This is a genomic window from Cohnella sp. CFH 77786, from assembly GCF_019400745.1.
GTDB lineage: Bacteria > Bacillota > Bacilli > Paenibacillales > Paenibacillaceae > Cohnella.
In genome coordinates this window covers 113,742-227,708 of the sequence record NZ_WJIB01000006.1, presented here as the reverse complement: position 1 = coordinate 227,708, position 113,967 = coordinate 113,742, and the positions used below count along the sequence as shown (strand labels likewise).

Here is a 113,967-nt window from a genome sequence, read left to right as displayed (position 1 = left end):
CGCTGAACGACCGTTCGCGGGAGGTCGCGCTGCTGGCGGTCCAAGGGCCGCACGCCGAGCGGATCTTGGCGAGGGTGACGCCGGAACCGGAGCTGCTTTCCGGACTTCAGCCCTTCCGTTTTCTGGAGGGGGCGGACATTTGCGGCCGCAAGGCGATCGTCTCCCGGACGGGATATACGGGGGAGGACGGGTTCGAGCTCTATGTGGACGCTTCGGACGCGGCGACGGTATGGCGGGAGCTGCTCGGCGCAGGCGAAGCGGACGGTCTTGTGCCCGTCGGCCTCGGCGCACGGGACACCCTGCGTTTCGAAGCCCGTTTGCCGTTATACGGTCAGGAGTTGTCGGATACGATCTCTCCTCTGGAGGCGGGATTGGGCGCATTCGTCAAGCTGGACAAAGGCGATTTCGTCGGCCGGGAAGCGCTGATCCGCCAGAAGGCGGAGGGGCTGAAGCGGAAACTCGTCGGCATCGAAATGGCGGACCGGGGCATTCCCCGCGCGTTATATCCGGTCTATGGAGCGGATGGACGGATCGGGGAGGTGACGACCGGCACGCAATCGCCGACGTTGAAGCGCAATTTGGGGCTCGCTTTGATCGATGCCCGCTATGCCGGGTTGGATACCGAGATCGAGGTCGACATTCGGGGGAAACGGCTCAAAGCCCGCGTCGTGCCTACGCCGTTCTACCGCAGAACGAAGCAAGACGAAGGAGGGGGGAAAGTCCGATGAAACACCGATATTTGCCGCTTACGAAGCAGGATGAAGCCGCAATGCTGAACGCCGTCGGGGCGGACTCGATTGAACGGCTGTTTGCCGACATTCCGGCTTCGGTCCGCTTCCAGGGCGTGCTGCCGATGTCTTCGGCGCATGATGAGCCTTCCTTGCTGAAGCACATGCGCGACTTGTCCGGCCGCAACGCGGACGCGGACCGGTTCGCCAGCTTTCTCGGCGCCGGCATCTATGACCACCATATCCCCGTCGTCATCCAGCACGTCATTTCCCGATCGGAATTTTACACGGCCTATACGCCCTACCAACCGGAGATCAGCCAAGGAGAGCTGCAAGCCATATTCGAGTTTCAATCGTATATCTGCGAATTGACGGGTTTGCCGGTGGCCAACGCCAGCATGTACGACGGCGCGACGGCGCTCGCCGAAGCCGCTGCGCTTGCAAGCGGGGCATCAAGGCGCAAACGCATCGTCGTCAGCCGGACCGTCCATCCCGAAGCGAGGGAAATCCTGCGGACGTCGGCCCGCGGTCTCGGCCTGGAAGTGACCGAAGTCGGCTTTCTTGACGGGGTGACCGACTTGGAGGCGTTGGAGGCGGCCATAGACGAGAGTACCGCCGCGGTGCTCGTCCAGACGCCGAATTTCTTCGGCTGCCTGGAAAACGTGAGGGCCATCGAACCGCTGATTCATTCGCGAGGGGGGCTGTTGGTCGTCAGCGTCAACCCGCTGTCGCTCGGGCTGCTGGAGGCGCCGGGCAAGCTCGGTGCCGACGTCGTGGTCGGAGATGCCCAGCCGCTCGGCATTCCGATGTCGCTGGGCGGTCCTACATGCGGGTTCTTCGCCGTGACGGAGGCGCTGATGAGGAAAATCCCCGGACGGATCGTCGGGCAGACGGCGGACAGGGACGGCAAACGCGGGTTCGTGCTGACGCTGCAAGCCCGGGAGCAGCACATTCGCCGGGAGAAGGCAACGTCGAACATTTGCTCGAATCAGGCGCTGCTCGCATTGTGCGCTTCCGTGTATATGTCCGTGATGGGCAAGCAGGGCATGCAAGAGGTTGCCCGGCTGAATCTGAACAAGGCGCATTATGCGGCTGGTCGTTTTCCCGCGGGGACGAAGGTTTTCGGCGCGCCGTTCTTCAACGAATTCGTCTTGAAGCTGCCTGAAGGCGCGACCGTGAAGGAACTGAACGCCAGATTGCTTGGGGCGGGGTACATCGGCGGGTATGACTTGGGCGCCGCTTATCCCGAACTGGCGGGTCATGTGCTGGTGGCCGTAACCGAGCGGCGGACGAAGGAAGAAATCGACGGCTTCGTGCGCGAATGGGAGGCATGGCTATGAAACCGGAGAAAGCGCTGATTTTCGAGCTGAGCCGTCCGGGCCGCATTGCCTATTCCTTGCCGGAATGCGACGTGCCCGAGGTCGATCCTTCCGCCGTGATCCCCGTTGGCCATTTGAGAAGCGAACCGGCCGCGTTGCCGGAGGTGTACGAGGTCGACGTCATCCGGCATTACACGGAGCTGTCGCGAAGGAACTTCGGCGTCGACAACGGCTTCTATCCGCTCGGCTCCTGCACGATGAAATACAATCCGAAAATCAACGAAGACGTCGCGAAATTCCCGGGTTTCGCGAAAATCCATCCGTACCAGCCGGAAGAAAGCATCCAGGGCGCGCTCGAAATGTTATATACGCTTCAGAACGATTTGGCTGCTCTGACCGGCATGGACCAGGTCACCTTGCAGCCTGCCGCGGGCGCGCACGGGGAATGGACCGGGCTCATGCTGATCCGCGCCTACCACGAGAGCCGGGGAGAAGGGCGGACGAAGGTCATCGTGCCCGATTCTTCGCACGGAACCAATCCGGCCAGCGCGACGGTCGCGGGCTTCGAAACCGTAACCCTTCCGTCCGATGCGCGCGGAATGGTCGATTTGGAGGCTTTGAGGCAGGCTGTCGGTCCCGACACGGCGGCGCTTATGCTGACGAATCCGAATACGCTCGGCCTGTTCGAAGAGCGGATCGAAGACATCGCGCGGATCGTGCATGACGCAGGAGGGCTGCTTTATTACGACGGTGCCAACTCGAACGCGATCATGGGCATCGCGCGGCCCGGCGACATGGGGTTCGACGTCGTTCACCTGAATCTTCACAAGACGATGAGCACCCCGCACGGCGGCGGCGGCCCCGGTGCCGGACCCGTCGGCGTCAAAAGCAAGCTCGCGCCGTTCCTGCCCAAGCCGGTCGTCGGGTTACATCCCGACGGCACGTTCTATTGGGACGAAGATCGTCCGCAATCGATCGGCCGGGTGAAATCGTTTTACGGCAATTTCGGAATCCTGGTCCGCGCGTACGCGTATATTCGAACCTACGGGCCTGAGGGGCTTCGCCGGGTTTCGGAAATCGCCGTGCTGAACGCCAACTATATGATGCATCGCCTGGCTCCCTATTTTGACGTGCCGTATCCCGGGGTTTGCAAACACGAGTTCGTGCTGTCGGGCAAAAACCTCAAATCGGCGTACGGCGTCCGGACGCTCGATGTGGCGAAACGGCTGCTGGACTTCGGCTATCATCCGCCTACCGTCTATTTTCCGCTGAACGTGGAAGAGTGCATCATGATCGAGCCGACGGAAACGGAAAGCAAAGAGACGCTGGACGCTTTCATCGACGCGATGATTCAGATTGCGGGCGAAGCGGCGTCCGATCCGCAGCTCGTGCTGAACGCTCCTTACACGACGGCGGTGAAGAGGCTGGACGAAGCGACGGCGGCGCGCAAGCCGGTGCTGAACTGTTCCTGTTAAGGGTGTTGAACGGAGCGGAATCATGATTTTAGAATCCGGAGGGGTTGCGAATGAGCGAGGTTAGGGACGGTCTGTTTTACAGCGAGGAACATGAATGGGCCTCGGCCGCAGGCGGCCAAGTCGTGCGTATCGGCATCACGGATCATGCGCAGTGCCAGCTCGGGGACATCGTGTTCGTGGAATTGCCGCAGCCCGGCTCGAGCGTAAACGCGGGCGAAAGCGTCGGTTCGATCGAATCGGTCAAAACGGTGTCCGAGATGTACGCCCCCGTTTCCGGCAAAGTCGTTCGAGTGAACGAGTCTCTGCTGGATCAGCCGGAAATCGTAAACGGTGACCCGTACGGGGCGGGCTGGATCATGGAGGTGGAGGTCGAAGGTGATGTCGATACCGCGCTCGGCAAGCTGTTGACGGCGGATCGTTACCGCGAGCTGATCGAATAGGGATGGGAAGGCATCGCCTGGCGGGGCTGTTCTTCGGGTCATCTAGGACCTGCGGGAACCGCCCCGTTTCGTTTCGGTCGTTGAAAAGTACAAGCAATCTCTACTCCTTCAACATAATCCAATATTAGAAACAAGGAGGTGAAAAATCGTGCAAGTACAATTCCTGGATCAGCGAGCTTCGGTCATTTCTCAAGGTGCAGCCATTCCGATTCCGGACACGCCCATTCTCATAGGAGATATCGGACTGCTCACTGCCGGCGCCGTTTCCGTAAATCCCGGCAATGCTCGGGTAGAACTTAATGCGATGATCATCCTTGCAGATTTAGCTGAAGGAACCTACAGAATTCAAATATTGAGAGAGGGTACTCCGCTTTATACCGCCGATTCTGCCGGAACTTCCTTGCTGAATGTCAACCCGCCTTCCTATACGGTTACGGATTTTCCGCCGTATGGGCTGGTTGTGACGGGACAAATTCGTTATACGCTCACGATTCAACGCATCGGAGGAACCGGCGGAACGGTTCAAGGCGCTTTCTTCGGCGGATCGGCGAATACCGATTACTTCACGTAGCCGATCGCTTGTCGACAATCGTCGAGACAGACGGACAAAGAGGTTCCTGTTTCTCCCAACGCTGCCTTTCCCCTTACGGCCGTAAGGGGAATTTTTTATGGTTTGCGATAACCCCGCAGTTCGAAGTTGGACAGGGGGATCGGAAAAATCTACGGAAAGGAGATAAGAAGTGCGGATTGGAAAATCGGATCTTCCGCCTGCCGTCTATTTTAAGAGTGTCTCATGTCACTAAATCTTAAGTAAACCTGAAGATTTGCCCAAACTCCTTGTAAGCGCGTTCCAATCGGGTATATTGATAGAGGATGATAACCGGCAAGGAGAGCGTACGTTTGAACCATCGCATACTGGTCGTCGACGACGACAAGGAAATCGCCAACCTGATCTCGATCTATTTGAAGAACGAAGGCTATGAAACGGAGCTTGCCCACGACGGGACAGAAGCGCTGTCGAAGCTGCAGGGAGGAAGCTTGCACCTGGCCGTGCTGGACGTGATGATGCCCCGCATGGACGGCTTGGAGGTATGCCGGAGGATTCGGGAAACGGCCGAACTGCCGATCCTCATGCTGAGCGCCAAAGCCGAGGACATGGACAAAGTCATGGGCCTCATGACGGGGGCCGACGATTACCTGGTCAAGCCTTTTCATCCGCTGGAGCTGACGGCACGCGTCAAATCGCTCCTCCGCCGGGCTTACCGGTTCGGGCAGGCGCCGGCTCAGGAGGAAGTCCCGGGATTGCTGCGGATGAACGGTCTGACGATCAACCGAACGACCCATACGGTCGAAGCGGAGGGGCGTCCGATTCGGTTGACGTCCACGGAATTCGGAATTCTATATCTGCTTGCGAGCCAGCCCGGCCGGGTGTTCAGCGCGGAGGATATCTTCCGTCAAGTCTGGAAAGAGAAATATTTCGATTCGAACAACACGGTCATGGTCCATATCAGCAAGCTGCGGGATAAGCTCGAGCAGGAGACCGGCAGCAAGCTCATCACGACGGTATGGGGGGTCGGCTACAAAATTGACTTCTAATATCGTCTGGAAATTGGCCAGAAGGCTGATCGGCCAAATCTTCCTCAGCATCGCGCTCGGCATCGCGACCACGGTTTTGCTGATGGTCGTCCTGGAACGGCTTACGCGAACGTCGGGCGGTGCCTTGCGCGATTTCGCCCGGGTTGTCGGAAATACTTTCGGCTTTATGAACGTTACGCAAGCCGGCAGTTTCCTCTTTTTCCTCATCTACATGATTTTGCTGAATTGGCGCCGGTTCCGGTACGAGCAGCGGTTGATCGAATCCTTGGCGCATATCGCGCAAGGGAACTTCGATCATGCCGTTCCCGTCGCCCAGAACAACGAAGTTACTTTGCTGGCGCAGAACGTAAACCTGCTGGTGGAGCGGCTCCAAAGGTCGCTTGACGAAGAGCGGAGGACCGAAAGATCCAAGAACGAGCTCGTAACCAACGTTTCCCACGACCTGCGAACGCCATTAACCTCCATTCTGGGTTATTTGGGCCTGATCGATCAAGACCGGTACCGTGATGAGGTCGAGCTTCGGCAATACGTGCAGATTGCGTATGCCAAAGCGCAGAGGCTCAACGTACTCATTAACGATCTCTTCGAGTACACGAGAATGAACAGCGCGTCTGCACCCTTGCGGGCAACGAGCGTGAACGTGTCCGAATTGGTCGAGCAGCTGCTGGACCATTACCGGTTGCCTCTTCGGGAAGCCGGCATGGAAGGCAGGCTGAATGCGGGACCGGGATTCCGGAACCTCCGGGTATGGGCCGATCCCGTCAAGCTCGTTCGCGTGTTCGAGAATCTGCTCGCCAATGCCATGACGTACGGGAAGGACGGCCGCATCGTCGATTTTATCGTGAGCAGCGAGAATGGGACGGTGCTGGTGGAGGTCGTGAATTACGGGGAGCCGATTCCGGAGTCCGATTTGCCCCGCCTCTTCGAACGCTTCTACCGCGTAGACAAAGCCCGGACGAGCGACAATGGCGGTGCCGGCTTAGGTTTGGCCATCGCCAAGGGTCTGGTGGAGAAACACGGGGGAACGATCCGGGCCCTCAGCGACGAAAACAGCACGTCCTTTCAGGTAAGGCTTCCGCTTTATGCGGAAACCGTTACCGTCTGACTTTCCGTTCCAGAAACTCGATCCGGTTGCCGAAAGGATCGCGCACGAAAACCCGGGTTGCTCCTTCAAGCGCTTCATCCTCCTGCAACGCAACTCCGTCTTCGGCCAACTTCTCCTTCAAGCCGGCGATGTTGTCCACCTCGAAAGCGGGGTGGGCTTTTTTCGCTGGCGAGAAATCCGGCTGAACCCCGATATGAAGCTGATGGCTTCCGCATTGAAACCAAACGCCTCCGCGAGAGATCAGCGACTCCGGTTTGGGTATCTCCGGCATTCCGAGCGCATAGCCGTAAAAAGCTCTCGCTTTCTCCTCGCAGCCTTCCGGCGCCGCCAGTTGCACGTGATCGATCCCGACGAATCGATAAGACATCCCGTTTCCCTCCAAGAAATATTGGTTTCGCACAATAAAACAGAGTTTCATTAATTACACATTTATTATAGCACACTTACGCCTCATTTTAAGAAAAAATTATGGTTTGCTTACAAAAGGATTAAACGTTCCCCTGTACAATCACAACTGCCAAGAAGGGCAGGAAGGGGAAACCGGGTGTTGAAACGATGGTTTGCGATCATACCGCTAGCTTTGTGGCTCGGATGGACGGCGGTGCATGCGGAGCGGGCGGATCTCGGGGCGGAACCGAATCCGCTCGGATTGGAGGTGCGATCCGCCGTTATGCTGGATATGGAAACGGGGAAGTGGCTGTATTCGTATCGCGGCGACGCAGCGTTGCCTCCCGCGAGCATGTCGAAGATGATGACCGAACTGCTGGTGTTGGAGGGGATTTCGTCCGGGGAGCTGAGGTGGAACGACCGCGTCCGGGTCAGCGATTACGCGGCGGGAGTGACGGGAGCGGGAATGGGGCTTCAGCCCCGGCAGACCTTGACGGTCAGGGAACTGTTCGAGGCCATGGCGATTCATTCGGCGAATGACGCCACGGTTGCTCTCGCGGAGAAGATGGCGGGAACGGAAGCCGAATTCGTAAAGCGAATGAACCGGAAAGCGGCGGATATCGGCCTATCCGGCGGCACCCATTTCGCCAATGCCACGGGACTGTCCAGCGAAGACCTAAGCGAATTCGACACGGCAGCGGCTGACGGAGAGACGCGAATGACCGCCAAAGACGCGGCTCTCCTCGCCGTTCGTTTAATCAAGGAGCATCCCGAAATTCTGGACACGACCCGTCAAGCCGCTACGGTTCGGACAAGCTCCCGCGAAGCCCTGCAGACGACCAACGAGATGCTTCCGGGACAGCGCTTCGGAACGGCGGGCAACGACGGGTTGAAGACGGGTTATACCGGGCGCGCGGGATATTGCTTCACCGGCACAACCGTGAGGAACGGCAGGCGATTGATCACGGTCGTAATGGGGGCGGAAACTCCGGAGTCGAGGTTCGAAGAAACGCGCAAGCTTCTGGAATACGGTTGGAGGACCGCGACATGACAGACGATAAAATCGCCGTCCTTCGCGACATAGAAGGGTTCTGTTACAGCGTTTGCCGCTATTTGCTTAACGACGAAAAAAGCGCCGCCATGGCGGCGCAGGCGGCGCTTGGGGTTTTGTACCGGGACGAACGTTTCTGGAGGCTCAAGGATATGGAGCGCGAAAGCATCGCGTGCCGGACGGCGGCCGTCAAGGCTCTCGAATGGAGCCGGCTTGGCGAACTCCGGAAGTAAGCGGTTGCGGATTTACTCCGGTCTGTTGCCTCCTCCGGCTTCTTCCCGGCGCGGAGGCCGCGGGCGTTTGGGCATGAAGCGGGGAGCCAGGTAGTTGTGCTTGCGGTCGCGGAAGAAGATCCAGCCTCCGATGAAGCACACGCCGATCAAAAAAAGGAAGAAGCCCAGTAGAAAGGAACCCCAGTCGAAGCTGGGCGTTTGCAAGTCCACGTTGCCCATTTCCGCGAAATAATTGAACAAGGCGTCTTTCATCAGCAGAAAGCCGTAGGCGGCGCCGATGCCGGGAAGGACGAGCAGCAGAATGGCGATGAGGCGCGAAACGATCAGTTTCATTTCACGGTCCTCCTTTCATCCTTTTATTCTACCTTTTTCCCGACGGTCTGTCCACGGTGTCGCATCCTGTCGAACGTCGCGTCGCCTTTGTTCCCCGGGGAAAAAACAGGTACAATAGGAAAGGGAAATGGCCTGTCATGGGAAACAGAGGAATATCGAGCGCGGAGGGACCACTATGCCAATCGAAACCGACGTCGCCGTCTTAGGCGGCGGACCGGGAGGATATACGGCGGCGGTGCGCGCGGCGCAAGCCGGGCGGAGCGTCGTCATCATCGAACGGGACAAGCTGGGAGGCACTTGCCTGCATCGGGGCTGCATCCCAAGCAAATCGCTGCTGAGAAGCGCCGAAGTGTACGCCACGTTGAGAAAAGCTTCCTCCTACGGGATCACGGTTCCGCCTGTCGGAATCGCCGTCGATTGGACGGCCGTCCGGACCCGCATGGCCGGGATCGTCGAGCAGCTGCACCGGGGCGTCCAGGCATTGATGAAACAGAATAAAATCCAAGTGATTCAAGGAAACGGGAGAATCATCGGCCCGTCCATATTCTCGCCCAAGAGCGGGGCCGTCGCGGTGGAATTGCCGGACGGGGAATCGGAGACAATCGTCCCGAAGAACGTGATCATCGCGACGGGATCCCGCCCGCGGAGGTTGGCCGGCCTTCCCTATGACGGGAAGACCGTCGTCACCAGCGACGAAGCGTTGGAATGGACGGAGCGGCCGGCGTCCGTCCTGATCGTCGGAGGAGGGGTCATCGGGGTCGAGTGGGCTTCGATGCTGGCCGACTTCGGCACCGAAGTGACGCTGGTCGAAACGGCGGACCGGCTGCTTCCGGCCGAGGACAAGGACGTCTCGGCCGAAATCGCCAAGGCGCTCTCGAAACGCGGAGTGCGCATGCTTACGGGCGCGAAGCTGGACGCGGCGTCCTGCCGCGTGACGGAGCAAGGGGTTGCGTGCGAGGCGGAAGTCAAAGGAGAGAGGACCGTCTTTGCGGCGGAGCGGATGATGGTATCCGTCGGCCGGCAAGGCAACGTGGAAGGGATCGGACTGGAAAACACCGACGTGAAATCGGCGAACGGCTTCATTGCCGTGAACCCGTCGACGCTGCAGACAGGCGAGCCCCACATCTACGCGATCGGGGACGTCATCGGAGGCGTCCAGCTCGCCCACGCGGCCATGCACGAGGCGGCTGTGGCGGTAGAGCATCTGACCGGCGGCAAGCCGGAGCGCTGCCCGGACCGGGACATTCCGCGCTGCATCTATTCCCGTCCGGAGGCCGCTTCGATCGGCTGGACCGAAGAGGCGGCGAAAGCCGGCGGCTTCCAGGTGAAGACGGCGAAAATTCCGCTCCGCATTCTGGGCAAAGCCTTGGTCTACGGAGAAGCCGAAGGATTCGCCAAAGCGGTGGCGGACGCGCGGTCGGGCGACTTGCTCGGCGTCCACTTGGTGGGAGCGCATGCGACGGAGCTGATTGCCGAAGCTTCGCTGGCCAAGCTGCTGGACGCCATTCCGTGGGAAATCGGCCGGACGATTCACCCTCACCCGACCTTATCCGAAATCATGCAGGAGACGATGCTCGGCCTCTCCGGAGGCGGCGGACACGCTTGACCAAGCAAAACGGCAACGCCGTCCTTTACGGACGGATTGACGATTTATCGGAAGTGATTCAGAAAAGTTTGGCGAATACCATACTTTCCGAATCACGATCATCCATACGGCCAATCGGTGACCGCGCCATGCGCGTTTCCGGTTGGACGTTTCTTTTTGCTCGGCGGGAGAGTATAATAAGACTTAAGCTCAAGTATTAAGACCAGGTTTTAAAACTAAACGATGAATCAGGGAGGACGCGCCATGACCCAGTCGGGCACCGTACGTCACGAAAGCCGACATGCCGCGCTCGGTCTTACGGACGAGCAGGCCGTTGCCATGTACGAAACGATGATGCTCGCCAGACGTTACGATGAGCGTGGACAACTGTTGCAAAGAGCCGGCAAGATCAATTTCCATATCTCGGGAATTACGCAGGAGCCGTCGCAGGTCGCCATGGGGTTCGCCATGGACCGCGAGCGGGATTGGTTTCTTCCGTATTACCGCGACTATGGCTTCGTCCTGTCGGTCGGGATGACCGTCAAGGAATTAATGCTGTCGATCTTCGCCAAGGCGGAAGACCCGAACAGCGCGGGAAGGCAGATGCCGGGGCATTTCGGCTGCCGCAGGCTGCGCATCGTCACGGGATCGAGCCCGGTGACGACTCAGGTTCCCCATGCCGTGGGCTTCGCGCTCGCGGCCAAAATGCGCGGGGAACCGCAGGTTGCCATCGTTTCTTTCGGCGAAGGCTCGAGCAATCAAGGCGACTTCCACGAAGGCTGCAATTTCGCCGGCGTCCAGAAGCTGCCGGTCATATTCGTTTGCCAGAACAACCAATACGCGATTTCCGTGCCGTTCTCGAAGCAATCGGCCGGCCGGATCGCCGACCGCGCGATCGGATACGGCTTCCCGGGGTTCCGGGTGGACGGGAACGATCCGCTCGAGGTGTACCGGGTCGTCAAGGAAGCGCGGGAGCGGGCTCTGGCCGGAGAAGGCCCGACGCTGATCGAAATCATGACGTACCGCGTGACGGCGCACTCCACTTCCGACAACGACCTGGCCTACCGAACGAAGGAAGAAGTCGAGTTTCACAAGGCCAAGGACGCCATTCCGGCATTCCGGCAATACTTGATCGAACACGGCTTATGGTCGGATGAAAAGGAGGAGGAGCTGGCCAAGCGCCATCGGGCCGTCATCGACGAAGCGACGGAATACGCGGAGAAAGCGCCGTTCCAGTCGCCGGAAGACTCGGTACGGTACGTGTACGCGGAAGACGAAGGGGAGGCGCGCTGACCATGCCGGTGATCGAATATATCGAGGCCATTCGGACGGCCATGAAAGAGGAAATGGAGCGGGACCCCGAAGTATTCGTACTTGGGGAGGACGTAGGGCTGAAGGGCGGCGTCTTCGGCACGACCAAAGGATTGCAGCAGCAGTTCGGCGAAGCGCGCGCGCTCGACACGCCCTTGTCGGAGTCGGCCATCGCCGGCGTCGCCATCGGGGCGGCCATGGCGGGCATGAAGCCGATCGCGGAGATGCAGTATTCCGATTTCATGTTCCCCGCGACGAACCAAATCATCAGCGAAGCGGCCAAAATCCGCTACCGGTCGAACAACGATTGGAGCTGCCCCGTCGTCATCCGCGCGCCGATCGGAGGGGGCGTATTCGGGGGCCTGTACCATTCCCAATGCCCGGAATCGGTGTTTTTCGGCACGCCCGGCCTGAAGATCGTCGCGCCTTCGACGGCTTACGACGCAAAGGGGCTGTTGAAGGCGGCCATCCGCGATCCGGACCCCGTCCTCTTTTTCGAGAACAAGAAATGCTACCGCCTGATCTCGGACGAGGTGCCGGAAGAGGATTATGTCGTGCCGATCGGCAAATCGAAGGTGATGCGCGAGGGAAGCGACATCACGGTGATCGGGTACAGCATGCCGCTCCATTTCGCGATGCAGGCGGCGGAAGAGCTGTCGCGCGAAGAAGGCGTCGAGGCGCATATCCTGGACCTGAGGTCGCTGCAGCCGCTCGACCGGTCAGGCATTCTCGAAGCCGCTTCCAAAACCGGCAAAATCCTCATCATCCATGAGGACAACAAAACCGGGGGGATCGGCGCGGAAGTCGCCGCGATCATCGCGGAGGAGCTCCTCTACGACCTGGACGCCCCGATTCGCCGCGTCTGCGGGCCCGACGTCCCGGCGATGCCGATCAACCCTCCGGGCGAGAAGCACTTCCTGCTGAACAAGGACAAATTGAAAGCGGAGATGCTGGAGCTGGCGCGATATTAAGCGACGGTTCCGACCGGAAGGAGAAGGAACGCCATGGCGAAACAAATCGTGGAAATCGTAATGCCGCAGCTGGCGGAATCGCTCGTGAACGCGACGATCGACCGGTGGCTCAAGGAACCGGGCGACATGCTGGACATGTATGAGCCCATATGCGAGCTCATCACGGATAAGGTAAACGCGGAGCTGCCCTCGACGGTACGGGGAAAACTGGTTAAAATCCTGGCCAACGCGGGAGAAGTCGTAGACGTCGGCACCCCGATCTGTCTCGTGGAGACGGAGCAGGAATCGGCCGCGTCGTTGCCCCAAGCCACGGGAATGGCGGATGAGGCTGTATCCCTGCCGGCTGCGGCCAGCCGTCCGGCAGCCGCAGCGCCGGTTGCTGCCGCTCCTGCCGCTCTCGATCCCGGGGCGCCGATGCGCTCCCGCTACTCGCCCGCGGTCCAGCGGCTGGCTGCCGAGAATGGAGTGGACCTGTCGCGGGTGGCGGGCACCGGGCTTGGAGGGCGAATTACCCGCAAAGACGTGCTGGACGCGATCGAGTCCGGCTCCGCCTTGCCTCCGGCGCCCGCAGCACAGGCACAGTCGCCGGCAGCTGCCGCCGTGCCTCCCGCGCCAGCGAGAGCCCCGGAGCCGCCGCGCATTCCCGTCGTCGAAGTCGACGAAGGGCATGCCGCGCCGGGTCGCGAATACGCGATCGACGTGACGCCGATCCGCAATACGATCGCCAAAAACATGCGGCAGTCCGTGACCGAAATTCCGCACGCCTGGACGATGGTCGAAGTCGATCTCACCAACCTGGTCCAGCTGCGCAGCAAGCTGAAGGACGACTTCAAGAAGAACGAGGGCATCAACCTGACGTTCATGCCTTTCCTGCTTAAGGCCGTCGTCGGCGCGATCAAGGAGTATCCGCTGATGAACTCCGTCTGGGCCGTCGACAAAATCATCGTGAAACGCGATATTAATTTGTCGCTGGCGGTCGGCACCGAGGACTCCGTCCTGACGCCGGTCATCCGCAACGCGGATCAGAAGACGATAACCGGTCTTGCCCACGAGATCCACGAGCTGGCCCGCAAAACCCGGGAAGGCAAGCTGAAGCTCTCGGACATGCAAGGCGGCACGTTCACGGTCAACAACACGGGTACGTTCGGCTCGGTGCTGTCTTATCCCATCATCAATTACCCGCAAGCCGCGATCATGACCCTGGAAGCGATCGTCAAGCGGCCGGTTGTCATCGGAGACATGATCGGGATCCGCTCGATGGTCAACCTCTGCCTTTCCTTCGACCACCGGATTCTGGACGGCATCATTTGCGGCCGCTTCCACCAGAAGGTCAAAGAAATTCTGGAAGGCTTCGGGCCGGATACGAAGCTGTACTAACCGACCGCGGGAGGTTTCGGAATGTCCGTACACGCGGCGCTGTTGCGCGGAATCAACGTCGGCGGCAACAAGAAAGTCAGCATGCCGGCGCTCAAGCAAATGTTCGAAAAGATGGGCTTCGAGCGGGTGCAAACCTACATCAATAGCGGCAATGTCCTGTTCGTGCCCGCTTCCGCCGCGGATCCCGGAGAGATGGCCGGACGGATCGAGAAGGAAATCGAGCGGGAATTCGGCTTCCCGGCAGCGGTCATTCTGCGGACGGGCGATGATCTGGGGCGGATTATCCGGTCCAACCCGTTCGCCGGCGAAGGCACCCCGGAGGAATTGAATCTCCATGTCGGTTTCCTGTCGCAGCTTCCGTCCGAGAGCCAGCTTGACCGGATCCGGCCTTATGTCACGGAGGACGACCGGTTCCGCCTCGTGGACCATGAGTTGTACGTCATGTTCCGCGCGGGCGTCCGCGATTCGAAGCTCGGGAACAGCTTGAACAAGCTGGGCGTGCCCGTTACGCTGCGCAACTGGAACACCACGAACAAGCTGTTCGCGCTCGCGGAAGCGATGAAGGCATGACGAAACCATTCGAAAGCGCCGTTTGCGGACGGCGCTTTCGTTGCGCTACAATGATGGGAGAAGCTGGGTCCGGGAGGGGCGGAATGAAACCATTAGATACCGAATGGCTGTCGCGGATCGGCTATCAAGAGGCGTGGGATCTGCAAAAGCGCCTCGTCCGCGAAATCGACCGCGGGGAGCGGAGCGACACGCTGCTTCTGCTGGAGCACCCGCCGACGTACACGATCGGATCCGACCGCCATCCGGAGCACCTGCTGCTCGGGCCGGAAGAGCTGGAGCGGAGAGGCATTTCCGTGTTCCAAATCGACCGGGGCGGCGACATCACGTATCACGGTCCAGGCCAGCTGGTCGGTTATCCGCTCCTGTATTTGGACGCGATCGGACTTGATTTGCATCAATATTTAAGGAATTTGGAAGAGGCCATCATCGGCCTGCTCGGCGAATTCGGATTGTCCGGCGGGCGCAAATCCGCCTATACCGGCGTATGGGTCGGGGACGAGAAGGTCGCCGCGATCGGCGTCAAATTCAACAAAGCCCGCACGCGGCGGGGCTTCGTCACCAGCCACGGCTTCGCGCTGAACGTGAAGAGGGGCGTGGAACGGGAAGGCTTCGGCGGCATCATCCCCTGCGGGATCGCGGAGTACGGCGTCACCTCGCTCGAGTCGCTGAGCGGACGGGAGCTGGACGTGGAAGAGATCGCGCGCCGAATCGTGCCGCATTTCCGGAAGGTTTTCGGGCATGCCCCGGCGGAAGCAGACGCGGTCAGGAGAGAAACGCGCTTACGCTCATGAGAACGGTCGTGAATAGCATGGCGGCCAGCGTGACCCAGACGACGATTTTAAACACGCGGTTGTGCATTGTAGTTTCACCCTTTCATATTTATTACCGGGGGCTCCCCCTCACTCTTTCCCCAAAAAGTGAAGTGAAGGCTTTGATGCGTATGCCGAGTACTTTTTGGGGACCCCTGCAAGGAAGCCGCGTCACTTTTGGGGGATTCCAAAAGCTTGTGTACCCCTATTGTAGCGAAAGCAAAGTCGGGAGGAAAGATCATGGTAAATCGGGACCGGTTGCTTCAGGAATTCATGGAATTGGTGCAGATCGACAGCGAAACGAAACACGAGCAGCAAATCAGCAAGGTGCTGAAAGAGAAGTTCGGGGCTCTCGGTTTGGAAGTAACGGAAGACGAGACGGCGGCTGCAACGGGCCACGGATCGGGCAACCTGTTCGCCTGGTTTCCGGCCACGTCCGGCGCGGAGAACGTGCCGGGACTGCTGTTCACCTCCCACATGGATACCGTAAGCCCGGGCAAGGGCATCAAGCCGCGCCTGGATGAGGACGGCTATATCCGTTCCGACGGCACGACGATTCTCGGAAGCGACGACAAAGCCGGGCTCGCCGCGATTCTCGAAGCGGTTAAAGTGCTGAAGGAGAACAATCTGCCGCACGGTTCGATCCAGCTCGTCATCACCGCGGGAGAGGAATCCGGCCTGATCGGCTCCAGGGCGATGGACGGGTCGCTCCTGCGCGCGGATTACGGCTATGCGCTCGATTCCAACGGGGCGGTCGGCGGCATCGCGGTCGCGGCTCCGACCAATTCCCGGCAGTTCATCACGATCAAGGGCAAAGCGGCGCACGCCGGCGTCAATCCGGAAGACGGCATCAGCGCGATCCAGGTGGCGTCCAAGGCCGTCTCTCGCATGAAGCTCGGGCGCATCGACCACGAGACGACCGCGAATATCGGCCGTTTCGAAGGCGGCGGCGAAGTGAACATCGTCGTGGACCGAGTGAAAATATACGCGGAAGCCCGAAGCCGTGACCATTCCAAAATGGAGCGCGTCGTCGAGTCGATGCGGGAAGCGGTGGACAGCGCGGCCAAAGAGCACGGGGCGGAAGCGGAATTCGAGAGTATCGTGATCTATCCGGCTTATCGGTTCGGCGACGGCGACGAGGTCGTCGAGATCGCCAAGGCGGCGATCCGGGCGATCGGTCGCGAGCCGTTCCAGTTCGAGTCCGGCGGCGGCAGCGACGCCAACATGTTCAACGGTAACGGAGTGCCGACCGTGAATCTGGCCGTCGGCTACGAAGAAATCCATACGACCAACGAACGGATCAAAGCCGACGACATCGTCGCGGTCGCCGAGCTGGTGCTCGCCATCGTGGCGGAAACGGCGAAACGGACGGGATCCATAGCGGAATGACAACCCACCCGAGTACGAAACAGCCCGGACCGCAAGACGGTTCGGGTTTTATACGATTTATCGAAAGGGGAGATCGTCTGAACTTGCGGCAATGGCAGCATCGGTGGCTTGCAGCGGCGAGAAACGAAAACGTTCAGGCACTCCTGGTCGCGTTGGCGACAGCCGTAGGTGCCGAGTTCAAGATCAACCCCTTCTACGGCGATTATTTCCGAATCGGTCTAGGCGTCAGCACGTTTCTCTGTTTCCTGTTGTTCATGCGCGGCCTGCCCCCCGTCAAAACCGGAATCTTGACCGGCATCGTTAACGCGGTCTTTCAGCACAGCGCGGCGGCCGGCATGTTCTATGTCGTCTTTGCCATCGGCTTCAGCTTCATTGGGCGGAGCAAACGCGATATCCCGCCTCTCCTGCTCGGAGGATGGGTTTCGGCGGTCGATTTGGTTTCCAACCTGACAGAACTCTCCATTCGGGGGGCGTACCTCGGGGCGGCTGCGTATCATCTCAACGATTGGCTTCTCCTTGCGGCCGTTGCGGTTGTGCGGAGTTACTTCGTGATCGGCATCTACAGCAGCATCAAGATCAGCCAGATGCGCGTAGTTCACGCCGAGCAGGAAAAAAGGATGGAACAGATGCTGAGCGTCGGTTCGGGGTTATACGGCGAAACCTTCTATTTGCGGAAATCCATCGATGAGATCGAAGGCATAGCGGCGAGCAGCTTCGAGCTCTATCGGCAGTTGAAGGAAGCGAATTTGAGCGGCTGCAGCGGACAAGCATTGAGAATCGCCCAGCAAATCCACGAAGTCAAAAAAGATTCCCAGCGGATATTGGCAGGATTGTCGAAATTGTACGCGAGCGAACTCGGCGTTCAGATGAATGTGACCGAAATTCTCCAATCCGTTGTCAAGGGGAATCAGAAATACGGCGAAATGTTAGGCAAACGGATCGGGATATCGGTCTTGGAGGAAGTTTCTTTCACGACCCCGCACTATATTCCTCTGCTGACCGTGCTGAACAATCTGGTCGCGAATGCGATGGAGGCGATAGAGGGAGAAGGCACCGTTCTCGTCCATGCGTACGTCAACGGGCGGGATGTCCTCTTCGCGGTATCGGATACCGGACCGGGCATTGCGGAGCCGGATCTCGGATTTATTTTCGAACCCGGCTTTACGACCAAATTCAGCGCGGAAGGAGTGGCATCGACGGGAATCGGTCTGTCCCACGTTCGCGATATCGTCCATTCCTTCGGCGGAGGGGTCGAAGCGACGAGCAGCGAAACCGGCGGAGCGCGGTTTGTCGTCCGGATCCCGATGTCCGCACTCGCATAAGGAGGGAAGTCGATGTCGCTTTCATTCGTGATCGTGGATGACGATGCGGTCTGCAGGAGGATGCTTCAAACGATTATCGAGAACGGCGGATTGGGCGAAGTAACGGGTACGGCGTCAGGCGGTACGGAGGGGATGCGGGCGATTCTCGAAGCGAATCCCGACATCGTGCTGATCGATTTGTTGATGCCCGACCAGGATGGGATCGAAACGATCCAGAAATTGAAGGACGGCGGCTTCGCCGGGAAGTTCGTCATGATTTCGCAGATCGAGAACAAGGATATGGTCGGACAAGCCTACCGTGCGGGAATCGAGTTTTTCATCCACAAGCCGATTAACCGCGTGGAAGTGGAAGCCGTGTTATCCAAGGTCGGCGAGCAATGGAAATACGAAAGCCACATTCGGGAGATCAGGCGAACGCTGGCCAAGCTCGACGTCGATCCGTCCGTTTCTCCGGTACGCAAGGAGAGGTCCGTCCGAGAAGTCGTAAAGCCGATTTTGATGGATTTGGGAATCGTCGGAGAAACGGGAAGCAAGGATATCGCGGCCATCATAGAGCATTTGGCCGACAGCGGGGAGAATGCGGATTTTCCGCCGCTCAAGGAATTGTATGAGGCCGTCGCTTTAACCTACAAGCAAGGCAGACAGGAGATCGAGAAAGAAATCAAGGCGATCGAGCAGCGGATCCGCCGGGCCGTGATGGCCGCGCTGACGAACCTGGCCTCGATCGGGTTGACGGATTACGGCAATCCCAAATTCGAGCATTATGCACCGCTATACTTCGACTTTCAGGATATCCGGTTGAAAATGAAAGCCATGGACGAAGAAGATTTGACCTCCGACAAGGGGAAAGTGAACATCAAGAAGTTTCTGCAGGTCTTCCACATGGACGTTCAGGAAAAAATGAAAAACGTTTGAGAGAGGCCGTTCTCCAAACCGGTGTTGGCCGGATTGGCGGGCGGCTTCTTTGTTTTGTCTTCATGGAAGAATATCTCACATTTATTTTCTATTGATGATATGGGCTGTGTAGGAATCTGTAGGTTTGCGTAGGAGGCGAGTTATGATCCAAACAAGGAGTAAGCAAATCTAACAATTTTCAGAAACGGGGTAGACGTATGAAGAAAGCAGGTTTAGCGGCAATCGTGTTGGTGATGGCTCTGATTCTTGGCGCATGCGGAAAACAGGCAGGGTCCTCTTCCGCGGCCAACGAATCGTCTCAGGGGAGCCCATCCGCGGGAACGGTCAAGAAATACACGTTCGGAACGGACGCGACGTATCCTCCGTTCGAGTTCGAGAAAGACGGCAAATACGTCGGGATCGATATCGATCTGATTCACGCGATTGCCGAAATCGAGGGCTTCGAGGTCGAGATCAAGCCGATGGATTTCAAGGCGATTATCCCGGCGATTACGGCGGGCCAGCTGGACGGCGCGATCGCGGGCATCAGCATCACGGATGAGCGCAAAAAAGTCGTCGGGTTTTCGGACCCGTATTACGAAGCGGGACTCTCCCTGATCGTCCGTGACGACAATGACGCCATCAAAGGGCCGGAAGATCTGAAGGGGAAAGTCATCGCCACGAAAAAAGGAACGGCCAGCGCGAAGAAGTCCGAAGAGCTGGCGAAACAATACGGCGCGAAAATCACTTATTTCGACGACAGCCCTGCGATGTACCAGGAAGTCGTCAATAAGAACGCCGACGTTACGATCGAAGATTACCCGGTGATTTCGTACAAAATCGCAGTCGATCCGAATTCGCATCTGAAAATCGTCGGAGACCGGTTGACCGGAGATTCCTATGGCATCGCGGTGGGCAAAAAGGATGAGGAGTTGCTGCAAAAAATCAACGACGGCCTCAAAAAGCTGAAAGAGAACGGGAAGTACGACGAAATCGTCAAAACCTACACGGGAGGCTGATCCCGGTGGACTTCTCGATTCAAGCGATCGCGGATGCGTTGCCATTGCTCTGGCAAGGCGTTCTGATTACGCTTAAGATCGCCGTCGTCTCGCTGCTCATCGCATTCGTCATCGGGTTGATCGCGGGCTTGATGAGTACGTCCCGCAGCCGCATCCTCCGCGGCGCGGCAACGGTATACGTCGACATCATCCGGGGAACGCCGCTTCTGGTCCAAATCTTCTTCATCTATTTCGGTCTTCCCGTCTTTCTGGACATCCGGATATCGGCGGAGATCGCCGGAATCGCGGCCGTCAGCCTGAACGCGGGGGCTTATATTGCGGAAGTGTTCCGCGCCGGCATCGTATCCATCGACAAGGGTCAGGTCGAAGCCGCCCGGTCATTGGGACTCAGCGGATGGAAAACGATGAGGCTGGTCGTCCTGCCGCAAGCGATCCGCCGCATGATTCCGGCATTCGTCAACCAATTCATCGTCAGTATCAAGGACACGTCCCTGCTGTCCGTCATCGGGATTCAGGAGCTTACGCAGAGCGGAGAAATCATCATTTCCACGAATTTCCGTTCGTTTGAAATCTGGGGCACGGTCGGTATTTTCTACTTCGTCATCATCTACTTGCTGACCCGCTTATCCCGTTTGATCGAAAGGAGGTTCGTCGTCCGATGATCACCGTTCAAAATTTGAAGAAAAGCTTCGGACCGGTGGAGGTGCTGCGGGATATTTCGACGACCGTCCGGGAAAAAGAAGTGGTGTGCGTGATCGGCCCCTCGGGGTCGGGAAAAAGCACGTTTCTGCGCTGCCTCAATCTGCTGGAAGAGGTGACTTCCGGCACGATCGTCATCGGCGATACGGAAGTGACTTCCCCGAGGACGAACATCGACCGGCTGCGGGAGCATGTCGGCATGGTGTTCCAGCACTTTCATTTATTCCCCCATTTGACCGTATTGGAGAATATCATGCTGGCCCCCAAGCATGTGAAAAAGATGGACAAGCGGCACAATGAAGAGAGAGCGGTGGAGCTGCTCGGCAAAGTCGGGCTTGCGGGGAAAAGGGACGAATATCCGGACCGTTTATCCGGTGGGCAAAAACAGCGCGTGGCCATCGCCAGGGCGCTGGCCATGAACCCCGGCGTCATGCTGTTCGATGAACCGACCTCCGCCCTCGATCCCGAAATGGTGGGCGAAGTGCTTCTGGTGATGAAGGAATTGGCCCGCGACGGGATGACCATGATCGTCGTCACGCACGAAATGGGCTTCGCCCGCGAAGTCGCCGATCGGGTCATCTTCATGGACGGAGGTTACATCGTCGAGGAAGGGACGCCTTCCGAGCTGTTCGATTCTCCGAAGCACGAACGAACCCAAGCATTTCTCAATCGGGTCCTCAAAAACGGTTCATGAAAAAAGCGCAGTCTGCGAACGTGCAGGCTGCGCTTTTTGTGCGTTATATATGCTGGGCTCCCGCTTCCGGACTTTTCCGTTTCATCTGCATCCGGGCCGGTCCCACGAACAGGGAGGCGATCAATCCCGCGCCCATGAAGCAGAGAGAGACGACGAACCCATGGTTGATGGCATGGGACAGCTCATGGCTGTAGAACGTGACCAAATCGGCTTGTTTCGGCAGGAATTGGCTCACGAACCGGAAGACGTAGCCCGGGTTTCCCGCGGTCGCGATTTGATCGGCCGGAATCTGGAACTGCGAAATCGCCTGCTTAGCCGAGGAAGCCATGTCGCGATTGACGATAACGGCCGTGACGGACGCGCCCATGACCCCGCCGATGCTTCTCCAGAATCCGACGATGGAGGAGGAGACGCCGATATACTTTTTGTCCACGCTTGCGGCGATGGAGTTCTGCGCCACGCTCATGAGCGGTCCGACGACGCCGAGGCCCAGCAGTACGACGATTCCGATCGCCTGCCAGTAGGGAGCCTCATAAGACAGGTTCATCAGCAGCAAGGATACCACGATGCCCAGCGCCATGTTGAAAAACATGATCGTCCGGAACTTGAAGAACGCCTGCAGGAACCCGAGCAGGATCGCGCCGCCGATGACGGACGCCATCATGGGGGTAAGAAGGGCGTTCGAGCTGCTCTTGCCCAGGACATAGGTGGCGAAGTAAGGCATATAGGTGATCGCGGAGAACATGATCGCCCCTTGGCAGAACACGATCAAGCTGGTGCCGGAAACCATCCTGCTTTTGAAGATGTTCAGCGGCAGCATCGGCTCGTGCGCCCGTTTCTCGACGAAATAGAAGATGGTACCTCCTATGACCGACAGGACGAACAATCCGATGATCTGCCAAGAGTCCCAAGCGTAATCTTTGCCGCCCAGTTCAAGCGCCAGCATGACCGCCACCGTGGAAACGATGATGAGGAAGGCGCCAAGGAAGTCGATTTTCGGTTTGTCGTCCGCCTTGGATTCTTTCAAAGCGAACAGCAGCACGAGGAAAGAAGCGATCCCGATCGGCAAGTTGACGAAGAAGCACCACTGCCACCCTAAGTGATCGGAGATCCAAGTGCCCAGCTGCGGTCCCGCGACCGAAGAGAGACCGAATACGGCACCGAACACCCCGGACATTTTGGCGGCGTCTTTGGGATCGTTGAACAGGGTATAGATGATCGAGAACGAGATCGGAAAAATCGAACCGGACCCGATTCCTTGAATGACCCGGTAGAAAATGAGCTGGTAGATGTCCGTGGCCGTACCGCACAGAGCGGAGCCGGTCAGAAACAGCCCGATTCCGATCAAATAAAATTTTTTGCGCCCGAACATGTCGGATAATTTGCCGAAAATGAGCATGGTGCTTGTCGCCGCCAGCATGTAGGCGGTGAAAATCCACGCGTTTTTGTCGAAGCCTCCGATATCGTCGACCACTTTGTTGATGCTGGCCGACACGATCGTGTTGTCCAGCGAGGACATCAGCAGGCCCAGCATCATGGACAGAATGATCAAGCCTTTGCTGCTCTCTTTTGCCATTCGTTTCTCTCCTCCTGTAATAGGGAGTTTGACGTGTAATAGGGAGTGTGACAGGGTCAAACTCTCCTCGCTCAAACTCTCTCCGATCCGCTTCTCCTATCTCCGGCGACGTTCGCCTTGAGCATGGACAGTCCTTCCTCCAGGACGCGAAGCCGGGCTTTGGACGTTTCGATTCCCATGTTGAGTACGATTTGCCGGGTCTGGCTCATCCCGTCGCAGAAAAGTCTCTTTTTCTCTTCCAGATCGGACAATTTGGCCCTAACGGCTTGGATATTGTCCTCGATCATGCGGATGACGATGTCAGGCTTCTGGTGTTCCCCGAAAACGAGCCTCACGAGAAAATCCGAGCGGAACGCTTCGGCCTCAAGCGGAGAATCCAGGTAATTCTTGAATTGTTCGCGCCCTTTGTCCGTCAGCGAGTAGACGTGTTTCACGGGCCGGTTGTCTTGCGGGATCGATTCCTTGGTGATGTAGCCCAGCTGCTCCATCTTGCCGAGCGTCGGATAGATCGTCCCGAAGCTCGCGTCGAAGAAGTAGGAAAATTGGGCTTGAAAGGCGTGCTTGATCTCGTAACCCGTAAACGGCCGCGCGTGCAGCAGCCCCAGGATGACGTCCATCGCCGTCATCGTTATCACATCCTTAAGTGCCGGATTGGAAATCATTTCTTGCTGACGTTGTTGATTATATTGGATCGATATATATCGAGTCAATATAGAGAGGGGTAAAACAATAAAAAAACCTTCTCCGGGAGGGAGAAGGTCGAAGGAACGCTGGACGCGTGAGTCTATCCGGGTTCAGGACCGGGAACGGACTTCCTGCCGCATGAACATGACGTAGGAAGCCGCGAAGCAGACGGCGGTTTCCGCGATGAGCGCCACGATATGCGGCCAGACGAGCAGCAGGCTCTGTCCGAGGGACAGCGGAGCCGAGATCGCCAGGTAGGCCTGTTCCTGCGTCACGAACGGATTCAGCGTCCGCACGTCCGGAAGGAGCAGCGTGGAGGCCGCCTCCTGGAACAGCTGCGCGGGCGACAGACGGGACAGCAGCTGCATCGCGTTCGAGTGCTGGATGACGGATGCCGCGTCGCTCGCGTCTGACGGCGAGGTGGCGTTCCCGATCAGGTTCACGATCATGCCGAAGAACACGAGGAAGAAAATCCACAGCGCGATGCCGGCCAGCGCCGACGTGGCGGCTTGCTTGAACCGGACGGAAAATAGGAGAGAAAGGTTCAACCACAGCCCCACATAGACGGTCGTGATGATCAACGTCAGCATGACCCGTCCGAATTCCTCCGGCGTCGGCGGATACCCGATCGTATACAGCCCCATGCCCATGACGAGCAGGCCGAGGGAGAAGATGACGACGGCGATCAGGAGCAGCCCCGCGACGAATTTGGCGTTCAGGAAGTCGTCGCGGTGGACCGGCTGGGACAGTACGCGGCTCAAGGTTCCCTTGTTCCGCTCCGAGTTGACCGAATCGAAACCGAGCGCGATGCCGATCAGCGGAGCCAGGAACGACAGGAACGTGAGGAAGTTGGGCAGGTTGCCGTCCGATACCGTGAACATGTTGAGGAAGAGGAACCTCGTATCCGTCGGATTGTCGGTTTGCGATACGCCCGCCTTCAGCGCCGTAACCGCCGTATAGATCGAACCGATGCAGGCCAGGGTCACGATGGCGAGCAGGATCACGAACCGCCAGCTGCGGATATGGTCGCCGAACTCTTTGTGCACCATCACCCAGAAAGGCGGGGTAGGACGGACGGTCTCCGCGGCCTCGGACTCCGTCCGTCGGAATTTTCCGATCGAGGAGCGCAGTTTGTCAGCCCAAGCGTTCACGGGTTTCGCCTCCTTCGAAGTATCGGTGGTAAATGTCGTCGAGTCCGTACCGGTGCGGGCGCAGACCGTATAGACGGAAGCCCCTGCGAATGATGAAGTCCGCCAAATCCGCGCTGAGGTCGGTGTCCGACGAGACGACCAGCGTGACGGGAGCATCGTTCGAGGCGGAAGCCGACGCCAGTTGATCCTGCTCCTTCCTCGCCACGGATGACACGCCCTCGATTCCGAGCAAAGATTCTTCGAGCTCGCCGGTGGACGCGGAGACGTCCAGCTCGATCCGATGGGCGGGAGCGCCGTCCAGTTGGCGCGACAGGGTGTCGATATCGCCTGAAGCGATCAGCTTGCCCCGCACGAACAGTCCCACCCGGTCGCAGATTTGCTGGACCTGATGCAGGTGGTGGGATGACAGGAGCACCGTGAGCCCATCCTTGCGGCTGAGCTCGCGGATCAGACCCAGCAGCTCCCGGACCCCTTCCGGGTCGATGCCTAGCGTCGGTTCGTCCAGGATGATGACTTCCGGCTGTTTGATCAGCACGTCCGCGAGCCCCAGCCTCTGCCGCATCCCGCGGGAGAACGTGCCGACGCGTTTGCGCGCGGCTTCGGCAAGGCCCACTCTCTCGAGGAGCCGAAGCGCCCGCTCCCGGGCTTCGTCCGCCGGTACCCGGTTCAAGCCGGCCGTGTAAACCAGGTTGTCGAGCGCCGTCCGGTCCTCGTAGAAGCCGACGTCGTCGGGCATATAGCCGACTTTGCGTTTGACTTGGATCGGGTTCCTCGTCGAGTCGATGCCGCAAACCTTCACGGATCCGGAAGTCGGCTCCGTCAGGCCGAGCATCATGAGAATCGTGGTTGTTTTGCCGGCGCCGTTCGGTCCGAGAAGGCCGAAGATCTCGCCGGGGTAGACGTTAAGGGACAGAAAATCGACGGCGGTGAAGTCCCCGTATTTCTTCACCAGGCTTTTCAGTTCGATTACCGGCTCATCGGCTTGAATGGCCACCATTACCGCCTCCCGTATTTCCGGAACAGGCCGTATACGCCGGCTGCGACGGCGATCACGATCAGAACGCCGATCCAGCCCCAGAGCACCGAGGTTTTCACGGTCATGCGGATGCTGGCGTCCGCGGATTTCTCGGCGGCTTGCGCGGTCAATCCGACGACGTAGTCCCCGGCGAGCGCTTTGCTGGACGATTTGATCGTCGCGGTCACCGGTTTGGAGTCTCCGGCTTTCAGGGAAGAGATCGTTTTCGGTTCGAAGCTGACTTCCCATTCGGCCGGCGTCGTGCCCGTCAGGTTGATGTCGGTCAGTTCGGCGGATCCGGTATTTTTGACGACGAGTTCAAGCTTCCGTTCCCCGCCGGCAGTCACGTTCGCGCTGAGCCGTTCGTCGGACGTCGTCAGGCTGATTCCGTACGTACCGGTGATGACGGCTTCCACTTCCGTATCCGCGGTCGAGCTTCCGCTGGCTGCGTGGACGGCGACTTTATACGTATTGGCGGTCGCGTTCTCGGCCGGCGTCAAGTTCAGCGTCACGGATTTCGAAGCGTTCGGATCGATGTCGACGCTGGTTACGCCGCTGCCGTCAACCGTGAATTTGGCGTCCCAACCGGCCGGCGCTTCCGCCGTCAGCGCGTAAGTCTGCTTCGAAGCGGTGCGGTTGTTCAGCGTCAGGCTGTAAGTGAAGGTGGAGTCGGAATGTCCTTGCATGTTCGGACGGTCCGCCGTCAGCTCGGATTTGTACGAGCCTTTTTCCGAAACGTTGACCTTCAGGGGCAGCGTGCCGAACGATCCGGCGTTCAGCTGAAAGGAATACTCTCCTTTTTCCACTTCGAGCGGAACGGTGAGCGCCAGGTTGACGGATTGGGATTCCTTCGGCTTCACCGCGATCTGGCGGATGGCATGGCCGCCTGCCGTCAGCTCGTAGGTCCATCCGGTGGAGCCTGTGCTGAAGCTCAGGTCGGCCGTCTGGATTTCGTCCGAATCGTTGATCAGGTCAACCTCGTAATTGAGCGTTTCGCCGGGCGGCGCCGACAGGTTGGTGTAAGGCGTATAGACTTTGACTCCTCCCGCTGCGAAAACGGGCACGGCATACAGCAGCATGGCGATCGTCAGCAAGGCGGCCGCAGCGATGCGGCGAGAATGGGAATTGCGTTTCATGACGACAGACCCCTCCCGGGATGATTTGTGGTTTCATCTCCTCTACGTGCGAGAAGCCTTCGCGGATTTATGCCGAAAAATAAAAGTTAGCTTAACGGAAGCTTAAAGGAAGATAAAAAAAACGGGAGCATATTCACGGGATGAACGATTTTTGGTATGTATGTATCGAACAGAATGATCGTATCGGAGGTGTCAGGTCCCATGGATACGGCTTTTCGTCGATCCGCGAGTGAGGACATGGCCGGTCTGCTTCAGCAAATCCGGGAGGGGTCGCTGGAGGCGTTCGACCGGTTTTACGAGGCGGCGGCTCCCTTCGTCATGGGGTTGTCCTGCAAGCTGCTGGGAGACCGGATGGAAGCCGAGGACGTGTGCCACGACGTGCTCATGCTCGTGATCGCGCAGCCCGAACGCTACGATCCGGCAAGAGGTACGGTGGAAGCCTGGCTCGCGGTGCTGACGAAAAGCCGCTGCATGGACCGGTTGCGCAAACGGAGACGCGTCGTGCTGGAATCCGAATCCCCGGGCATGCCGGAACGGATATTCGGCGCTTCCGAGGAGATCGAAGGCCGCGTGCTGACGAAGCTCGAGAAGGAAGCGCTCCGGCGGGCGATGGGCGAGCTTCCGGGCACCCAGCGGCAGACGCTGGCGGCCGCTTTCTTCGATTCCCGCAGTCGGCGCGAGTTGGCGGAAACCTGGCAGGTTCCGATCGGAACGGTGAAATCGAGGGTGAGATACGGTCTATCCCATTTGCGCAAAGCGATGGCGAAGCTGGGTTGGGCGGAAGCGGAAGGGGGCGGAAGCCTTGATTGAGCGGAACTGCGGAGTGCCGGAGGAACGTTGGATCGATTGGCATATGAAACGGCTTCCTCCGGAAACGGCGCGGGCGATGGAGCGGCACTCGGAGGGCTGCGCCGATTGCCGGCGGGTGCGGAAGCAATGGGGCGAGTGGCTTGGGATGGCGCCGGAGTCGGGATCGGAAGCGATCGGCGTAATCCCGATGCCGTCCGAACGCGTACGCAAATCGTTGCGCGCCGCGGCATGGAGACGCAGCTGGCGGAAGAAGCTGTTCGCCCGGCCGGTATGGGCCGTCTCCGGAGCGGTTGCGGCGCTGTTGCTGGTGGCTGGCGTGATTTGGCAAGGTTCGCCCACAGGAACGAACGGTGAAACGGGAACAGCCGCGCTTCCGCCGATAGAATATGCACGGCTGCATGAGCCGGATGGAGCGGAACTGATGGCCCTTCCGGATACGAAGGTGTACTCGATCGTGCCGGCATACGCGCCGGGATTGCCGGAGGCGGGAGGCAGGAAGTCGGTCACGGTCTGGGTGAACGGCCGGACGGACGAAATGTTCGTCCTGATCGAAGGGCTGCTTCCCGAAGGCAGCCGTGATGTTCAAGCGTGGGGCGAGGTCCGGCAGGATATGACGAACCTGGGTTTGTTCGAGTTCCATCAGGCGCAGGGACATCTGTACTCCCATTTCCTCGGCTTGCCGGACGTGAAGGAAGTGGCGTTCACGATCGAGCCCAAAGGCGGCAGCGCGCATCCGACGTCCCCGGAGACCGCCCGAATCAAGTTGGCGCGGGTGGACGAGGAGGAGTAACGGAACCTGGTTGCGTGAAGCGCGGGAAGTCTGCGGATTGGGGCGAAATTGCGCAATTCGGTTCCGCTATGCTTGAAAAAACTCAACCAAGTCTGCACACGGAGCAAAACCCGGTTTTAAAGCAGAGTGGTTGCCCGATTCCTGTACGAAGGCCCAGCCCGCCTGAAGCCCGATTAGCCAGGATATCCTGGATAGCCTGGATAGCCGGGAGACATTTTTTCAGCGAAATGCCTGACAACGAACGCAGGTAGTGACTTCCGGAGACTTTCTGTGAAATCCCCGACTACGAAGGCTGTAGTGACTTCCGGAATCGTTAATTTTGCGATATCCCCGATTACGAACGCCGTAGTGACTTCCGGAGACGTTATTTCTGCGAAATCCCCGACTACGAACGTTGTAGTGACTTCCGTGGACGTTATTTCTGTGAAATCCCCGACTACGAAGGCTGTAGTGACTTCCGGAATCGTTAATTTTGCGATATCCCCGATTACGAACGCCGTAGTGACTTCCGGAGACGTTAATTCTGCGAAATCCCCGACTACGAACGTTGTAGTGACTTCCGTGGACGTTATTTCTGCGAAATCCCCGACTACGAAGGCTGTAGTGACTTCCGGAGACGTTATTTCTGCGAAATCCCCGACTACGAAGGCTATAGTGACTTCCGGAGACGTTATTTCTGCGAAATCCCCGACTACGAACGCTGTAGTGACTTCCGGAGACGTTATTTCTGCGAACCCCCCGACAACGAACGCTGTAGTGACGTCCGGAGACGTTACTTCTGCGAAATCCCCGACTACGAACGTTGTAGTGACTTCCGTGGACGTTATTTTGCGAATTCCTCAGGTGCGCTGTAAGTACGTCTGGAAAGCAGGAGAGCGAAACGAGGTAATTTTAGCTCGAAATGGCATTAATAGACACGAAAAACGTTTTCGGTTATGCTTTGCTTAGGGTTTCCCCAGGAGGGGTTTTTACAGCGCGATGAAAGCGCAACCAAATTGGAGAGGGGGAACATGACAACTTTCCGTTTCATCCAGGGATAACCAGTTTTTTTGACATCACCTTGTACAAGGCAGCGGATAAGCGGACATAGATAGAACGGATGACAACCGAGGAGCCGCTGGTGATTGGCCGATGCTTCAGGAATATTTCGCATCGTAATGCGATACCGGGAGGAATGATTATGGTTAACAGCCGGATCTTATCGGTCGCCGAACCGGATCTCGTCTCTTACCCGCATCTTGCCTATCCTTTGGCCGTGCTGCAAGCGGAACCCGATTCGCTGCGTTGGATTTACAGCAATTTCGTCCAATTGTACCTGAGCGATCGGGGAGACGAAATGATGGCGGACTTCTACTCGCCGAACCCGTTCGACCAGTTTGTCCCCATTTTGTTCGGCTCTCCTCGTCTAACCCGGAACCTGGTGCGGAGATGCTTTCCAAGCTTTGCCGATTTCGTTCGCGATAGCATCGACAATGATTGTTCCGTGTGGACGTTCGTGGACGAATATTACATCCCCGGATCGGTCGCCTACCAGAATCGATTCAACCCTCACGGCATCATGATCCATGGGTACGACGACGGAAACCGGCTGTTCCATGTCGCAGGCTTCTTGACCCATCAACGATTCGGTACCACCTTCATCCATTATGACGACATGGAGATGGCGTTCAATGACTTCGAACCGCCGGAATCGAAGCCGTACACCGAATATACTCTCTTGCTGAAGCCATACCGGAATTTCATGAAAGCCTGCGAATTTAACTTGCAGTGGGTGATGGATCAACTGGAGGATTACGGGCTCGCCAAGCCCTCGGATCGAAGAATGCCTGCGTACGAATTGCGGCAATCCAGTCCGCACGTATGGGGGATGGACATCTATGACGAACTTCGGCGCAGAGCCGAGCAGGTAATCGAGAACAAGTTCATTCTCGACCACCGACCTTTTCACGTGCTGTGGGAGCATAAGAAAATAATGAACAAGCGAATCGCCTATATGGAACTTCAGGGTTATTACAGCTGCTCTCGGGAGACGGCGGAAGGCTGGCGCGATCTCGAGAGGTATGCCGTGGTGAACATCAATCTGATCTTGAAATACTGGATGACTCTGGACAAAAAGCATCTGGAGCAGTTGATCGACCGTCTGGGTAAGATGAAAGCGGACGAAGCCCGCATCATTGAGGAGATGTTGCACGATTACAATCTTCGCTGCGGATAGGGGGCGACGTTGTTGAGCGCATGTGCCGAAAATTGCGATTGCCGGCAATCTGCGCCGCGTCTTCGCTGTCAAATCCGGCTGCGCCCGGACTGCGGCCTCGGCAGCAGCTCCGCCAGCTTGGCGTTCCGGCCGAGCCGGCGGAGCTCCTGGCGCAGCGCGCGGCGGATTTCCCAGGCTGGGCCGACCCAGCGGATCCGTTCGGGAGCGGCGTATCGTTTGAGCATAAGGCGTCTCCTCCTCCATGCGGGCTTGCAATCGAGCGGACAAGCCGTTAATTTGAACCTATGAGCATTGCGGCTGAATCATGACTGGAGGAACCCGAATTGACGGAAAACCGTAAAGAACCGCATCCTTTTTACGAAGAAACGCTGGAGACGAAGCCGATATTCCAAGGCCGGATGATTTCCCTGCAAGTCGATACGGTACGGCTGCCCGACGGGGGGACGGCGACGCGCGAAATCGTCAGGCATCCCGGCGCGGTCGCCGTGCTGGCGCTGGTGGAAGGCAAGAGCAAGATGCTCGTGGTGGAGCAATATCGCAAGCCGCTCGAGCGAGTGCAGGTGGAAATACCGGCGGGGAAGCTGGAGCCGGGGGAAGATCCGCTCGAAGCGGCGGCGCGCGAGCTGGAGGAAGAGACGGGATACCGGGCGGAAGGGCTGACGCATTTGCAGTCTTTCTCCACTTCGCCGGGGTTCGCGGAAGAAATCGTGCATCTGTACTATGCGGATGAACTGGTTCAGGGAGAGATCCATCTCGACGAGGAGGAATTCCTCACCTGCGAAGCGATCACGCTGGAACAGGCTTGGCAGTACGTCCGCGAAGGCCGAATTTGCGACGCCAAAACGCTGCTCGCCGTGTACGCCTGGCAGCTCCAAGCGGCGACCGGATCGCTCCCGCTGCGCGGATGACGGAGCTTCGCCGTATTTTCGCAGACTTGCACGTGCATATCGGCCGCGCCGACAACGGCCAGCCCGTCAAAATCAGCGCCAGCCGCGATTTGACGTTCCGCTCGATCGCGCAAGAAGCGTCGGAGCGCAAAGGCGTGCACTTGATCGGCGTCATCGATTGCCATTCGCCCGCCGTGCAAGCCGACATCGAACGGTGCCTGGAAACGGGCGAAATGGAGGAAGCCGCGGGCGGGGGGATCCGCTACCGCGACACCGTCATTCTGCTCGGCGCCGAGATGGAAGTCCGCGAGGAAGGAGGCGGGCCGTTCCATCTGCTCGGCTATTTGCCGGATTTGCGTTCCATGAAGCAATGGACGGCTTGGATGGAACCGCGCATGAAGAATGTAATGCTCAGCTCCCAGCGTCTTCGGACTTCCGCCCGCGAGCTGCAAGCGGAGTTGCTCGCCCTGGGAGGACTGCTGGTTCCCGCCCACGTGTTCACGCCGCACCGCGGCTTGCTCGGCTGTTCGGCCGACCGGCTGGCGGACCGGCTCGGCCCGGACGGCATCGCGGCCGTCGAGCTCGGTCTGAGCGCGGATGCCGACATGGCCGACCGGATTTCCGAGCTGGGAAGGTATCCGTTCCTCACGAATTCGGATGCCCACTCGACCGGCATGATCGGCCGGGAATGCAACGAGCTGCTGCTTGCCGAGCCTTCGTTCGCCGAATGGGCGAAGGCGCTTCGCGGACAGGACGGACGCGGGATCGCCGCCAATTACGGTCTGCACCCGGAGCTGGGCAAGTATCATACCACTTACTGCACCGCTTGCCGCAAAGCGGTCTCCGCAACCGCGACGGGCGAGGCGGCCGCGGAGGAAGCTTGTCCTTCCTGCGGCAGCCGTAAACTCGTCCGCGGCGTCGCAGGGCGAATCGATCAATTGGCCGACCGGGAGCGTCCCGTTCATCCTGCGAACCGGGCGCCGTATCGGCCGCAGGTGCCGTTGTCCTTCTTCCCGGGCGTGGGCCCCGCCCTGCGCGATCGGCTGATCGCGGCTGCCGGCTCGGAAATGGATGTGCTGCACCGGGCGCCGGAAGAACGGCTCGCAACGGCCGCGGGCGCGAAAATCGCGTCCGCCATCCTCGCCGCACGGGAAGGGAGGCTCGCCTTCACGCCCGGAAGCGGCGGCGGCTACGGGAAAATCGCTTCCCCCTTCTAAAATCCCCTTGTCCGGCATACGTTGAAGTGCGGGGCGAACCGCATTGCAATCGGGGAAGGGTGGGAATCGCAGTGCGGCTATGGAATCTGTCGGCGCGGGAAAACGTGAACCTGTATCTGTTCGTGGGCGTCCTGCTTGTCGTGGGGGCCGTGTTCGGGGCGCTGCTCGTACACGCCCTGACGTTCGAGCAGCAGCAGGAGTTGGCCGAGCACCTGGGTCACTATATGAACACGCTGGAGGATCCTGGCTCTTCGAATCCGGCCGACGCGTTCGGAAGCAGCTTTCTCTTCTATGCCAAATGGCTGCTGCTCATCTGGCTGCTCGGCATCTCGGTCATCGGACTTCCGCTCGTGCTCGTCCTGGACTTTTTGAAAGGAGTTCTGATCGGTTTTGCCGTCGGACTGCTTGTCCATCAATACGCTTGGCAGGGCGTGCTGGTCTCCCTTGCCGCGGTGGCGCCGCAGAACGCCCTCGTCGTACCGGCCCTGATGATCGCCAGCGTTTCCGCCGCCCGCTTCGCCTACTTCGTCGTGCGGGAGAGGCTGTTCCGGCGCAAAGGCAGGCTGCTGCCCCCGTTCCTCGCGCATACGGCCGCGGCGGCCCTCATGCTGGTCATGCTGGGTCTCGCTTCTCTCTACGAAGCCTACGTTTCGCCGCTGCTGCTGGAGCGGGTGGCGCCGCAAGCGTCCGTATCCGGCGTTTCTATCGACGACTTGCGACTCTAGCAGATCAGGTTTGACTTCCGGAATGGCATCCCCCTATAATGGAACCATGCGAATACGGACCGGAGGGGATGAAAGCTTTGGAAGCCCGAATCGAAAAAGTGAAACAACAGCTTCAATCCCAGGGCTACAAGCTGACACCCCAACGGGAAGCGACGGTGCGCGTGCTGCTGGAGAACGAAGAAGACCATCTGAGCGCCGAAGACGTATTCATGTTGGTCAAGGAGAAGGCGCCCGAAATCGGTTTGGCCACCGTGTACCGTACGCTTGAGCTGCTCAGCGAGATGCATGTGGTCGAGAAGCTGAATTTCGGGGACGGGGTCGCCCGTTACGACCTTCGGACGGAAAGCAACAAGCACCATCATCACCACCTGATTTGCGTGCAATGCGGCTCGATGTCGGAGATTCTGGAAGATTGGCTGCTGCCGCTCGAGGAACGGCTGGAGAAGGAATACGGATTCACCGTGCTCGACCACCGACTCGATTTTCAAGGCATTTGCGCCAAATGCAACAGCGAGAACAAAGCCCGCGAATCACAAGACGAACCAGGTCAATGAAACAAGCGCACGACCCCCGCGGTCATGCGCTTTTCTTATTTCAGATTCCGCTTTTACAACAGCTTCTCGAGGTAAGGTTCGATCCGGTCCGGCGTCACGTTCGGAGCGAACCGTTTGACCACGCGTCCTTCCCGGTCGACGAGAAACTTCGTGAAGTTCCATTTAATCGTTTTCGTCCCCAGAAACCCTCGGGCTTCGCGGGTAAGATGGCGAAAGAGCGGATGGGCGTCGGGACCTCGGACGTCGATCTTGGCATGAAGCGGGAAGGTTACCCCGTGATTCAGCTGGCAATGCTGTTCAATGGCGGCTTCGCCGGCCGGCTCCTGGCGGGCGAATTGATTGCTCGGGAAGCCGAGCACCCGCAGGCCGCGGGGACCGTACGTTTCATGCAGGCGCTGAAGACCTTTGTACTGGGGCGCGAATCCGCATTTACTGGCCGTGTTGACGATCAGCATCACTTCTCCGCGGTAGTCGGACAGCTTCTTCGGTTCTCCGCGGATGGTGCGGACTTCAATGTCATAGAGGGACATAGGGGTTTCCTCCCAGGAATGAATCGTTTATAATTAAATTGTATACAATGCAAATGGGAGGCGTCAAGCGTTATGCGCATTCTATGGACCGGAAGGAGAGGAGCGGACGGTGGAGTCCGGTGAAGAGGGGCTAAAACTGGAAAACCAGGTCTGTTTTGCGTTATATTCATTGGCGAAGGAAGTTACGAAATTGTACCATCCCCATCTGAAGAAGCTCGGCCTGACCTACACCCAGTATATCGCTTTGATCGCGCTGTGGGAGAAGGACCGGATCAGCGTCAAGGAACTGGGGGCCCGGCTGTTTCTGGACTCGGGCACGCTGACCCCCTTGCTGAAAAAGCTCGAGAAGATGGGGCTCTTGAAGCGCGAGCGGGACAAGCGGGACGAGCGAAGCTTGGTCATCGCGCTGACTCCGGAAGGCACGGCGCTTCGGGAGAAGGCGAAGGACATTCCGGAACGGCTGTTCTGCGATACCGGCGTAACGGCTTCGGAAGCGGAACTGTTGCGGCGGGTTGTGCAGGACTCGATGAGCAAGATGCGAGGATCGGTGCAGGTCCCGGACAACAAATGATCGAAGGACGGAAACGAGGAGGAGATCACGATGTCCATTTACGATTTCAAAACCCGCAGGCTGAACGGTCAGGAGACCGATTTGTCGCCCTACCGGGGCAAAGTGCTGCTGATCGTGAACACGGCCAGCCAGTGCGGTCTTACCCCGCAGTACGAAGGGCTTCAGAAGCTGTATGACGAGTACCGCGAGCAAGGCTTGGAAATCCTAGGTTTCCCGTGCAATCAGTTCGGTGCGCAAGAGCCGGGAACCCACGAGGAAATCGGGGAATTCTGCAAAATCAATTACGGCGTTACGTTCCCCCTGTTCGAGAAAACGGTCGTGAACGGGCCGGACGCCCATCCGCTGTACAAGTACTTGAAAGAGCAAGCCCCGTTCCAGGGGGAGCCGGCCGGATCGGACGACGAAATCAAATGGAACTTCACGAAATTCCTGATCGGCCGCGACGGCAGCGTCGTCCGCCGATTCGAGCCGTCCGCCGCGCCTGCCGAGCTGGAACCGGCGATTCGGGAGCTGCTGTAGGGCAGCTATAAACGCCCGCTGCGGAGGGGGCGTTCGTGCGGCGGTGATCGCCGCTTCAGGCTTTCTTGGGGGAGTATTTAAGACTCGCGAGTCCGGACGCCGAATCCGACGTTTGCAGCAGACCGGAGCCAACCGCCGTCACGCCCCCCGGGATGCGGAGCGCGGCAGATTTGATCCGGCTCGCGAAGGCGGAGGCGGTCAGCTTGGGCGCGAGGGAACGCAGCAAGGCCGCGCTTCCCGCAACGTGAGGCGCCGACATCGAAGTGCCGGACAACCTTCGGTAGGTCCCTCCCGGCCAAGTGGACAGAATATGGACGCCGGGAGCTCCGACCGCGATGCCCGGTCCTCGGCTGGAGAAAGATGCCGCCCGGTTGTTCTTCGCGAGAGCCGTTACCGCGATCGTCTCCGGATAGCGGGCGGGTGCGTCAAGGACGCCGCTCTTGGCGCCTCCGTTGCCAGCGGATGCCACGATGATGGCGCCTCTGCGCCTGGCGCGGCGGATCGCCTCCCGAAGTGCCAGGCTGTCGCCCGGCAAGCCGAAGCTCATGTTCAGGATCCGGATGCCGTTCGCCAAGCACCAGTCGATTCCCTCGACGATGTCGGACACGAATCCGCTGCCGGATTCGTTCAGCACTTTGACCGCATACAGCAGCACGCCCGGCGCATTGCCGGACAATCCACGGCGTCCCGTCGCGGCGATGATTCCCGCAACGTGGGTCCCATGGCCGTTATCGTCGTGGAATGACGTTCCGCCGAGCGTGTTGACGCCGCCGGCGATCGTCAAATCCGGATGCCTGGCGATTCCCGTGTCCAGCACCCCGACGCGGACCCCCGTCCCGCGGGTAAGCGGCCAAAGCGGCGGCGACTTCACGCGGCATACGTTCCATGGCGCGGTGGGCGGGCAATCGGCCGCCGACCGTACTTTGCCCGCGGCTGGGGCCGCATGGGCTTTTACGCGAATATCGCGCTCCACGTATGCCACGTCCGGGTGGGACTTAAGCAGCGCGTGCTGTCCTTTCTTCGCGGCATGATAGCAAATCATTCTCCGGGCGGCTGACATTCTGACCGGCTTCACTCCGGCGGCCAGCAGGTGCTTAACGCTTCTCCGGTACGCGCCGCCCCGCTTGAACACCACGATCAATCTTTCGGTCCGCGCCGCGGTCGTGCGTTTCGCCGTTAAGGCCAGCAATTCTTCTATCTTGATCATTCGGCTTTCATCTCCCGTAGCAGAATATGTCGGACGCCGCGGGTTGTGCAACGCGATGGATACTGAACCATATGGAGGTATGCGCCATGATCGTCGGAGTGCCGAAAGAAGTGAAGAAGCAGGAGTACCGGGTCGCCTTGACGCCTGCGGGCGCGGGCATGCTCAGGCAGCAAGGGCACGAGGTGGTCGTGCAGGCGGGCGCGGGAGCCGGCAGCGGGTTCCCGGACGAGGAATATGCCGCGGCGGGGGCGGCCGTGGTCGGTACGGCGGAAGCCGTCTGGGAACGCGCGGGCATGATCGTGAAGGTGAAGGAGCCGGTGGCGGAGGAATTCAAGCTGTTCCGGCCCGGGCAAATCGTGTTCACTTACCTGCACCTGGCGGCTGCGCCGGAGCTGGCCAAGGCGCTTATGGACGCGAACGTGACGGCGATTGCGTACGAGACGATCCAGCTGCCGAACCGCAGCCTTCCGCTGCTCATTCCGATGAGCGAAGTGGCGGGAAGAATGTCCGTTCAGGAAGGAGCCAAGTACCTGGAGGCGTTCCAAGGAGGCCGCGGCGTGCTGCTTGGCGGCGTGCCCGGGGTTCCCCCGGCGGAGGTCATCATCATCGGCGGAGGCATCGTGGGCACGAACGCGGCCAAAATGGCGCTCGGGCTCGGGGCCGACGTCGTCGTGCTGGAGAAGAGCGGCGAGCGGATGCGGTATCTCGACGACGTGTTCCAGGGCCGGCTGCGGACGCTGACGAGCAACCCGCACAACATCGCCAGCGCCGTCCGGAAGGCGGATTTGCTGATCGGAGCCGTGCTCGTGCCCGGCGCGCGGGCGCCGCGGCTCGTGACGGAGGACATGGTGAAGACGATGAAGAAAGGCGCCGTCATCGTGGACGTCGCGGTCGACCAAGGCGGTTCGATCGAGACGATCGACCGCGCCACGACCCACGAGAACCCCGTATACGAGAAGCACGGCGTCATCCATTACGCCGTCGCCAACATGCCGGGAGCGGTCCCGAGGACTTCGACGCTCGCGCTGACCAACGTCACGATCGACTACGTGATGCGGCTGGCGGCCCACGGCTTCGCGGCGGCCGTCGCGGCGGATCCGGCCCTGGCGCTCGGCGTCAATGTCCATCAAGGGGCCATCACCCATCCGCAAGTCGCGGAAGCGGTCGGATCCCCTTACGTGCCGCTATCCTTGCCACGTTAATCGTCATGAATCGCGTCCCGTCCACATACCGTAAAACGAGAATACGGACAAGGACGGGAATCGGACATGGGGGAATTGAACGACAAATGGTGGGAACGGCTGAAGTTTACGTTGTTTTTCCTGGTGCTGACCGTGATCGTACACAGTCTGTTCGGCTGGTTCCACGGGTGGCTCAAGCCGCAGGATCCCTACAAAGAGCCGGAAGGCCGGGCGACCAAAGTATTTCGTTCCGGTTCGGGAGACGATCCGGACGTGTCGCCCGGAGACCGGCTGCGGCTATTTTATTGGTACGGGGAATAGGAGGCGAGCCGATCGCCGATGAGAACTTGGATTCAGGCTTACTTGAACAGACTGGAGGAAGACCGCGCCGTATCGGTTAGCACCCGTCTGAGTTACGGACGGGATTTGCGGGATTTCGCGGAAGCGATGGAGCGGATGGATGTGCATGTGCCGCGTGCGCTGCTTTCTTCGCATGTGCAAGCCTATTTGCATCGGCTCCGCCAGGAGGGGAAGTCCGCGGCTACGATCGCCCGGCGCCTGGTGTCCGTGCGCGCTTTGTGCCGGTTCGGAGTCATCGAACGGATACTCGAACGGGATCCCACGCTGCAGCTTGATGCTCCGAAGCCGGAGCGAAAGGCTCCGCGCACCCTCTCCGCCGAGGAAGTCGGGAGGCTGCTCGAAGCGCCGGACGAGGATACCGTGCAGGGTCTGCGTGACCGGGCGATGCTGGAATTGTTGTATGCCTCCGGTATGCGGGTGTCCGAATTGATGGCGCTTGACGTGGGCCATGTCCGCCCCGATATGGGCTTCCTGCATTGCTCGGGCCCCGGCAGCCGGGAACGGATCGTTCCGATCGGGGGCGCCGCTGTCCGCTTGCTGAAGCGTTACCTGGAGGAAGGCCGAGGCAGGCTGCTTCGGCCGGACAAGCCGACGGATGCCTTGTTCCCGAATCATCTCGGCACCCGCATGACGCGCCAGGGCTTCTGGAAAGTCATCAAGAAATACGCCGGTACGGCGGGCATTGCCGCGGAATTGACGCCGCATGCGCTGCGGCAATCGTTTGCCGTCCATTTGCTGGGCAATGGGGCGGACATCCGGGCGGTGCAGGAAATGTTAGGCCATGCCAGTCCCCAAACGACGCAGAGATACCAGACGTCCCCTAAAGCCAGAGTCAAAGAGGAATATGACCGCGCGCACCCGCGGGCGCGATAGGGCGATTGCGTCGCTTTTGGGGGATAAAATTTGAGGAGGATCAGTATGACATTCGAACGGATCGCCGTGATCGTGCTGGACAGCGTCGGGATCGGAGAACTTCCGGACGCAAGCCAATACGGCGACGCAGGCGCCCACACGCTGGGCCACATCGCGCAAGCCGTTCCCGGCGTTTCGCTGCCGCATATGAGAAAGCTCGGGCTTGCGAACATCGCTCCCATCGCCGATTGGAAGGCGGATCCTGCGCCTACCGGCCATTACGGGAAAATGGCGGAGGTATCGGCGGGCAAAGACACGATGACGGGGCATTGGGAGCTCATGGGGCTGCGCATCGAGACTCCATTCCGCACGTTTCCGGACGGGTTCCCCCCGGCGCTGATCGAGGCCTTCGAGCAGGAAACGGGACGCCGCGTCATCGGCAACAAGGCCGCTTCCGGCACCGAAATCTTGGACGAACTCGGAGAAGAGCAAATGAAGACCGGCGCTTGGATCGTCTACACGTCGGCCGACAGCGTGTTCCAGTTGGCCGCGCACGAAGAGATCATCCCGCTGGAGGAATTGTACGATGCTTGCCGGATCGCCCGCAGGCTGACGATGAAGGAAGAGTTCTCGGTGGGCCGGGTGATCGCCAGGCCTTATGTCGGCCAGCCCGGCGCCTTCAAACGGACGGCCAATCGCCACGATTACGCCGTGAAACCGCCGAAGCCGACCGTGTTGAACGCCCTTAAGGAAGCAGGACGGGACGTGATCGCGGTGGGGAAAATCAACGATATTTTCGACGGGGAAGGCATCACGCGAGCGATTCCGACGAAGAGCAACGCGCACGGAATCGAAACGACGCTGCAGGAACTGAAGCGTCCGTTCCATGGCCTGCTGTTCACGAACCTGGTCGATTTCGACTCCTTATACGGCCATCGCCGCGACCCGGAAGGCTATGCACGCGCCTTGGAGGAATTCGACCGGGCCGTGCCGGAATTGCTGGCCGCCCTGAGCGAACGGGATTTGCTCGTCATAACGGCTGATCACGGGAACGATCCGACGCATGCCGGCACCGACCATACTCGCGAGTATGTGCCACTGCTGGCCTGTAGTCCAGCGTTCAGCCGGCCGGGAGATCTCGGTACGCTGGCAACGTATGCGGATTTGGCCGCCACGATCGCCGACAATTTCGGACTTCGGTCGTTCGCGACCCACGGACGCAGCTTTCTGGAACGATTGGTTTAAGAATTAAGGTTGAAGTTGAAGCCAAAACAAGGAGAGGGAGATTCCATGACACACATTACCCAAGCCATCATTAACGAGGCGGCGCAATATATCGCCGCGCGCATTCAGGATAAACCGGAAATCGGCCTCATTCTCGGTTCGGGACTCGGCGTGCTCGGCGACGATCTCGATCAATCGGTTACGATCCCGTATCGCGACATTCCGCATTTTCCGGTATCCACCGTGGAAGGGCATGCGGGGGAACTGGTCATCGGCCGGATGCAGGATCGCAGTGTCGTGCTCATGCGAGGACGGTTTCATCTCTATGAAGGCTATGCGGCCGAGCAGACGACGCTCCCGGTCCGGGTCATGAAAGCCCTCGGCGTGAAGACGCTGCTCGTCACGAACGCCGCCGGAGGCGTCAATCTCGGCTTCGAGGCGGGCGACTTGATGGTCATCTCCGACCATCTGAACCTGACGGGGCGCAATCCGCTCATCGGACCGAACGATAACGAGCTCGGCGCGCGTTTCCCCGATATGTCGGAAGCTTACAGCCGCAGGCTGCGCGAGGTGGCGAAGCAGTCCGCCGCCGGGCTGGGCTTCGAACTGAAGGAAGGCGTATACGCCGGGCTGCTGGGACCGAATTACGAGACGCCCGCCGAAATCCGCATGCTGCGGACGCTCGGCGCCGACGCGGTCGGCATGTCCACGGTCGCGGAAGTCATCGTGGCGCGCCACTCGGGCATCGAGGTGCTGGGCATTTCCTGCATCAGCAACATGGCCGCCGGCATTCTGGACCAACCGCTGTCGCACGAGGAAGTCATGGAAACGTCCGAGAAAGTGAAGGACCGGTTCATCTCGCTGGTCATGTCCGTTTTGGCGAAAATGTAAAGGTTCTATGCTTGGAGACGGGAGTACGCTGATCCTAAGTCGGCGGAAACCGTCTCTTTGCCATATCGTACCGGCCCGGTCAAACCGACTGTCCGCTCCATGTGGTATAATGGAAGGATATCGTTCGATCATTCCGACCGACGCAAGAAGGGGCGAATCATGACGCAACCCGTATCGTTAGCCGATATCCGCGCTTGGTGCGGCGAAGACATTTACCGGAAAGGCCAGACGTATTTCAAGCAGAAAAGGGTTCTGCGCCTGGAACGCGACCCGGACGGACGCCTGTTCGACGCCGTCGTGACGGGTACGAAGCGTTACAACGTGCATCTGGAGCTGTACGACGAAGGCGAACCGTCCGCGGCATGCGAGTGCCCGTATTACGAATCGACGCGGACGCCCTGCAAGCATATCGCGGCCGTCCTTCTGCGCATCCACGAGCTTCAGGGCGGAGCGGCCCAACCGGACGAAGCGCCCGTGATCACGAACGAGCACGTGTTTCTGGCGCGGAACATGATTTCGATTTTCGACAGGGCGCCGGCCGCGGACGCCGCGGAAGGCGATTACTTGCTCGGGGAGCAGGAAACGGTAAACTTCGAATACACGTGCACGGCCTCGGCGTCGCAGCGAAAGCCTACGTTGACGATCGAGATCAAGCTTGGCACGAAACGGTTGTATACGATCCAGAGAATCAAGCAGCTGCTGGGGCATATCGAAAACGGGACGCCTTACGAAATCGCCAAGCTGTTTACGCTGGATCCGACCGTCCATTCGTTTACCGAAACCGACCGGGCGATTCTCGATCATCTCGTGGATATTTCGCGCAACGAGACGGCTTACCGGGAATCGCACCTCATGTACGCCTTCTCCGGATTAACGGGGAACGACCGGATGCTGTTTATTCCGCCCTATGCCTGGGAAAGGCTGCTCCCGTTGCTGCTGAAGGCGAACGTTCGGTTCGTGCACGGGGGGCAAACCTACTCCGACCTGAGAGAGGAGCACGGCAGCGTACCGCTCACGTTCCGGTTCAGCCAGCCTTCCCAGGAGGTGTACCGCGTCGCGGTGGAAGGCCTGCAGCACGTCACGGTACTGGAGCCTTACGACGCGTGTTTGGAGGGCAACCGAATCTATCGGATGGATTCGGCGACGTGCAAGCAAATCGCGGAACTGAAGAACATGTTCTCACGCACGTCGGGCCACCAGGTGCTTATCTCTCCCGCCCATCTTGAGCTGTTCCTTGCGCGAGTCGTTCCCGGTTTGAAGCGGATCGGGCCGGTCATCTTCGAAGAGAACGTGCAGAACCGGATCGTGACGGCGCCATTGGCAGCCAAGCTTTACTTGGACCGAGACGATGACCGGCTGCTCGCCCGCCTGGAATTCGTTTACGGAGATGTCTCTCTGGATCCGCTGCTTTCCAGAACCGGGCGGGCCGAGCGGACTGACAAAATCTTGCTGCGGGACGGCGAGAAGGAAAGCCGCGTCATGTCGTTGATCGAGCAAATCCCGTTCCGGTACGACGGCAAATCGCTCCACCTGGACGAAGAAGACGACATTTACCATTTTCTGTTCCGTACGCTGCCTCAACTGAACAAGTGGACGGAAGTATACGCCACGGCGGCCGTCGAAAGCATGCTCGCGGCTCCGCCGCGTCCGCCCAAGGTGATGATCGATCTTGATCCCGGCACAGATTGGCTCGAGGTCCGGTTCGACATGGACGGCATTGACGATGAGGAAATCCGGGACCTGCTCCGTCATTTGGTGGAGAAGAAAAAGTACTACCGGATGCCGAACGGGGCCTACGTGTCGCTAGAAGACGAGGGTTACGCGTCGATCGGACGCATGCTCGAGGAAATGGAGTTCAAGAGGTACGAGCTTCAAGACACGCGGCTTCAGCTGTCCGTCTCCCGCGGGCTGCGGTTTCTCGACCCGGAGGACAAAGTGCAGGGCGTCAAGCTGGGCCAGCGGTTCCGCGAGATGCTGGAAAACATGCGCCACCCGGACAGTCTGGACTTCCACGTTCCGGAAACGCTGCACCCGATCCTGCGGGATTATCAGAAATACGGATTCCAGTGGATGAAGACGTTGGCGCATTACCGTTTCGGCGGCATTCTTGCCGATGACATGGGGCTCGGTAAAACGCTGCAAAGCATCGCCTTCCTGTTGTCGGAGCTGCCTCGGATCCGGGAAGACGGCTTGCCCGCGCTGATCGTGTGCCCGGCATCGCTGACATACAACTGGTGGAACGAGCTTCGGAAGTTCGCTCCGGACATTCGCGCGGTCGTCGTGGAAGGGGATAAATCGGCTCGGGGGGATATCCTGGGCGATTTGTCGGGCGTGGACGTCCTGATCACGTCGTACCCGCTGCTCAGAAGAGATGCCGAGGAATTCTCGGAATTGCGGTTTTCCGTGCTGATCCTCGACGAGGCGCAGGCGATCAAAAACCATGCGACCCAGACGGCCCAAACGGTCAAGGATCTCCGGGCCATGCACAGGTTCGCGCTCACCGGAACCCCGATCGAGAACCGGCTGGAGGAGCTGTGGTCCATCTTCGACGCGGTGTTCCCGGAGCTGTTCTGGAACCGCAAACGGTTCTCCGAGCTGTCGCCGGAGCAGGTGGCGAAGAAAATCCGTCCGTTCTTGCTCCGGAGGCTCAAATCCGACGTGCTGAAGGAGCTGCCCGATAAAATCGAGACGGTTCAGGCTTCCGAACTGCTGCCGGACCAGAAGAAGCTGTATCTCGCCTACCTGGCGCGTTTGCAGGAGGACGCCATCCGGCGCATTCGCGAAGACGGCTTCCAGAAAAGCCGGATGCACATTCTGGCCGGCATGACGCGGCTGCGCCAATTGTGCTGCCACCCGGCAATGTTCGTGGAAGGATACTCGGGCGAATCGGGCAAGCTGGAGCAGCTGCTCGAGATCGTGGAGGAGTGCCGCGGAGCGGGAAAACGGATGCTCATATTCTCCCAGTTCACCGAGATGCTCGGCATTATCCGCGGGGAATTGGGGAAACTCGGCGTCTCGTTCTTCTACCTGGACGGCCAGACGCCGGGCCGCGACAGGGTGGAGATGTGCCGCAAGTTTAACGAGGGAGAGGGGGAGCTGTTCCTCATCTCGCTGAAAGCCGGGGGAACCGGCCTTAACCTCGTCGGGGCGGACACGGTGCTGTTGTTCGACCTCTGGTGGAACCCGGCCGTCGAGCAGCAGGCCGCGGACAGGGCCCATCGCATCGGGCAGAAGAACGTCGTGCAGGTGATCCGGCTCGTCACGCAAGGGACGATCGAGGAGAAGATGTACGCTTTGCAGCAGCGGAAGCGGGATTTGATCGACGCCGTGGTGCAGCCGGGCGAGGAAGCGCTGGCGTCGCTGGGAGAAGAGGATATTCGCGAGCTGCTGATGATTTGAAAATGAGTCAATTCCGACGTATAGGCTTATATAAGGTCGATAACAGAAAGGCCGAAAGCAGAAGAAACACCCGAAACCCGGGTGTTTTTTGTTTGCGGCGCCCGTCCGAGCGTGACATGTTGAGTTTTTCTTCGATAATCCATGTGATTACCAATTTGTTTAGATTTTGTTGATTTTGATGGTGTATCCTGAAATACAATGGCTGCCCACATAAGTTGCATAAATTGCCAGGTAATTATGAATGCGGGAGGACGGGGGTTAACGATGAAGCGTATAAACAACTGACTTCATCGCACGGTGGAAGTGCGACATTTTTATGGAAGTAGACAAAACGTGAGGTGAAGTTTTCGCATATGTCGAAATTGAAAAACCCAATGAACTTGTTTTTAACGCTGCTCTTAACGCTAAGCATTGTTTTGCCTTCTACGCTCATACGCGTCGATGCCGCAACCGCAATGTCAGGCTTGATTACGAGCGTAGCCGTTTACAATCAGAAACCGGTTTTTGATGAAAACGGAACCCTAACCCCACAAGGGGATAAGATCCAGGACGTCAGGCCAGACGTCAACAAAGAAGTGGCCGTTATCTACAGTTGGGATTTAGCGGACAACCATGGCTACCAAGGTGGTGACACTTATACCTTCAGCCTGCCTTCGGAGCTGCAGGTTCCATCTCGGTTGACAGGATCATTAACGGGCGGCGTCGGCGATTTTGTCGTCGAGACGGATGGAACGGTTACGTTTACGTTTAATGATAGCATCAATGGCGGGGTAGGATATGCAGGGTATTTTTATGTCTGGCTGAAATTCGACCAAAGCAATCTTGGAGACGGCCTGGAGCACGAAATCGATTTCAACTACGATGGAAAAACCACAGCGATCCCAGTCCATTTCGCCAATACCGCCACAGACGGGTTGAAGAAAACCGCCCAAGCCAACAAGAACAACTTCAACTCGGATGAAATCGTTTGGACCTTGGAATTCAATCAAGGCGAAAATGAAATAAAAAATGCTCAATTGACGGATACGTTGCCATCCGGGCTGACCCTGAAAGGCAACATTCAAATTTGCAAGATGCAAGTACAATTGGACGGATCTCTTAAATCGAAGGTCCCTTCCGATTGCACGACGGAAACCGCGTTTCCTGTTGCGTTGGGCGATATTAATAATGCCTACCGCGTAACCTACACGACGAGCGTCGCGGCACCAACGACAGCGCCTTTCACGAATGTGGAATACGCGAACTCCGCGTCGTTGACGGGAAACAATATCACGGAACAAAAGGCCGTCGCGAAAACGACGATCAGCTTCAACGAGCCGTTGAAGAAGAAAATCCTCAGTTACGATTCCGTGACCCAATCGGTCTACTGGAAGGTCGAATACAACTACAACCAACAATCGATCTCTCAAACGGATGCCTGGATGGAAGATACTTTTGATACGGCAGAGTTTGAGTTGATCCCCACATCCCTTAAAGTATACGAAGTTACAATAAATGCGAATGGGACTGCGGGCGGTCGTTCGCTTGTCGATTCAAGTCAGTATTCCGTACAAGGGGTTGGCACCGGGTTTGACGGCGGCTTTAAACTGAAGTTCAACGAGGCTGCCGGGATTACCAAAGCGTACGATATCGAGTATGCGCTCCGAGCGGTCAATCGTGTATATGTAGATAGAGATGTTTCGAACACGGTTACGACGTATAACGCAACCAAAATCTTAACGCAACGTCTCAAGGAAGTTATTTTCGCGAAGAGCGTTAACAAGGAAGATTTCCAGAACAAAATAATTACCTGGAACTTGGTCATCAATCAAGATCAAAAAGACATGTCGGACATTGTCATTACCGATGATTACGCCGGCATGCATATGAAGCTGGCCCCGGCTAGCATTCAGGTGACGGGGGCGGACCCGGCTGATTTCGTGCTGGAGGTCGTTTCCGGGGACACGAATTACGAAAGCGGCTTTCGTCTTAAGTTGAAGACCGGAGTCGTTATCCAAGACAAGGTTGTTATCACCTATACGACTTCCTTCGATCCGACGGCAGGCATGCCTCCGGGCAATAAGTATACCAATACGGGGACGATCAATTGGAAGGAAAGCGGAGTCAGTCAAACCGCCATTACCAAAAGCGCTGCGGTAACCCCGCAAGATTACACGATCAACAACGGCAAGAAAAAGGGCGAGTACAACGCCGCGGATAAAACGATCCTTTGGACGATCGACGTCAACTATAATCTCTATGACATTCAAGATGCGATAATCAAAGACCACTATACCGCCACGGAAGGATCGCAAGCTCTTGTCACTGATTCCTTAACCGTGAACAAGCTGGAGCTGCAATCGGGCAATAATACGTTTAAAATCGGCGATCCGGTTACACTGACCGATGGTCAATTCGTATTGAATCCCGACGGCCAAGGCTTCGTACTGAAGCTGGGCAACATCGGAAAAACAGCCTATCGGATTCAGTACAAGACGAAGCTGAACCCTGCGGACGGATATAAGATCGCAGGATCGTATTCGAACGGCGCAACGCTGCAAGACAGCGAGTCCGGCACACCAATCTTTAACCAATCCGCGACGGTCACGCCCATGCATGGCGGGAAATACATTGATAAAACCGGCAAACAAGAAGGAACGACCGACCGCGCGACCTGGACGGTGAATATCAACCCGAGCCAGTCTTATGTCGCGGCCGGTTCCGTCGTCACGGATACGTTATCGGATAACCAAATCCTGCTGGCGGATTCGTTTAAGTTGTATAAAACGAGTATACCTGCGGATAATTCCGGCAATGTCTCGACCAAAGCCGGGCTGGTGGATGCAGCCGATTACGAGCTTAACGTGACGGGCAACACATTCACAATAACCTTCAAGAACGCCTTGACCACGGCCTACCTGTTAGAATATCAATCGTTTATTAATGCCGACGATGGAGAGCGGATCGGGAATAATGTCCAATTCGCGGGTCAGTCGAAATCGGTCATCGGCTCCGATGGACAACAAGGTGTCAAAGTGGCACTCGCCGATGCGGGCGGGGGAACTTCGACCGGAAACGGGCAAATTCAAATCGTCAAAACCGACGACCGGGATCAGCCGCTTCCAGGCGTTAAGTTCGAGCTGTACAACGCGGCAGGAACGACGCTGTTAGAAACCCTCGTTACGGACGCGGACGGAAAAGCCATAACAAAGCGAAGTTACCGGTTGAACAAAACAACCGGATTGCCATACACGCTGAAGGAAGTGTCTGCTCCTAGCGGCTATTTGGTTGATCCTGATTACAGCGCAGGCAAAAAGATATCTTTCAAAGATTCCGCCGTTCCGTTTAAAATCGTGAATAAAAAGATCCGCCAAGGCTTCGAACTGATCAAGACGGATGCCGCGGATCCGACAAAAAAATTGGAAGGCGCGATTTTCGAACTGCGTGATACAACCGACACGGTTGTGGACACTTTGACTACAGGCACTGACGGGAGAATCGCCAAGGGCGATTTGCCGGCCGGAAACTACAAGCTTACGGAAATCAAGGCTCCTCAATTTTACGACCTGGATGCGACGCCGATTCCCTTTACCATCGTGGCCAACCAAACCGAGATCGTCAAACTTTCCAAAACGAACGTTCGGGGTTCAAACGGAACTTTAACGATTACGAAGGTAAACGCGAAGAATCAGTCCGTCATTGAGGGAGTGGAATTCGAGCTTCGCGATGCTTCTGACGTCGTCGTGGCTACGGGCAAGACGGACGTAAACGGCGTGGTCCAATTTACGAACCTTTCTTACGGCCAGTATAAGTTGGTTGAAACGAAAGCCGACGGATACGTGATAGAGCAGCCCGAAACGGATGTCGCCATCGATAAATCGTTGACGGTACTCACGATCGAAAACAAAGAAAACGTGCGTTCCGTCCGCTTGAAGAAATTCAATGCGGATAAAAGCGCGGCGCTTCAAGGTGCCGTCTTCGAATTGAAAGCCCGGACGCCGTTTATTGATCTCGATGGCAATGATATTTACGAAAAGGTCACAAGCATCGATGCTTCAAAACTCACGACGGACCTCAACGGCGAGTTCATGTTGGAAGATTTGCCGCCGAATCGTTATCAACTTGTCGAAATCCAAGCGCCGGCCGGTTACAAATTGGACCAAACTCCAGTGGATTTCGTGATCACGAATACACAAATAACGGCCGTTTCCGTTGAGAAAACCAATGTAAGGATTCCCTCCTCCGGCGGAGGAGGCGGAACTCCGAGCGATCCGCCGAAACAACCGGATCCGGAGAAGCCGACAGACCCGGATAAACCGAAAGACCCGGAAAAACCGACTGACCCAGAAAAACCGGTAGTCCCGGAAAAACCGGTAGATCCAAATAAACCGGTAGACCCGGAAAAACCAGTAGACCCGGGCAAACCAGGCAATCCTGAAAAGCCCGCAAAGCCCAAAGAGAACGTGACGACACCGGAAAATAAGCCCAAAACGGGCGAGGTAGTCGTACCGGAAGGCGGCAAAGCCGAAATCAGCGAGAAACCGAAGCACGGTACCGTTACCGTTGATCCGGACGGCAAGTGGAAATACACGCCGAATAAAGGGTACACGGGCAAAGATACCTTCACGATTGTCGTTACGGACAAAGACGGCAACCAAGAAGAAGTGCTCGTAGAGGTGGACGTGCAGAAAGTGCCGCGTGGCGGAGCTACGGGTGCTGTCCCTGGCAAGACATTGCCGAAAACGGGAGAAGAGAGCCATCTGCCGATGCAACTTGCAGGGCTTGGCTTGGTCGTAATTGGAGGAGTCATCCTGCTTCTTAGAAGGAGACAAAATCGAAAAGCGTAGTCGGTAGTCATTCACAAGGCCTGCTGGGATCAGCAGGCTTCTTTTTTCGCATTTGACATTTCACTCATATTTTGATTGCCATAATGAGGATGATGGTCTATAATACAATATATGACAAGCCATATCCGATAAACGGCAAACCTGTCGAAAGGCAGCGACGCAAAGCTACAGGGCCTTCCCCGCAAGGGTGGCAGCCAGCTACCGAAGACAGCGGCTTTTTTTGTTTGTTTAGTAGCTTAGGTGGAACAACTCGACAACGGCAAACCTGTCGAAAGACAGGGACGCAAAGCTACAGGGCCTTCCCCGCAAGGGTGGCAGCCAGCTACCGAAAGGAGTTTATCTATGCGTACGATAATGAAATTGATTTCGATTCTTCTACTCTCTATGTTTCTGATGCCCTCTTGGGCGTTCGCCAATTCGGATACGGCCGATGGATGGCTGGTCACGTCACGCCTGGATAAAGGCGCCGTCGGTATACGCTATGAGATGAAGAACGATATTCTGACGAAAGTAAGAATCAAGAAAGGCGATTCCGCCTACGTGTACTCGCTGATGAAATCTTCACCACTGGAGACGGAATGGTTCCCGGTTCAGATGGGGGACGGAAGCTACGAGGTAGCGGTGCTGGAGAACGTGTCGGGCAATAAATACCGAATCGCCGCAATGAAAACCGTGGAAGTCAAGGTAGATGAGGCTTCAGACGTGTTTCTGAATCCGGTGCAGAACGTCGATTGGGTGAACGCCTCCAAAACCGTTGCCAAAGCGAAGGAATTGACCCGCAACAGCAAGACGGACGCTCAGAAGGTAACGGCTATCTATAAGTACGTTGTAGGAAGCATCCGCTACGACAAAGAGCTCGCCAAGAAGGTGCAAAGCGAGTACGTGCCCGATTTGGATGAGACGCTTGTTTCCCGCAAAGCCATTTGCTACGGGTACGCGTCCTTGTTCGCTGCCATGCTTCGCAGCGAAGGTATTCCGACGAAAGTCGTCATGGGCACCTCGACTGCGGTAACCGAATATCATGCGTGGAACGAAGTTCTGCTGAACGGAAAATGGGTCGTCGTCGATACGACGGTCGATGCAGGCAACCAAGCAGCGGGTAATAAGACCGTGATGGCCAAGAAGGCGGCCGATTATCAGGCGGAAAAAATCTATTAAGCGATGGAACGCAAACGACCCCTGCCCGGCACCCGGGCAGGGGTCGTTTGAATGTCAGCAATGCGTGTGCGGTTTGCATCCATCCGACGAAAGAAACGGCGCCGCAACGTTTATTCATCGAAGCACCCGCACCCATTGCAATAGAAATAATCAAAACTATGAGCTTACCTTCGTCTTTCGCTCAGCCAGCTTAGCTTGCACGATCAGCCTATGGGTCGGATTGACCAAGGGATCGCAGGTAATGAGGGTCAACCAGCTCTCCCCGTTCTTATCCTCTAATACGGAAACATCGGTCGGCTTGACGCGGAATGTCTTCTCAACGATATACTCCCATTCGCCGCCGTTCGTGGATATTTTGATCGCGTCGCCGGCTTTGAGCTCGTTTAACCGGTTGAACAGCCTGCCTTTCGTGCGCGCGCGATGAGCGGCAATGGCGGCGTTGCCCGGCTCGCCGAGCTTGGCGGTTTCCGTGAGATGGGCGGCCGCGAATCGCATGTTCTTGGCCGTGGCTCCTTCCAGCACGGGCAGCTTCAAATCGATTTTGTCGATGGCGATCACGGCCGCATCGTTATGATTCGGTTTCGGTGAATTCGCCGCCGATTCCCCTTCGCTCGATGCCGAAGGCGGTTCGGACTCCCGGTCCTCCGAACCATCCAGACCCAGCTCCAGCAGATGACTGAGCCGATCGTATTCGGATTGCAGCCGGTCTCCGCCTCCGTTTCCTTCCACCGACCGTTCGGCCTCCGTCAACAGCCGGTTTTGAACCCAATCGTCGTATTTCTCTCTAACATACGGATACAGAATCAGCGTAACGCCTGCGAATATGATCAGATAAGACAGCTTTTTCAATGGCATTTTCCTCCCGCTTTCCAACCCTCGTCATTCTCCGAACTCTTATTTTACCTGAAGAATCTCAACAAAACCTGAACATCCCGCTGCCCCTCTCTAGCTAATCTTCCACATCTCCCGAACTCATCGAGGTTGATTGCTCCAATCATGGAATAATTTGCTTCCCCTTCGGACAGACTGGATGGAAGAAGAAACCATGGCCGAATTTGGGCCTGCAGGAGGGGAAAACCCGATTTGAACGCAAAGCGTTTCCATCTGCCGCTTGTACTGGCCGCAGGAGTCATGATCGCCTCGCTCTCGGCTGCTCCCGCCGCCTTCGCGAAAGAGCCCGTTCCCGCCCAACCCGTTACGGACCTGGCTCCGAACGCTCGTTCCGCCATCTTGATGGACGCGGACAGCGGCACCGTCATTTACGAAAAAAACAGCCACGTCCCGCTTCCGCCCGCGAGCATCACGAAAATCATGACGATGCTGCTCGTGATGGAGGCCATCGACCAAGGCAGACTCAAGATGACCGACAAAGTCCAAACAAGCGAGTATGCGGCGTCAATGGGCGGGTCGCAAATCTTCCTGGAAGCCGGCGAAGTCATGACGGTGGAAGACATGCTCAAAGGCGTCGCTCTCGCGTCCGGGAACGACGCTTCCGTCGCGCTCGCGGAGAAGCTGGCGGGGAGCGAGGCCGAATTCGTCCGCATGATGAACGACAGGGCCAAGGAACTCGGGATGACCGATACGAAGTTCGCGAATTGCAACGGTTTGCCCGCCTCCGGCCATGAATCCTCGGCGCATGATATCGCGATCATGTCCCGGGAGCTGCTGAAATACGAGAAAATCACGAAATTCACGGGGCTGTACCAGGACTATTTGCGCAAGGACAGCGAGAAGCCGTTCTGGCTCGTGAACACGAACAAGCTGGTTCGCTTCTACCATGGGGCTGACGGGCTCAAAACCGGCTTCACCAGCGAAGCCAAATTCTGCCTGTCCGCCACGGCGCGCCGGGACAACCTTCGCCTGATCGCCGTCGTCATGGGAGAACCGAACACGAAAACGCGCAACGCGGAAGTGACGCACCTGTTCGATTACGCATTCGCGCAATACACGAACGTGCCGATTTACAAGAAAGGGGATCCGATCGGCACGCTCACGGTCGAGAAAGGCGTCAAAGCCGAAGTGCCGCTTGTCGCCAAGCATTCTTACAGCGTCCTGCTGAAGAAAGGGGATGCCGGGCAAGGCATCCGCCACGAGCTGGTGCTGAATTCCTCCGTGAAAGCTCCGGTCCGGACCGGACAAACGGTCGGCAAGCTGATCGTCTACCGCGGCGACCAAGTGCTGAAGGAGTTTCCGGTGGAATCGCCGCTTTCGGTCGACCGGGCGGGTTGGTGGACGCTGTTCAAGCGGTCGGCGGGTCATTTGTTCCTGTCCAAATGACGGGAAGAAGGGCGGAAGGACGGTGATCGCGTCGCCGCCCTTTTGCCGTATTCTGTCGGGTCGAGGGGTGTCTTTTCTAGTTTTGTCGGGGGGCAGGAAAGGCACTAGGGGTCGTAGAAATGGACAGTTAAGCTTTCACGGGGGAGGTAGACCGGCATGAGTTTGCAAGTCGAGCTCGAACAGCACCGCAACGTGCTGATCGTTCGTCTGAAAGGGGAATTGGACCACCACACCGCGGACATCGTCCGTTTCAAAATGGAGGATGCGATCCTGAGAGGCCGGTGCGAGCACGTCGTACTCAGTTTGAAAGAGTTGCAGTTCATGGACAGCTCCGGGCTGGGCGTCATTCTGGGCCGTTACAAGCTCGTGAAAAGCCGCGGCGGCAAAATGGTCGTGTGCGACGCCCAAGCGAGCGTAAAACGGTTGTTCGAGTTGTCGGGGCTTTTCAAAATTTTGTCGCTGCACGAGTCCGAACGTTCGGCGCTCGCCAGTCTGGAGGTCGTATCATGAGCGGTCGCAATTTCATGAAACTGACGTTCGCAGCACGGTCCGAAAACGAGGGATTCGCGCGGGTGGCCATCGCGGCGTTCGTGTCGCAGCTGGATCCGACGCTCGAGGAGCTCGACGAAATCAAAACCGTCGTATCCGAAGCGGTGACCAATGCGATCATTCACGGTTACGACAATCAGCCAGACGGGATCGTTACATTGGAAGCCGTCATTAGCGGGGATACGTTCGAGCTGTCGGTCAGCGACGAGGGGAACGGGATCGAGGATTTGGAGCTGGCCCGCCAGCCGCTGTTCACCTCCCGTCCCGAGCTGGAGCGCTCCGGCATGGGCTTCACGATCATGGAGAATTTCATGGACGAATTCGATGCGGTAAGCAGCCCCGGAGGCGGCACCCGCTTGACGATGAAGAAACGGATCGAATCCAAAAAAGCGTTGTTCAATTAACCGCGCGGCAGGGGTTGGAGGCATGGAATGGGAATTTAAGCGTTCATCGTCGCCGCCGGCATATCTGGATGACACGGAGGTCAAACGCCTCATCGCGCTCAGCCAAGCCGGCGATACGACTGCTCGCGACACGCTCGTGAACAGCAATATCCGGCTCGTCTGGTCCGTCGTGCAGCGGTTCTCGAACCGCGGTTACGACAGCGACGACCTGTTTCAGATCGGCTGCATCGGGTTGCTGAAATCCGTGGATAAGTTCGATCTCTCGTACGACGTCAAATTTTCCACCTATGCGGTTCCGATGATCATCGGGGAGATTCAGAGATTCCTGCGCGACGACGGAACCCTGAAGGTCAGCCGTTCGCTCAAGGAGATGGCCAACCGGGTCCGCAAGGTGAAGGACGAGCTCGCAAAACGGCTGGGACGCGCGGCGACCGTCGGCGAAATCGCCGAGGAGCTCGGCGTCACGGCAGAGGAAATCGTCTTCGCCCAAGAGGCGAACAAACCGCCGGCGTCCATCCACGAAACCGTGTTCGAAAACGACGGGGACCCCATCACGCTGATGGATCAAATCGCCGACGATTCGCAGGAGCGATGGTTCGACAAGCTGGCGCTGACCGAGGCGATCCAATCGCTTACCGAGCGGGAGCGGCTGATCGTGTTCCTGCGCTACTTCCGCGACCAGACGCAGTCGGAGGTCGCCAGCAGGCTGGGCATCTCGCAGGTGCAGGTCAGCCGGCTCGAGAAGAAGATCCTGCAGAATATCAAGGACCAGATTGCGCAGTAGCAGGAACGTAGAGGAAACAGCGGACTAACGCAACAAACGCAACAAACGAAACAAACCAACAAACGCAAACAACGCAACAAACGCACAAACGCACAAACGCACAAACGCACCAAACGCAACAAACACAGAGGAAACAGCGGACAAACGCAACAAACGCAACAAACGCAACAAACGCAACAAACGCAACAAACGCAACAAACGCAACAAACGCACAAACAAAACGCATCAGACGCAACAAACGCATCAATGCAACAAACGCACAAACGCACAATCGCACCAAACGCATCAGACGCACCAAACGCATCAATGCAACAAACGCAACAAACGCAACAAACGCAACAAACGCACCAAACGCACCAAACGCACCAAACGCACCAAACGCACCAAACGCACCAAACGCACCAAACGCACCAAACGCACCAAAAAACGCAACAAACGCAACAAACGCACCAAGCGCACCAAACGCACCAAACGCAACAAACGCACAAACGCACCAAACGCACCAAACACACCAAACGCACCAGCTGTAGACAAATTGCTTCTTTTCTGTTAACGTATAGCCAAAATCAAATGCAGCGTAAAGCATACGCCGTTTGCCCGACCCGGGCAGGCGGCGTTTTTGCTTTTTCGGCACCCGGAGGCGATATTGATGAAGTTTGAAGATGAGTTTGATCGTTTATTGGAGGAACAGATCCGTACGGCGGAGGGACAGAGGCTGGATATGTTGCGTAAGGACAAGACCGGCGAGAAAAAGCTGTTTTGCGAAGCGCTCAGGCCGGTGTTGCACTCTCTCGAAGGGATCGTATTGAAGTATGAAGTAGTTAGCAACACAGGTGTGAGGATTTATTATGATAGCCTTTTCCGCTGGGCGGTGGAGTGTCTTGGGTTCGTACCGCATGCGCAGAATATTACACGAGATCGATTTGATTTCGAGCTGGTAAGAATCTGCACGGCAGGAACTCGCGGCATTACATACATGCCATTTAGCTGGGACCAGTTGGACAAGAAACCAGAATATTGTCGTCGTACCCTTTATGAGCTGATCGGCAGACAAACGGTCCTACCGGGCAATGCATATCGGGATTTAACGATCTACGAGCGGGAAACGATTCGGTATGCATTATATCTGAATCGAACTTTTAAGCTAAACGATGTGCAAGAGTGCACCCAGCGTAAAGAAGATGCATGCCGGCAAATCCTTCGGGGCATGTTGCAAAAAGGATTGATTAAGTCAGTCGGGCGGGGAGCGAGCCGTCTTCATGATTTCGCGCTTGAGCCCAAAGCCACACACTACGTTCTTTAATGGTGAGCCCCGCAGTAGCCAGGAAAACCCGGGCTACAGCACCTGGAATCGCCCTCCAGACGGCTGTAACCCGGAAAAACCCGGCTACAATGCCGGAACCCGCTCGCGAGACCACTGTAACCCGGAAAAACCCGGCTACAACGCCGGAACCTGCTCGCGAGAACGCTGTAACCCGGAAAAACCCGGCTACAACGCCGGAGCCCGCTCGCGAGAACACCGTAACCCGGAAAAACCCGCTAACAACGCCGGAACCCGCTCGCCAGACCGCTGTAACCCGGAAAAACCCGGCTAGAGCACCTCAAACCGCTCGCGAGACCGCTGTAACCCGGAAAAACCCGGCTAGAGCACCTAAAACCGCCCACCAGACCGCTGTAACCCGGAAAAACCCGGCTACAACGCCGGAACCTGCTCGCGAGAACGCTGTAACCCGGAAAAACCCGGCTAGAGCACCTAAAAGCGCCCTCCAGACGGCTGTAACCCGCAAAAACCCGGCTACAACGCCGGAACCTGCTCGCGAGAACGCTGTAGCCCGGAAAAACCCGGCTAGAGCACCTCAAACCGCCCACCAGACCGCTGTAACCCGGAAGAACCCGGCTACAGCACCTCAAACCGCACGTCTGACCTCTGTAACCCGGATAAACCCGGCTGCAGCTGTGTATCCGGTTCAGCATACCGGAAAATCCGACTATCCCCTGCGATACTTAACCATACTAACCGGAAAGGCCATCCGGGGGAGGGTGCGCATGGAAAAGTCGTCCGTCGTCTACGTCAGGATGCGGCGCCGCATCGTCGTGCCGCCGGATTCCGTCATCACGCTCGGCCAGGTGGCGCGGCTCGTCACGGAATCCGGACATGAGCAGCAGCTCCGGCGCATGCCGCTGCACCGGGTTCGGCCGGAGGACGGGAGCATGCTGGTCATCGACATGCTGCAGGTCGTCAAAGCCGTTCGCGAGGCGCTGCCCGGCATGACGGTCGAAACGTTCGGCGAACCGCACGTGCTGATCGAGGTCGCGCCCGCCTCGGAAGGCAAGCCTCGGCTCATCCTGCTCTCGCTGGCTTGGCTGATGCTTTTTTTCGGCTCGGGCATGGCGCTGATGAATTTCCATGCCGACGTCAACATGCCTGCCGTTCAACGCAGGATCACGGAATTGATCGTCGGCCGGCAGGAGCGCCATCCCTGGCTGTTCCAAATCCCGTATTCGCTTGGGGTAGGGCTCGGCATGCTGCTGTTCTTCAACCGACTGCTTCGCAAACGCAGGAGCGATGAGCCGAATCCGTTGGAAGTGGAAATGTTCATGTATCAGGAAAACGTGAACCATTACATCATCACGGAGGAGTACCGCAAAAAGCACGATGAAGAGGAGGCGCGCGATCGAGGTGGTTGAGTGGTTGACCGGAACGCTGCTCGCGGTCATTGGACTGGCCGGCGGGTTTGCCGTCGGAAGCGCGTTTGTGGCGCTCCTGATCGTGCTGGATCTCATTCCCCGGCTTGTCCAGCTGACGAAGGCCTACCTGCGTTCCGGCGTTTTCGAGTCCGCGATTCTGGGCGGCGCGTTGTACTGGTGCTGCGCGGACCAGTTCGGCTGGATCCTGGGATGGCCCGACGGATTTCTTCTCATTCCTGCCGTGTTCCACGGGGTATTCGTCGGGATGTTCGCCGCCGCCCTGACGGAGGTGCTGAACGTACTGCCGATTCTGTCGAAAAAGCTCCGTCTGAAGCCTTATTTATTCTCTCTCCTGATGGCGATGGTGTTGGGCAAAGTGGCCGGATCTTTGATCGATTGGCTGTGGTTTCAATTATGAAAAGAGAGAGTTTGACTCCGTCAAACTCCCGATTAGAGGAGGTACGAACGTGGAACCGACTGTTCATGGAAGCATGGAGCTCCCCGTCGGCATGGATTGGCCGCTGGAAGACCGGACGGAAGACCAAGCGAAAGACCATACGGATGGCAAGGAGAAACCGAATCGGGGAGGCGGCCAGGAGGACATCGCCAGGAAATCCGGCCGCGAGAAGGACGCAAGCCGGGGGCCGTCCGATGACCGTATCCCCGCGGATTTGGATAGCTGGAAAGAAAAGCTGAAGAGCGAAGTCGGTTTCGAGAAAAGCTTCGAGGTCCAGGTTCGGGAGATGCCGTTCGGTGAGCGCCGCATCGCGTTCTTGTTCCTCAGCGTATTCATCAAGGACGCGACGATGAACGAAGTGCTGAAGCGTCTGTCCCACCTGGATGCGTCGACGCTCAGCCACGAAGCGCTCGAGGCGTATTTGACCCAATACGTGCCGGCGATGCAGATCAAGAAATCGGATTCTTTCAAAGAGATGACGGATCAGGTCATGATGGGCAATACTGCGTTCTATATCGACGGTCAAGCCGCCGTCCTGCTCATCGACGCCAAACAGTATCCGGCGCGGAACCCCGAGCAGCCGGTGTTGGAGAAGGTCGTCCGCGGGAGCAGGGACGGGTTCACCGAGACGCTGCTCATGAATATCGGACTCGTCCGGAGGCGCCTTCGCGACCGCCATGCCCGGTTCGAAATTCTGAAGGTCGGCTTGAGGAGCCAAACGGACGTCTGCATCGGCTACATCGAAGACATCGCCGACCCGAAACTGGTGGAGTCGGTCCGGGACAAGATCAAGAAAGTCCAAGTCGACGGCCTTCCCCTCGCGGACAAGCAACTCGAGGAAATGACGGTTCACAAGGGCTGGAGCCCTTTTCCGCTCGTGCGCTACACCGAACGCCCCGACGTCGTGGCCGCCCAAATGCTGGATGGTTCGGTCGTCTTGTTTACGGACACCTCTCCGAGCGCCATGATGCTGCCGACTACGCTGTTCGATTTGGTGCAGCACGCGGAAGAAAGCCGGCAAAACCCTTTCATGGGTACCTATTTGCGATGGGTGCGATATATTGGTATTGTCGCCTCCATGTTCATGATGCCGCTATGGTTCCTATACGCGCAAAATCAGTCCGTGCGTCCCGACTGGCTATGGTTCGTCGGCGCCGAAAAGACGGGGGATTTGCCGCTCATCATCCAATTCCTGATCGCCGAAATCGGAGTTGACCTGATGCGGCTTGCCGCGGTCCATACGCCGGCTCCCCTCGTCACCGCGATGACCCTGCTGTCCGCCATCTTGATTGGCGACATCGCCGTCAAAACGGGGCTTTTCATCAATGAGGTCATTCTGTACATGGCGGTATCCGCCATTGGCATGTTCGCCACGCCAAGCTACGAGCTGGGGCTTGCCAACCGGATCGTCCGTCTCGGATTGCTCGTCGCCGTGTATTTCTTCAAAATGCCGGGATTCGTCATCGGTACGACGCTTCTGTTTCTGTTCCTGGCGCTGGAGAGATCGTTCAATTCCCCCTATCTATGGCCGCTTATCCCCTTCAATGGTTCCGCGTTGCTCTCGATTCTCGTTCGAAAGCCAATGCCGGCAAACAAAACCCGTCCGTCCCTCAACCGTACCAAGCAAAGCCGAAAGCAGCCGACATAACCTGGCGTGGACGAGTGCAAATGATCCGGCAAATTCTCCATTTTCTGCGCGTCTCTTTTCCGTTATACTCAGGGTAAATTGTGCAAATGCCGGATAGGTCGACAATCGATCCCGTCCGAATCCAGTGTAAAGGGGAAAAGACGATGTTTTTGCATGGAACGAGCCGAATCAACGCACAGGGACATCTGGAAATCGGAGGATGCGATGTTACCGGTCTGGCGAAGGAATTCGGGACCCCGCTCTATATCGTGGACGAAGCGTTGGTGCGCCAGCGCGCCCGCGAATTCATGGACGCCTTCCGGAAAACCGGACTTCGTTTTCAGGTGGCCTACGCTTCCAAAGCTTTTTGCGTGATGGCCATGTGCCGCCTCGCGGAAGAAGAGGGAATGAGCCTGGACGTCGTGTCCGACGGGGAGCTGCACACCGCGCTGCAGGCGGGTTTCCCGGCCGATCGCATCCATTTTCACGGCAACAACAAAACGCCGGAGGAAATCCAGATGGCGCTTGACGCCCATATCGGCTGCTTCGTCGTGGACAATTTCGTCGAGCTGCAGCTGTTGAACGCGCTCGCCGGGGACAAGGGCAAACGCGTGAACGTGCTGCTCCGCATCACGCCGGGCGTCGAAGCGCATACGCACGAGTACATTTCCACCGGCCAGCAAGATTCGAAATTCGGTTTCGATCTGGGCAACGGAGCGGCATTCCGCGCCGTCCGACAAGCGATCGCTTTGCCGAACTTGAAGCTGCTCGGGGTCCATTCCCATATCGGCTCGCAAATTTTCGAGGTCGAAGGTTTCCGGATGGCCGTCGAGAAAGTGGCGGCGTTCGCCATCGAAGTGCGCGCCAAACTCGGCGAAACGTTCTCGGTCATCAATTTGGGCGGCGGCTTCGGCATCCGCTATGTGGAGGGCGATACGCCGCTTCCGGTCAGCCAGTACGTGCAGGCGATCTCCGACGCGATCATCTCCAGCTGCACGGCGGCGGACTTCCCGCTTCCGGAAATCTGGATCGAGCCGGGCCGCAGCATGGTAGGCGACGCCGGAACGACGCTGTACACGGTCGGGACAAGCAAGGATATTCCCGGCGTTCGCAAATATCTCGCGGTCGACGGCGGCATGACCGACAATCCGCGTCCGGCCTTGTACGAATCCAAATACGAAGCCATTCTCGCCAACCGGGCGAACGAAGCGCCGACCGAGCTCGTGTCCATCGCGGGCAAAGCATGCGAAAGCGGCGACATGCTGATCTGGGACCTGAAGCTGCCGGAATCGCAACCCGGGGATTTGCTCGCGGTCTTCTGCACGGGCGCCTACAACTATGCCATGGCGAGCAACTACAACCGGATCCGCCGCCCGGCGGTCGTGTTCGTGAAGGATGGCCGGGCCGACCTGGTCGTGGCCCGCGAATCGCATGAGGATATCACCCGGAACGACCTCATTCCGGAACGTTTGCGCAAGCAGGCCGTTTCGCGTTAAAATGCATAAGTAAAGAACAAGCGGGCCTCGGGCCCGCTTTTCCTTGATCCGGGATGCCCCATCCCGCCCATTACGGAAAGGAAGTGCCGCTCATGAGCAAACAAGCGACCATCAAAATGGAAAACGGCCAGGAAATCAAACTGGAGCTGTTCGACCAAGACGCTCCCAACACGGTAGCCAACTTCGAGAAGCTGGCCAATTCGGGCTTCTACGACGGCGTCGTGTTCCACCGGGTCATCCCGGGCTTCGTCGCGCAAGGCGGATGCCCGGAAGGAACCGGCCGCGGCGGCCCCGGCTACGAAATCGACTGCGAAATCAACCCGAACAAGCATGAGCGCGGCAGCCTCGCCATGGCCCATCGCGGGCCTAACACGGGCGGCAGCCAGTTCTACATCTGCTACGCTCCCCAGCCGCATCTGGACGGCGTGCACACCGTTTTCGGCAAAGTCGTCTCCGGCATGGAACACGTAGACGAATTCCGCGGGCGCGACAAAATGGAATCGATCCGCGTCAGCTAAGCTATGCCGCCATGCATCAAAAACGCCTGAAACCCGGCTCCCCATGCCGGTTTCAGGCGTTTTTGCTCTCGTTCGTAACGGCTGTTTCCACTACATGCCGCAAGAGCCCTCGTATCCGTCGGTCTTCTTCATCTCCTCGTTCCGCTCCGGCAGCTCGTCGTCCCCCGGCATTTTCGCCACGAGCTTTACTTTCGGTTTCGGACCGTTCCCGTGTTGTGAAGCATCTTGTTGCTCAAGGCTATCGTTCATGGGCATCCGCCTTTCTTGAATATCCTCTCCCGTATCGTGCGCTTACACCCGGCTTCGTATGCGCCAGGATCAGCCTCGGCGTGAGTGTCCCTTACCGCCGGTATCCCGGTGTCAGCTGATAAGGCGGAAACGATTCGTGAACCTCCCATGACTCAACAATGCGCCGGGCGGTTGGAAAGTCATACCCTCTCCCCATCAAATAGGTGATGGCGGAGACTTCAAGCATGGCGTGCGTGACGGATGTGTACTGCATTTCCCACAACCCGTAACGGACCACCGGCGAAACGGTGCCGAGCACATGGTTTCTCAAAGCCGTATCGTGCAATTTTCCTTCTCCTCTCCTGCGGTTAGGTAGGATCACCACATGATACTCGCCCGGGGAAAGCAAGGAACCGGCCAATCGCCTATTGCCGAAAACGAGTCCGGACATCCGTTCGTGTTTGAGGATGTAGATCAGAGGACCTATTTGTTCTATCAGGGCAACGACGATCGCGGAGGGAGCTGGTATTTGTCCAAGGCGGAGGTGAAGAGGGAGCGAGGCGAACCTTACGTGGTATAGCCGAGAAAAGGCGGCAGCGGAAAAGCGGTCTTGCAATTTTCAAGCCCCGGTGGTAAACTTTCACTCAATCAGCTTACCTTCGGGGCGGGGTGCAATTCCCCACCGGCGGTGATCGGCCAAGCGTACGGGAGCACGCAGCGACCCGCGCGGCCGTTAGTCCGTGACCCGGCATTTCCTGAGCGCAACCGCGCAGGGATGACGGTGGACCCGGTGCGAATCCGGGACCGACAGTGACAGTCTGGATGGGAGAAGGAAGCGCAGCGCGGCCAACCGCGCTCTGATGCCATACCGTTAGGCGTCCTTTCACATGCGTGATTGAGGAATTGTTTGTTCCTTTTTTCACAAATGTAGCTTGGATGCTTTCCTTCGACATGCCTGTGGTTTCATGCACGCAAAAGGCGTATTTCGGGAACCGGTTTGGGATCGGACGCGGATCTACGGTCTATTTGATGCTGTGTTTCAGCCCCCGGCAAGCGGCCGGGGGCTTTCTTGGTTTAACCGGGGGATTCGTTCAGTGCTCGAATCAACCTCCGAAAGGGAAGGAGAGAGGAAACTTCATGGAGTTGCTGAATGACGAGTTCTACATGCGGCTGGCGCTTGAGCTGGCGGAAGGAGTCGCCGGCCAGACGGGCATCAATCCCGCCGTCGGGTGCGTCGTGGTCAAGAACGGCCGGATCGTCGGCATGGGAGCCCACCTCCGCCGGGGCGAAGGGCATGCGGAAGTCCATGCTCTGAACATGGCGGGCGCGGAAGCGGAAGGAGCGACGGCGTACGTGACGCTGGAGCCGTGCAGCCATCACGGCCGAACGCCGCCCTGCTGCGAACGTCTGATCGCGGAGAAGGTGTCCCGCGTGGTGGTCGCCATGACCGATCCGAATCCGGCGGTGGCGGGCCGCGGCATTCAGCGGCTTCGGGACCGCGGCGTGGAGACGGCGGTCGGCGTGTTGGAAGGGCGCGCGAAAGCGTTGAACGAAGCCTTCGTCAAGTATATCGTTTCCGGTCTTCCGTTCGTCACGCTGAAGACGGCCGTGACGCTGGACGGCCGGATCGCGACGAAAACCGGCCACAGCCGGTGGATCACCGGCCCGGAAGCCCGCCAAGCCGTGCATACGCTGCGCCATCGCCACCAGGCGATCATGGTGGGCAAGGCTACGGTAATAGCGGATGACCCGGAGCTGACGACGAGGCTGAGCGTTCCCGCCTTGAATCCGGTTCGCATCCTCGTCGACTCCTCGCTGGACCTGCCGGAAACGCTTCGCGTGTTCGGCGGCGAAGCGCCGACTTGGATTCTGACGACCGAGCGCGCCAGCGCGGAATCGGAGAAACGGCTGCGCGACAAGGGAGCCGAGATCATCCGGTGCGGAGACGGCGAACGGGTCAACCTGGTCTACGCCATGCAAGAGCTCGGACGCCGGGAGATCGGATCGATACTCCTGGAAGGAGGCGGAGCGCTGAACGGCGCGATGCTGCAAGCCGGATTGGTCGACAAGGTCATGCTGTTCTACGCGCCGAAGATCGTCGGGGCCTCCGGGGCCGTATCCGCCTTCGCGTTCGCGGGTCCGAACCGGATGTCGGACGCGCTCCAGCTGCGCCGGGTTTCCGTCGAACACTACGGAGATGACTGGTGCGTCACCGGGTACCCGGAATATACACCCGTCCATGACGAAGAAGGGGAGTGAGCCGATGTTCACGGGACTCATCGAAGAAATCGGCTCGCTGCGTTCCGTACAGCGGCAAGGCGAAGCGATGGTGTTGACCATCGCGGCAAGCGAAATCCTGGCTGACGTGAAGCTTGGCGACAGCATCTCCGTGAACGGCGTCTGCCTGACGGTGATCTCGTTCGACCGCGCTTCCTTCTCCGTCGACGTCATGCCGGAGACGTACCGACATACGAACCTGCGCGAGCTTCAGCCCGGCAGCCCCGTCAATCTGGAGCGCGCGATGATGGCCGGCGGGCGTTACGGCGGCCATATCGTGCAGGGCCACGTGGACGGAACGGGAGCGATCCGGAGCCGCAAACCCGAGGCGAACGCGGTCGTCTTCACCGTCGAGCCTCATGGGGAACATCTGCTGCGGACGGTCGTGCCGCAAGGCTCGATCACGCTCGACGGAATCAGCCTTACGGTCGTCGACGTGGATCGCGGCGCGGGAACGCTTGCGGTCTCCATCATTCCGCATACGCTCAAGCAGACCGCTCTGCAGCACAAACGAGCCGGGGACACGGTCAACATCGAGAACGACATTTTGGGCAAATACGTCGACCATCTGCTCAGCTTGCGGGAACGCACTACGAACAACAGAAGGTCCGGCTTATCGGAAGCGATGCTCCGCGAGAACGGGTTCTTGGACTGACGACGAAGGGGGTATGCAAGATGGACAATAAGTCGTTCGATCCGATCGAAGAAGCGATTTACGATTTGATGATGGGCAAGGTCGTCGTCGTCGTCGACGACGAAGACCGGGAGAACGAGGGAGACCTGGTGGCGCTGGCCGAGAAGGCGACGCCGGACGTCATCAATTTCATGATCAAGGAAGCCCGGGGACTCGTCTGCGTTCCGATCGAGCAGGAGCGCGCCGAAGCGCTGGACCTTCCCCCGATGGTGTCGCACAACACGGACTACCACGGCACGGCATTCACCGTCTCGGTAGACCATGTTTCCACGACGACCGGAATCTCCGCCAAGGAACGCTCGGATACGGTCAAAGCGCTGATCGACCCCTCGGCGAGGCCTTCGGACTTCCGAAGACCCGGCCATATCTTCCCGCTCATCGCCAAGAAGGGCGGCGTCTTGCGCCGGGCTGGCCATACGGAAGCGGCGGTCGATCTCGCCCGGATGTGCGGATCCACTCCCGCCGCAGTCATCTGCGAGGTGATCAAGGAGGACGGCACGATGGCCCGCCTGCCCGACCTGATCGAATTCAAGCGGCATCACGGCCTTAAGCTGATCACGATCCAGGACCTGATCCGCTATCGCAACGAGAAGGAGAAGCTCGTGAGCCGCGAGGTCGAAGTACGGATGCCGACCGATCACGGCGTATTCCGGGCCATCGCCTACACGAACGTCGTCGACTCCAAAGAGCATGTCGCGCTGGTCAAAGGCACCATCGACAGCAGCCAGCCGATTCTCGTGCGCGTTCATTCCGAATGCCTGACAGGAGACGTATTCCACTCGCACCGGTGCGATTGCGGTCCCCAGCTCGACGCGGCCTTGCGTCAGATCGAGGAAGAGGGCTGCGGCGTGCTGCTGTACATGCGCCAAGAAGGACGCGGGATCGGCCTGATCAATAAATTGCGGGCTTATGAGCTGCAGGAGCAGGGATTGGACACCGTCGAGGCGAATGTTAAATTGGGCTTTGCCCCCGATCTGAGGGATTACGGAATCGGCGCCCAGATCCTGAAGGACATCGGGGTGCGCAAAATCCGGCTGATGACGAACAATCCCCGGAAAATCAAAGGGCTCGACGGGTACGGCCTGCAGGTCGTCGAACGCGTCCCGCTCCAGATCCAGGAGAACGTGGACAACACCCGCTACTTGCATACGAAGAAAGCGAAGCTCGGCCATATCCTGTCGTTTCCGGACGAGGCCGGAGCGGCGGATGCCTTGGACAATATCGAGCAAAACGAACAACCGAACCTGACGACAAAGAGAGGATGAAGGCAAATGAGCATCATTCATGAAGGACATTTGGTCTCAAAAGGATTAAGATATGGTATCGTAGTAGGGAGATTCAACGAATTCATTACGTCTAAGCTGCTCTCCGGCGCCTTGGACGCGCTGAAGCGGCACGGCGCGGAAGAGGGCGAAGTGGAGATCGCCTACGTGCCGGGCGCGTTCGAAATCCCGTTTATCGCCCAGAAAATGGCGGAAAGCGGCAAATTCGACGCGGTCATCACGCTCGGGGCGGTCATCCGGGGATCGACCCCGCATTTTGACTACGTGTGCAACGAAGCGGCCAAAGGCGTCGCCGCCGTCGCGCTGAAAACGGGCGTGCCGACGATATTCGGCGTACTGACGACCGACAGCATCGAGCAAGCCGTCGAGCGCGCCGGGACGAAAGCCGGCAACAAAGGCTGGGAGGCGGCAGCTTCCGCGATCGAGATGGCGAATTTGACGCGCGCCCTGAAGGGCTGAATCGTTTCCGCAGGCAGACCGCCGCGGAAGTTTCGAAAGGATGAGACGCCGGCGTGACGGTGCTGTATAAGCTGGAGACGTTCGAAGGTCCGCTGGACCTGCTTCTCCATTTGATCGACAAAGCGGAAATCGATATCCAGGATATTTCCATCAGCGAAATCACCGACCAATACATCGAATATCTGGACGCCATGCAGGAGCTCGAACTCGATATCACGAGCGAGTTCCTCGTCATGGCCGCGACGCTCCTGTCGATGAAGAGCCGTCTCCTTCTGCCGAAACCTCCGGTGACGGAAGAGCCTTGGATTACCGCGGAAGACGACGCGGATCTCGATCCTCGCGAAGAACTGATCCGCAAGCTGATCGAATACCGCAAATACAAATCGATCGCGGGCCAGCTCCGCGACAAGGAGTGGGAGCGCAGCCAGGTGTTCACGCGGGAGGCCGCGGACCTGTCGGCGTTCCAGCCGGACAAGCTTTCGAACCCGGTCGAAGGCTTGCATGTCGACGACTTGATCCAGGCGTTCCGCCGCGCCATGAGGAGAATGGCGGGCCGCAACCGGGTGACCGCGATCCGGCGGGACGAAATTTCCGTCAAGGACCGCATGGGCGATATCATTCTGACGATCAAGACCCGTCCGGAAGGGAGAATGCTGTTCTCCCAGATGATCGGAGACACGATGGACCGGCAGGAAATCGTCGTCACGTTCCTGGCGCTGCTTGAACTCATGAGGAAAGGATGGGTATCCTGCCACCAGAACCGTCTGTTTGACGAGATCGTGGTGTCGTGGACCGGAAAGGAGGGCGAAGATGGACTATTCGACATTGAAATCGGTACTTGAAGGGCTGCTGTTCGTTTCCGGGGAAGAAGGGCTGAACGCCAAAACGATGGCGGAAGTCGTGGAAATGGATCCCGAGGTCGTGCATGACGTGCTTCGCGACCTGCAGCAGGATTTCGTGCGCGATGGGCGAGGACTCCGGATCGCCGAAGTGGCGGGCGGGTTCCGGCTCACGACGGTGACGGAGCATGCGCCTTACTTCGAGAAGCTGGCCTACTCGCCGTCCCGGTCCTCCTTGTCCCAGGCGGCGCTGGAAACGTTGTCCATCATCGCGTACCGGCAGCCGATCACCCGCATCGAGATCGAGGAAATCCGCGGGGTTAAAGCCGACCGCGCCATCCATACGCTCGTGGCGAAAGATTTGATCGAGGAAGTCGGGCGAGCCGACGCGTTAGGGCGTCCGATCCTGTACGGCACGACCAAGGCGTTTCTCGACTATTTCGGCTTGTCCAGTCTGGACCAGCTTCCGGATCCGGTCGCATCGGAAGACGACGACGAACTCGAGGAACGGACGAAAATGCTGTTCGAACGGATTGAAGGACGCCAGCTTTCCCTGGAAGACGTGCAGAGGGAACTGGAAGCGCCCTGAAAACATGCCAAAGGAATGAAGCTTAGCCATCAGGCCATACTATCCCGAGGAAAGGCGGGGAAGGTATGGCCTTTTGGTTATGGATCGGGTTGGCCGCATTGGCCGTGTTGGTCGCTTTGACGCTGCTGTTGGCCTTTTCCCGCATCAGGATCCGGATCCGCTATTCCCGCAGCGGGGAATCGGATCAGCTGACCGTCATCGTCCGGGCGTTGTACGGGGCTTACCGTTACCGGGCGATCGTCCCTTCGATCATGTTCCTCGGAGCGAACATACTCTTCGATAAGAAGTCGCTCGAAAGAGTCGTGGGGCGGCCCCGCATGTCGATGAGCAAATGGCGGGTCGCGGCAGACGTTCTGAAGCTATGGCGGGAGATCAGCCCTTGGCTGCGGGACATGATACGTAACGTGAACTGTACCCGGTTTCGCTTCGATTTCCGCGTCGGAACCGGGGAAGCGTCGTCTACGGCTATTTTGAGCGGTCTGCTGTGGTCGGTGTACGGGTGGGCGATCGGGATCGTCGGGCAATGGGTTAACCTGAAAACGAAGCCTTACGGCGCTATCGAACCCGTGTATCATGCCGAAGAGTTCAGCATGGTTTGGGAAGCGGACTTCGAGGTTCGGGCGGGCGCATTCGCCATGTCCGTGCTTCACCTCGGATTCCGGCACCCCGGCTTGCGGCAATCCTGGCGGAAATGGCGCGGCTGGCTGCGGGGGCCGCAATCGGCATGAGCCGTCATTCAGAATTTGCGGTTCATAAAAAAAGCCAAGTTGGCGAATGCTAATGCTTGCATGTTGGAGAAAGCAAGAACCACGGACACCAAGGAGGAAAAACGATGTCCATGCATCCGATTAACGGTCTTATGCAAACGGCCATGGAAAATATCAAAGACATGGTCGATGTCAACACGATCGTAGGCGAACCGGTTCAAACGCCGGACGGCAGCGTCATCATCCCGATCAGCCGGGTCGGCTTCGGCTTCGCCGCGGGCGGTTCCGAATTTACGACGGATGACCCGAACGGCAAGAAAGTCGCCGGACCGAACCACAACCAGAACGGGGCGAACGCCCACAACGCGCAGGTACAGCTGCCCTTCGGCGGCGGCAGCGGCGGAGGCGTGTCCATTACGCCGATCGCGTTTCTCGTCGTCGGCTCCGAAGGGGTCAAAGTCGTGCCCCTGGACAACCAGACGCATATTCTGGAGAGGCTCATCGAATCGGCTCCGCAATGGGTGGAGAAGGTCAAGAACATGTTCCAGGGGACGAATGCGCAGCATACGGCCATGACCGAAGGCCATGCCGGAACCGTTCCGATCGAGTCCAAACCGACCGGCCGCGAACCCTTGAATTGAACCGAGCAGCAGCCGGCCTACGGGCCGGTCTTTTTTACGTGAATCAGAACCTTTATCTCTCGCGATACGTGACCGAATCACCCCGGTAAAACGTCTATCCGTCCGAAAAGACGGCGTAGCGGGCTTGCTTGGATTCGGCGGTTCATGCCGGGATCCCCGCTTCGATGTTCTCATACTTGGGGACATGCCGGCATAGGATTGAAGATAGGATAATGGCTTCGAGGCCGAGGAGGAACTCCAGTTGAAAACAGCCGGTCACCGAAACTTGCCCCTAAGGGCGGCCGTCTTGGCTGCGGTCGCCGTTCTCTTTCACGTTCCCGCTCTTGCGGCAGCAGGGACCCACATGGACGCCCCTCCGGCACCGGGGAATCATGCCAAGGCGGCCGCCTTGATCGACGTGACGTCCGGTCGGATCCTGTTCTCCCAACGAGGGGACGAGCCCATGAAAATCGCCAGCCTGACCAAGATCATGACGGCCATCGTCGCGATCGAGCATGGCCATCTCGATGACAAAGTGACCGTGAGCACGCGTGCGGCAGGCAAGGAGGGGTCGTCGCTCTACCTCAAGGCGGGCGAGAAAATGACGCTCCGAAACTTGCTGTACGGGCTCATGCTCCGATCGGGCAACGACGCCGCCGTGGCCATCGCCGAACACGTGGGCGGCTCCCTCGAAGGTTTCGTTTTCCTGATGAACCACAAAGCCGAGGAACTGGGGCTTGCGCAGAGCCATTTCGCCAACCCCCACGGGCTTGATCAGCCCGGCCACTATATGTCGGCCAACGATTTGGCCAGACTGTCGGCTTATTGCCTCCGGAACCCCGAATTCAGGGACATCGTGAGAACCCGCGTCAAATCGGCCCCCAACCCCCATGAAGACTGGGACTACAAATGGGTGAACAAAAATAAAATGCTGACGATGTACGACGGGGCCGACGGGGTGAAGACCGGCTACACCAAGCAGGCGCTGCGCACGCTCGTCAGCTCCGCCACGCGATCGGGCCAGCAGCTCGCCGCGGTCACGCTGAATGACGGCAACGATTGGGCGGACCACCGGGCGCTGCTCGATTACGGATTCAAGTTTTTTCCGCTGAAGGAAGTCGTGAAGCAAGGGCAGCCGGTCGACGGCTCTCCTTTCGCCGCGGCCGCTCCGTTCCTTTATCCGTTCGCGCCGGGCGAGCGGGAGAAGCTAAGCTCCAAGCTCGTCCTGTCCGACCCGTCGTCTCTGGAATTCGTTTTCGGGCAGCTGGGGCGGCTCGTGTTCCTGTTGGACGGGAAAGTCATCGGGAGCGTTCCGGTCGTCGATCTCCCGAGGAAGGCGGAAACCGGGAATCCGTGAGTTTGAGCGGGGAGAGTTTGAGCGGGGAGAGTTGGAGCGGGGAGAGTTTGACTCTGTCAAACTCCCGATTACACGTCAAACTCCCGATTACACGTCAAACTCCCGATTACACGTCAAACTCCCGATTAGAGGAGGGGAAGCCGATGGTGAACTGGATCTGGCTCGGCATGATCGTGGTCAGCGTCTTCGTCGGAGCCGCGAACGGCAGGCTGAACGAAGTGGCCGAAGCGGCGTTCGGAGGCGCCCAGACGGGCGTGACCGTCTGCCTGGGCCTCATCAGCATTCTCGTATTCTGGATGGGGCTCATGAAGATCGCCGAGAACGCCGGCCTGGTCCGCCTTTTGTCCCGGCTTATGGCCCCGATCGTCCGCCGGATGTTCCCGGACGTCCCACCCGATCATCCCGCCATGGGGTACATCCTGTCCAACATGAGCGCCAACCTGCTCGGGCTCGGGAATGCAGCCACCCCGATGGGAATTCGGGCGATGCAGGAGCTTCAGAAGCTGAACCGCCAGCCCGGAGTGGCGACGCCGGCCATGTGCACGCTGCTGGCGCTCAACACCGCGAGCATTACGCTCGTGCCGACGACGATGATCGCCATCCGGATGAACTTCGGAGCGATTCATCCGGCCGACATCGTAGCCCCGACCCTCCTGGCCACGGCCGTTTCGACGGGGGCGGCGCTGCTGGCGGACCGGTGGTACCGGCACCGCAGCGGACCGCCCCGCGCGGCGGGCAAACGGATCGGGAACGGCCCCGCAGCCTCGTCCCCATCCGCCCCGGCATCGTTGGGCGGGGGAGGCTGACCCTATGGCGGATTGGATTGCGCGTGTTTCCGCTTGGACGATTCCGATGTTGATCGCGTTTATCCCGCTGTATGCGGCTTTGCGTAAAGTCCCCGTTTACGAAACGTTCATCGACGGGGCAAAGGACGGCTTCCAAACCGCGATCGCGATCATTCCCCACTTGGTCGGGATGATGACCGCGATCGGCATGTTCCGCGCTTCCGGCGCCTTGGACGCGATCATCGGCGTCGTCCGGCCGTTGCTGGAAGCGATCGGCGTGCCGAGCCAGGTGTTGCCGTTGGCGCTGCTTCGGCCGATTACGGGAGCGGGCTCGCTTGCCTTCGTCACCGACCTGATCAAGACGGAGGGGCCGGACACGTTCGCGGCCAAAGTCGCGGCGACGATCCAAGGCAGCACGGATACGACGCTGTACGTGCTCACCGTGTATTTCGGCGCCGTCGGCATCCGCAACGCGCGTTACGCGCTCAAGGTCGGCTTGTTCTCGGACTTCGTCGGTTTCTTCGCGGCGGTGGCGGCATGCTGGCTGTTGTTCGGGATGGGGTGAGAGGTGATCGACCGGAATTGCATGCAACACGCAGACGACGGCGGGGTCAACCGGAGGATTTCCGGGGGGGCCTTTTTTTGTTTGGGGAATCCCCGGAGGTTGCCGACATTTTCCGAAAATCAGGCGTTATGATATGATGGGCTAGAGGTGAGCGTTCGACGTGGAACGACTGCAGAAAATATTGGCGAACGCCGGAGTGGCGTCGCGCCGCAAGTGCGAGGAATTGATCAAGGAAGGGCGCGTCACCGTGAACGACGCCGTCGTGACCGAGCTCGGCGCGAAAGCGGATCCGTACGCCGACGTCATCGCCGTGAACGGCCGGCCGATCAAGCAAGAGAAGAAGCTGTATTTGCTCTTCAACAAACCGAAGGGCGTCATCACGACGATGACCGACCCGAAGGGAAGGTCCACCGTCCGCGATTATTTGAAGGACGTCAAGGAACGGGTATATCCCGTCGGACGGCTCGATTACGACTCGGAAGGGTTGCTGCTCCTTACGAACGACGGCGAACTGGCGCATAAGCTTACCCATCCGAAGCACCACGTGCCGAAAACGTACCATGCGACGGTCGAGCGCGTCCCCCACGGGAACGACCTGGAGAAGCTGAAGCGGGGAATCAAGCTGGAGGACGGCATGACGGCCCCGGCGCAAGCAGAGTATCACGACGTCGATCCGGACGGCAAATTCGCGACGATCTCGATCACGATCCATGAGGGGCGCAACCGTCAGGTGAGACGGATGTTCGATGCCATCCGCCACCCGGTCACCCGGCTGAAGCGGGTGTCGTTCGGAGGCATCACGCTGGGCGGGCTGCAGCGGGGCAAATACCGGCGCCTGACCGCCGAGGAGGTCCAGAAACTGCGGGACGCCGCGGACGGAATCGTCGAGGCGGAGGAAGACGGGCCGCTTGATGCGGACACATAATGTTCAAAACCGGAGGTCGGGCCCCATTGCCCTTGACCCCGGTATTTTCGTTATAATGAAGGTATTGAAATGACGGTGGTGAATGCTCCATGAAGAAACATCGGAAAACGATCCAATATATCGTGCTGGCCTTCGTTCTCCTCATCGGAGGATACGCGGTCGGCAACTCGCTGTTTGCCTCGTCACCGGTGCTGAAGGCCGGCGACAAGCCGCCGGCGTTCAAGCTGGCGGATACGGCGGGGAATGTGCACGATTCCTCGGAATACCGGGGCAAACCGGTCATCATCAATTTTTGGGGCACGTTCTGTCCTCCCTGCCGTGACGAAATGCCCGCTCTGCAGAACGTATACGACAAATGGAAGGACAAAGGCGTGCAGCTCATCGGCATCAACCTGAGCGAAGACAAGCTCACCGCGGAGAGCTTCGCCCGGCAAGTCGGCGCCGAGTTCCCGATCCTTCTCGACCGGAATCGCCAGACGGAGAAGAAATTCGGCCTGAAGCAATATCCGACCACCTTCTTCGTTCGCGCGGACGGCACGATCGAAGAGATCCTGATCGGAGGGCCCCTCACCGAAGAGCAGATCGAAGGGCACATCGAGAAGATCATGAACGCCAAGTAGGGAGGCAAGGCCTTTGTTTTCGAATACGAAATGCGAATGCGGTCACCAGAACCATGTGGGGACCGTATTGTGCGAATCCTGCGGCAAACCGCTGACCGAGACCGGAGCGGACGATTTCGCGCCGCTCGAGATGAGATACGACGGCGTGGCCAGGCGCTCGCAGAAGGAGAACCCCGACCTGATCGACCGGGTTTGGAACTTCTTCTCCTCGGTCAAGATCGCCGTATGGCTGATCGTGCTTACGCTCGTCGCCGCGTCGGTGGGCACGCTCTATCCGCAGGAGAATGTGTTCCGGGAAACGCTGACGTACGAGGAACTGAGCCAATACTATCGGGAAAACTACGGCAAGGCGGGCGAGGTTTATCACGCGCTTGGGCTGACCCACGTATACTCGTCCTGGTGGTTCGTCACCTTGCTGGTCATGATCGGCACTTCGCTCGTCATTTGCAGCTTGGATCGGGTGCTCCCCCTGTACCGAGCCTTGTCGAAGCAGCAGATTCGCAAACACCTTCAGTTCATCACGAGACAGCAAGTCGTATATGCGGGGCCGGCGCCTGAGGACCGCGACGCTTGGCTGGAGCGGTTCGGCGAGCAGTTGAAAAAAAGACGGTACAAAGTGTGGCGGGACGGCGACGCGCTCATGGCGGAGAAAAACCGGTTCAGCCGCTGGGGTCCCTATATCAATCATATCGGTCTCATCATCTTCTTGCTGGCCGTATTAGGGCGCGGCGTACCAGCCTGGAACATGGACCAATACATGTACCTGGACGACGGGGAAACCGAGCAGATCCCGGGCACGAACTATTATGTCAAGAACGAGAAGTTCACCGTCGAGTTCTACAAAGACTCGGAGCTGCCGGAGTCCCTGAAAGGCACGCTGCGGCCGAAGCTGTTCAATACGGAAGCGACGTTGTACGAATGCACGGAGTCCTGCGACGACCCAACCAAGGAACCCGTGCTCCGCGCCGTCGAAACCCATAATATCCAGGTGAACCACCCCTTGTCCTATCACGGGTTGAAGCTGTATCAAACGGACTACAGCGAGAATCAGCGCCTCATCTCCGTCTCCCCCGTGATCATTAACAAGAAGACCGGAGAGAAGTACGGGCCCTTCTATCTGCCGATGCGAAACCCCGCATTGACTTATGACGTAGGTCCCTATAACCTGACACTAAGAGACGTTTTTCTTGATTTCGGCATCGATGCTCAAGGCAGGCCGATGACGAAATCGAGGGATCCGAACGCGCCGGCCTTCGTCTTCCGCATCAAGGGACCGGACTTGCCGGAAACCGGGGAAACGTATATCTACTTCCCGAACCGGGTCGATAAAGTCAGGTTCAGCCAAGACCAGTTGAACAAATCGGTTGCGGACAAGCTGGACATCCGGGTCGATTCCATGGAGAACGTTTCTTTTTCCAATTATACGACAACCCTGAATGTCAGGGTGGATCGGGCCATGCCGTTCGTCTGGGTAGGCGCCTCCATTTTCATGATCGGCGTTATTATGGGCTTGTACTGGAATCATAGGCGCATTTGGCTGAGATTCGACGATGGGATTCTCTCTCTCGGCGCCCACACGAACAAGAACAACTACGGGTTGAGAACGGAAGTGGCGGCCGCCTTGAACAAAGCCGGACTGTCCGTGTCCGAGAAATCGCTCGACAACAGGAGGAAAACCGATTGAGCCAGCTGTTCCAAATCAGCCAAAGCGCCCTGATGGCCGCGCTGCTCATCTATAGCGCCTCGTTCGTCTTTTACATGATCGCGGTCGGAGGGAAGAAGTGGAGCAACCGCGAACCCGCCGCCCATAACCGCAAGTGGGGCTGGATCGCGTTCGGTTTCGCGGCGGCCGGCTTGGCGGCCCACGTGACGTTCTTCATCACGCGTTGGATCGCGGCCGGGCATATCCCGACCAGCAACATGTACGAATTCATGACGATGCTGGCGATGGCGATCATGCTCGCGTTCACCGTCATTTATCTGATCTACCGAAACACGCTGCTCGGAGCGTTCACGCTGCCGCTTACCGTTATAATTATCGCTTATGCGTCGGTATTCCCTTCCGAGATTCAGCCGCTCATTCCGTCCTTGAACTCCAACTGGCTGCGCGTCCACGTGACGACAGCCGCTCTCGGCGAAGCCTTCTTCGCCGTCGGATTCGCGGCGGCTCTCGTGCAGCTGCTGCGGGTCGTCGATTTCACCCGGACGGACAAAGCGGGTAAGAGGGCCAGACGTTGGGTGGAGGGATTCCTTCTCGTCATCCTGATCGTCATCGGCTTCCTCGTCTCCGTGTTCGCCTTCCGGGCGGCCGGTTACGAGGCCGAATTCCGGCAAGAGGTCGTCAAGATCGTGCAAGGCCAGGAGCAGGTGTCCGTCCGTACGGTCCAGTACGGACTTCCGCCGATCGTGAAGCCTCACAACAGCGAGGTCGTGAGGTTCGATCCCTTCCTGGGCATGGAGAAACCGCTGTTCACGGAACCGTCCTGGATGCAGGGCGTGAATTCCGGCCGGAAGCTGAACACGATCGTCTGGTCCATACTCTCCGGCGCCATCCTGTATCTCGCGCTTCGGTTGATCGCGCGCAAGCAGCTCGGGGCGGTGATTCATCCCCGGCTTCTGGACATCGATCCCGAGGATCTGGACGAAATCAGCTATCGGTCCATCGCCATCGGATATCCGATTTTCACGCTTGGCGGTCTGATTTTCGCCATGATCTGGGCCCAAGTCGCCTGGTCCCGCTTCTGGGGCTGGGATCCGAAGGAAGTATGGGCGCTCATTACATGGCTGTTCTACACCGTTTACCTGCATCTCCGGCTATCCCGCGGCTGGCTGGGCGCGAAGTCCGCTTGGCTGGCGGTCATCGGTTTCCTGGTCGTTCTGTTTACGCTGATCGGCGTCAACCTCGTGATCGCCGGCCTGCATTCGTACGCCGGGGTTTCCTAATCGAAGAGGAGGAGTTGAATCGTATGAGCCAAGGCAACCGCATATTGGTCGTCGACGACGAAGAACGCATTCGCAGGCTGCTCCGCATGTATTTGGAAAAGGAAGGCTATTCCATCGAAGAGGCCGAGGACGGGGAAACCGCCCTTCGCAAGGCGCTGCAGGAGGACTTCGACCTGATCGTGCTCGATCTCATGCTGCCCGGCATCGACGGCGTGGAGGTCTGCACCCGCCTCAGGCAGCAGAAGGCGACCCCGGTGCTGATGCTGACCGCCAAGGGCGAGGAAGTGAACCGCGTGCAAGGCTTCGAGGTCGGCGCCGACGATTACGTCGTGAAGCCGTTCAGTCCGCGGGAGGTGATCTTCCGGATCAAGGCGATCCTGCGCCGGTCTTCGGCGACCGCTTTCCTGTCCAAGGATTTGAATACGAGCAACAACATCGTGTTCCCGCATCTGGTCATCGAGCACGACGCGCACCGCGTCACGGCCGGCGGCCAGGAAGTGAACCTTACGCCGAAGGAATACGAGCTGCTGCACTATTTGGCCAGCTCGCCGGACAAGGTGTTCTCCCGGGAAGAGCTGCTCAAGGACGTCTGGAACTACGATTTCTTCGGGGACCTGCGCACGGTCGATACCCACGTGAAACGGCTTCGGGAGAAGCTGAACCGGGTGTCCGCGGAAGCGGCTTCGATGATCACCACCGTATGGGGCGTCGGGTACAAGCTGGAGGCGGCGAAATAACCGATGGCGATTTGGAGAACGATCGTCGGCAAGCTGTGGCTGACGATCATCGCGCTGGTCGCGGTCGTTATTACCACCGTCGGGCTTTTCCTGCTTCAATACATCAATTTTCAATTCGCGGAACCGAACAAGATCAAACACCTGTTCATCTATACGGGCGTCGTGGGCTTTCTGCTGACGACGTTTTTCGCTTTTTTCCTGCTCACGAAAATCACGCAGCCGCTCAGGGAAATGAAGGAAGCGGCGGAACGGGTATCGCAAGGCGATTACACGATGCGGGTCGCGATCCGGTCTTCGGACGAAATCGGGGAACTGGCGAACACGTTTAACCAGATGGCGTCGGATCTGGATACGTTGATACGGGACTTGCAACATGAGCGCGACCATCTCAGCAGCGTGCTTCGCAGCATGACGGACGCGGTCATTTCTTTCGACGCGGAGGGGGACATTATCCTGACCAATCCGGAAGGCAAGCATCTCGTAGAGGAATGGGGGTCCGTCGATTGGACCGACGACGAAGAGCCGGACACCTTCGCCCAGGTTCCCGGTCCGCTTCGGGAGACGTTCCGGAACGTCATCGCCGGGGGCAAGGAATTAACCGTCAAGATCCACGTGCAGAACGGCGTGTGGTCCGTCGTGATGACGCCGCTCGCGGCAACGGAAGGCGTCCGGGGAGCGGTGGCGGTGCTTCGGGACGTCACCGAGGAGTTCCGGGTCGACAAGCTCCGGAAAGACTTCGTGGCGAACGTGTCGCACGAAATCCGTACTCCGCTCTCGATGGTGCAAGGCTACAGCGAAGCTCTGCTGGATGATATCGCCGCTTCGCCCGAGGAGCGCAAGGAGCTCGTCCAGGTCATCCACGACGAGTCGCTGCGAATGGGACGGCTGGTGAAAGATTTGCTGGACCTCGCGAGAATGGAAGCGGGGCACCTGGAGATGTCGTTCCAGCAGGTGGATGTGAATGCGTTGCTGAGCCGCGTGTACCGCAAATTTTCCGCGCTCGCGAAGGAGCGGGAGATCTCGCTGGCGAAGCCGGAGGAGAATCCCGCCCTGGTGCTCCAGGCAGCGGACCCCGACCGGCTCGAGCAGGTGATGACGAACCTGCTCGACAACGCGATCCGGCATACGCCCTCCGGCGCCGGCATTCGCATGAGGGCACGGCGGAAGGAAGCCGCGCGCGGCGGCGACGTGCTGGAGCTCACCGTGGAGGATGAAGGGATGGGCATTCCGCCGGAAGACCTGCCCTATATTTTCGAGCGGTTCTACAAGGCGGACAAAGCCCGCAAACGAGAAACGAACGGGGCGGGGGGAACCGGGCTGGGACTGGCCATCGTCAAGAACCTCGTCCAAGCCCACGGCGGAACGATCCGCGCGGCAAGCGATCCGGGCAAAGGCACGGTTTTCACGATCGTATTGCCCGTGAACGGGAAGAGAGGGGCGGTAACATCCCGTCCTTGAATTCGGGCAAAAGATCCAGAACGGACAGGAAGGCGCCTCCAAGGCGCCTTTCCTTATGCTACAATACGAGGGTAAGCCGACAACGCAATGCGAGGGAGAGGTCCGGCGTGAGATTTCGGGAAAGGTGGGTACGGACATTCTCCGGGCAAGGGAGCGGTAGTGGGAGCGAGGGGGACTTTAGCGGGAACGGCTTGACGAAAGAAGCCTATGTCGCCTTGTTCATCCACGGGTGTTTCCAGATCGGAGCTTCCATGTCCGCGTTGTTCCTCAATTTGTATTTGTGGCGCCTGACCGAGGACTTATGGATTAACGGGGTGTTCAACATCATCCTGTACGGGATGACGCCGTTCGCGTTTGCCATCGGGGGATGGATCGCGAAGAAACGGGATCGAATGGTGACCTATCGGCTTGGAATCGTCTTGATCGCCTTATTTTTCCTGGCGGTCATTTTCTCCGGAAGACGGGTCGCGGATTATTATCCTTGGTTCGCCTTGTTTTACAGCATCGCGCTCGGACTATACTGGACCGGATATCTCGTCTTGATGTACGATGTGACGGATGAGCGCAGCCGTTCGAAATACCTGGCCACCAACATGATCGTGTTTAATGGAGCCGGACTGATCGGACCCGTATTGTCCGGCTACGTCATCCGGATGTTCCAGGGCCTGCAAGGTTATATCGTCACTTTTGCAATCGCTTGCATCATGTTTGCCACTGCCTCGCTGTTCAGCACCAGAATACGCAATATCGACTCGGCCCGCCGCTCCTTCTACCTAAAGTATTCCCTGCTGATGATGAAGAAGGAGCCGGATTGGCTGAGAGGGCTGTTCAGCTTTTTCTTTCTCGGACTGTTTCAGGGAATTATGCTGTTCCTGCCCAACATCCTGCTGTACCGGGCCGTCGGAAGGGAGGATTGGGTCGGTCTGCTTGCCGTCTTGTTCTCTCTTCTGACGATGCTGACGGGCTTCGTCATCTCCCGCCGCAGAGACAGAAGCAACGCTCGGGGAGAGGTGCTTCTGTCCTCTGTAATGGTCTTCGCCGCGGCTGCCTTGCTGCTTGCGGAAGTATCGGCGTGGACGGTGATCGCTTTTATGGTCGTCTTTTCGCTCTTTAATCCGCTTGCGATCAATACGCTGACTTCTTATTACTACAGGCTGATGGACTTTCTGCCGTTAAGGGGACATTTCCGGATCGAGTCGGTCGTTCTGAGGGAGTTCTTCCTCAATGCAGGCCGGGTCATTTCGATCTGGCTCCTGATCCTGTTTGCGAAAGACCCGATGTCGCCGATGCTGCCGCTTGTTCTCGTCGCGTCGGCGATCCTCCAGTTCGGGATGGTTGGAATGGTGAAGGGGAATCGGGCGGTTATAACACAATCAAATCGGAAGCCTTGTGACAACGCTTCAGCTCAATAATGGCGAAAATAGTGGACGACAGACGCCAATCGGTGGGTTGATATGCGATTGCGCGAAAATAGTGGACGACAGACGCTAATTGGGTGGGTTCATGTGCGGATGCGCGACAATAGTGGACGACAGACGCTAATCGGTGGGTTCATGTGCGGATGCGCGAAAATAGTGGACGACAGACACTAATTGGTGGGTTCATGTGCGGATGCGCGAAAATAGTGGACGACAGACACTAATTGGTGGGTTCATGTGCGGATGCGCGAAAATAGTGGACCAAGGACGCGATTTCGGTCCGCGCATCAGGATTTACTTCGTTTTCGATTGCCACAATGCATTCCTTCCCCATGGCCGGACATGCTAGTCATGTTGCCAATAGAGAGGGGCTGCCTTCATGTTTTGGGATCGAATGCTGCTTACCTTTATGCTGTACTTCTCCGACTCGGCTGTTCATCCAGATGACATACAAGTCATCGATCCGGCCAAGAATCAAGTGGTCAGAGAGTTTTCGTCCACCGATCGTATGACTGATGCCGTCAATCTCTTGCTAAGAAATCGGAAGCCCTATGTCGGGATATCGATACCGGAAGGTCTGATCATCAAAATCGGCTTTCGTGACAACGTCGTCATGCGAGACCGCACGTCAGCGATATCAATAACTGACCTCTACATCATCAAAGGCAAGAAACACACGGTCATGCTCCTGTTCGATCGTCAGAATCGGCCTCGCGTTTTTGCTGCAAATGACCGGGACGCGCAGCGATTGTCCCGCATGATGTCCCTCGACTGATGCCGAATCAGGCGCGAGCGCAAAAGAAAGCCTCCCGGACCTTATGTCCGGGAGGCTTCATTTAACCCAATCAGAACAGCTGAATCTGCTTCGCGTTGTTGAGGTCCGCCAGCGAGGCGACTTCCGCCAGCACTTCCTTCGGCACGGCTTTGTCCACGCCAAGCACCATGATGGCGGCTCCGCCGATGACTTTACGGCCGACCTGCATCGTCGCGATGTTGACTTCGTTGTTGCCGAGCAGCGTGCCGACGCGTCCGATAATCCCCGGTTTATCGTGGTGGGAGATCAGAAGCAGATGGCCTTGCGGCTCGACGTCGACCGGGAATTTGTCCACCTGCGTGATACGCGGCCCGAATCCGTTCAGCAGCGCGCCGGATACGACGCGTTCTTCCTTGCTCGTACGCAGGGAAACGCTGACCAGGTTGGTGAAGCCTTTCGAGGCTTGGGTGGTCGAGACGACGATGTTAACGCCGCGGGTTTTGGCCAGATGCATGGCGTTGACCACGTTCACGACGTCGGTGCCGAGATGATGGGCCAGTACGCCTTGAACGACATAGCGGGTTAGCTGTGCGGTGTCCACGTCGGCCAAATCGCCGGCATACGTGATCGAAATTTCCTTCACCGGGCCGTCTGCGATCTGGGAGGCGAAGCTGCCGAGCTTCTTGCCGAGCGGGAAGTACGGCTCCAGCTTGGCCAATACGTCGCCGGGAACCGGAGGCATGTTGACCGCGTTCTTGAACGGTTCGCCCCGCAAAATGTGCAGAAGCTGCTCGGAGACGTCAATCGCCACGTTTTCCTGGGCTTCCACGGTGGAGGCGCCGAGGTGGGGCGTCACGATGATTTTCGGATGGGACAGGAACGGATGGTCGGGTGCAGGCGGTTCTTCCTCGAACACGTCGAACGCGGCTCCGGCCACGATGCCGGCGTCGATCGCTTCGACGAGCGCGTTCTCGTCAATGATGCCTCCGCGCGCGCAGTTGACGATACGAACGCCTTTCTTGGCCCGAGCGAACTGTTCTTTGCCGATCATATGCCGCGTTTCCGCGGTAAGGGGAGTGTGTACGGTAATGAAATCGGCGTCGCGTACGACTTCGTCCACGGTGGCGAGACGCACGCCCAATTTCTCGGCGCGTTCTTCCGTCAGGAACGGATCGTAGCCGTATACGGTCATGCCGAACGCTTTGGCCCGGGCGGCGACTTCGCTGCCGATCCGGCCCATGCCGAGCACGCCAAGCACTTTGTTGCGGAGCTCGACGCCGACGAACGACTTGCGGTCCCATACGCCTCCGACGGTTTTCAGGTAAGCTTGGGGGATGTGGCGGGCGAGCGCCATCATCATGGCGAACGTGTGCTCGCAGGTGGTGATCGTGTTGCCGTCCGGCGCGTTGATGACGATAATCCCTCGGCGGGTAGCCGCATCCAGGTCGATATTATCCACGCCGACTCCGGCGCGCCCGATGACTTTCAGCTGTTTGCCCGCCGTCATGATCCGCTCGGTCACGCGGGTCTGACTGCGGACGAGCAGGGCGTCATATTCGCCGATGATGGAGACGAGCTCGTCCTCGGTAAGACCGGTTTTCTTGTCCACGGCGATATCCGCCGCTTCGACCAGCTGGGAAATCCCCAAATCGCTGATCGGATCCGACACCAAAACTTTAAACATGCGTAAAATCCCCCTTCTCTTGTTCACGATCGGTCAAGCCAAGTAAAACGGCTGCACCGTCCTATTCGGACGGATGACGTTATACCCGAGGTGATTCAGAAACGTATCGCAGATCCTATACGATCCGAATCACTAAGAAAAAACCCCCATTGCCGCCTCCGCTTCCGGGCGGGCAGGCGGCGCGTGGAGGGTGACTTGCGAGAGAACATTACGTCATCGGATTTTACTATTTTAAAGCAACGGGGTGTCCGATGCAATGACGAATATGCGACAAATTGCGATTCGAAGCGTTTCTTACTTATCCGGGATGAAAAAAGGCAACTGAGGCAACTGCTCGTTCGGATACAGCATCGTTTTGCTGCCGAGGAAGTCGCCGTTTCGTACGGCGTCCGTGCCCGTCAGCAGTTCGGCGATCGAACCGACCGTTGTCTGCTTCATCTTGTCGGCTTGTCCGGACCGGATGAACTGGTCGATCCGGGCGGTCAAGTCATGCGGAAGGAAATCGGCGTACAGGGAATGGCTGGACAAATAATCGACGGCCACTTTGTTTTTGATGATGAGCGGCATCGATTTCCAACGCGCCAGCTCGATGACGGCAGGGCTTTTGAAATCTTCCGGGATGTCCGGGTTCACCGTTGCCGCCCATTTGAGCATGGCGGTATAATAGGCGTTCTGACCGGACAAGGCGTATTTGCGTCCCTCCGTGTAGAAGGCTTGGTTCTCCAAAGATTGAAGCAGCTGCTCCGTAGTGCCTTTGTTCGCGGTGGACGCAAGGTTCGCGAAACTGTCGGAGAAGAGCTTCAGGCTTTTCATGTAATCGGTCTGCGCATCCTTCAGGAGCGGCGAAGAAGGCGACACGAACGCGCTTTTGATTTTCGCGTATTTGGCGTTCGCCGTTTTGGAGAGCATTTTCAAGGACGCGGACAGATCCGCGGAAGGATCGGCGTTCCATTCGCCTCTCGCGGAAAACCATTCGTTCTGAAATTCACGGTAAGGCAAAAATACGGTATGATAGAAGGATACCAGATCTTGCTGCTGGTATGCGTTCGGCGCGGATTGAGCAAGCGGCTTGCTGGAGCGCTCGGCTTCGAGACGCTCCGCCTGGACTCTGTCGGTTCCGACTTTCACGCCGTAAAAAAAGGCTCCGGTGGCGATGACGAGCATAAAAAGGAACGCCAACGAAAAGCCGAGATCGGTTCGGTTCAAACGCTTTTCCATGTTTTCTCCTTTGGGCGGAAGGATTTTATGCAGTCTCTAGTATAGAAAAAAAACGCTCGGCTGAACATACAAAATTCGCATTCTTCAGAGGTATCATGAGAAAATTCGACATTCGCAAGCTCAAGATCCGTCAAGTGTCGGTCGACGAGTTGTCAGACCGGATGCTGCTGCTCAATTTGTATCTGACCCAGCTACTTACCCTCATTATCGGCGTGGTTTGGCTGTTTTTTCAGGGGCGAAGCCCGATTGATTTGCTTTCATGGCCGGGGAACGCGGATTTCGCCTTATGGGGAGCGGGATTAGCGGCTTGCGTGCTTCTCGCCGATCTGGCGATCTCCGGCTGGATCCCGGACGAGGCTTCCGAAGACGGAGGCGTCAACGAACGGATTTTCCGGACGCGTCCGATCTGGCACATCGCGCTCATCTCCTTGGTCGTGAGCCTGTGCGAGGAAATCCTGTTCCGCGGGGCCGTACAGCATGCGATCGGCGCTTATTGGACCAGCATCGCGTTCGCCGCGATCCACGTCCGGTATTTGCGGCATTGGATTCCGACGGGCCTCGTTTTTTCCATCAGCTACGGCCTGGGGTGGATTCAGATTCAAACCGGCACGATCTGGGCGCCGATCGCTGCCCATTTTCTGATCGACCTGGCTATGGGGCTCATCATTCGTTATCGGAGGGAGAAAGAATGAACGACAACGATACCTCTTCCGTATGGGCACGGTATCGTGAAGCGAAGAATCTGGCTTTCGAGCGGAAAGCAGAGCCGGAAGAAGGCCCGCCGCTTACGCTGGAAGAGCTGGAGGCAGCGATCGTCCAGGCGGCCGCGTCCTCCGGCATTCCGGAGACCGGCATGCCGCCGCGTTCCGTCATCCATCCGTCGAAGCAGAAACAGCTGTCCCGCTGGTTCTACCGGACCTTGCTCGTTCTATTCTCAGCCCTGACCGCCGGCCTCGTCTGGTGGGGCAGGGAGATGTACGGACCGTAACCAAATTGCGCGACCGGCCCGTTTCCGCCCGGCGCGCCGTATCAAAAACCCGTTGCCGCGTGCGGCAACGGGTTTTCGCGTTATTTTCCGATCGTTGAATCGATCGCGTTCGGATCGACGAATGCATAACCTTCGTCCTCGAGACGCGTGAGCAGCCGGTCCAGCGCTTCGGCCGTCCATGGCAGCTCGTGCATCAGGATATTGCTGCCGGGGTGGAGCTGTTTGATTACGTTATCGATGACCGCCTGCGGCTTATCCTGTACTTTCTTGCCGAGAGCCCAGTCGAGCGACCCGTTGGACCAGGTCATGAAGAGCAGCCCGTTATCCTTGGCGACCTTGTGAACGGTGTCGTTGGCGGAAGCGTAGGGAGGCCGGAAAAACACGGGCGTTTTGCCGGTCACTTCTTTCACGATCTCCTGGACCCGTCCGATCTGGTCCCGGATTTTGTCATCCTTCTCCTTGCCGAGCATGATGTGATCGTACGAGTGATTGCCGATCACTTGGCCGCGCCGGTCGATTTCCTTCAGCAATTCGGGGTGCGCCTTGACTCGGTATCCGTTCACGAAGAAGATGGCTTTGGCGTGGTGCTTGTCGAGCGCGTCCAGGATTTGACCGAGCATGCCGGCTTCCTTGGGACCGTCGTCGAACGTAAGCAGCACGACTTTGGACGGCGATTTGTCCTTGTCGATCGGAACGATGTTGTACGCTTTGTTCATCCGGTAAGTCGGCGCGGCGGCAACCGCTGGCGCAGGCGGTGTGGACTCCGAAGCGGAAGGAGATGCCGGAACCGTACTGGCAGGCGTCTGTGCCGGCGAGCTTGCCGCTCCGGCAGATGCCGAAGGGGCCGCCGTTACGCTGCTCGCGGAAGGAGGAGCCGGCGAGCTTGCCGAGGGGGAAGCGGACCCCGCGGATTCTCCGCTTCCGCAGGCGGTGAGGGCGAGGAGGAGGGCGGAAGCGCAGGCTGCGGCGTTCAAAATCGGACGTTGGCGATGGGACATGGTGTCGAAATCCCTCCGATGGATGTCGTGTATTTTGTCGTATCGAAACGATTGTATCATACAAGAATGGGCGCGAGTAACGGGACCGTTTCCTTATTTTGAGGACGCATGTCCGGCACCTTCCCGGCCACACTAAAGACACCGACAAGGAGGTGGCATCATGAGACTGGGGACTTTCGTGCTCGGCGGTCTCGCCGGCGCGGCCGTGGTCATGCTCATCCGTAACCGGACGGTGAACGCGGCGATGAACGGTATCGGTGAAATGCTGAAGCATCGGATGAACGAAATGAAGGAAACGGCGATCGATAGAGGGATGAACGTGAAATTCGGGGGCGGCCTCCTCGGCCTGCAGACGAAGAACGCCTTCTCCGCCGCACGCAACGGATCGGCGAGCTCCGAGGGGTTGGAGCAGGTCGAGCATCTCGCCTCCAAAGACCCGAAGGTAAAACATGAAATCAACGAGATCTTGAATCAGAACGGCCAGCACATTTAACGAAAGGCGCGTCTCCCCGAAACCGGGGAGGAGGCGCCTTTTTCGTGCGGGAGCCCGCGATTATTTGCCATCCGAGGGTTTTCCCTAGTGCATTTCGATGGGAGAAGTGATAACATGTTGTCAAAGCAGATTTCAATCACACATTATATGCCCGATCATACGCTGTTATCACCCATCGTGCGCAAAGGAGGGTCCTGTCATGAGGATGGAGCGGCTCGGCCAAGACAAAATTCGTATTTTCCTCACGTTCGACGATTTGACGGAACGCGGGATCCAGAAGGAAGACATGTGGCGCGAGATTCCCAAGGTGCATGAGCTGTTCAGCGAAATGATGGATCAAGCTTACAACGAGCTCGGCTTTGACGCTTCGGGGCCGCTCGCGGTTGAAGTTTTCGCCATGCCGGCTCAAGGAATGGTCGTCATCGTGACCAGGGGAAAGCAAGAGCGCGATCCGGAGTCCTCCGCCCTTGACGAGATGGACGACGAGGTTTACGAAATGGAAGTGACGCTTGAACAAAGCGAAGCTATCATATACCGGTTCCGGGATATCGAAGACGCGATCGGCGCGGCCAAGACGCTGGCCGGCCGACTGACGGAAGAAGGTCGCATGTACCGATACCAGGACCAATGGATCCTCTGCTTCGATCCGGCGGGCCTGGAAACCGCAAGCTACCACGCTTTGATCGCCGTGCTGGCGGAATACGGTGAAGCAACATCCGTGACGCCCGCCGTACTCGAGGAATACGGTCAAATCGTGATTCCGGCCCAAGCGGTGATGGTTTTGGCCGAGCATTTTGGCTGAACCCGCGAAATCTGTTTGAAGGCGAAGAACATTTTGCGGCGGCGGACGGCTTGCCGCGGAATGTTCTTTTTTGCTTGCCGGCGAATGCCGGGAAGAGGGTGTGTCGTCAGCCATCCCGTTGTATAATGTAAGCTGCAGACCGTAACGATCACGGAAGGGGGGACGAGAATGCTTCTGTCGGTGCTGGCTGCCGCCATTGCTCCGGGACTCGCGCTGCTCGCCTATTTCTATTGGAAAGACCGCTACGATGCCGAACCGCTGTCCATGGTGGTCAGAGTGTTCCTCATGGGAGTATTGATCGTTCTGCCCGCCATGGTGCTGCAGCGCGGGTTGACGCTGTGGATGGGCGAGTCTCCGCTCGTCTATTCGTTCGTGATATCAGCCGCCGTGGAGGAGCTGCTCAAATTTTTCGTGCTCTACCACATCATATTCAATCACACGGAATTCGACGAACCCTATGACGGGATCGTTTACGCGACAGCCGTTTCGCTCGGTTTCGCCACGCTCGAGAACGTCCTCTATGCCTTCTTGCAGCCGACCACCTTCGGGACGCTGATGGTCAGGGCGCTGCTGCCGGTTTCCGGACACGCCCTGTTCGGGGTGTTCATGGGCTACTCGCTCGGCCGGGCCAAATTTTCAGCGGGCAAACGCGTGAAATACCATCTCTGGTTGGCGGCGCTTTTGCCTCTGGTCTGGCACGGGGTGTACGACTTCATGATGCTGACCGTGCCTTCCGGCTGGATGTGGATCGCGGTTCCCTTCATGCTCCTGCTGTGGTACCGCGGCATCCGGAGGGTGAACCGGGCCAACGCCGTTTCCCCTTTCCGCATGCTGAAGCGGGAAGAAGAGATTAAATCGTAATCCTTCCGTCCATACTGGAGCATGATGAACTCATTCTCATGCTGGAGGGGAACCATGTCCAACCCAAGGGTCAAAGTGACCATTCGCTGCAAACGCTGCGGCGAGAAATTCACGCTTCGCGGCCGCAAGGACCGGGGGCGCGTGGATACGGGATTCAAGATGTGCCTGTGCAACAATGACGTCGATTTCGATATCGAGGAAGAGGAAGCGTGACGGCGCCCGCGGCACTCTTCCCGAAAGCGCGAATAAAGCCGACTCCTTTATCCCACACTAACGGCAATCCGTAGTCTGGGAATGAAAGGGGTCGCTTTTCATGTATGCGCGTCTCAGTTCCGTGTTATTTCCGATTGCCGCGATCTTGTTCGTCGGGGCCATTCTGTGGGGGTACCAGGAGCATCAAGAGAAAAACTCGATTTTGATCAAAGCCGAAAACCAGTATCAACGGGCATTCCACGATTTGAACCACCATATGAACCGACTGCAAGATGAACTAGGGCAGACGCTCGCGGTCTCCTCCGCGTCCCACGGGATGCAGCGCAAAGGCCTCGTGAACGTCTGGCGACTGACGAGTCAGGCCCAGAACGAAATCAATCAGCTTCCGCTGGCTATGCTTCCTTTCAATAAGGCGGAATCGTTTTTGTCCAAAATTTCCAACTTCGCATACCGAACGTCCGTCCGCGACCTGACCAAACAACCGCTAAGTCCTGGGGAAATGAATACGCTGAAATCGCTCTACGCCAAGTCCGGCGATATCAACAAGGAGCTCGGCCGGATCCAGGACGCCGTCATCAAGGACCATCTCCGCTGGATGGACGTGGAAGCGGCGATGGCGAGCGAGAATAATCCGCACGACAATACGATCATCGACGGGTTCCGCACCGTAGACAAGAAGATCGGCGAGTATCCCGAAACGGATTGGGGTCCGTCGGCCATGGCCGCCCCGCGGTTGCTCTCCACCGACGGCGTTCCCGGCAAGGAAATGACGCCCGCCGAAATCCGGGCCCGAGCGGCGTCATTCATCGGCAACCGCGCCGCAGGCGCCGGGCAGATGACCGTGACGGAGTCGGGCGGCCGCACCAAGTTCCGTACCTACACCGTCACCTCGCAGGACGGGGGCGGCACGCGCATCCAAATGGATTATACCCGCAAGGGCGGGCATCTGCTCTGGTTCATGAATCCCCGCGAAGTCAAGGCGAGAAGAATCAATTTCGACACCGCCCGGAACCATGCGACCAACTTTCTCGTCCGCAACGGGTATCGCGGCATGACCCCGGTTACCTACGACGAATACGATCACGTCGCGGTATTCTCGTTCGCCGGCACGCAGAACGGCGTGCGGATCTATCCGGATAAAGTGACGGTCCGGGTCGCGCTTGACAACGGAGAAGTCGTGGGGATGCAAGCCACGCAGCATGTATTCGCCACGACGAAGCAGCTGCTGGCGACGGGCAAGCCGAAGGTGAGCAGGGAGCAAGCCGCCAAGGGGCTCAATCCCGAGTTCCGGGTGAAGGATTACTCCTTGGCCATCGTGGAAAACGAGATGCGCCAGCCCGTTCTTTGCCACGAGTTCATCGGTAATATCAACGGCAGCGACTACCGGATCTACATGAACGCCGAGACGGGAATCGAAGAAACGGTGGAACGGATTCCCGACGCCTCCAAACCGATTTACGGCACCTGATGCCGTCAGGCCAACCGGGACTGAATACCTATACCGGTTGGCTTTCGCTCGGTTTCGACAATTGCTGCGATAAACCGCTGCTTACCCGGGAATCGGATTCAGCTGCAGAGCTTTGCTTCATTTTCGCGGGATTTGTTCGTCCGGGGGCATCCCAAACCTTTCCTGTCGTGCTATAATGGGAAACATGCAGAACGATGGTTCTGTTGTCATGTCGACATGGAGGTTTTCCGGTGCTTCCTAAAATAAACCAAACGACCTATTTGCAATTGATGCCGGTCCCGGACCCCGAGTCGGCATCCACCTTGCGCTCCCGCGTGGCGGACATGGACGAGAACTCGATATGGCTCGAAATTCCGCTCGACGAGAAAACCCGCCGTTACCACCGGCCGCAGCCGGGCGAGCAGCTCCGGATGTTTTACTTCACGCAGGACGGGGTTAAACATCTGTTCACGACGACCGTCACGGGAGTCAAGAAGGATACGGTTACTGTTTTTTCGGTGAACAAGCCGAACCTGGATGAAATCGAACGCGAGCAGCGCCGCAGCTTCCTGCGCGTCGAGGCCCAGTTGGAGCTTGCCTTGCGGATCGGCGATAAAACTCGCTTTACCGCCATCACCGACGATGTCGGAGGAGGAGGGCTTTCCTTCCGCACCGACCGCAAATGGCCGCTCGTCCCCGGGACTTCCTTGTCCTGCTGGCTTCTGCTCACGTTTAAGAACGGCAACATCGGACATGCCAAATTCGAAGGGGAAGTCGTCCGCGCGATGCCCGTGGAGCCCGACAAACATTTGGTCATGATGCGTTTTACCGACATTCAGGATGCCGAACAGCAAAAAATTATCCGATTCTGCTTCGAACGCCAGCTGGACAAGCACAAAGGCTGACCGGCTTCCGGAGTTCGCCGCGGCAGGAGGTTATCCGCATTGATCCGCAAACGGGATATCGACCCTCGCGCGTTCGCCGAATGGTCCGACTGCGTCGAAAAATGGCTGCGCCGCGGAATATGGCTGCTCGTTCTGTTGCTTCTGCTTTTCCAGAGCGCGCTCCAATCTCCCGCCGTCCGGGCGTGGATGTCGCCTACGGACCGGCTGGAAGGCATATCTTACCGGGGACCTGATGATAGCTCCAAAAGCGAAGTTAAGCACTGAAGCGTATTCCGAGTACGATTTGGGGGACTTGTTCAACAGAGTCGTCCGGCGAATCAGCCGGACGCCTTTTTGCATCGCGCCGCAGGGGTATGCTATAATTTTGATGACGCAGCAGGCTGAGCCTGCCTGTTTTTACTTCCCGGCATAACCGTTTGCACTTGTAGGAGGCCAATCGTTCCCTCATGAATCCGCATCAGACGCCGCGAATCAACATCGCCATCGACGGACCGGCAGGAGCCGGCAAAAGCACAGTCGCCCGGATGGCAGCCCGAGATCTGCAGTACATATATGTCGACACGGGGGCGATGTACCGGACGGTCGCGCTGAAGGCAATGGAATCCGGCTTGACGGCGGACGACGCCGTACGCGTAACCGAGCTCGCCGAACGGCTGGACATCCGGCTCATACCTGGCCCAGAAGGACAGAAGGTGATCGCGGACGGGGAAGACGTCAGCTCCCGCATCCGCTCCCTGGAAGTAAACCGGCAAGTCTCGCATTTCGCCAAAATCGAAGGCGTCCGCAACCGGATGGCGACCCTGCAGCGCAGGATGGCGAAGGAGAAAGGCGTCGTCATGGATGGCAGGGATATCGGCACGCACGTGCTTCCCGATGCCGAGTTGAAAGTGTTCCTCACCGCCTCCCCGAGGGAAAGGGCTCTGCGAAGATTCAAGGAACTGGGGGACAATCCCGGTGTGACGCTGGAGCAGCTGGAACTGGACATCGCGGACAGGGACCGGATCGACCAGGAGAGGGAAATCGCCCCGCTCATCCGCGCGAAAGACGCGAAGCTTGTCGATTCGACCGGCAGGACGGCAGAAGAGGTGGCAAGCGAAATCGTGGAATGGGGACTTGCCATCGCAAGAACCATTTCGGCGGAGGAGAAGTAAATTATGTTATACTCCTTCAGCAGGGTTATCGTCCGGTTCATCTATCGGCTGTTCTTCCGATTGGAGGCCAGAGGCCTCGACAACATTCCCGAAGGCGGCCCCGTAGTTCTGTGCAGCAATCACAAGAGCTCGCAGGATCCGTTTACGCTCGGCGCTTATGTGCCCCGCAAGGTGCACTACATGGCGAAAGCCGAACTGTTTCGGGTTCCCGTCGTCGGGCAGGTGATCCGGGCATGGGGCGCATTTCCCGTCAAGAGGGGGGCCGTCAGCAAGGAGGCGATCCGCACCGCGATCGAACTGCTGCAGCAAGGCCATGTCATGGGGATCTTCCCGGAAGGCACCCGCAATTCGGACGGCAAGGCCAAACGCGGGGCGGTTACGATCGCCATCCGATCCGGCGCCACGGTCATCCCGGTCGCGCTGGTCGGGGAGTATCGGCTGTTCCGCAAGATGATCGCGGTTTACGGCGCGCCGGTCGACCTCAAACCGTATGCTGCGAGCGGCACTTCCGAGGCGATGGAAGAAGCAACCGAGGTGATCATGTCCAAGATCCGGGAAATGCTGAAAACCGGCATCCCGTCGTCATGACCCGACATGCATGGTTCCGATGGCAATCCCTCATACTAAAGGCATTATTTCTTAACATTATTTGGCGGGTTCCGCGTGCGAATGGGCCGGGCGGAAACCGGGAAATCCGATTTAGACGCCGCTTCCTGCGGGTTTAAATAAAGTTGGGGCAGAATTGAGGAGGTATTTTCATGTCTGAAGAAACGAAAGTACAGGAATCGGGAGCCGCCGAGGCGGTCAACGAGGACGCGCAAGCGGCCGACGTATCCGCAACGTCGGGTGAAACCGCGCTGCCTGCGAACGAGGCGGCGGAATCGGTCTCCCAGGATGCGATGGACAATCTCGTGACCTTGAAAAAAGGGGACATCGTCAAAGGGACGATCGTCAAAATCGAGGACAACCAAGCATTCGTAAGCCTTGGATATAAATATGAAGGGACGATCCCGCTCCGCGAGTTGTCCCCGGTCCAATTGGAGAACGCAGCCGATGCCGTTCAAATCGGCCAGGAAGTGGTCGCCAAAGTGATCAACATCGACGATGCCAAGGAAACGCTGACCCTCTCCAAACGCCAAGCGGACACTCCCAAGGCTTGGGAAGACCTGCAAAAGAAATTCGAAAGCGGCGAAGCGTTCGACGTCGTCGTGGCTGACGTCGTTAAAGGCGGTCTGGTCGCCGACGTAGGCGTTCGCGGATTCATTCCGGCTTCCATGGTGGAGCGCCACTTCGTCGAGGACTTCAGCAGCTACAAAGGCCGCACCCTTCGCGTCAAGGTGAAGGAAATCGACCGCGAGAACAATAAGGTCATCCTGTCGGCCAAGGACGTACTGGAAGCCGAATACGAAGAGAAGAAAAACCAGATCATGTCGTCCCTGCAACCGGGTCAGGTGCTGGAAGGCACCGTGCAACGGCTCACTCCGTTCGGCGCATTCGTCGACATCGGGGGCGTAGACGGTCTCGTTCACGTGTCCGAGATGGCTTGGCAACATGTTGCCCATCCGGCTGACGTCGTTTCCGAAGGCCAGTCCGTAAAGGTGAAAGTTCTGAAGGTCGTACCTGCTGAAGGCAAAATTTCCCTGAGCATCAAGGCTGCGCAGCCGGGTCCTTGGGAAACGGCTTCCGGCAAGTTCCATACCGGCGATATCGTCACCGGCGTCGTGAAGCGTCTCGTCAGCTTTGGCGCATTCGTGGAGATCGCTCCCGGCGTGGAAGGACTTGTGCACATTTCCCAAATCGCCCATCGCCACATCGCCACTCCGCATGAAGTACTGAAGGAAGGGCAAGAGGTTCAGGCGAAGATCCTGGATTTCAATCCGGCCGAGAAACGCGTATCCTTGTCGATCAAGGAAACCGAAGAAGCGCCGGCCCGTCCGGAACGCGCTCCTCGCGCGCCGAAGGAATCGGCAGGCCTTCCCGAACCGGAGAGCATGAGCTTCACGCTCGGAGAGAAATTCGGAGATAAGTTGAGCAAATTCAAGTAATCGCCAGTAAATAGAAGGAGCCGTTTCTGCCCCGCCATGATTTCGACGGCGGCGAAGAAACGGCTTTTTAATTGCGTAAATGTTGCCTTTGACAAACTTTTTTGCTCGATTACAATTAGGATGTAGGCAACAAAAACACGGGAACGACATGCTGTTGGATCAATCTTTTTTTATTCCCAAAAGTTGCACAAGCGCAACTTTCGGCTCCGCACCCAGAATGGATAGAGAAGAGGTGGAAGCATGAGTGACGACGTAACGCCGATCGCTGCGGAACGCGGCTGGCGTCATACGAGAACGCAGCCGACGATGCCGGAAGTATACCGCAGCTTGAAAATTCCGAAAACAGGCTCCTGGATCCGCAAGTTTCTCGCGTTCGCAGGCCCCGGTTACCTGGTGGCCGTCGGCTATATGGATCCCGGCAACTGGGCAACGGATTTGGCCGGAGGATCCCTGTTCGGGTACACGCTTTTGTCCGTCATTTTGTTGTCGAACTTGATGGCCATCCTGCTGCAGGCGCTCGCGGGCAAGCTCGGAATCGTCACCGGCCGGGATCTGGCGCAAGCGTGCAGGGACCATTACAGCAAGCCGGTATCGATGGGGCTCTGGGTCCTCTGCGAACTGGCGATCGCCGCCTGCGATCTCGCGGAAGTGATCGGCACCGCCATCGCTTTGAATTTGCTGTTCGGAATTCCCCTGATCTACGGAATCATCATTACCGTCATCGACGTGCTCGTCATTCTCCTGCTTCAGAATAAGGGTTTCCGATATATCGAAGCGTTGGTCATTACGCTGATCGGGACAGTGGGTATCTGCTTCGTCGCGGAGATCGTTATGACACATCCGGCTGCCGCTGAAGTGTTCCAAGGCTTCGTGCCGCGTTCCGAAATCATCACGAATCCGGCTATGCTTTACATTGCGATCGGGATCCTGGGCGCGACCGTCATGCCGCACAATCTGTATTTGCATTCTTCGATCGTGCAAACCCGGCAGTTCGAACAGACGGAGCTGGGCAAACGGCAGGCGATCCGATTCGCGACCGCCGATTCCACGATCGCTCTGTTCTTCGCCTTGTTTATCAATGCCGCGATCTTGATCGTATCGGCAGCCGCTTTCCATTCCGCCGGCATTCTGGATGTCGCGGAGATCGGGGACGCCTATCATCTCCTGACCCCGCTGCTCGGCTCCACGATGGCCAGCATTCTGTTCGGCGTCGCGCTGCTCGCGTCGGGGCAGAACTCGACGCTGACCGGCACGATGGCCGGGCAGATCGTGATGGAAGGGTTTCTCAACATCCGGCTGCCTGCGTGGTTAAGGCGGCTGATCACGCGGCTTATCGCGATCATTCCCGCTGTCATCGTGACGGCCATCGCGGGGGAAAGCGGCACCGCCCAACTGCTCATTCTCAGCCAGGTCATCTTATCTCTTCAGCTGTCGTTCGCGGTCATCCCGCTCGTCAAGTTCACGAGCGACAAGAACAAAATGGGCGTATTCGTCAACCCGCTTTGGCTGCAGATATTGGCTTGGGCGGTGGCGATCGTGATCGCCGGACTGAATCTTTATCTCCTGTACCAGACCGTGTCCGGCTGGCTCAGCTGACCGCGACTTCATTCCCGAACACCCCTGATCCGCATATCCGGACAGGGGTGTTTGGCATTATCACCTCCGATAAAACGTCTATTCGTCCGTTAAGGACGGCGTAGCTGTTTTATTTGGTTCGGCGCATACTAGGGAGTGGAGGTGATGGGCGGATATGCCGCCAGGGTACACGGCATTTTTTCTATGGGTAGCTTCCGCGGTTCTCTGGTGGAGCGGATGGAGGGAAGAGACGGCAGACGGTATTCCGGATTACGCGGTTGCGGTCTTTCTGGCGGGTTGGCCGCTTGCGGCTTGGTTGGAACTGCCCGCCGGCGGCCATGCAACGGTGGGCGGGGCGTTCGTCTGGACGGCTCTTGCGGTTTTCGCCTTGGCTTGGAGAATGGAGAGTCCCGCACGGTGGACCGCATGGTCGGCCGGATTTCTGCTCGGTTCGCTTATGCTTATTCTGACGATCTCTCCATGGCTGTCCATCCGCTTGCCGGAGGAGATGCACGGGAGAGCGGCAGGCGCTTTGACCGGCGCGGCGTCGACGCTTCTCGTTCCTGGTGCCGCCGGGCAAGTTGCGGCCGTGACGCTGGCCATGTCGATCCCCGACCTGTGGAGAGCCGGATGGCTTCAAGCCGGCGGCCGCTTGATCGGATCCGGACGCTGGATGGAAAGCTGGTGGATCGCCGTGCTAACCGCCAGATCCTTGTCCGTTCTTGCGGCGTTCGCGCGCCGGAACGTTGTCAGCTTCGGATGGAGAAAAGGAAGGGAAAGCCCGTGATCGTTCATTGGATCCATGCCCATCGGGATTTGGCCGTGGTTCTTCTCGGCACAAGCTTCGGATTGGGCGCCAGACTGCTCATGCTCCGGGCGGATTACCGCCAGTATCCCGCTTACCCTCACGGCATGATCGCGCATCTTGCTCTCGGGCTGATCGCGGGAGCGCTAGGGTCCGTCGCCGTGCCCGCGCTCTACCACAACAACTACACGGCCATCACGTTCCTGTCCTTGGCCGCCCAGCAATTCCGCGAAGTCCGCAACATGGAGAGGAATTCGCTCGAGGCGATCGACCGCACGGAACTCGTATCGCGCGGCCCCGCTTATATCGAAGGGGTCGCCGTCGTATTCGAAGGGCGAAATTACCTGGCCATCTTCGCCGCTTTGGCGACGACGCTCACGGCATTCGCCGCAGGGTGGTGGGCCGGCATCGCCGCAGGATTGGTATCTCTTGGCGTCGTCTCCCGGTTCATGCGTGGGAAATCGGTCAGCCATATCGCCAAGGTGGAAGAGGCGCCGATTCGACTCGAGGGGCCGAACGTGTACGTGGGCGAAGTGTACATGATGAACGTGGGACTGGAAGAGGACCGGGACGTGATCCGAAGCCGGGGAATCGGCATCCTCTTAACGCCGAAAAACGGGAACGGGAGAGTGACCATCGCGAATATGGGACAGCGGCAGGCGATTCTATACGACGCCTCGGTCCGCTTGGGCGTATACCGGGACGACGGAGAGCCCGCCCTCGTTCCGCTCGCGAAGCTCAATCTTGAAACCGGGCAATTGGCGGTGCTCGTGCTGCCGCGTGAACGGGATGCGTCGAAGGCGGTCCGAGCGATCGAGAACGTTCCGCTTCTCGAAGGGGCGATCCGATTGCCGACCGTGGCGAACCGGCGAAGCGCCGAAGGGGGTTGACATGGCGAAAATCGTAGCGGTCGTGACGACGGCCAAAGATGAGGTCGGAGGCGGAGCCCCCATTTTCATCCAGCCGGATCCCGAACGGATGAAAAAAACCGCGTTTCTGCTCGAGAAACTGCTTGACGCCGCCGCGCACGAGCTGAACGAAACCGTATACCTCATCGTCGACCGGCACCCCGAAAACGGTTAGCCAACGCGGAAAATTTTTGTTATGATGAGACATGGCAAGCGTTGGACGAAGCCGTGAGAGTTTGCTTTTGCAAACTCCGTATGAGTCGTCAAATTCCCTCGAAGCCGTGAGAGTTTGACGGAGTCAAACTCCCTAATTAAAGGAGTGAAATTATGGCAAGACCCGTTATCGCCATCGTCGGACGACCCAATGTGGGGAAGTCGACCATTTTTAACCGCATCATCGGCGACCGGCTGGCGATCGTGGAAGATAAGCCCGGGGTTACCCGGGACCGCATTTACGGTACGGGAGAATGGAACGGCCAATCGTTCAGCGTGATCGATACGGGGGGCATCGAGATCGACGGGGAAGACCAGATGCTCCGTCTGATCCGCATGCAAGCCGAACTCGCCATCGAGGAAGCGGATGCGATCATCTTCATGGTAGATGCCAAAGCGGGCATCACGAACGCGGACGAAGAGGTTTCCCAAATGCTGTACCGTTCCGGCAAGCCGGTCGTCTTGGCCGTGAACAAAGTGGACAACCTGCAGCGGATGGACGATATTTACGAGTTCTACGCCCTCGGGTTCGGGGACCCGGTCGGCATCTCCGGAGCTCACGGCACGGGGATCGGCGACTTGTTGGACGCCGCCGTCGCGAAGCTTCCGCCTGCCGAAGAGGAAGAATATGACGAGGACGTCATCAAGGTCGCGCTGATCGGCCGCCCCAACGTCGGGAAATCTTCGCTCGTCAACGCCATTCTCGGCGAGGAACGGGTGATCGTCAGCGACGTCGCGGGAACGACTCGCGACGCGATCGACACGCCGTTCGAACGGGACGGGCAGAAATACGTGCTGATCGACACCGCCGGCATGCGCAAGCGCGGCAAGGTGTACGAAACGACCGAGAAATACAGCGTCATGCGCGCGATGAAGGCGATCGAGCGGGCCGACGTGGCGCTCATCGTGATCAACGGCGAGGAAGGCATCATCGAACAGGACAAGCACATTGCCGGTTACGCGCACGAGAACGGCAAGGCGAGCGTTTTCGTCGTGAACAAATGGGACGTCGTCGAGAAGGACGATAAGACGATGCAGCATTTCGAGAACATGATCCGGGACCATTTCCTGTTCATGACCTACGCGCCCGTCGTGTTTCTGTCCGCCAAGACGAAAAGCAGGTTGAACCGGCTCCTTCCGGTCGTGAACCGCGTGGCGGAGCAGCATGCGATGCGAATCCCGACGCACGTGCTGAACGACATCGTGATGGATGCGGTTTCCATCAATCCTCCTCCCACCGACAAAGGGCGAAGGCTTAAGGTCAACTACGCGACGCAGGTCGGGGTCAAGCCGCCGACCATCCTCATTTTCGTCAACGAGCCGGAAATGATGCATTTTTCATACGAACGCTATTTGGAGAACAAGATTCGAGCCGCTTTCCCGTTCGAGGGCACGCCGCTTCGATTGTTTTCCCGGCGCAAATCGGACCAGGAATAGGAGAGAACGGATTGTTCACACCGATCGTTGCTATCGCCGCCGGGTACTTGCTCGGCTCCGTTTCGTTCAGCATTCTTATGGCCAGATGGCTCAAAAAAATCGACATCCGCCAGCACGGAAGCGGGAACGCGGGGGCGACGAACACGCTCCGCGTGCTCGGCAAAGGTCCCGCGCTCGCCGTCTTCCTGCTGGACGTCGCGAAAGGAATCGCGGCGGTGCTGATCGGGCACTGGCTCGGGAAAGGGGAAGATTGGGTCCCCGTGCTGTGCGGCCTTGCCGCCATTGTCGGCCATAACTGGCCGGTGTATTTCCGGTTCAAAGGCGGCAAAGGCATCGCCACGACGATCGGGGCGCTCGCGGTCATGGCCTTCTTGCCGACGCTCCTCGCAGGACTTGCCGCGATCGCGACGATCGCCTCGACCCGGTACGTGTCGCTCGGCTCGCTCGTTTTCGCCGTGCTGTCTCCGGTCTTAATCGCCTTATTCGGCTATGAAGCACCTTACATATGGGGGGCCGTAATCGTCGCCGTAATGGCGGTGTTGCGCCACCGCAAAAATATCGTCAAGCTCGTCAAAGGCACCGAGAACAAACTTGGCGGCAACAAAAAAGGTGAGCCCCATGGAGCGTAAACAGACGGCCGTTCTCGTCGCGGGAAGCTGGGGAACGGCTTTGGCGCGGGTACTCGCGGACAATGGCCATGACGTCAGATTGTGGACGCGGAATCCGGAGCAGGCCGAAGAAATCAACGAAAAACGGCGCAACACCCGTTTCCTGCAAGACGCGGTCATTCCCGAAGGAATCACGGCTTTCACGGAAATGAGGGACGTGCTTGCCGGGGCGGAAATGGTCCTTTTCGTGGCCCCTTCCGCTGCGATGAGAGAGGTGGCGCAGAACGCGGCTTCCCATTTGGGACGGGAAACGCTTGTTGTCCATGCGACCAAGGGATTCGAAGCCGGCACGCTGAAACGGATGTCCACGGTGCTGGCGGAAGAATTAGGCCGCGGGGAGAGCGAAATCGTCTGCTTATCGGGCCCGAGCCACGCCGAAGAGGTGATCGTGCGCCAGCCCACGACGGTCGTGGTGGCTTCGCGAAACTCGGAGCGTGCGGAGGCGGCGCAGGATTATTTCATGAACGACGCTTATTTCCGAGTCTATACAAACCCGGATCTGATCGGCGTCGAGACGTCCGGAGCGGTGAAGAATATCATCGCCCTAGGCGCGGGACTGTCGGACGGCCTCGGATTCGGCGATAACGCCAAGGCGGCGCTCGTGACGCGCGGGCTCGCGGAAATCGCGCGGCTGGGCGCGGCGATGGGCGCCAATCCGCTGACGTTCGCCGGCCTGGCCGGAGTCGGCGATTTGATCGCCACATGCACGAGCCGCCACAGCCGCAATTGGCGCGCGGGATCGATGCTCGGGCAAGGCGTGCCTCTGGATGAAGTGCTCCGCCGCATCGGCATGGTCGTCGAAGGCGTTCGCACGACGAAGTTCGCGCACGAGTTGGCCTCCCGCTATGGCGTGGAGATGCCGATCACCGACCAATTGTACGCCGTCCTGTTCGAGGGCAAAGCCCCGGAGCAGGCGGTCGGCGATCTGATGGGGCGCGTCCGCACCCACGAAATCGAAGAAATCGCGGCCGCTTCCCGGGAGAAATGGCTGAAGTAAACCACCGGTCTGTCGGCCCACACCATTTGTCCCGCCCCGACATACATTATCCATGCATAATCGTTCCCCCAATAGCAGCCGTTCATAGACGGGGTCCCCAAAAAGGAATCGGAATCGGCTGCAAAGCTTAACTTCTCTTTTTGGGGTGAAAGAGGGAGGGTAGGCATGGATAAGAAGTTTTCCAAGGACATCCTGGGCATGGTGAACCAGAAAACCGGCAAAAACATCACCGAGAACTCCATCAAGAAAATCGCGGGAACCGTCACGCCGGATACGCTGCAGAGCGAAGCGCAGCTGCGCGCGCTGATCAAGCAGGTCTCGCAGCTCGCGAACGTACCGGTATCGGAAGAGACGATGAAGGAGATCGTCTCGGCCGTCAAGAAGAGCGGCTTGAACATGAGCAACCTGGAAGGCCTTATGAAAATGATGATGAAATCGTGAACGAGACGGGTTTTCGCTTCGGCGGGAGCCCGTTTCTTCTTTGTCATCCCCGCCCGCGAGTGGTATAATATGTAGCGTTTTGAAACGGGGTTGCGGTGGGAGGCACATGGTTTGGATCCGATGACCAAAATGTGGGTGTCGTTCGTCGGCATCGGTTTGATGGTGATGGCGGCGGCATTGATCACGTTCACGCGGCTGAAGACGAAAGGGTGGATCCGGTTCGTTTTGTCGGTGGCCGCGTTCGTCATGTTGCTGTCTGGCATGCTATGCGGCCTTGTCGCCATCGTATAGAGGGGGCGGACAAGCTTGCTTACGCTTACGGGAAGAACCCGGACCAAGACGGCGGAAGCCGAAATCGGCCACACGTTGCTTGAGCATGCGTTGAAAGCCGGGGTCGATTGGAATTTCAATTGCAGCCGGGGCACCTGCGCCAGATGCAGATGTTACGTGGAGAGCGGAGCCGATTTGCTCGCGGAGCCGACGGATGCCGAGTGGGACCGTCTCGGACCGGATGAGCTGGACGGCGGCTTCCGGCTCGGCTGCCAAGCGGAGGTCGTGCGGAAGGGCAAACTGATCGCCGTCAACCGCACTTACTTCTAATGGCATTTTCGCAGAAGGCATGGAGGTGATCCCGTCATGGATTGCGGATATCCCGCCGCCGCCGTGGCCGAGTTGGCCGTAAGGCTGGAAGGCTGCGGGGCGGTATGGGTCATCGGGGGCAGCACCGGACTCGCCATGCGGGGGGCGAATCTCGGCAGGGCTCCGCGGGATCTGGACATATACGCGGACGAGGAAGACGCGGCGCGCATTCATGCGATGCTGGGGAATTGCGCTCTGGACCGTCCTGTCTACAGCGCAACGGACCGTTACCGTTCCATCCTGTCCCATTACCGGATCGCCGAAACGCAGGTGGAGCTGGTGGGGGATTTCCGGATCGAGACCGGAGGATCGCGGTACCGGACTGAGGTCCGTCATCTGCTGTATCCGGAGGGCGATTCGTGCGAATCGGTTCGGGTTCCGGCCAAGCTCGTGCCGCTCGGCCACGAACTCATTTTCAACGCGCTGCGTGACCGGCCTGATCGCTGCGAAGCCGCGGGCAGCTTGATCCGGATGCTGCCCGAACGGCATTTGCCGATTCTCGAGCGTCTGCTCGAACGGAACGAATTGTCGGAGGAAACGGTTCGAACCGTGAAACGTTACGCGACGGACCCGGAACTTCGCGGGGAAGCGGGGTTGATCTGAACGGATGCCGAAAGTGACCTTCCTGCCGGACGGCCGCCATGCGGAAGTGCGTCCCGGCACGACGCTGCTCGACGCTTCGCGGCGGGCGCGCGTGCCTATTCGGACGAGGTGCGATGGCCAAGCTTCTTGCTTGATGTGCAAAGTGAACGTTCCGTCCGATCAGGCTTCTGCTTTGCAAGAACCCGGTCCCGCCGAAACCCGCAAAATCGGCCCGCTGCTGCAGGAAGGGGTCCGTCTCTCTTGCCAGGCGCGGGTCCAAGCGGACGTGACCGTTTTCGTTCCGGAGGATCCTCTGAAAGCGGCGATCCGCAAAAAAATGGAGGAACAACAAAGGGAGAGAGACGAACTGTGGTGAACGTGAAGATCGCGCGCCCTGCCGTTCTGGCGGCGTGTTTGTCGTTTCTGCTGCTGCTCTCCGGGTGCTTGTATCCGGAAGAGCAGACGCCGGGACAAGGAGCTTCCGTGCGCGGGGCGGTCGGTACGGTGCAGGACGCGGTGAACCGTTATAAGGAAGCGACCGGTCTTCTTCCGATCCAGAATGCCGACGCCTCCGTTCCGGTCTACGAGAAATTCAAGATCGACTTCGCGAAAATGAAGCGGATGGGGTATGTCGAGAGCATCCCGAAACACGCTTTCGAGAGCGGGGGAAAATACGTCTTCCTGATCATCGACGAAGAAACGAATCCCCGGGTCAAACTGCTCGACGTCACCGTCTATCAGGAGATCGCGAACGTTCAGAAAAAGGTGGACGAGTACCGCAGCGGACACGGGGGCGAGAACCCGGCAGCGGGCGAGGCATATCCCGGGTTCCGCTACCTGGATTTCGGCAAGCTCGGAATGAAGCAGCCGGACGTGCTCAGCATGTACACGCGCCGTCCGCTTGAGCTCATGGTGGACGAGGCAGGCCGGGTTTACGCCGATTACGGCATCGACGTCGCGGAGGCGCTGAAAAAAGGCGGATCGACTCCGGCTGCCGACGAGGACTTGCGAGAACGATTGGTCGACGCCTCCGACTTCGTGCCGGTGAAATCGCCCGTTTACCGATTGGCGAACGGAAGTCCGCAAGCCGTGCCGGATCCGTCAAGAAGCTAGTCCTCCCAAATGGCGGGAGAGCGGTAGAGGTAAGAAACCAAAGTGCTTTATATGCGCCTGCAGAGCGGCAGAATTTAGGGACAAAATGCCTTAATTCCGCTCGAATAGAGGGAGTAGGGCAGAGTAAAGGAACAAAATGCTTCCATTCATAACGACCGCGTTAGTGCCTCGGCCGATGGCCGAGGCCTTTTTAATGCAATCATTTTAGAAGGAATAAAGATCTGCTCAAGGAATCTACCAAAGGCGGAAAAAAGATAGACATATGCGCAGATTCCCTCTCATATGCTTGTTGAGGAAACCAACAGGAGCGCCGGCGGGCGTACGTCGGCATGGGAAACATTTTGGGCGGAAGGGTCATAATCCGGACCCTCGCACATACAATGTTACCAGTCCAAATTCGTGTACGAGTTCCGTCGCGCTGGCGGCACGCGTTCGTTTCGCGATTACGATGGGAGGGAATTCTGAGTGGAAAAAGTAGACATTTTCAAGGATATCGCCGAGCGCACCGGAGGCGATATCTACCTCGGGGTCGTCGGCGCCGTACGGACGGGCAAATCGACCTTCATCAAGCGGTTCATGGAAACCGTCGTGCTGCCCAACATTTCGCACGAGGCCGACCGGATCCGGGCCATCGACGAACTGCCGCAAAGCGCGGCCGGCCGCACGATCATGACGACGGAGCCGAAATTCGTCCCGAACAATGCGGTTCAAATCAGGGTCGCCGAAGGGCTGGAAGTGAACGTCCGGCTCGTCGACTGCGTCGGATATACGGTAGAGGGGGCCAAAGGCTTCGAAGACGAAAGCGGACCGAGGATGATTTCGACTCCATGGTTCGAAGAGCCGATTCCGTTCCAGGAAGCGGCGGAGATCGGCACCCGCAAAGTCATCCAAGAGCATTCGACCTTGGGCGTCGTCGTGACGACCGACGGGACGATCGCGGAAATTCCGCGCAGCGCTTACATCGACGCGGAGGAGCGGGTCGTGGCCGAGCTGAAGGAAGTCGGCAAGCCGTTCGTGCTCGTCGTGAACTCCACGCGGCCGAGGAGCGAGGAGGCCCAGGCGCTCAGGAGCGAGCTGGCGGCTAAATACGACATTCCCGTCATGACCCTCTCCGCAGCCACCATGGGGGAAGACGAAGTGATCGGCGTGCTGCGGGAGGTGCTTTACGAGTTCCCCGTGCACGAAGTGAACGTAAACCTTCCGAGCTGGGTGATGGTCCTGAACGAAGGACACTGGCTGCGCTCGAGTTACGAGACTTCCGTCCGCGAGACGGTGAAGGATATCCGCAGGCTGCGGGACGTCGACCGCGTCGTGGCCCAGTTCATGGAGTACGACTTCGTCGCCCGCGCGGGTCTCAGCGGCATGAATATGGGTCAAGGCGTCGCCGAGATCGACCTGTACGCGCCCGACGAGCTGTATGACCGGATCCTGATGGAGGTCGTCGGTACCGAAATCCGCGGCAAGGACCACCTTCTGCAGCTGATGCAGGAGTTCGCCCACGCCAAACGCGAATATGACCGCTTCGCCGAAGCGCTGGAGATGGTCAAGACGACCGGCTACGGCATCGCGGCTCCGACGCTTAAAGAGATGGTGCTCGACGAACCGGAGCTCATCCGCCAAGGTTCCCGCTTCGGCGTGCGGCTCAAGGCGACCGCGCCGTCGATCCACATGATCCGCGTCGACGTGGAGTCCGAGTTCGCTCCGATCATCGGTACCGAGAAGCAAAGCGAAGAGCTGGTCCGCTACCTGATGCAGGACTTCGAGAAGGACCCGATCAAAATTTGGGAGTCCGACATTTTCGGCCGTTCGCTGCATTCCATCGTGCGCGAAGGCATCCAGGGCAAAATCGCGATGATGCCGGACAATGCCCGCTACAAATTGCAGGAAACGCTCGGACGCATCATCAACGAAGGCTCCGGCGGGCTGATCGCGATCATTCTGTAAATCCGGAAGCACCCTTTCGCCCGAAAGGGTGTTTTTCTTTTTGCTCGAATCGCTCCTCTTCGACACGATTTCGACATAAAAATATTTTTCTAAACCCGATTGACGTACTCGGAATTAACATGATAATGTAATTCTAGTTTCATGGGACAAGCAAGATGGGGAGGAAAAGAATTCATGGCTAAGAGAAAACAGACATTTGCCCTGCTGTCGTTGATTCTGGCGTTCGCGCTCGCGATCGCGGCATGCGGGAAGAAAGAAGAAACCGGAGGAAGCTCGCCTTCGGCATCGGCTTCCCCCAGCGAATCGGCATCCGCTTCGCCATCGGGTTCCTCGGGCGCCGACGCAGGCATCGCAGCGCTGAAAGGCAAGAAAATCGCCTTGATCATGCGTCTGAACACCGGCACGTTCTCCGCGCAATACATTGACGGCGTCAAGAAGCAAGTGGAGAAGTTCGGAGGCGTATTGACCGTCCTCGGTTCGGACAACGATCTTAACAAGATGGCGGCCAACCTCGATTCCGCGGTGACCCAGAAATTCGACGGCATCCTGATCGACCACGGCGATCCGGGCGCGCTGACGGCAGGCGTGAACAAAGCGTTGGAAGCGAAAATCCCGGTCGTGGCGTTCGACTCCGCTTTGAACGGCATCGAAGGCGTAACCAATCTGGCGCAGAACGACCAGAAGCTCGCCGAGCTGACGCTTGAGCAATTGGCGAAGGATACGGGCGGCAAAGGCAACATCGTGAAAGTATGGGTTGCGGGTTTCCCTCCGATGGAGAGCCGGCAAATTTCCTATAAGAAGTTCCAGGAGAAATATCCGGACCTCAAGGAAGTCGCGGCGTTCGGCGACGCCAGCAATCCGCAGCTCGATACGCAGAACAAGCTGGAAGCCGTCCTCAAGCAATATCCGAACAAAGGCGACATCGCGGCGGTATGGGCGTCCTGGGACGAGTTCGCCAAAGGAGCGGCCAACGCCATCAAGCAAGCGGGACGCGACGAAATCAAAATCTACGGCATCGATCTGAGCGACGAGGACCTGAAAATGATCCAGGATCCGACGAGCCCGTGGGTCGCTTCCGCGGCGGTAGACCCGTCTTCGATCGGCACCGTGCAAGTCCGTTACCTCTACCAAAAGCTGCATGGCGACACGACGGACGCGACGGTCGAGCTGGAGCCGGTCTTCGTGCACCGGGACATGCTCCCGAAAGACAAAGCCGTGACGACGGCCGATCTGGCTCAGTACGTTCAAGGCTGGGGACAGAGCGACGCAGGCAATACGGACTACCTGAAAGCTCTCGAAGCATCGGTCGGCAAGTAACGGTAACGCAAAAATGGGGCGGCGCGGCCAACAACCGCGCCGTTTTTGTTCCGGATCAAGATTTGAAAGTTTTCGGCGGGGCGAAGTATTAAATGTCCACTTCGATCGGCGCCCTTCGCACAGACTCGGTGAATAATAGGAAAACCTCCCACTATTTTTGCGTTTTGGCCTATAGCGTATGATTAGTGGGAGAAAATTGCCCACTCCTTTCGGAGCTTCACGCAGAAATCGGGTTTTGCCCCGATTTTAGCGGGTGTTTTTCCCGCTATTTTCCCAAAATCCGCGAAAAGATCGAGAATTGCGGGAGGTTTTCCCGCCAAAGTAGAATGGCGGCCCTTGGTACGGACACCGCTCAGGACGCCATAGGCTCCGAGATAATGAACGGATAACATCAGAGCATCACGTCACTTCGGGGGAAATCTAGTATAATGGCGGAAAGGAGAGAGGCCCATATGGGAGCGAAAGAAAACGCCAGCGTTCTGCGCATGCGGGGCATCGCCAAGGCGTTCGCCGGGGTGCCCGCGCTGAACGGCGTCGATTTCACGCTGCGCGGCGGGCAAATCCACGCCTTGCTCGGCGCGAACGGCGCCGGCAAAAGCACGCTGATGAAAATTTTGTCGGGTGCGTACCCATCCGATGAAGGAGCGGTCGAAATCGACGGCAAACCGGTCGCGCTACGGTCTCCTGCAGAAGCCAAGCGGGCGGGCATCCATTGCGTGTACCAGGAAGTCGATACTTCGCTGGTTCCCCATCTTACGGTGGGCGAGAACATCATGCTGGACAAGCTCGCTTCCTCGTCAGGCAGCGGGTGGGTACGCTGGGGAACCGTGCACGGAGAAGCCGCCGGCGTGCTGGAGCGGATCGGCCTCGCGCTGTCCACCCGCAAGCTGGTGCGCGACCTGACGTTGGCCGAGAAGCAGCTCGTCCTGATCGCGCGCCTGCTGTCTATGAACGCGAAGTTCGTCATTCTCGACGAGCCGACCGCTCCGCTCAGCCTGGAAGAGGCGGAGACGCTGTTCCGCATCATGGAGGGGCTAAAGCGGGACGGCATCGGGGTCGTCTTCATTTCCCACCGGCTGCCGGAAGTGTTCCGGATCGCAGATGAAATCACCGTCATGCGAGACGGGCAACGGGTGTGGACCAAGCCGAGCGAGGAAACCGACACCCATGGGGTCGTTCGCGCGATGCTCGGACGAAGCTTCGAGGAGGAATATCCGAAGCTGCAAGCCGACATCGGGGAAGTCGTGCTGTCGGTGCGGGATCTGGCTGCGGGCACTCGGGTGCGCGGCGTCGATCTCGACGTCCGGGCGGGCGAAGTGGTCGCGGTGGTCGGCTTGGTCGGCGCGGGCAAAACGGAGCTGTCGAGACTGCTGTTCGGAGCGGATCGAGCCGAGCGGGGAACCGTGACGGTAGACGGCAAGCCTGCCGACCTCCGCTCCCCGGCGGCCGCCATCGGCTCCGGGTTCGCCCTCGTGCCGGAAGAGCGCCGCAAGGAAGGCATCCTCGTACGCGAATCGGTGCTCCACAACCTGAGCCTGCCGATCCTCAAATCGATCAGCCGGCTCGGTTTCGTATCCGGGTCCGCCGAACGCAGGCACGGCATCGGCACGGTAGCCGGCCTCGGCATCAAAACGCCGGGCCTCGGGCAACTGACCGCTTATTTGAGCGGCGGCAACCAGCAGAAAGTCGCGATTGGCAAATGGACGGCGACGGACGCGAAAGTGTTCCTGTTCGACGAGCCGACCAAGGGCGTCGACGTCGGCGCGAAAAGCGACATTTTCCGCATCATCGGCGAGCTGGCCCGCCAAGGCAAGGCGGTCCTGTATTTGACTTGCGAATTCGCCGAGGCGATCGGTCTCGCGGACCGCATACTCGTCATGTGCGACGGCGTCATCGTCAAACAATTCGGCCGCGGGGAAGCGACGCAGGAGAACCTGCTTTATTACGCCAGCGCGGGAAGAGAGGAATAACCTTGAAAAACCGTTTGCTCCATTTTACGTTCCGATATGGCACCTTGATTTTCATCGGACTTGTCATCCTGTTCTTTTCGCTGTCGAGAGAGGCCTTCTTCACGTTCGACAACATGATGGACATCCTGCGAGCGATTTCCATCGTCACGTTCGTCGCCATCGGAGTCACGATTTCGCTGACGGTGGACGGATTCGACCTGTCCGTCGGGGCCTCGATGTCGCTGTCCACGGTGCTGACGGCAACGCTTATGGTATGGTACGAAATGCCGCTGGCGGTCGTGCTGATCGTCCCGCTGCTCGTCGGCGCCGCCGTCGGGCTGTTGAACGCTTTCCTCATCGTCAAGATCCGGATCCCGGATCTGCTCGCCACGCTCGCGGTCATGTACATCGTGAACGGCATCCACAAGACCTATACCAAAGGCTACTCCATTTACAACAACATGCCTTTGCAGGACGGCACTACGGCCCCCGGCGTCATGTTGAAGCCGTTTCTGTGGATCGGGCAGGGCAAGCTGCTGGGCGTCCCGTTTCCCGTCATCCTGATGGTCATTGCCGTCGCCGGCGCTCACGTTTTCTTCAAATACACGCGCTGGGGCCGCCAAATGATCATGACGGGAGGCAACGAGGAAGCGGCCAGGTTGTCGGGGCTCCGCGTGAAAAAAGTGCGTACGCTTGCTTACGTCGCTTCGGCCGTTTTCGCTTCCATCGGAGGCATTCTGTTCGCGGCACGGATCGGCTCGGGTCAGATCGACGCCGGAGCTCCCATGCTGATGGACTCCGTCGCCGCCGTCTTCGTGGGCTATTCCGTGTTCGCCGCAGGCCGTCCAAACATTATCGGCACTTTTTTCGGTGCCGTTCTCATGGGGGTTATGGTGAACGGATTAACGATGATGAACGTGGATTATTACAAGAACGATATCATCAAAGGGATCGTGCTTGTGCTCGCCTTGGCCGTCACGTTCATCCACCTGAACAGAAAAAGGGCTTGAACCTCGCGTCCGGCTTGAAACTTCGGGTTTTGCGCGTGTATAATTTCTGATGAAACGGATAAACAGTTACTAAGCCACGTTCCGTTGTGGGAGGTGAAGGCCATGAACAAAACCGAACTGATCGCGAAAGTAGCCGAGTTGACCGACCTGTCCAAGAAGGATGCCACGCAAGCGGTGGACGCCGTGTTCGACGTGATCTCGGAAGCGTTGCAGAACGGCGACAAAGTGCAGCTCGTCGGCTTCGGCAACTTCGAAGTGCGCGAGCGCTCCGCCCGCAAGGGACGCAATCCGCAGACCGGTGACGAAATCGAAATCCCCGCCGGGAAAATTCCCGCTTTCAAGCCGGGCAAGGCGTTAAAAGAAGGCATTAAATAAAACATGGTTTTTTGCTTGATTTTGTGATGGTTTGGGGGTTGCGCTCAGGTTTGGGCCTGTGCTATACTCAATCGGTGCCGATAATGGAAGCCGACGAGACGTAGCGCAATCTGGTAGCGCGCACCCTTGGGGTGGGTGAGGTTGCAGGTTCAAATCCTGTCGTCTCGACCATTACATAACGCCGACGAAGACGATCGCGAACCGGTCGTCTTCTTTTTCTAGAAGGAGGCCAGCGGGCGATGGAATCGAACCAAGCGGAGTACGTTGTCATAAAAGCCAAAGAAGGCGGCGTCCAAGTGATCGGGCTCACGCGGGGGTCGGACACGAAATTCCACCATACCGAGAAACTCGACCGGGGAGAAGTGCTGATCGCCCAATTCACCGAGCACACGTCCGCCATTAAGATCCGGGGCAAAGCGACCGTGATGACCAAGTTCGGAACGCTGGATACGGATGCATAGGAATCATGCGGTTGATTGCCGAAGGGACCGGGATAAGGTCCCTTTTTCTGTTCCGGCAACCGGACCGGTAACCCGAGCGTTGCCGATGGACGAAGGAATTTGTTGATTGGTGTCGAATAGAAAAGGCAGACCTTCTTGTGCCGACGAAAGAATAGGCGGAGGGGGGCAGGCATAGCTTGCCTTCTCGATATGTACAATGGGATATGCAGAGACTTCCGAACGGAAGGAGACGACCGCGCATGTCCCACATCCGGATGCTGATCTTGTCGTCGTTCGCGGCCCTTGCCGCCATGCTGGCGCTGGGGAGACTTCCCGCGGCGGAGCCCCGCGTCCAGGAGCTTCGGGAGGCCGCGGCGGTATCGGTCCCGGAAGGCGGGATGACGATCTCGGACGACAATCTCGCGGATGCCGTGGCGAGTCTCCGGTTGAACCACCGAATCACGAAGGTCGGCTGGGACCACTCGATCCTGACGATCGATCTGACCTTGAGGAATGGCGTTCGGGGTGACGATTCCCTCTGGAGCGACATGGCCGGGCTGCTCCGCTTTGCGTTCGGCGAAACCGGGAACGTTCATCGGACGCTGATCCGGGTATACCTGGAAACGAACGGCAGGAAGACGCTGTTGTTCTATGGAGCCCCGAGCCGGGACGAGTGGACGGGCAAACGGCTGGAAAGGCTTGAACGCCTCGCGCGGCCGCAAGCCGGGGCCGAAGCGGCTTTTGCCGGGGCCGCGGGGCTGTCCGTTACGCCGGCCGGAGAACGCTGGATTCGAAATATAGCAAATTGATGAACAACCGAGGTGTCTTATGCGGCGTCATCGGGGTTATGTTATAATAGATAAAATCATGAAGCCGTTCTCCGACGGTTAGGACGATCGGGACGGCCCCATGTTCGGAGGCTGAAGAATGACAAGGTACCGGGTTGAACAGTTGGCCCACAAATATATGAACCATGACATGATCTCCCTTCACACGGAGCTGCCGGGATTTCCTTCCGGACGGGTTCGGCTGCTGCACGCGGTGCTCAGCCAGCAGCCGTCCGCGGCCTCGCACCGGGAGCTGTTGGCCCTGGTCGCATCCCTCGTCCAGATGGGCCTGGATACGCACGACATGGTGGAGAACGGCCCCGCGGACGCCAAGAACGGCATGCCGGCCATGCGTTCCAGGCAGCTGAAGGTGCTGGCGGGCGATTATTTCAGCAGCCGGTTCTACCACTTGCTCTCCCAAGCGGGACAAATCGAAGCCGTGCGCCTGCTGAGCGAGGCCATCTGCGACTTGAACCGGATCAAGATGAACGTCTATTCGAAAATGAAACAGCTTAAGCTGGGCGCGGAAGAGTATGTCCATTACGGGGCGGAGATCAAATCCGGCCTGTTCCTGTCGTTCACCGGGTTCATGCACGGCTTGTACGAACGGCTGTGGCCGGAGCTGGTGGAGCGCTATTGCCGCTGCGAGGTGCTGCTTCAGGAGCTGCGGGAAACGGAAGCGGCGCCGGGCAGGGGCTGGGGCTTCTGGCATGTCATGCAGGAGGGCACGGAGGAAGACCAGCGGGCGCTGAGGGAAAACCGGGATGACAGCAGCCTCATCCGCCACTTGATGGATAAATACGGCGTCGCCGAGAAGCTGGGCGGTTTGCTCCGGCAATCCGCTGTTCAATTGAGGGAGCTGGTGGGTCGGTTTCCTTCGGACAAGCTCGTTCGCGAGCTGCAGCCGCTGATCGAGCCGTTTCTGTCCGCCGGCGGTCCCAAGCCGGCGGCCGCGCTGAAGGAATTGGGGTGAACGCATGAGAACGGACGTCGACTCGAAACAACACGTACACGCCGTATTCGAGAGCATCGCTCCCAAGTACGACATGATGAACGATATTCTTAGCTTCCGTCGCCACAAGGCTTGGCGAAAGTTCGCGATGCGCAAGATGGACGTGAAGCCCGCCCAGACGTCGCTTGACTTGTGCTGCGGCACGGCGGATTGGACGATCGCGCTCGCCAAAGCCAGCGGCGGAGCCGAGACCGTGGGCCTTGATTTCAGTCAAAGCATGCTGGCCGTCGGACAGGCGAAGATCGACAAGCTCGGCCTTACGGACAAGATCAAGCTCGTCGAAGGGAACGCGATGTCGCTTCCGTTTCCGGACAATTCCTTCGACTTCGTGACGATCGGATTCGGTCTTCGCAACGTGCCGGACATCGACCAGGTGCTGCGCGAGATGAAACGCGTCGTGAAGCCGGGCGGCAAAGTCGTCTGTCTGGAATTATCGAAGCCCGACTGGCAGCCCTTTAAGGGCCTTTATTATTTTTATTTCGAGAAGCTGCTTCCCCTGATCGGGAAGTGGCTGGTCAAAAAATACGATCAATACCGGTGGCTGCCGGAATCACTGGCGGTGTTTCCGGATCTGCAGCAGCTGGCGGAGCGGTTCCGCGGGGCGGGGCTGAAGAACGTCCGAGCCTATCCGTTAACCGGAGGCGTCGCGGCGCTGCACATCGGTACGAAGGGAAATGACGGGGTATGATCCGCAAAATCCGAATTTTTCTGGACATGATCAAATTCGAGCATACCCTTTTCGCTCTTCCGTTCGCCTTCGTCGGCGCCATTCTCGGAGCGGTGACGGCCCAGCGCCGGCTTCCGGAGTGGCAAGAAATCGGCTGGATCCTGCTCGCGATGGTCGGGGCGCGAAGCGCGGCCATGGGACTGAACCGGCTGATCGACAAAGCCATCGACGCGAAGAACCCGAGAACGGCGGTGCGGGCATTGCCCGCCGGTCTGCTCAAGTCGGGCGAAGTGCTTCTGTTCATCATCGTCTCTTTCTTCATGCTGTTCTGGGCGGCTTCGAATCTCAATTCGCTGTCGGTCAAGCTGCTCCCGATCGCGGTCTTCATGATGGTCATTTATTCTTATACCAAACGGTTCACCTGGCTCTGCCACGTCGTGCTCGGACTGACGATCGGACTCGCCCCATTGGGCGGCTGGGTTGCCGTGACGGGGGAAGTCACGCTGCCGTCCTTGATTCTGTACGTAACGGTTGCGCTGTGGACCGCGGGGTTCGACGTGATTTATGCTTGCCAGGACGTCGAGTTCGACCGCAAGGAAGGGCTTTATTCCATTCCGGCGCGGTTCGGCATCGCCCGCGGACTCGGCATCGCCCGAATGTTCCACTCGCTGACCGCGGTCGGCTTCGCCCTGCTGCTTATCATGACGGATCTCAGCTGGTGGTACTTCGCCGGGATCGTGGTCGCCGGCGCGTTGCTGCTCTATGAGCACAGGCTGGTGAAGCCGAACGACTTGAGCAAGCTGAACGCCGCCTTCTTCACGATGAACGGGGTGCTGAGCGCCGTCGTATTCTTGTTTACGTTCATCGACCTCGTGGTGGTGAGAGCTTGGTGAGGGGAACCGGACAGGGGACAAGCCTCACGGTCAGACCCAAGCGCTGGGTCGTCGGCATTACGGGCGCCAGCGGCGCGGTATACGGCGTTACGCTGTGCCGCCGGCTCTTGGAGGCCGGCTTTCAGGTGCATCTTGTTGTGAGCGAAGCCGGATGGCGGGTGTTCAAGGAAGAGCTGGGCTGGAATGCAGCCAAACGGACGGAAGCGCTCCAAGCGGCATTCGGGGAAGCGGTCCAGGACGGAACTTTGGTTTACCATCCGCTCGGAGACATCGGCGCGTCCATTGCCAGCGGTTCTTTTCTGTGCGAGGGCATGGCGATCGTCCCGTGCTCCATGGGGTCGCTGGCGGCGATCGCGGCCGGCGCGTCGACGAACCTGCTCACGCGGGCCGCGGACGTCATGATGAAGGAAGGCAGACCCTTGCTCCTCGTGCCCAGGGAAACGCCGCTGAACGCCATCCATTTGGAGAACATGCTGAAGCTGGCAAGACTCGGAGTCAGGATCATTC

The 113,967-nt window shown here is 58.4% G+C and carries 122 protein-coding genes, 1 tRNA gene and 3 riboswitches (2 of these 126 running past the window's edge); of the genes, 105 read left to right on the top strand and 18 right to left on the bottom strand.

Features of this window, described 5'->3' with window-relative positions; all coding sequences use genetic code 11:
- The 7 genes from gcvT to GE107_RS11910 form a co-directional block, all read left to right on the top strand.
- Nucleotides 1-728: the 3' portion of a glycine cleavage system aminomethyltransferase GcvT gene (gene gcvT / locus GE107_RS11940; RefSeq protein ID WP_219640180.1), read on the top strand. Its footprint begins 406 nt before the window's first position; 728 of the gene's 1,134 nt are visible here — the last part of the coding sequence; its start codon lies beyond the left edge, outside the window; it ends in the stop codon at nt 726-728.
- Complete coding sequence (gene gcvPA, locus GE107_RS11935) at nt 725-2,068, top strand: aminomethyl-transferring glycine dehydrogenase subunit GcvPA (protein WP_219640179.1); 1,344 nt, start codon at nt 725-727, stop codon at nt 2,066-2,068. Before gcvT ends, gcvPA begins: the two co-directional genes overlap by 4 nt.
- Nucleotides 2,065-3,522 carry an aminomethyl-transferring glycine dehydrogenase subunit GcvPB gene (gene gcvPB / locus GE107_RS11930; RefSeq protein ID WP_219640178.1) on the top strand — a complete coding sequence of 486 codons (1,458 nt, stop codon included), beginning with the start codon at nt 2,065-2,067 and terminating at the stop codon, nt 3,520-3,522. The genes gcvPA and gcvPB overlap by 4 nt, the downstream gene beginning before the upstream one ends.
- Nucleotides 3,523-3,572: 50 nt before the next feature.
- Nucleotides 3,573-3,962 carry a glycine cleavage system protein GcvH gene (gcvH, locus tag GE107_RS11925; protein WP_219640177.1) on the top strand — a complete coding sequence of 130 codons (390 nt, stop codon included), beginning with the start codon at nt 3,573-3,575 and terminating at the stop codon, nt 3,960-3,962.
- Nucleotides 3,963-4,110: 148 nt separating this feature from the next.
- Nucleotides 4,111-4,533 (top strand): hypothetical protein, encoded by a 423-nt coding sequence (locus tag GE107_RS11920; protein ID WP_219640176.1) that lies wholly within the window; start codon nt 4,111-4,113, stop codon nt 4,531-4,533.
- Nucleotides 4,534-4,862: 329 nt separating this feature from the next.
- Nucleotides 4,863-5,558, top strand: coding sequence for a response regulator transcription factor (locus GE107_RS11915; RefSeq protein WP_370636371.1), 696 nt, complete (start codon nt 4,863-4,865; stop codon nt 5,556-5,558).
- Nucleotides 5,548-6,663 (top strand): sensor histidine kinase, encoded by a 1,116-nt coding sequence (locus tag GE107_RS11910; RefSeq protein ID WP_255570411.1) that lies wholly within the window; start codon nt 5,548-5,550, stop codon nt 6,661-6,663. The genes GE107_RS11915 and GE107_RS11910 overlap by 11 nt, the downstream gene beginning before the upstream one ends.
- Here the strand turns inward: GE107_RS11910 and GE107_RS11905 are convergent.
- Nucleotides 6,653-7,030, bottom strand: a complete 378-nt coding sequence (locus GE107_RS11905) for a VOC family protein (protein ID WP_219640174.1) — start codon at nt 7,028-7,030, stop codon at nt 6,653-6,655. The two genes, GE107_RS11910 and GE107_RS11905, sit on opposite strands and share 11 nt — an antisense overlap.
- A gap of 180 nt (nt 7,031-7,210) precedes the next feature.
- Between GE107_RS11905 and GE107_RS11900 the strand changes: the two genes are divergently transcribed.
- Both GE107_RS11900 and GE107_RS11895 read left to right on the top strand, forming a co-directional pair.
- Nucleotides 7,211-8,101, top strand: a complete 891-nt coding sequence (locus GE107_RS11900; RefSeq protein ID WP_255570410.1) for a D-alanyl-D-alanine carboxypeptidase family protein — start codon at nt 7,211-7,213, stop codon at nt 8,099-8,101.
- Nucleotides 8,098-8,334, top strand: coding sequence for a hypothetical protein (locus tag GE107_RS11895; RefSeq protein WP_219640173.1), 237 nt, complete (start codon nt 8,098-8,100; stop codon nt 8,332-8,334). The genes GE107_RS11900 and GE107_RS11895 overlap by 4 nt, the downstream gene beginning before the upstream one ends.
- Nucleotides 8,335-8,346: 12 nt before the next feature.
- Here GE107_RS11895 and GE107_RS11890 read toward each other — a convergent pair whose 3' ends face one another.
- Nucleotides 8,347-8,667 carry a DUF2627 domain-containing protein gene (locus GE107_RS11890; RefSeq protein WP_219640172.1) on the bottom strand — a complete coding sequence of 107 codons (321 nt, stop codon included), beginning with the start codon at nt 8,665-8,667 and terminating at the stop codon, nt 8,347-8,349.
- A 175-nt stretch (nt 8,668-8,842) separates the two neighbouring features.
- On the opposite strand from GE107_RS11890, the gene lpdA reads away from it, so the two are divergent.
- The 6 genes from lpdA (at nt 8,843) to lipB (ending at nt 15,272) form a co-directional block, all read left to right on the top strand.
- Nucleotides 8,843-10,273 (top strand): dihydrolipoyl dehydrogenase, encoded by a 1,431-nt coding sequence (gene lpdA / locus GE107_RS11885; RefSeq protein WP_219640171.1) that lies wholly within the window; start codon nt 8,843-8,845, stop codon nt 10,271-10,273.
- A gap of 243 nt (nt 10,274-10,516) precedes the next feature.
- A complete protein-coding gene (locus tag GE107_RS11880) occupies nt 10,517-11,545 on the top strand; it encodes a thiamine pyrophosphate-dependent dehydrogenase E1 component subunit alpha (protein WP_219640170.1) in 1,029 nt (342 codons plus the stop codon).
- Between the two features lie 2 nt (nt 11,546-11,547).
- The gene (locus GE107_RS11875) at nt 11,548-12,534 is read left to right on the top strand and encodes an alpha-ketoacid dehydrogenase subunit beta (protein WP_219640169.1); all 987 of its coding nucleotides are present in this window, start codon (nt 11,548-11,550) and stop codon (nt 12,532-12,534) included.
- Nucleotides 12,535-12,567: 33 nt separating this feature from the next.
- Complete coding sequence (locus tag GE107_RS11870) at nt 12,568-13,911, top strand: dihydrolipoamide acetyltransferase family protein (protein ID WP_219640168.1); 1,344 nt, start codon at nt 12,568-12,570, stop codon at nt 13,909-13,911.
- A gap of 21 nt (nt 13,912-13,932) precedes the next feature.
- Nucleotides 13,933-14,481, top strand: coding sequence for a DUF1697 domain-containing protein (locus GE107_RS11865; RefSeq protein WP_219640167.1), 549 nt, complete (start codon nt 13,933-13,935; stop codon nt 14,479-14,481).
- Between the two features lie 83 nt (nt 14,482-14,564).
- Nucleotides 14,565-15,272, top strand: a complete 708-nt coding sequence (gene lipB / locus GE107_RS11860) for a lipoyl(octanoyl) transferase LipB (RefSeq protein ID WP_255570409.1) — start codon at nt 14,565-14,567, stop codon at nt 15,270-15,272.
- Here lipB and prli42 read toward each other — a convergent pair.
- Nucleotides 15,244-15,339 (bottom strand): stressosome-associated protein Prli42, encoded by a 96-nt coding sequence (gene prli42 / locus GE107_RS11855; protein ID WP_219640166.1) that lies wholly within the window; start codon nt 15,337-15,339, stop codon nt 15,244-15,246. The genes lipB and prli42 overlap by 29 nt on opposite strands.
- Nucleotides 15,340-15,530: 191 nt before the next feature.
- Between prli42 and GE107_RS11850 the strand changes: the two genes are divergently transcribed.
- The 6 genes from GE107_RS11850 (at nt 15,531) to GE107_RS11825 (ending at nt 21,307) form a co-directional block, all read left to right on the top strand.
- Nucleotides 15,531-16,679 (top strand): M20/M25/M40 family metallo-hydrolase, encoded by a 1,149-nt coding sequence (locus GE107_RS11850; RefSeq protein WP_219640165.1) that lies wholly within the window; start codon nt 15,531-15,533, stop codon nt 16,677-16,679.
- Between the two features lie 83 nt (nt 16,680-16,762).
- Nucleotides 16,763-18,001: a sensor histidine kinase gene (locus GE107_RS11845; protein WP_255570408.1), complete on the top strand. Its 1,239-nt coding sequence runs from the start codon at nt 16,763-16,765 to the stop codon at nt 17,999-18,001.
- Nucleotides 18,002-18,013: 12 nt separating this feature from the next.
- Complete coding sequence (locus tag GE107_RS11840) at nt 18,014-18,916, top strand: response regulator (protein ID WP_219640163.1); 903 nt, start codon at nt 18,014-18,016, stop codon at nt 18,914-18,916.
- Nucleotides 18,917-19,113: 197 nt separating this feature from the next.
- Nucleotides 19,114-19,914 carry a transporter substrate-binding domain-containing protein gene (locus GE107_RS11835; protein ID WP_219640162.1) on the top strand — a complete coding sequence of 267 codons (801 nt, stop codon included), beginning with the start codon at nt 19,114-19,116 and terminating at the stop codon, nt 19,912-19,914.
- A gap of 5 nt (nt 19,915-19,919) precedes the next feature.
- Nucleotides 19,920-20,576, top strand: a complete 657-nt coding sequence (locus tag GE107_RS11830) for an amino acid ABC transporter permease (protein ID WP_219640160.1) — start codon at nt 19,920-19,922, stop codon at nt 20,574-20,576.
- A complete protein-coding gene (locus tag GE107_RS11825) occupies nt 20,573-21,307 on the top strand; it encodes an amino acid ABC transporter ATP-binding protein (protein WP_219640158.1) in 735 nt (244 codons plus the stop codon). The genes GE107_RS11830 and GE107_RS11825 overlap by 4 nt, the downstream gene beginning before the upstream one ends.
- 43 nt (nt 21,308-21,350) lie before the next feature.
- On the opposite strand, the gene GE107_RS11820 is transcribed toward GE107_RS11825, so the two are convergent.
- From GE107_RS11820 to GE107_RS11800, 5 genes are all read right to left on the bottom strand, one after another.
- Entirely contained in the window at nt 21,351-22,883 is a 1,533-nt protein-coding gene (locus GE107_RS11820; protein WP_219640156.1) for a DHA2 family efflux MFS transporter permease subunit, read from the bottom strand.
- Between the two features lie 71 nt (nt 22,884-22,954).
- Nucleotides 22,955-23,509 carry a PadR family transcriptional regulator gene (locus tag GE107_RS11815; RefSeq protein ID WP_219640154.1) on the bottom strand — a complete coding sequence of 185 codons (555 nt, stop codon included), beginning with the start codon at nt 23,507-23,509 and terminating at the stop codon, nt 22,955-22,957.
- A gap of 168 nt (nt 23,510-23,677) precedes the next feature.
- Entirely contained in the window at nt 23,678-24,718 is a 1,041-nt protein-coding gene (locus GE107_RS11810; RefSeq protein WP_370636366.1) for an ABC transporter permease, read from the bottom strand.
- Complete coding sequence (locus tag GE107_RS11805) at nt 24,702-25,715, bottom strand: ABC transporter ATP-binding protein (protein WP_219640152.1); 1,014 nt, start codon at nt 25,713-25,715, stop codon at nt 24,702-24,704. The genes GE107_RS11810 and GE107_RS11805 overlap by 17 nt, the downstream gene beginning before the upstream one ends.
- On the bottom strand, nt 25,715-26,869 hold the full coding sequence (locus tag GE107_RS11800; protein WP_219640150.1) for a COG1470 family protein: 1,155 nt from the start codon (nt 26,867-26,869) through the stop codon (nt 25,715-25,717). The genes GE107_RS11805 and GE107_RS11800 overlap by 1 nt, the downstream gene beginning before the upstream one ends.
- A gap of 201 nt (nt 26,870-27,070) precedes the next feature.
- On the opposite strand from GE107_RS11800, the gene GE107_RS11795 reads away from it, so the two are divergent.
- The 3 genes from GE107_RS11795 (at nt 27,071) to GE107_RS11785 (ending at nt 30,684) form a co-directional block, all read left to right on the top strand.
- The gene (locus tag GE107_RS11795) at nt 27,071-27,679 is read left to right on the top strand and encodes an RNA polymerase sigma factor (protein WP_219640148.1); all 609 of its coding nucleotides are present in this window, start codon (nt 27,071-27,073) and stop codon (nt 27,677-27,679) included.
- Nucleotides 27,672-28,469: an anti-sigma factor gene (locus GE107_RS11790; protein ID WP_219640146.1), complete on the top strand. Its 798-nt coding sequence runs from the start codon at nt 27,672-27,674 to the stop codon at nt 28,467-28,469. Before GE107_RS11795 ends, GE107_RS11790 begins: the two co-directional genes overlap by 8 nt.
- A 1,180-nt stretch (nt 28,470-29,649) precedes the next feature.
- Nucleotides 29,650-30,684: a hypothetical protein gene (locus GE107_RS11785; RefSeq protein ID WP_219640144.1), complete on the top strand. Its 1,035-nt coding sequence runs from the start codon at nt 29,650-29,652 to the stop codon at nt 30,682-30,684.
- A 68-nt stretch (nt 30,685-30,752) separates the two neighbouring features.
- Here GE107_RS11785 and GE107_RS11780 read toward each other — a convergent pair whose 3' ends face one another.
- On the bottom strand, nt 30,753-30,908 hold the full coding sequence (locus GE107_RS11780) for a hypothetical protein (RefSeq protein WP_219640142.1): 156 nt from the start codon (nt 30,906-30,908) through the stop codon (nt 30,753-30,755).
- 99 nt (nt 30,909-31,007) lie between these two features.
- On the opposite strand from GE107_RS11780, the gene GE107_RS11775 reads away from it, so the two are divergent.
- The 4 genes from GE107_RS11775 to fur all read left to right on the top strand — a co-directional run bounded on the left by GE107_RS11775 (nt 31,008) and on the right by fur (nt 34,067).
- Nucleotides 31,008-31,592, top strand: a complete 585-nt coding sequence (locus GE107_RS11775) for an NUDIX domain-containing protein (RefSeq protein ID WP_304516997.1) — start codon at nt 31,008-31,010, stop codon at nt 31,590-31,592.
- Nucleotides 31,589-32,788, top strand: a complete 1,200-nt coding sequence (locus GE107_RS11770; RefSeq protein WP_219640230.1) for an endonuclease Q family protein — start codon at nt 31,589-31,591, stop codon at nt 32,786-32,788. The genes GE107_RS11775 and GE107_RS11770 overlap by 4 nt, the downstream gene beginning before the upstream one ends.
- Nucleotides 32,789-32,859: 71 nt before the next feature.
- Nucleotides 32,860-33,513, top strand: coding sequence for a stage II sporulation protein M (gene spoIIM / locus GE107_RS11765; RefSeq protein WP_370636365.1), 654 nt, complete (start codon nt 32,860-32,862; stop codon nt 33,511-33,513).
- 77 nt (nt 33,514-33,590) lie between these two features.
- Complete coding sequence (gene fur / locus GE107_RS11760) at nt 33,591-34,067, top strand: ferric iron uptake transcriptional regulator (RefSeq protein WP_219640140.1); 477 nt, start codon at nt 33,591-33,593, stop codon at nt 34,065-34,067.
- Between the two features lie 53 nt (nt 34,068-34,120).
- Here the strand turns inward: fur and GE107_RS11755 are convergent, their stop codons facing one another.
- Nucleotides 34,121-34,597 (bottom strand): glutathione peroxidase, encoded by a 477-nt coding sequence (locus tag GE107_RS11755; RefSeq protein ID WP_219640138.1) that lies wholly within the window; start codon nt 34,595-34,597, stop codon nt 34,121-34,123.
- Nucleotides 34,598-34,706: 109 nt separating this feature from the next.
- Here GE107_RS11755 and GE107_RS11750 point away from each other — a divergent pair, with 109 nt between their 5' ends.
- Nucleotides 34,707-35,168: a MarR family winged helix-turn-helix transcriptional regulator gene (locus tag GE107_RS11750; protein ID WP_219640136.1), complete on the top strand. Its 462-nt coding sequence runs from the start codon at nt 34,707-34,709 to the stop codon at nt 35,166-35,168.
- A gap of 30 nt (nt 35,169-35,198) precedes the next feature.
- Nucleotides 35,199-35,687 (top strand): glutathione peroxidase, encoded by a 489-nt coding sequence (locus GE107_RS11745; protein ID WP_219640134.1) that lies wholly within the window; start codon nt 35,199-35,201, stop codon nt 35,685-35,687.
- Between the two features lie 55 nt (nt 35,688-35,742).
- On the opposite strand, the gene GE107_RS11740 is transcribed toward GE107_RS11745, so the two are convergent.
- Nucleotides 35,743-36,894, bottom strand: coding sequence for a S8 family peptidase (locus tag GE107_RS11740; RefSeq protein ID WP_219640131.1), 1,152 nt, complete (start codon nt 36,892-36,894; stop codon nt 35,743-35,745).
- Nucleotides 36,895-36,980: 86 nt separating this feature from the next.
- Between GE107_RS11740 and ald the strand changes: the two genes are divergently transcribed.
- From ald to GE107_RS11700, 8 genes are all read left to right on the top strand, one after another.
- Nucleotides 36,981-38,096, top strand: a complete 1,116-nt coding sequence (ald, locus tag GE107_RS11735; RefSeq protein WP_219640129.1) for an alanine dehydrogenase — start codon at nt 36,981-36,983, stop codon at nt 38,094-38,096.
- 66 nt (nt 38,097-38,162) lie between these two features.
- Nucleotides 38,163-38,396, top strand: coding sequence for a DUF4227 family protein (locus GE107_RS11730; protein ID WP_219640127.1), 234 nt, complete (start codon nt 38,163-38,165; stop codon nt 38,394-38,396).
- An 18-nt stretch (nt 38,397-38,414) separates the two neighbouring features.
- Nucleotides 38,415-39,308 (top strand): tyrosine recombinase, encoded by an 894-nt coding sequence (locus GE107_RS11725; protein WP_219640125.1) that lies wholly within the window; start codon nt 38,415-38,417, stop codon nt 39,306-39,308.
- A 45-nt stretch (nt 39,309-39,353) separates the two neighbouring features.
- Entirely contained in the window at nt 39,354-40,532 is a 1,179-nt protein-coding gene (locus tag GE107_RS11720) for a phosphopentomutase (protein ID WP_219640123.1), read from the top strand.
- A gap of 45 nt (nt 40,533-40,577) precedes the next feature.
- On the top strand, nt 40,578-41,402 hold the full coding sequence (locus tag GE107_RS11715) for a purine-nucleoside phosphorylase (protein WP_219640121.1): 825 nt from the start codon (nt 40,578-40,580) through the stop codon (nt 41,400-41,402).
- 159 nt (nt 41,403-41,561) lie between these two features.
- Nucleotides 41,562-44,801 (top strand): DEAD/DEAH box helicase, encoded by a 3,240-nt coding sequence (locus GE107_RS11710; RefSeq protein ID WP_219640119.1) that lies wholly within the window; start codon nt 41,562-41,564, stop codon nt 44,799-44,801.
- Between the two features lie 353 nt (nt 44,802-45,154).
- Nucleotides 45,155-49,627, top strand: a complete 4,473-nt coding sequence (locus GE107_RS11705; protein ID WP_219640117.1) for a SpaA isopeptide-forming pilin-related protein — start codon at nt 45,155-45,157, stop codon at nt 49,625-49,627.
- 124 nt (nt 49,628-49,751) lie between these two features.
- Nucleotides 49,752-49,833, top strand: a riboswitch (cyclic di-GMP riboswitch).
- 42 nt (nt 49,834-49,875) lie between these two features.
- A riboswitch (cyclic di-GMP riboswitch) is annotated at nt 49,876-49,957 on the top strand.
- Nucleotides 49,958-49,969: 12 nt separating this feature from the next.
- Nucleotides 49,970-50,785 carry a transglutaminase-like domain-containing protein gene (locus tag GE107_RS11700; RefSeq protein WP_219640115.1) on the top strand — a complete coding sequence of 272 codons (816 nt, stop codon included), beginning with the start codon at nt 49,970-49,972 and terminating at the stop codon, nt 50,783-50,785.
- A 156-nt stretch (nt 50,786-50,941) separates the two neighbouring features.
- Here GE107_RS11700 and GE107_RS11695 read toward each other — a convergent pair whose 3' ends face one another.
- Entirely contained in the window at nt 50,942-51,640 is a 699-nt protein-coding gene (locus GE107_RS11695) for a class D sortase (RefSeq protein ID WP_219640114.1), read from the bottom strand.
- A 276-nt stretch (nt 51,641-51,916) separates the two neighbouring features.
- Here GE107_RS11695 and GE107_RS11690 point away from each other — a divergent pair, with 276 nt between their 5' ends.
- From GE107_RS11690 to sigF, 4 genes are all read left to right on the top strand, one after another.
- Nucleotides 51,917-53,062 (top strand): D-alanyl-D-alanine carboxypeptidase family protein, encoded by a 1,146-nt coding sequence (locus tag GE107_RS11690; protein WP_219640228.1) that lies wholly within the window; start codon nt 51,917-51,919, stop codon nt 53,060-53,062.
- 156 nt (nt 53,063-53,218) lie between these two features.
- A complete protein-coding gene (spoIIAA, locus tag GE107_RS11685) occupies nt 53,219-53,572 on the top strand; it encodes an anti-sigma F factor antagonist (protein ID WP_219640112.1) in 354 nt (117 codons plus the stop codon).
- On the top strand, nt 53,569-54,015 hold the full coding sequence (gene spoIIAB / locus GE107_RS11680; protein WP_219640109.1) for an anti-sigma F factor: 447 nt from the start codon (nt 53,569-53,571) through the stop codon (nt 54,013-54,015). Before spoIIAA ends, spoIIAB begins: the two co-directional genes overlap by 4 nt.
- A 22-nt stretch (nt 54,016-54,037) precedes the next feature.
- A complete protein-coding gene (gene sigF, locus GE107_RS11675; protein ID WP_219640107.1) occupies nt 54,038-54,799 on the top strand; it encodes an RNA polymerase sporulation sigma factor SigF in 762 nt (253 codons plus the stop codon).
- On the opposite strand, the gene GE107_RS11670 is transcribed toward sigF, so the two are convergent.
- Nucleotides 54,777-55,385: a hypothetical protein gene (locus GE107_RS11670; protein WP_219640105.1), complete on the bottom strand. Its 609-nt coding sequence runs from the start codon at nt 55,383-55,385 to the stop codon at nt 54,777-54,779. The genes sigF and GE107_RS11670 overlap by 23 nt on opposite strands.
- Nucleotides 55,386-55,448: 63 nt before the next feature.
- On the opposite strand from GE107_RS11670, the gene GE107_RS11665 reads away from it, so the two are divergent.
- From GE107_RS11665 to GE107_RS11640, 6 genes are all read left to right on the top strand, one after another.
- Entirely contained in the window at nt 55,449-56,102 is a 654-nt protein-coding gene (locus GE107_RS11665) for a hypothetical protein (RefSeq protein ID WP_219640103.1), read from the top strand.
- Between the two features lie 743 nt (nt 56,103-56,845).
- Entirely contained in the window at nt 56,846-57,487 is a 642-nt protein-coding gene (locus GE107_RS11660; RefSeq protein ID WP_219640101.1) for a stage V sporulation protein AA, read from the top strand.
- Complete coding sequence (locus GE107_RS11655) at nt 57,456-57,905, top strand: stage V sporulation protein AB (protein ID WP_219640099.1); 450 nt, start codon at nt 57,456-57,458, stop codon at nt 57,903-57,905. Before GE107_RS11660 ends, GE107_RS11655 begins: the two co-directional genes overlap by 32 nt.
- A 49-nt stretch (nt 57,906-57,954) precedes the next feature.
- On the top strand, nt 57,955-59,592 hold the full coding sequence (locus GE107_RS11650; protein ID WP_370636362.1) for a spore germination protein: 1,638 nt from the start codon (nt 57,955-57,957) through the stop codon (nt 59,590-59,592).
- A 143-nt stretch (nt 59,593-59,735) separates the two neighbouring features.
- Entirely contained in the window at nt 59,736-61,067 is a 1,332-nt protein-coding gene (gene lysA / locus GE107_RS11645) for a diaminopimelate decarboxylase (protein ID WP_219640096.1), read from the top strand.
- A gap of 92 nt (nt 61,068-61,159) precedes the next feature.
- A complete protein-coding gene (locus GE107_RS11640) occupies nt 61,160-61,585 on the top strand; it encodes a peptidylprolyl isomerase (RefSeq protein ID WP_219640094.1) in 426 nt (141 codons plus the stop codon).
- Nucleotides 61,586-61,675: 90 nt separating this feature from the next.
- Here the strand turns inward: GE107_RS11640 and GE107_RS11635 are convergent, their stop codons facing one another.
- On the bottom strand, nt 61,676-61,834 hold the full coding sequence (locus GE107_RS11635) for a hypothetical protein (protein ID WP_219640092.1): 159 nt from the start codon (nt 61,832-61,834) through the stop codon (nt 61,676-61,678).
- Nucleotides 61,835-61,925: 91 nt separating this feature from the next.
- Nucleotides 61,926-62,159, bottom strand: a complete 234-nt coding sequence (locus GE107_RS11630; protein WP_219640090.1) for a hypothetical protein — start codon at nt 62,157-62,159, stop codon at nt 61,926-61,928.
- Between the two features lie 39 nt (nt 62,160-62,198).
- Here GE107_RS11630 and GE107_RS11625 point away from each other — a divergent pair, with 39 nt between their 5' ends.
- The 20 genes from GE107_RS11625 to GE107_RS11530 all read left to right on the top strand — a co-directional run bounded on the left by GE107_RS11625 (nt 62,199) and on the right by GE107_RS11530 (nt 80,864).
- Nucleotides 62,199-62,393, top strand: coding sequence for a hypothetical protein (locus GE107_RS11625; RefSeq protein ID WP_219640089.1), 195 nt, complete (start codon nt 62,199-62,201; stop codon nt 62,391-62,393).
- 71 nt (nt 62,394-62,464) lie between these two features.
- Nucleotides 62,465-62,651: riboswitch (FMN riboswitch) on the top strand.
- A 299-nt stretch (nt 62,652-62,950) separates the two neighbouring features.
- Entirely contained in the window at nt 62,951-64,072 is a 1,122-nt protein-coding gene (gene ribD / locus GE107_RS11620) for a bifunctional diaminohydroxyphosphoribosylaminopyrimidine deaminase/5-amino-6-(5-phosphoribosylamino)uracil reductase RibD (protein WP_219640088.1), read from the top strand.
- Between the two features lie 4 nt (nt 64,073-64,076).
- Nucleotides 64,077-64,745, top strand: a complete 669-nt coding sequence (locus GE107_RS11615) for a riboflavin synthase (RefSeq protein ID WP_219640087.1) — start codon at nt 64,077-64,079, stop codon at nt 64,743-64,745.
- 20 nt (nt 64,746-64,765) lie between these two features.
- Nucleotides 64,766-66,049 carry a bifunctional 3,4-dihydroxy-2-butanone-4-phosphate synthase/GTP cyclohydrolase II gene (locus tag GE107_RS11610; protein ID WP_219640085.1) on the top strand — a complete coding sequence of 428 codons (1,284 nt, stop codon included), beginning with the start codon at nt 64,766-64,768 and terminating at the stop codon, nt 66,047-66,049.
- 6 nt (nt 66,050-66,055) lie between these two features.
- Nucleotides 66,056-66,526 (top strand): 6,7-dimethyl-8-ribityllumazine synthase, encoded by a 471-nt coding sequence (gene ribH / locus GE107_RS11605; protein ID WP_219640084.1) that lies wholly within the window; start codon nt 66,056-66,058, stop codon nt 66,524-66,526.
- Nucleotides 66,527-66,579: 53 nt separating this feature from the next.
- Nucleotides 66,580-67,368, top strand: a complete 789-nt coding sequence (locus GE107_RS11600) for a segregation and condensation protein A (protein WP_219640083.1) — start codon at nt 66,580-66,582, stop codon at nt 67,366-67,368.
- The gene (gene scpB, locus GE107_RS11595) at nt 67,337-67,954 is read left to right on the top strand and encodes an SMC-Scp complex subunit ScpB (RefSeq protein ID WP_219640081.1); all 618 of its coding nucleotides are present in this window, start codon (nt 67,337-67,339) and stop codon (nt 67,952-67,954) included. Before GE107_RS11600 ends, scpB begins: the two co-directional genes overlap by 32 nt.
- A 65-nt stretch (nt 67,955-68,019) precedes the next feature.
- On the top strand, nt 68,020-68,682 hold the full coding sequence (locus GE107_RS11590) for a DUF2953 domain-containing protein (protein ID WP_219640079.1): 663 nt from the start codon (nt 68,020-68,022) through the stop codon (nt 68,680-68,682).
- Nucleotides 68,683-68,786: 104 nt separating this feature from the next.
- Nucleotides 68,787-69,302 carry a GerW family sporulation protein gene (gene ytfJ, locus GE107_RS11585; protein WP_219640078.1) on the top strand — a complete coding sequence of 172 codons (516 nt, stop codon included), beginning with the start codon at nt 68,787-68,789 and terminating at the stop codon, nt 69,300-69,302.
- A 241-nt stretch (nt 69,303-69,543) separates the two neighbouring features.
- Complete coding sequence (locus tag GE107_RS11580) at nt 69,544-70,638, top strand: D-alanyl-D-alanine carboxypeptidase family protein (RefSeq protein WP_255570407.1); 1,095 nt, start codon at nt 69,544-69,546, stop codon at nt 70,636-70,638.
- A gap of 143 nt (nt 70,639-70,781) precedes the next feature.
- Nucleotides 70,782-71,444, top strand: coding sequence for a nucleoside recognition domain-containing protein (locus GE107_RS11575; RefSeq protein WP_219640075.1), 663 nt, complete (start codon nt 70,782-70,784; stop codon nt 71,442-71,444).
- 4 nt (nt 71,445-71,448) lie between these two features.
- Nucleotides 71,449-71,988, top strand: a complete 540-nt coding sequence (locus tag GE107_RS11570) for a spore maturation protein (protein WP_219640073.1) — start codon at nt 71,449-71,451, stop codon at nt 71,986-71,988.
- Between the two features lie 160 nt (nt 71,989-72,148).
- Nucleotides 72,149-72,913: a pseudouridine synthase gene (locus GE107_RS11565; protein ID WP_219640071.1), complete on the top strand. Its 765-nt coding sequence runs from the start codon at nt 72,149-72,151 to the stop codon at nt 72,911-72,913.
- A gap of 89 nt (nt 72,914-73,002) precedes the next feature.
- Nucleotides 73,003-73,533, top strand: a complete 531-nt coding sequence (locus GE107_RS11560; RefSeq protein ID WP_219640069.1) for a redoxin domain-containing protein — start codon at nt 73,003-73,005, stop codon at nt 73,531-73,533.
- A gap of 13 nt (nt 73,534-73,546) precedes the next feature.
- The gene (resB, locus tag GE107_RS11555) at nt 73,547-75,217 is read left to right on the top strand and encodes a cytochrome c biogenesis protein ResB (RefSeq protein WP_219640067.1); all 1,671 of its coding nucleotides are present in this window, start codon (nt 73,547-73,549) and stop codon (nt 75,215-75,217) included.
- Nucleotides 75,218-75,249: 32 nt separating this feature from the next.
- Complete coding sequence (gene ccsA / locus GE107_RS11550) at nt 75,250-76,476, top strand: cytochrome c biogenesis protein CcsA (protein ID WP_219640225.1); 1,227 nt, start codon at nt 75,250-75,252, stop codon at nt 76,474-76,476.
- A 23-nt stretch (nt 76,477-76,499) separates the two neighbouring features.
- On the top strand, nt 76,500-77,213 hold the full coding sequence (locus GE107_RS11545; protein WP_219640065.1) for a response regulator transcription factor: 714 nt from the start codon (nt 76,500-76,502) through the stop codon (nt 77,211-77,213).
- Between the two features lie 3 nt (nt 77,214-77,216).
- Nucleotides 77,217-78,671: a HAMP domain-containing sensor histidine kinase gene (locus tag GE107_RS11540; protein ID WP_219640063.1), complete on the top strand. Its 1,455-nt coding sequence runs from the start codon at nt 77,217-77,219 to the stop codon at nt 78,669-78,671.
- Between the two features lie 107 nt (nt 78,672-78,778).
- Nucleotides 78,779-80,083, top strand: coding sequence for an MFS transporter (locus tag GE107_RS11535; RefSeq protein ID WP_219640061.1), 1,305 nt, complete (start codon nt 78,779-78,781; stop codon nt 80,081-80,083).
- 385 nt (nt 80,084-80,468) lie between these two features.
- Nucleotides 80,469-80,864 carry a hypothetical protein gene (locus GE107_RS11530; protein WP_219640059.1) on the top strand — a complete coding sequence of 132 codons (396 nt, stop codon included), beginning with the start codon at nt 80,469-80,471 and terminating at the stop codon, nt 80,862-80,864.
- A 70-nt stretch (nt 80,865-80,934) separates the two neighbouring features.
- Here the strand turns inward: GE107_RS11530 and serA are convergent, their stop codons facing one another.
- Complete coding sequence (gene serA, locus GE107_RS11525) at nt 80,935-82,527, bottom strand: phosphoglycerate dehydrogenase (protein WP_219640057.1); 1,593 nt, start codon at nt 82,525-82,527, stop codon at nt 80,935-80,937.
- A gap of 294 nt (nt 82,528-82,821) precedes the next feature.
- Nucleotides 82,822-83,745, bottom strand: a complete 924-nt coding sequence (locus GE107_RS11520; RefSeq protein WP_219640055.1) for a hypothetical protein — start codon at nt 83,743-83,745, stop codon at nt 82,822-82,824.
- Between the two features lie 95 nt (nt 83,746-83,840).
- Between GE107_RS11520 and GE107_RS11515 the strand changes: the two genes are divergently transcribed.
- On the top strand, nt 83,841-84,437 hold the full coding sequence (locus tag GE107_RS11515) for a CPBP family intramembrane glutamic endopeptidase (RefSeq protein WP_219640053.1): 597 nt from the start codon (nt 83,841-83,843) through the stop codon (nt 84,435-84,437).
- Nucleotides 84,434-84,733, top strand: coding sequence for a hypothetical protein (locus GE107_RS11510; RefSeq protein WP_219640051.1), 300 nt, complete (start codon nt 84,434-84,436; stop codon nt 84,731-84,733). The genes GE107_RS11515 and GE107_RS11510 overlap by 4 nt, the downstream gene beginning before the upstream one ends.
- Nucleotides 84,734-84,813: 80 nt before the next feature.
- Here the strand turns inward: GE107_RS11510 and GE107_RS11505 are convergent, their stop codons facing one another.
- Nucleotides 84,814-85,731 (bottom strand): polysaccharide deacetylase family protein, encoded by a 918-nt coding sequence (locus GE107_RS11505; RefSeq protein WP_219640049.1) that lies wholly within the window; start codon nt 85,729-85,731, stop codon nt 84,814-84,816.
- A gap of 160 nt (nt 85,732-85,891) precedes the next feature.
- Between GE107_RS11505 and GE107_RS11500 the strand changes: the two genes are divergently transcribed.
- From GE107_RS11500 to GE107_RS11330, 35 genes are all read left to right on the top strand, one after another.
- Nucleotides 85,892-86,224 (top strand): hypothetical protein, encoded by a 333-nt coding sequence (locus tag GE107_RS11500; protein WP_219640047.1) that lies wholly within the window; start codon nt 85,892-85,894, stop codon nt 86,222-86,224.
- 199 nt (nt 86,225-86,423) lie between these two features.
- The gene (locus GE107_RS11495) at nt 86,424-87,026 is read left to right on the top strand and encodes a genetic competence negative regulator (protein WP_219640045.1); all 603 of its coding nucleotides are present in this window, start codon (nt 86,424-86,426) and stop codon (nt 87,024-87,026) included.
- Between the two features lie 168 nt (nt 87,027-87,194).
- Nucleotides 87,195-87,887, top strand: coding sequence for a glutamic-type intramembrane protease PrsW (prsW, locus tag GE107_RS11490; RefSeq protein WP_219640043.1), 693 nt, complete (start codon nt 87,195-87,197; stop codon nt 87,885-87,887).
- Between the two features lie 54 nt (nt 87,888-87,941).
- Entirely contained in the window at nt 87,942-88,100 is a 159-nt protein-coding gene (locus GE107_RS11485; protein ID WP_219640041.1) for a hypothetical protein, read from the top strand.
- A 100-nt stretch (nt 88,101-88,200) separates the two neighbouring features.
- A complete protein-coding gene (ypeB, locus tag GE107_RS11480) occupies nt 88,201-89,568 on the top strand; it encodes a germination protein YpeB (RefSeq protein WP_219640039.1) in 1,368 nt (455 codons plus the stop codon).
- A 230-nt stretch (nt 89,569-89,798) separates the two neighbouring features.
- Nucleotides 89,799-90,452: a flagellar brake protein gene (locus tag GE107_RS11475; protein WP_219640037.1), complete on the top strand. Its 654-nt coding sequence runs from the start codon at nt 89,799-89,801 to the stop codon at nt 90,450-90,452.
- Between the two features lie 39 nt (nt 90,453-90,491).
- Nucleotides 90,492-90,716 (top strand): hypothetical protein, encoded by a 225-nt coding sequence (locus tag GE107_RS11470; RefSeq protein ID WP_219640035.1) that lies wholly within the window; start codon nt 90,492-90,494, stop codon nt 90,714-90,716.
- A gap of 182 nt (nt 90,717-90,898) precedes the next feature.
- The gene (gene cmk / locus GE107_RS11465; RefSeq protein WP_219640033.1) at nt 90,899-91,603 is read left to right on the top strand and encodes a (d)CMP kinase; all 705 of its coding nucleotides are present in this window, start codon (nt 90,899-90,901) and stop codon (nt 91,601-91,603) included.
- 3 nt (nt 91,604-91,606) lie between these two features.
- Nucleotides 91,607-92,191, top strand: a complete 585-nt coding sequence (locus tag GE107_RS11460) for a lysophospholipid acyltransferase family protein (RefSeq protein ID WP_219640031.1) — start codon at nt 91,607-91,609, stop codon at nt 92,189-92,191.
- A 170-nt stretch (nt 92,192-92,361) separates the two neighbouring features.
- A complete protein-coding gene (rpsA, locus tag GE107_RS11455; protein WP_219640029.1) occupies nt 92,362-93,648 on the top strand; it encodes a 30S ribosomal protein S1 in 1,287 nt (428 codons plus the stop codon).
- Between the two features lie 240 nt (nt 93,649-93,888).
- Complete coding sequence (locus tag GE107_RS11450; RefSeq protein WP_219640027.1) at nt 93,889-95,244, top strand: Nramp family divalent metal transporter; 1,356 nt, start codon at nt 93,889-93,891, stop codon at nt 95,242-95,244.
- A gap of 154 nt (nt 95,245-95,398) precedes the next feature.
- On the top strand, nt 95,399-96,010 hold the full coding sequence (locus GE107_RS11445) for an ABC transporter permease (protein ID WP_219640025.1): 612 nt from the start codon (nt 95,399-95,401) through the stop codon (nt 96,008-96,010).
- The gene (locus GE107_RS11440; RefSeq protein ID WP_370636380.1) at nt 96,010-96,918 is read left to right on the top strand and encodes a YIEGIA family protein; all 909 of its coding nucleotides are present in this window, start codon (nt 96,010-96,012) and stop codon (nt 96,916-96,918) included. Before GE107_RS11445 ends, GE107_RS11440 begins: the two co-directional genes overlap by 1 nt.
- Nucleotide 96,919: 1 nt before the next feature.
- Nucleotides 96,920-97,111, top strand: coding sequence for a capping complex subunit for YIEGIA (locus GE107_RS11435; protein ID WP_219640021.1), 192 nt, complete (start codon nt 96,920-96,922; stop codon nt 97,109-97,111).
- A 152-nt stretch (nt 97,112-97,263) separates the two neighbouring features.
- Entirely contained in the window at nt 97,264-98,586 is a 1,323-nt protein-coding gene (gene der / locus GE107_RS11430) for a ribosome biogenesis GTPase Der (protein ID WP_219640019.1), read from the top strand.
- Between the two features lie 11 nt (nt 98,587-98,597).
- Nucleotides 98,598-99,215 (top strand): glycerol-3-phosphate 1-O-acyltransferase PlsY, encoded by a 618-nt coding sequence (plsY, locus tag GE107_RS11425; protein ID WP_219640017.1) that lies wholly within the window; start codon nt 98,598-98,600, stop codon nt 99,213-99,215.
- Nucleotides 99,205-100,251 (top strand): NAD(P)H-dependent glycerol-3-phosphate dehydrogenase, encoded by a 1,047-nt coding sequence (locus GE107_RS11420; RefSeq protein ID WP_219640015.1) that lies wholly within the window; start codon nt 99,205-99,207, stop codon nt 100,249-100,251. Before plsY ends, GE107_RS11420 begins: the two co-directional genes overlap by 11 nt.
- A gap of 165 nt (nt 100,252-100,416) precedes the next feature.
- Nucleotides 100,417-100,692, top strand: a complete 276-nt coding sequence (locus GE107_RS11415; protein WP_219640013.1) for a stage VI sporulation protein F — start codon at nt 100,417-100,419, stop codon at nt 100,690-100,692.
- A gap of 111 nt (nt 100,693-100,803) precedes the next feature.
- Nucleotides 100,804-100,983 carry a DUF2768 family protein gene (locus GE107_RS11410; protein ID WP_219640012.1) on the top strand — a complete coding sequence of 60 codons (180 nt, stop codon included), beginning with the start codon at nt 100,804-100,806 and terminating at the stop codon, nt 100,981-100,983.
- Nucleotides 100,984-100,998: 15 nt separating this feature from the next.
- Nucleotides 100,999-101,292 carry a 2Fe-2S iron-sulfur cluster-binding protein gene (locus tag GE107_RS11405; protein WP_219640010.1) on the top strand — a complete coding sequence of 98 codons (294 nt, stop codon included), beginning with the start codon at nt 100,999-101,001 and terminating at the stop codon, nt 101,290-101,292.
- A gap of 36 nt (nt 101,293-101,328) precedes the next feature.
- Complete coding sequence (locus GE107_RS11400; RefSeq protein WP_219640008.1) at nt 101,329-101,934, top strand: nucleotidyltransferase family protein; 606 nt, start codon at nt 101,329-101,331, stop codon at nt 101,932-101,934.
- 4 nt (nt 101,935-101,938) lie between these two features.
- Nucleotides 101,939-102,289 (top strand): 2Fe-2S iron-sulfur cluster-binding protein, encoded by a 351-nt coding sequence (locus tag GE107_RS11395; RefSeq protein WP_219640007.1) that lies wholly within the window; start codon nt 101,939-101,941, stop codon nt 102,287-102,289.
- A complete protein-coding gene (locus GE107_RS11390) occupies nt 102,283-103,026 on the top strand; it encodes a DUF3939 domain-containing protein (RefSeq protein ID WP_219640005.1) in 744 nt (247 codons plus the stop codon). The genes GE107_RS11395 and GE107_RS11390 overlap by 7 nt, the downstream gene beginning before the upstream one ends.
- A 465-nt stretch (nt 103,027-103,491) precedes the next feature.
- Nucleotides 103,492-104,970, top strand: coding sequence for a stage IV sporulation protein A (gene spoIVA / locus GE107_RS11385; RefSeq protein WP_219640002.1), 1,479 nt, complete (start codon nt 103,492-103,494; stop codon nt 104,968-104,970).
- 174 nt (nt 104,971-105,144) lie between these two features.
- Entirely contained in the window at nt 105,145-106,287 is a 1,143-nt protein-coding gene (locus tag GE107_RS11380) for a sugar ABC transporter substrate-binding protein (RefSeq protein WP_219640000.1), read from the top strand.
- Nucleotides 106,288-106,739: 452 nt separating this feature from the next.
- Entirely contained in the window at nt 106,740-108,257 is a 1,518-nt protein-coding gene (locus GE107_RS11375; protein WP_255570405.1) for a sugar ABC transporter ATP-binding protein, read from the top strand.
- A 2-nt stretch (nt 108,258-108,259) separates the two neighbouring features.
- Nucleotides 108,260-109,246: an ABC transporter permease gene (locus GE107_RS11370; RefSeq protein WP_219639998.1), complete on the top strand. Its 987-nt coding sequence runs from the start codon at nt 108,260-108,262 to the stop codon at nt 109,244-109,246.
- Nucleotides 109,247-109,288: 42 nt separating this feature from the next.
- Nucleotides 109,289-109,621 (top strand): HU family DNA-binding protein, encoded by a 333-nt coding sequence (locus GE107_RS11365; RefSeq protein WP_483298237.1) that lies wholly within the window; start codon nt 109,289-109,291, stop codon nt 109,619-109,621.
- A 94-nt stretch (nt 109,622-109,715) separates the two neighbouring features.
- Nucleotides 109,716-109,792 (top strand) — tRNA-Pro (locus GE107_RS11360).
- 68 nt (nt 109,793-109,860) lie between these two features.
- The gene (mtrB, locus tag GE107_RS11355; RefSeq protein WP_219639994.1) at nt 109,861-110,082 is read left to right on the top strand and encodes a trp RNA-binding attenuation protein MtrB; all 222 of its coding nucleotides are present in this window, start codon (nt 109,861-109,863) and stop codon (nt 110,080-110,082) included.
- Nucleotides 110,083-110,321: 239 nt separating this feature from the next.
- Complete coding sequence (locus GE107_RS11350; protein ID WP_219639993.1) at nt 110,322-110,870, top strand: hypothetical protein; 549 nt, start codon at nt 110,322-110,324, stop codon at nt 110,868-110,870.
- A gap of 118 nt (nt 110,871-110,988) precedes the next feature.
- Nucleotides 110,989-111,861 carry a heptaprenyl diphosphate synthase component 1 gene (locus tag GE107_RS11345; RefSeq protein WP_219639992.1) on the top strand — a complete coding sequence of 291 codons (873 nt, stop codon included), beginning with the start codon at nt 110,989-110,991 and terminating at the stop codon, nt 111,859-111,861.
- Nucleotides 111,862-111,865: 4 nt separating this feature from the next.
- Nucleotides 111,866-112,588: a demethylmenaquinone methyltransferase gene (locus tag GE107_RS11340; protein WP_219639990.1), complete on the top strand. Its 723-nt coding sequence runs from the start codon at nt 111,866-111,868 to the stop codon at nt 112,586-112,588.
- Nucleotides 112,585-113,460 (top strand): UbiA-like polyprenyltransferase, encoded by an 876-nt coding sequence (locus GE107_RS11335; RefSeq protein WP_219639988.1) that lies wholly within the window; start codon nt 112,585-112,587, stop codon nt 113,458-113,460. The genes GE107_RS11340 and GE107_RS11335 overlap by 4 nt, the downstream gene beginning before the upstream one ends.
- A protein-coding gene (locus tag GE107_RS11330) for a UbiX family flavin prenyltransferase (RefSeq protein WP_255570404.1) crosses the window boundary here: on the top strand, nt 113,454-113,967 show its 5' portion. 122 nt of this gene lie beyond the right edge of the window; 514 of the gene's 636 nt are visible here — the first part of the coding sequence; its start codon is at nt 113,454-113,456; the stop codon falls past the right edge of the window. Before GE107_RS11335 ends, GE107_RS11330 begins: the two co-directional genes overlap by 7 nt.

Coding starts and splice junctions, on each gene's coding strand:
- der (WP_219640019.1), top strand. CDS start 97,264: ATGGCAAGACCCGTTATCGCCATCGTCGGACGACCCAATGTGGGGAAG.
- GE107_RS11515 (WP_219640053.1), top strand. CDS start 83,841: ATGAGAAAATTCGACATTCGCAAGCTCAAGATCCGTCAAGTGTCGGTC.
- GE107_RS11350 (WP_219639993.1), top strand. CDS start 110,322: ATGTCCCACATCCGGATGCTGATCTTGTCGTCGTTCGCGGCCCTTGCC.
- GE107_RS11770 (WP_219640230.1), top strand. CDS start 31,589: ATGACGGAGCTTCGCCGTATTTTCGCAGACTTGCACGTGCATATCGGC.
- GE107_RS11755 (WP_219640138.1), bottom strand. CDS start 34,597: ATGTCCCTCTATGACATTGAAGTCCGCACCATCCGCGGAGAACCGAAG.
- GE107_RS11435 (WP_219640021.1), top strand. CDS start 96,920: ATGGCGAAAATCGTAGCGGTCGTGACGACGGCCAAAGATGAGGTCGGA.
- GE107_RS11725 (WP_219640125.1), top strand. CDS start 38,415: ATGAGAACTTGGATTCAGGCTTACTTGAACAGACTGGAGGAAGACCGC.
- GE107_RS11880 (WP_219640170.1), top strand. CDS start 10,517: ATGACCCAGTCGGGCACCGTACGTCACGAAAGCCGACATGCCGCGCTC.
- GE107_RS11560 (WP_219640069.1), top strand. CDS start 73,003: ATGAAGAAACATCGGAAAACGATCCAATATATCGTGCTGGCCTTCGTT.
- GE107_RS11450 (WP_219640027.1), top strand. CDS start 93,889: ATGAGTGACGACGTAACGCCGATCGCTGCGGAACGCGGCTGGCGTCAT.
- GE107_RS11400 (WP_219640008.1), top strand. CDS start 101,329: ATGGATTGCGGATATCCCGCCGCCGCCGTGGCCGAGTTGGCCGTAAGG.
- GE107_RS11720 (WP_219640123.1), top strand. CDS start 39,354: ATGACATTCGAACGGATCGCCGTGATCGTGCTGGACAGCGTCGGGATC.
- GE107_RS11840 (WP_219640163.1), top strand. CDS start 18,014: ATGTCGCTTTCATTCGTGATCGTGGATGACGATGCGGTCTGCAGGAGG.
- GE107_RS11740 (WP_219640131.1), bottom strand. CDS start 36,894: ATGATCAAGATAGAAGAATTGCTGGCCTTAACGGCGAAACGCACGACC.
- GE107_RS11615 (WP_219640087.1), top strand. CDS start 64,077: ATGTTCACGGGACTCATCGAAGAAATCGGCTCGCTGCGTTCCGTACAG.
- GE107_RS11655 (WP_219640099.1), top strand. CDS start 57,456: ATGAAGAGGAGGCGCGCGATCGAGGTGGTTGAGTGGTTGACCGGAACG.
- GE107_RS11705 (WP_219640117.1), top strand. CDS start 45,155: ATGTCGAAATTGAAAAACCCAATGAACTTGTTTTTAACGCTGCTCTTA.
- GE107_RS11640 (WP_219640094.1), top strand. CDS start 61,160: ATGAGCAAACAAGCGACCATCAAAATGGAAAACGGCCAGGAAATCAAA.
- GE107_RS11570 (WP_219640073.1), top strand. CDS start 71,449: ATGGCGGATTGGATTGCGCGTGTTTCCGCTTGGACGATTCCGATGTTG.
- GE107_RS11590 (WP_219640079.1), top strand. CDS start 68,020: ATGGCCTTTTGGTTATGGATCGGGTTGGCCGCATTGGCCGTGTTGGTC.
- GE107_RS11850 (WP_219640165.1), top strand. CDS start 15,531: ATGGTAAATCGGGACCGGTTGCTTCAGGAATTCATGGAATTGGTGCAG.
- lysA (WP_219640096.1), top strand. CDS start 59,736: ATGTTTTTGCATGGAACGAGCCGAATCAACGCACAGGGACATCTGGAA.
- GE107_RS11335 (WP_219639988.1), top strand. CDS start 112,585: ATGATCCGCAAAATCCGAATTTTTCTGGACATGATCAAATTCGAGCAT.
- GE107_RS11715 (WP_219640121.1), top strand. CDS start 40,578: ATGACACACATTACCCAAGCCATCATTAACGAGGCGGCGCAATATATC.
- GE107_RS11815 (WP_219640154.1), bottom strand. CDS start 23,509: ATGACGGCGATGGACGTCATCCTGGGGCTGCTGCACGCGCGGCCGTTT.
- ccsA (WP_219640225.1), top strand. CDS start 75,250: ATGGCCGCGCTGCTCATCTATAGCGCCTCGTTCGTCTTTTACATGATC.
- ypeB (WP_219640039.1), top strand. CDS start 88,201: ATGTATGCGCGTCTCAGTTCCGTGTTATTTCCGATTGCCGCGATCTTG.
- ald (WP_219640129.1), top strand. CDS start 36,981: ATGATCGTCGGAGTGCCGAAAGAAGTGAAGAAGCAGGAGTACCGGGTC.
- GE107_RS11540 (WP_219640063.1), top strand. CDS start 77,217: ATGGCGATTTGGAGAACGATCGTCGGCAAGCTGTGGCTGACGATCATC.
- GE107_RS11730 (WP_219640127.1), top strand. CDS start 38,163: ATGGGGGAATTGAACGACAAATGGTGGGAACGGCTGAAGTTTACGTTG.
- lpdA (WP_219640171.1), top strand. CDS start 8,843: ATGCCAATCGAAACCGACGTCGCCGTCTTAGGCGGCGGACCGGGAGGA.
- spoIIAB (WP_219640109.1), top strand. CDS start 53,569: ATGAGCGGTCGCAATTTCATGAAACTGACGTTCGCAGCACGGTCCGAA.
- GE107_RS11625 (WP_219640089.1), top strand. CDS start 62,199: ATGATACTCGCCCGGGGAAAGCAAGGAACCGGCCAATCGCCTATTGCC.
- prli42 (WP_219640166.1), bottom strand. CDS start 15,339: ATGCACAACCGCGTGTTTAAAATCGTCGTCTGGGTCACGCTGGCCGCC.
- GE107_RS11505 (WP_219640049.1), bottom strand. CDS start 85,731: ATGTCCCATCGCCAACGTCCGATTTTGAACGCCGCAGCCTGCGCTTCC.
- scpB (WP_219640081.1), top strand. CDS start 67,337: ATGGACTATTCGACATTGAAATCGGTACTTGAAGGGCTGCTGTTCGTT.
- GE107_RS11345 (WP_219639992.1), top strand. CDS start 110,989: ATGACAAGGTACCGGGTTGAACAGTTGGCCCACAAATATATGAACCAT.
- prsW (WP_219640043.1), top strand. CDS start 87,195: ATGCTTCTGTCGGTGCTGGCTGCCGCCATTGCTCCGGGACTCGCGCTG.
- GE107_RS11415 (WP_219640013.1), top strand. CDS start 100,417: ATGGATAAGAAGTTTTCCAAGGACATCCTGGGCATGGTGAACCAGAAA.
- GE107_RS11395 (WP_219640007.1), top strand. CDS start 101,939: ATGCCGAAAGTGACCTTCCTGCCGGACGGCCGCCATGCGGAAGTGCGT.
- GE107_RS11445 (WP_219640025.1), top strand. CDS start 95,399: ATGCCGCCAGGGTACACGGCATTTTTTCTATGGGTAGCTTCCGCGGTT.
- gcvPB (WP_219640178.1), top strand. CDS start 2,065: ATGAAACCGGAGAAAGCGCTGATTTTCGAGCTGAGCCGTCCGGGCCGC.
- GE107_RS11890 (WP_219640172.1), bottom strand. CDS start 8,667: ATGAAACTGATCGTTTCGCGCCTCATCGCCATTCTGCTGCTCGTCCTT.
- GE107_RS11545 (WP_219640065.1), top strand. CDS start 76,500: ATGAGCCAAGGCAACCGCATATTGGTCGTCGACGACGAAGAACGCATT.
- GE107_RS11780 (WP_219640142.1), bottom strand. CDS start 30,908: ATGCTCAAACGATACGCCGCTCCCGAACGGATCCGCTGGGTCGGCCCA.
- GE107_RS11895 (WP_219640173.1), top strand. CDS start 8,098: ATGACAGACGATAAAATCGCCGTCCTTCGCGACATAGAAGGGTTCTGT.
- GE107_RS11690 (WP_219640228.1), top strand. CDS start 51,917: ATGATCGCCTCGCTCTCGGCTGCTCCCGCCGCCTTCGCGAAAGAGCCC.
- GE107_RS11530 (WP_219640059.1), top strand. CDS start 80,469: ATGTTTTGGGATCGAATGCTGCTTACCTTTATGCTGTACTTCTCCGAC.
- GE107_RS11420 (WP_219640015.1), top strand. CDS start 99,205: ATGGAGCGTAAACAGACGGCCGTTCTCGTCGCGGGAAGCTGGGGAACG.
- GE107_RS11670 (WP_219640105.1), bottom strand. CDS start 55,385: ATGCTTTACGCTGCATTTGATTTTGGCTATACGTTAACAGAAAAGAAG.
- GE107_RS11835 (WP_219640162.1), top strand. CDS start 19,114: ATGAAGAAAGCAGGTTTAGCGGCAATCGTGTTGGTGATGGCTCTGATT.
- GE107_RS11635 (WP_219640092.1), bottom strand. CDS start 61,834: ATGAACGATAGCCTTGAGCAACAAGATGCTTCACAACACGGGAACGGT.
- ribH (WP_219640084.1), top strand. CDS start 66,056: ATGAGCATCATTCATGAAGGACATTTGGTCTCAAAAGGATTAAGATAT.
- rpsA (WP_219640029.1), top strand. CDS start 92,362: ATGTCTGAAGAAACGAAAGTACAGGAATCGGGAGCCGCCGAGGCGGTC.
- GE107_RS11375 (WP_255570405.1), top strand. CDS start 106,740: ATGGGAGCGAAAGAAAACGCCAGCGTTCTGCGCATGCGGGGCATCGCC.
- GE107_RS11520 (WP_219640055.1), bottom strand. CDS start 83,745: ATGGAAAAGCGTTTGAACCGAACCGATCTCGGCTTTTCGTTGGCGTTC.
- GE107_RS11610 (WP_219640085.1), top strand. CDS start 64,766: ATGGACAATAAGTCGTTCGATCCGATCGAAGAAGCGATTTACGATTTG.
- GE107_RS11745 (WP_219640134.1), top strand. CDS start 35,199: ATGTCCATTTACGATTTCAAAACCCGCAGGCTGAACGGTCAGGAGACC.
- mtrB (WP_219639994.1), top strand. CDS start 109,861: ATGGAATCGAACCAAGCGGAGTACGTTGTCATAAAAGCCAAAGAAGGC.
- GE107_RS11380 (WP_219640000.1), top strand. CDS start 105,145: ATGGCTAAGAGAAAACAGACATTTGCCCTGCTGTCGTTGATTCTGGCG.
- GE107_RS11870 (WP_219640168.1), top strand. CDS start 12,568: ATGGCGAAACAAATCGTGGAAATCGTAATGCCGCAGCTGGCGGAATCG.
- GE107_RS11460 (WP_219640031.1), top strand. CDS start 91,607: ATGTTATACTCCTTCAGCAGGGTTATCGTCCGGTTCATCTATCGGCTG.
- GE107_RS11510 (WP_219640051.1), top strand. CDS start 84,434: ATGAACGACAACGATACCTCTTCCGTATGGGCACGGTATCGTGAAGCG.
- GE107_RS11710 (WP_219640119.1), top strand. CDS start 41,562: ATGACGCAACCCGTATCGTTAGCCGATATCCGCGCTTGGTGCGGCGAA.
- GE107_RS11495 (WP_219640045.1), top strand. CDS start 86,424: ATGAGGATGGAGCGGCTCGGCCAAGACAAAATTCGTATTTTCCTCACG.
- sigF (WP_219640107.1), top strand. CDS start 54,038: ATGGAATGGGAATTTAAGCGTTCATCGTCGCCGCCGGCATATCTGGAT.
- GE107_RS11865 (WP_219640167.1), top strand. CDS start 13,933: ATGTCCGTACACGCGGCGCTGTTGCGCGGAATCAACGTCGGCGGCAAC.
- lipB (WP_255570409.1), top strand. CDS start 14,565: ATGAAACCATTAGATACCGAATGGCTGTCGCGGATCGGCTATCAAGAG.
- GE107_RS11665 (WP_219640103.1), top strand. CDS start 55,449: ATGAAGTTTGAAGATGAGTTTGATCGTTTATTGGAGGAACAGATCCGT.
- GE107_RS11905 (WP_219640174.1), bottom strand. CDS start 7,030: ATGTCTTATCGATTCGTCGGGATCGATCACGTGCAACTGGCGGCGCCG.
- gcvPA (WP_219640179.1), top strand. CDS start 725: ATGAAACACCGATATTTGCCGCTTACGAAGCAGGATGAAGCCGCAATG.
- GE107_RS11805 (WP_219640152.1), bottom strand. CDS start 25,715: ATGGTGGCCATTCAAGCCGATGAGCCGGTAATCGAACTGAAAAGCCTG.
- GE107_RS11795 (WP_219640148.1), top strand. CDS start 27,071: ATGGATACGGCTTTTCGTCGATCCGCGAGTGAGGACATGGCCGGTCTG.
- GE107_RS11660 (WP_219640101.1), top strand. CDS start 56,846: ATGGAAAAGTCGTCCGTCGTCTACGTCAGGATGCGGCGCCGCATCGTC.
- GE107_RS11485 (WP_219640041.1), top strand. CDS start 87,942: ATGTCCAACCCAAGGGTCAAAGTGACCATTCGCTGCAAACGCTGCGGC.
- GE107_RS11875 (WP_219640169.1), top strand. CDS start 11,548: ATGCCGGTGATCGAATATATCGAGGCCATTCGGACGGCCATGAAAGAG.
- GE107_RS11785 (WP_219640144.1), top strand. CDS start 29,650: ATGGTTAACAGCCGGATCTTATCGGTCGCCGAACCGGATCTCGTCTCT.
- GE107_RS11800 (WP_219640150.1), bottom strand. CDS start 26,869: ATGAAACGCAATTCCCATTCTCGCCGCATCGCTGCGGCCGCCTTGCTG.
- GE107_RS11695 (WP_219640114.1), bottom strand. CDS start 51,640: ATGCCATTGAAAAAGCTGTCTTATCTGATCATATTCGCAGGCGTTACG.
- GE107_RS11820 (WP_219640156.1), bottom strand. CDS start 22,883: ATGGCAAAAGAGAGCAGCAAAGGCTTGATCATTCTGTCCATGATGCTG.
- ytfJ (WP_219640078.1), top strand. CDS start 68,787: ATGTCCATGCATCCGATTAACGGTCTTATGCAAACGGCCATGGAAAAT.
- spoIIAA (WP_219640112.1), top strand. CDS start 53,219: ATGAGTTTGCAAGTCGAGCTCGAACAGCACCGCAACGTGCTGATCGTT.
- GE107_RS11340 (WP_219639990.1), top strand. CDS start 111,866: ATGAGAACGGACGTCGACTCGAAACAACACGTACACGCCGTATTCGAG.
- cmk (WP_219640033.1), top strand. CDS start 90,899: ATGAATCCGCATCAGACGCCGCGAATCAACATCGCCATCGACGGACCG.
- ribD (WP_219640088.1), top strand. CDS start 62,951: ATGGAGTTGCTGAATGACGAGTTCTACATGCGGCTGGCGCTTGAGCTG.
- GE107_RS11825 (WP_219640158.1), top strand. CDS start 20,573: ATGATCACCGTTCAAAATTTGAAGAAAAGCTTCGGACCGGTGGAGGTG.
- GE107_RS11575 (WP_219640075.1), top strand. CDS start 70,782: ATGGTGAACTGGATCTGGCTCGGCATGATCGTGGTCAGCGTCTTCGTC.
- GE107_RS11700 (WP_219640115.1), top strand. CDS start 49,970: ATGCGTACGATAATGAAATTGATTTCGATTCTTCTACTCTCTATGTTT.
- serA (WP_219640057.1), bottom strand. CDS start 82,527: ATGTTTAAAGTTTTGGTGTCGGATCCGATCAGCGATTTGGGGATTTCC.
- GE107_RS11500 (WP_219640047.1), top strand. CDS start 85,892: ATGAGACTGGGGACTTTCGTGCTCGGCGGTCTCGCCGGCGCGGCCGTG.
- gcvH (WP_219640177.1), top strand. CDS start 3,573: ATGAGCGAGGTTAGGGACGGTCTGTTTTACAGCGAGGAACATGAATGG.